General features: G+C 36.3%; 129 protein-coding genes, 2 pseudogenes, 2 riboswitches and 1 other annotated feature (1 of these 134 only partly in view). Of the genes and pseudogenes, 89 read left to right on the top strand and 42 right to left on the bottom strand.

The window, feature by feature from the left end; genetic code table 11:
- From C564_RS0117105 to C564_RS0117050, 12 genes are all read left to right on the top strand, one after another.
- Positions 1-1,252: the 3' portion of a dihydrolipoamide acetyltransferase family protein gene (locus tag C564_RS0117105; protein ID WP_003208433.1), read on the top strand. It extends 65 nt beyond the left edge of the window; 1,252 of the gene's 1,317 nt are visible here — the last part of the coding sequence; its start codon lies beyond the left edge, outside the window; its stop codon occupies positions 1,250-1,252.
- Between the two features lie 345 nt (positions 1,253-1,597).
- Positions 1,598-2,776, top strand: coding sequence for an FtsW/RodA/SpoVE family cell cycle protein (locus tag C564_RS0117100; RefSeq protein ID WP_018766142.1), 1,179 nt, complete (start codon positions 1,598-1,600; stop codon positions 2,774-2,776).
- A 119-nt stretch (positions 2,777-2,895) separates the two neighbouring features.
- Positions 2,896-3,600 (top strand): DUF421 domain-containing protein, encoded by a 705-nt coding sequence (locus tag C564_RS0117095; RefSeq protein ID WP_018766141.1) that lies wholly within the window; start codon positions 2,896-2,898, stop codon positions 3,598-3,600.
- A 79-nt stretch (positions 3,601-3,679) separates the two neighbouring features.
- Positions 3,680-4,153, top strand: a complete 474-nt coding sequence (locus tag C564_RS0117090) for an NUDIX hydrolase (RefSeq protein ID WP_018766140.1) — start codon at positions 3,680-3,682, stop codon at positions 4,151-4,153.
- Positions 4,154-4,273: 120 nt separating this feature from the next.
- Positions 4,274-4,681, top strand: a complete 408-nt coding sequence (locus tag C564_RS0117085; RefSeq protein ID WP_006095958.1) for a YjdF family protein — start codon at positions 4,274-4,276, stop codon at positions 4,679-4,681.
- A 152-nt stretch (positions 4,682-4,833) separates the two neighbouring features.
- Positions 4,834-5,247, top strand: a complete 414-nt coding sequence (locus C564_RS0117080) for a BrxA/BrxB family bacilliredoxin (RefSeq protein WP_003208428.1) — start codon at positions 4,834-4,836, stop codon at positions 5,245-5,247.
- A gap of 396 nt (positions 5,248-5,643) precedes the next feature.
- Positions 5,644-6,429, top strand: a complete 786-nt coding sequence (locus tag C564_RS0117075; protein WP_003200151.1) for a transporter substrate-binding domain-containing protein — start codon at positions 5,644-5,646, stop codon at positions 6,427-6,429.
- Between the two features lie 37 nt (positions 6,430-6,466).
- The gene (locus C564_RS0117070; protein WP_003200153.1) at positions 6,467-7,126 is read left to right on the top strand and encodes an amino acid ABC transporter permease; all 660 of its coding nucleotides are present in this window, start codon (positions 6,467-6,469) and stop codon (positions 7,124-7,126) included.
- Positions 7,119-7,841: an amino acid ABC transporter ATP-binding protein gene (locus C564_RS0117065; protein ID WP_018766138.1), complete on the top strand. Its 723-nt coding sequence runs from the start codon at positions 7,119-7,121 to the stop codon at positions 7,839-7,841. Before C564_RS0117070 ends, C564_RS0117065 begins: the two co-directional genes overlap by 8 nt.
- A 100-nt stretch (positions 7,842-7,941) precedes the next feature.
- Positions 7,942-8,910 carry an aromatic acid exporter family protein gene (locus C564_RS0117060; protein WP_003200157.1) on the top strand — a complete coding sequence of 323 codons (969 nt, stop codon included), beginning with the start codon at positions 7,942-7,944 and terminating at the stop codon, positions 8,908-8,910.
- A gap of 207 nt (positions 8,911-9,117) precedes the next feature.
- Entirely contained in the window at positions 9,118-9,678 is a 561-nt protein-coding gene (locus C564_RS0117055; protein WP_018766137.1) for a L,D-transpeptidase, read from the top strand.
- Positions 9,679-9,741: 63 nt separating this feature from the next.
- A complete protein-coding gene (locus C564_RS0117050; protein WP_016116232.1) occupies positions 9,742-9,981 on the top strand; it encodes a DUF3894 domain-containing protein in 240 nt (79 codons plus the stop codon).
- A gap of 112 nt (positions 9,982-10,093) precedes the next feature.
- Here the strand turns inward: C564_RS0117050 and prli42 are convergent, their stop codons facing one another.
- Entirely contained in the window at positions 10,094-10,186 is a 93-nt protein-coding gene (gene prli42, locus C564_RS36200; RefSeq protein ID WP_016116231.1) for a stressosome-associated protein Prli42, read from the bottom strand.
- A 358-nt stretch (positions 10,187-10,544) separates the two neighbouring features.
- On the opposite strand from prli42, the gene C564_RS0117035 reads away from it, so the two are divergent.
- Positions 10,545-11,087 (top strand): GNAT family N-acetyltransferase, encoded by a 543-nt coding sequence (locus tag C564_RS0117035; RefSeq protein WP_018766135.1) that lies wholly within the window; start codon positions 10,545-10,547, stop codon positions 11,085-11,087.
- Positions 11,088-11,214: 127 nt separating this feature from the next.
- Entirely contained in the window at positions 11,215-12,333 is a 1,119-nt protein-coding gene (locus C564_RS0117030; protein ID WP_018766134.1) for a tripeptidase T, read from the top strand.
- A gap of 55 nt (positions 12,334-12,388) precedes the next feature.
- Here the strand turns inward: C564_RS0117030 and C564_RS34900 are convergent, their stop codons facing one another.
- Positions 12,389-12,595: a hypothetical protein gene (locus tag C564_RS34900; protein ID WP_033797230.1), complete on the bottom strand. Its 207-nt coding sequence runs from the start codon at positions 12,593-12,595 to the stop codon at positions 12,389-12,391.
- A 158-nt stretch (positions 12,596-12,753) separates the two neighbouring features.
- Between C564_RS34900 and C564_RS0117025 the strand changes: the two genes are divergently transcribed.
- Positions 12,754-13,992, top strand: coding sequence for a DNA polymerase IV (locus C564_RS0117025; protein WP_018766133.1), 1,239 nt, complete (start codon positions 12,754-12,756; stop codon positions 13,990-13,992).
- A 42-nt stretch (positions 13,993-14,034) separates the two neighbouring features.
- Here the strand turns inward: C564_RS0117025 and C564_RS34895 are convergent.
- The 3 genes and pseudogenes from C564_RS34895 to C564_RS0117015 form a co-directional block, all read right to left on the bottom strand.
- Positions 14,035-14,139: pseudogene (locus tag C564_RS34895) on the bottom strand (MgtC/SapB family protein); the annotation flags it as partial.
- Positions 14,139-14,663: a YhcN/YlaJ family sporulation lipoprotein gene (locus tag C564_RS0117020; RefSeq protein ID WP_018766132.1), complete on the bottom strand. Its 525-nt coding sequence runs from the start codon at positions 14,661-14,663 to the stop codon at positions 14,139-14,141. The pseudogene C564_RS34895 and the gene C564_RS0117020, both read right to left, overlap by 1 nt.
- Before the next feature lie 293 nt (positions 14,664-14,956).
- On the bottom strand, positions 14,957-15,208 hold the full coding sequence (locus C564_RS0117015) for a DUF3932 family protein (protein ID WP_003200148.1): 252 nt from the start codon (positions 15,206-15,208) through the stop codon (positions 14,957-14,959).
- Between the two features lie 188 nt (positions 15,209-15,396).
- Between C564_RS0117015 and rnz the strand changes: the two genes are divergently transcribed.
- From rnz to sdaAA, 4 genes and pseudogenes are all read left to right on the top strand, one after another.
- On the top strand, positions 15,397-16,320 hold the full coding sequence (rnz, locus tag C564_RS0117010; protein ID WP_018766131.1) for a ribonuclease Z: 924 nt from the start codon (positions 15,397-15,399) through the stop codon (positions 16,318-16,320).
- A 377-nt stretch (positions 16,321-16,697) separates the two neighbouring features.
- A pseudogene (locus C564_RS33550) lies at positions 16,698-17,617 on the top strand (PTS sugar transporter subunit IIC).
- Positions 17,618-17,665: 48 nt separating this feature from the next.
- Positions 17,666-18,325, top strand: a complete 660-nt coding sequence (sdaAB, locus tag C564_RS0117000) for an L-serine ammonia-lyase, iron-sulfur-dependent subunit beta (protein WP_016116224.1) — start codon at positions 17,666-17,668, stop codon at positions 18,323-18,325.
- Between the two features lie 18 nt (positions 18,326-18,343).
- On the top strand, positions 18,344-19,222 hold the full coding sequence (gene sdaAA, locus C564_RS0116995) for an L-serine ammonia-lyase, iron-sulfur-dependent, subunit alpha (RefSeq protein ID WP_003208393.1): 879 nt from the start codon (positions 18,344-18,346) through the stop codon (positions 19,220-19,222).
- Between the two features lie 57 nt (positions 19,223-19,279).
- Here sdaAA and proI read toward each other — a convergent pair whose 3' ends face one another.
- Positions 19,280-20,119 carry a pyrroline-5-carboxylate reductase ProI gene (gene proI / locus C564_RS0116990; RefSeq protein WP_018766129.1) on the bottom strand — a complete coding sequence of 280 codons (840 nt, stop codon included), beginning with the start codon at positions 20,117-20,119 and terminating at the stop codon, positions 19,280-19,282.
- A gap of 166 nt (positions 20,120-20,285) precedes the next feature.
- Between proI and C564_RS0116985 the strand changes: the two genes are divergently transcribed.
- Positions 20,286-21,239, top strand: coding sequence for an MBL fold metallo-hydrolase (locus tag C564_RS0116985; protein ID WP_018766128.1), 954 nt, complete (start codon positions 20,286-20,288; stop codon positions 21,237-21,239).
- Positions 21,240-21,248: 9 nt separating this feature from the next.
- Entirely contained in the window at positions 21,249-22,043 is a 795-nt protein-coding gene (locus C564_RS0116980) for an SDR family NAD(P)-dependent oxidoreductase (RefSeq protein WP_018766127.1), read from the top strand.
- Positions 22,044-22,072: 29 nt separating this feature from the next.
- Here the strand turns inward: C564_RS0116980 and C564_RS0116975 are convergent, their stop codons facing one another.
- Positions 22,073-22,258, bottom strand: coding sequence for a YqzH family protein (locus C564_RS0116975; protein ID WP_018766126.1), 186 nt, complete (start codon positions 22,256-22,258; stop codon positions 22,073-22,075).
- A gap of 225 nt (positions 22,259-22,483) precedes the next feature.
- On the opposite strand from C564_RS0116975, the gene argC reads away from it, so the two are divergent.
- From argC to C564_RS36790, 7 genes are all read left to right on the top strand, one after another.
- A complete protein-coding gene (gene argC, locus C564_RS0116970) occupies positions 22,484-23,521 on the top strand; it encodes an N-acetyl-gamma-glutamyl-phosphate reductase (RefSeq protein ID WP_006095914.1) in 1,038 nt (345 codons plus the stop codon).
- A 12-nt stretch (positions 23,522-23,533) separates the two neighbouring features.
- Entirely contained in the window at positions 23,534-24,757 is a 1,224-nt protein-coding gene (argJ, locus tag C564_RS0116965; RefSeq protein WP_018766125.1) for a bifunctional glutamate N-acetyltransferase/amino-acid acetyltransferase ArgJ, read from the top strand.
- 11 nt (positions 24,758-24,768) lie between these two features.
- Positions 24,769-25,536, top strand: coding sequence for an acetylglutamate kinase (argB, locus tag C564_RS0116960; protein WP_006095913.1), 768 nt, complete (start codon positions 24,769-24,771; stop codon positions 25,534-25,536).
- Positions 25,533-26,693: an acetylornithine transaminase gene (locus tag C564_RS0116955; RefSeq protein WP_018766124.1), complete on the top strand. Its 1,161-nt coding sequence runs from the start codon at positions 25,533-25,535 to the stop codon at positions 26,691-26,693. The genes argB and C564_RS0116955 overlap by 4 nt, the downstream gene beginning before the upstream one ends.
- A gap of 12 nt (positions 26,694-26,705) precedes the next feature.
- Positions 26,706-27,656, top strand: coding sequence for an ornithine carbamoyltransferase (gene argF, locus C564_RS0116950; RefSeq protein WP_006095911.1), 951 nt, complete (start codon positions 26,706-26,708; stop codon positions 27,654-27,656).
- A 167-nt stretch (positions 27,657-27,823) separates the two neighbouring features.
- Positions 27,824-28,375 carry a DUF2062 domain-containing protein gene (locus C564_RS0116945; protein WP_003200118.1) on the top strand — a complete coding sequence of 184 codons (552 nt, stop codon included), beginning with the start codon at positions 27,824-27,826 and terminating at the stop codon, positions 28,373-28,375.
- A gap of 55 nt (positions 28,376-28,430) precedes the next feature.
- Positions 28,431-28,604 carry a hypothetical protein gene (locus C564_RS36790; RefSeq protein WP_003200119.1) on the top strand — a complete coding sequence of 58 codons (174 nt, stop codon included), beginning with the start codon at positions 28,431-28,433 and terminating at the stop codon, positions 28,602-28,604.
- Positions 28,605-28,627: 23 nt separating this feature from the next.
- Here the strand turns inward: C564_RS36790 and C564_RS0116935 are convergent, their stop codons facing one another.
- Both C564_RS0116935 and C564_RS0116930 read right to left on the bottom strand, forming a co-directional pair.
- Positions 28,628-29,074, bottom strand: a complete 447-nt coding sequence (locus tag C564_RS0116935) for a MarR family winged helix-turn-helix transcriptional regulator (RefSeq protein ID WP_018766123.1) — start codon at positions 29,072-29,074, stop codon at positions 28,628-28,630.
- Between the two features lie 72 nt (positions 29,075-29,146).
- On the bottom strand, positions 29,147-29,917 hold the full coding sequence (locus C564_RS0116930; protein WP_006095908.1) for a GDSL-type esterase/lipase family protein: 771 nt from the start codon (positions 29,915-29,917) through the stop codon (positions 29,147-29,149).
- A gap of 459 nt (positions 29,918-30,376) precedes the next feature.
- Between C564_RS0116930 and cpdB the strand changes: the two genes are divergently transcribed.
- The gene (gene cpdB, locus C564_RS0116925; protein ID WP_018766122.1) at positions 30,377-32,710 is read left to right on the top strand and encodes a bifunctional 2',3'-cyclic-nucleotide 2'-phosphodiesterase/3'-nucleotidase; all 2,334 of its coding nucleotides are present in this window, start codon (positions 30,377-30,379) and stop codon (positions 32,708-32,710) included.
- Between the two features lie 74 nt (positions 32,711-32,784).
- Here cpdB and nhaC read toward each other — a convergent pair whose 3' ends face one another.
- Positions 32,785-34,158, bottom strand: coding sequence for a Na+/H+ antiporter NhaC (nhaC, locus tag C564_RS0116920; protein ID WP_003208412.1), 1,374 nt, complete (start codon positions 34,156-34,158; stop codon positions 32,785-32,787).
- A 257-nt stretch (positions 34,159-34,415) separates the two neighbouring features.
- Positions 34,416-34,637, bottom strand: a binding site (T-box leader).
- Between the two features lie 144 nt (positions 34,638-34,781).
- Between nhaC and C564_RS0116915 the strand changes: the two genes are divergently transcribed.
- The 9 genes from C564_RS0116915 (at position 34,782) to C564_RS0116875 (ending at position 42,280) form a co-directional block, all read left to right on the top strand.
- Positions 34,782-35,138 carry a hypothetical protein gene (locus C564_RS0116915; protein WP_018766121.1) on the top strand — a complete coding sequence of 119 codons (357 nt, stop codon included), beginning with the start codon at positions 34,782-34,784 and terminating at the stop codon, positions 35,136-35,138.
- 122 nt (positions 35,139-35,260) lie between these two features.
- Positions 35,261-36,649: an adenosylmethionine--8-amino-7-oxononanoate transaminase gene (gene bioA, locus C564_RS0116910; protein WP_018766120.1), complete on the top strand. Its 1,389-nt coding sequence runs from the start codon at positions 35,261-35,263 to the stop codon at positions 36,647-36,649.
- Positions 36,649-37,377 carry a dethiobiotin synthase gene (bioD, locus tag C564_RS0116905; RefSeq protein WP_018766119.1) on the top strand — a complete coding sequence of 243 codons (729 nt, stop codon included), beginning with the start codon at positions 36,649-36,651 and terminating at the stop codon, positions 37,375-37,377. The genes bioA and bioD overlap by 1 nt, the downstream gene beginning before the upstream one ends.
- Positions 37,343-38,524: an 8-amino-7-oxononanoate synthase gene (gene bioF, locus C564_RS0116900; protein WP_018766118.1), complete on the top strand. Its 1,182-nt coding sequence runs from the start codon at positions 37,343-37,345 to the stop codon at positions 38,522-38,524. Before bioD ends, bioF begins: the two co-directional genes overlap by 35 nt.
- 1 nt (position 38,525) lies before the next feature.
- Entirely contained in the window at positions 38,526-39,242 is a 717-nt protein-coding gene (locus tag C564_RS0116895) for an alpha/beta fold hydrolase (protein ID WP_018766117.1), read from the top strand.
- Complete coding sequence (bioC, locus tag C564_RS0116890) at positions 39,232-40,092, top strand: malonyl-ACP O-methyltransferase BioC (RefSeq protein ID WP_018766116.1); 861 nt, start codon at positions 39,232-39,234, stop codon at positions 40,090-40,092. The genes C564_RS0116895 and bioC overlap by 11 nt, the downstream gene beginning before the upstream one ends.
- Positions 40,046-41,044 carry a biotin synthase BioB gene (gene bioB, locus C564_RS0116885; RefSeq protein ID WP_018766115.1) on the top strand — a complete coding sequence of 333 codons (999 nt, stop codon included), beginning with the start codon at positions 40,046-40,048 and terminating at the stop codon, positions 41,042-41,044. Before bioC ends, bioB begins: the two co-directional genes overlap by 47 nt.
- Before the next feature lie 327 nt (positions 41,045-41,371).
- Entirely contained in the window at positions 41,372-41,602 is a 231-nt protein-coding gene (locus C564_RS0116880; RefSeq protein WP_323957026.1) for a hypothetical protein, read from the top strand.
- A 357-nt stretch (positions 41,603-41,959) separates the two neighbouring features.
- Positions 41,960-42,280 (top strand): hypothetical protein, encoded by a 321-nt coding sequence (locus C564_RS0116875; RefSeq protein ID WP_018766113.1) that lies wholly within the window; start codon positions 41,960-41,962, stop codon positions 42,278-42,280.
- Between the two features lie 32 nt (positions 42,281-42,312).
- On the opposite strand, the gene ribH is transcribed toward C564_RS0116875, so the two are convergent.
- From ribH to ribD, 4 genes are read right to left on the bottom strand one after another with little or no spacing between them, the layout of a single operon-like run.
- The gene (gene ribH / locus C564_RS0116870) at positions 42,313-42,774 is read right to left on the bottom strand and encodes a 6,7-dimethyl-8-ribityllumazine synthase (RefSeq protein ID WP_016131961.1); all 462 of its coding nucleotides are present in this window, start codon (positions 42,772-42,774) and stop codon (positions 42,313-42,315) included.
- Positions 42,775-42,806: 32 nt separating this feature from the next.
- A complete protein-coding gene (locus tag C564_RS0116865; RefSeq protein ID WP_018766112.1) occupies positions 42,807-44,000 on the bottom strand; it encodes a bifunctional 3,4-dihydroxy-2-butanone-4-phosphate synthase/GTP cyclohydrolase II in 1,194 nt (397 codons plus the stop codon).
- A 12-nt stretch (positions 44,001-44,012) separates the two neighbouring features.
- Positions 44,013-44,657 carry a riboflavin synthase gene (ribE, locus tag C564_RS0116860; protein WP_018766111.1) on the bottom strand — a complete coding sequence of 215 codons (645 nt, stop codon included), beginning with the start codon at positions 44,655-44,657 and terminating at the stop codon, positions 44,013-44,015.
- Entirely contained in the window at positions 44,639-45,751 is a 1,113-nt protein-coding gene (gene ribD, locus C564_RS0116855; protein WP_018766110.1) for a bifunctional diaminohydroxyphosphoribosylaminopyrimidine deaminase/5-amino-6-(5-phosphoribosylamino)uracil reductase RibD, read from the bottom strand. Before ribD ends, ribE begins: the two co-directional genes overlap by 19 nt.
- 308 nt (positions 45,752-46,059) lie before the next feature.
- A riboswitch (FMN riboswitch) is annotated at positions 46,060-46,203 on the bottom strand.
- A gap of 313 nt (positions 46,204-46,516) precedes the next feature.
- On the opposite strand from ribD, the gene crcB (C564_RS0116845) reads away from it, so the two are divergent.
- Positions 46,517-46,921, top strand: a complete 405-nt coding sequence (crcB, locus tag C564_RS0116845; protein WP_003208320.1) for a fluoride efflux transporter CrcB — start codon at positions 46,517-46,519, stop codon at positions 46,919-46,921.
- Positions 46,918-47,271, top strand: a complete 354-nt coding sequence (crcB, locus tag C564_RS0116840; RefSeq protein WP_016116195.1) for a fluoride efflux transporter CrcB — start codon at positions 46,918-46,920, stop codon at positions 47,269-47,271. Before crcB (C564_RS0116845) ends, crcB (C564_RS0116840) begins: the two co-directional genes overlap by 4 nt.
- 38 nt (positions 47,272-47,309) lie before the next feature.
- Here crcB (C564_RS0116840) and C564_RS0116835 read toward each other — a convergent pair whose 3' ends face one another.
- Positions 47,310-47,516, bottom strand: coding sequence for a CDGSH iron-sulfur domain-containing protein (locus C564_RS0116835; RefSeq protein WP_003200081.1), 207 nt, complete (start codon positions 47,514-47,516; stop codon positions 47,310-47,312).
- Between the two features lie 141 nt (positions 47,517-47,657).
- Here C564_RS0116835 and C564_RS0116830 point away from each other — a divergent pair, with 141 nt between their 5' ends.
- A complete protein-coding gene (locus tag C564_RS0116830; RefSeq protein ID WP_003200083.1) occupies positions 47,658-47,903 on the top strand; it encodes a DUF2552 family protein in 246 nt (81 codons plus the stop codon).
- A 15-nt stretch (positions 47,904-47,918) separates the two neighbouring features.
- Here the strand turns inward: C564_RS0116830 and C564_RS0116825 are convergent, their stop codons facing one another.
- On the bottom strand, positions 47,919-48,842 hold the full coding sequence (locus tag C564_RS0116825; RefSeq protein ID WP_018780820.1) for an alpha/beta hydrolase: 924 nt from the start codon (positions 48,840-48,842) through the stop codon (positions 47,919-47,921).
- Positions 48,843-48,925: 83 nt separating this feature from the next.
- On the opposite strand from C564_RS0116825, the gene C564_RS0116820 reads away from it, so the two are divergent.
- Both C564_RS0116820 and C564_RS0116815 read left to right on the top strand, forming a co-directional pair.
- The gene (locus C564_RS0116820; RefSeq protein WP_018766107.1) at positions 48,926-49,405 is read left to right on the top strand and encodes a GNAT family N-acetyltransferase; all 480 of its coding nucleotides are present in this window, start codon (positions 48,926-48,928) and stop codon (positions 49,403-49,405) included.
- A 147-nt stretch (positions 49,406-49,552) separates the two neighbouring features.
- A complete protein-coding gene (locus C564_RS0116815) occupies positions 49,553-50,491 on the top strand; it encodes a LacI family DNA-binding transcriptional regulator (RefSeq protein WP_018766106.1) in 939 nt (312 codons plus the stop codon).
- Positions 50,492-50,518: 27 nt separating this feature from the next.
- Here the strand turns inward: C564_RS0116815 and C564_RS0116810 are convergent, their stop codons facing one another.
- Positions 50,519-51,838 (bottom strand): Na+/H+ antiporter family protein, encoded by a 1,320-nt coding sequence (locus C564_RS0116810; protein ID WP_006095892.1) that lies wholly within the window; start codon positions 51,836-51,838, stop codon positions 50,519-50,521.
- A 132-nt stretch (positions 51,839-51,970) separates the two neighbouring features.
- Complete coding sequence (locus tag C564_RS0116805) at positions 51,971-52,969, bottom strand: alpha/beta fold hydrolase (protein ID WP_018766105.1); 999 nt, start codon at positions 52,967-52,969, stop codon at positions 51,971-51,973.
- Between the two features lie 133 nt (positions 52,970-53,102).
- Between C564_RS0116805 and C564_RS0116800 the strand changes: the two genes are divergently transcribed.
- Complete coding sequence (locus C564_RS0116800) at positions 53,103-53,579, top strand: ribbon-helix-helix domain-containing protein (protein ID WP_018766104.1); 477 nt, start codon at positions 53,103-53,105, stop codon at positions 53,577-53,579.
- Positions 53,580-53,733: 154 nt separating this feature from the next.
- On the opposite strand, the gene C564_RS0116795 is transcribed toward C564_RS0116800, so the two are convergent.
- The gene (locus C564_RS0116795; protein WP_018766103.1) at positions 53,734-54,177 is read right to left on the bottom strand and encodes a ferritin-like domain-containing protein; all 444 of its coding nucleotides are present in this window, start codon (positions 54,175-54,177) and stop codon (positions 53,734-53,736) included.
- 242 nt (positions 54,178-54,419) lie between these two features.
- The gene (locus tag C564_RS0116790) at positions 54,420-56,009 is read right to left on the bottom strand and encodes a bifunctional metallophosphatase/5'-nucleotidase (RefSeq protein ID WP_018766102.1); all 1,590 of its coding nucleotides are present in this window, start codon (positions 56,007-56,009) and stop codon (positions 54,420-54,422) included.
- A 231-nt stretch (positions 56,010-56,240) separates the two neighbouring features.
- Here C564_RS0116790 and C564_RS0116785 point away from each other — a divergent pair, with 231 nt between their 5' ends.
- The 4 genes from C564_RS0116785 to C564_RS0116770 all read left to right on the top strand — a co-directional run bounded on the left by C564_RS0116785 (position 56,241) and on the right by C564_RS0116770 (position 58,621).
- Positions 56,241-56,504 carry a YqkE family protein gene (locus C564_RS0116785; RefSeq protein WP_003208337.1) on the top strand — a complete coding sequence of 88 codons (264 nt, stop codon included), beginning with the start codon at positions 56,241-56,243 and terminating at the stop codon, positions 56,502-56,504.
- Between the two features lie 68 nt (positions 56,505-56,572).
- Positions 56,573-57,097, top strand: a complete 525-nt coding sequence (locus C564_RS0116780; protein WP_006095887.1) for a GrpB family protein — start codon at positions 56,573-56,575, stop codon at positions 57,095-57,097.
- 38 nt (positions 57,098-57,135) lie between these two features.
- Entirely contained in the window at positions 57,136-57,639 is a 504-nt protein-coding gene (locus C564_RS0116775; protein ID WP_006095886.1) for a DNA topology modulation protein, read from the top strand.
- Positions 57,640-57,793: 154 nt separating this feature from the next.
- Entirely contained in the window at positions 57,794-58,621 is an 828-nt protein-coding gene (locus tag C564_RS0116770) for an aldo/keto reductase (protein WP_003208340.1), read from the top strand.
- A 29-nt stretch (positions 58,622-58,650) separates the two neighbouring features.
- Here the strand turns inward: C564_RS0116770 and C564_RS0116765 are convergent, their stop codons facing one another.
- Complete coding sequence (locus C564_RS0116765) at positions 58,651-59,565, bottom strand: aldo/keto reductase (protein WP_018766101.1); 915 nt, start codon at positions 59,563-59,565, stop codon at positions 58,651-58,653.
- 53 nt (positions 59,566-59,618) lie between these two features.
- Positions 59,619-59,747: a Z-ring formation inhibitor MciZ gene (mciZ, locus tag C564_RS0116760; RefSeq protein ID WP_003200060.1), complete on the bottom strand. Its 129-nt coding sequence runs from the start codon at positions 59,745-59,747 to the stop codon at positions 59,619-59,621.
- A 74-nt stretch (positions 59,748-59,821) separates the two neighbouring features.
- Between mciZ and C564_RS0116755 the strand changes: the two genes are divergently transcribed.
- A complete protein-coding gene (locus C564_RS0116755) occupies positions 59,822-60,361 on the top strand; it encodes an NUDIX hydrolase (RefSeq protein WP_018766100.1) in 540 nt (179 codons plus the stop codon).
- 22 nt (positions 60,362-60,383) lie between these two features.
- Here C564_RS0116755 and C564_RS0116750 read toward each other — a convergent pair whose 3' ends face one another.
- The gene (locus C564_RS0116750; RefSeq protein ID WP_018766099.1) at positions 60,384-60,935 is read right to left on the bottom strand and encodes a GNAT family N-acetyltransferase; all 552 of its coding nucleotides are present in this window, start codon (positions 60,933-60,935) and stop codon (positions 60,384-60,386) included.
- A 124-nt stretch (positions 60,936-61,059) separates the two neighbouring features.
- Between C564_RS0116750 and spoIIM the strand changes: the two genes are divergently transcribed.
- The 9 genes from spoIIM to corA all read left to right on the top strand — a co-directional run bounded on the left by spoIIM (position 61,060) and on the right by corA (position 69,192).
- Positions 61,060-61,707 (top strand): stage II sporulation protein M, encoded by a 648-nt coding sequence (gene spoIIM, locus C564_RS0116745; RefSeq protein ID WP_003208343.1) that lies wholly within the window; start codon positions 61,060-61,062, stop codon positions 61,705-61,707.
- Positions 61,708-61,814: 107 nt separating this feature from the next.
- Positions 61,815-62,270 (top strand): ferric iron uptake transcriptional regulator, encoded by a 456-nt coding sequence (gene fur, locus C564_RS0116740; RefSeq protein WP_000392653.1) that lies wholly within the window; start codon positions 61,815-61,817, stop codon positions 62,268-62,270.
- A 105-nt stretch (positions 62,271-62,375) separates the two neighbouring features.
- Complete coding sequence (locus C564_RS0116735) at positions 62,376-62,606, top strand: YqzK family protein (protein ID WP_016116176.1); 231 nt, start codon at positions 62,376-62,378, stop codon at positions 62,604-62,606.
- 6 nt (positions 62,607-62,612) lie between these two features.
- The gene (xerD, locus tag C564_RS0116730; protein ID WP_003208345.1) at positions 62,613-63,503 is read left to right on the top strand and encodes a site-specific tyrosine recombinase XerD; all 891 of its coding nucleotides are present in this window, start codon (positions 62,613-62,615) and stop codon (positions 63,501-63,503) included.
- 228 nt (positions 63,504-63,731) lie between these two features.
- On the top strand, positions 63,732-64,472 hold the full coding sequence (locus tag C564_RS0116725; protein ID WP_018766098.1) for a FixH family protein: 741 nt from the start codon (positions 63,732-63,734) through the stop codon (positions 64,470-64,472).
- A gap of 365 nt (positions 64,473-64,837) precedes the next feature.
- Positions 64,838-66,022, top strand: a complete 1,185-nt coding sequence (deoB, locus tag C564_RS0116720) for a phosphopentomutase (RefSeq protein ID WP_018766097.1) — start codon at positions 64,838-64,840, stop codon at positions 66,020-66,022.
- A gap of 13 nt (positions 66,023-66,035) precedes the next feature.
- Positions 66,036-66,857, top strand: coding sequence for a purine-nucleoside phosphorylase (locus C564_RS0116715; protein WP_006095881.1), 822 nt, complete (start codon positions 66,036-66,038; stop codon positions 66,855-66,857).
- Positions 66,858-66,864: 7 nt separating this feature from the next.
- Entirely contained in the window at positions 66,865-68,169 is a 1,305-nt protein-coding gene (locus C564_RS0116710) for a pyrimidine-nucleoside phosphorylase (protein ID WP_018766096.1), read from the top strand.
- Between the two features lie 60 nt (positions 68,170-68,229).
- Positions 68,230-69,192 (top strand): magnesium/cobalt transporter CorA, encoded by a 963-nt coding sequence (gene corA / locus C564_RS0116705; RefSeq protein ID WP_003208351.1) that lies wholly within the window; start codon positions 68,230-68,232, stop codon positions 69,190-69,192.
- A gap of 32 nt (positions 69,193-69,224) precedes the next feature.
- Here corA and C564_RS0116700 read toward each other — a convergent pair whose 3' ends face one another.
- Both C564_RS0116700 and C564_RS0116695 read right to left on the bottom strand, forming a co-directional pair.
- Positions 69,225-70,514, bottom strand: a complete 1,290-nt coding sequence (locus tag C564_RS0116700; protein ID WP_003200043.1) for an NCS2 family permease — start codon at positions 70,512-70,514, stop codon at positions 69,225-69,227.
- Positions 70,515-70,650: 136 nt separating this feature from the next.
- Positions 70,651-71,313 (bottom strand): SIMPL domain-containing protein, encoded by a 663-nt coding sequence (locus tag C564_RS0116695; RefSeq protein ID WP_003200046.1) that lies wholly within the window; start codon positions 71,311-71,313, stop codon positions 70,651-70,653.
- Positions 71,314-71,472: 159 nt separating this feature from the next.
- Here C564_RS0116695 and C564_RS0116690 point away from each other — a divergent pair, with 159 nt between their 5' ends.
- Together C564_RS0116690 and C564_RS0116685 are read left to right on the top strand one after the other, a co-directional pair.
- Positions 71,473-71,892 (top strand): MarR family winged helix-turn-helix transcriptional regulator, encoded by a 420-nt coding sequence (locus C564_RS0116690; RefSeq protein WP_006095879.1) that lies wholly within the window; start codon positions 71,473-71,475, stop codon positions 71,890-71,892.
- A gap of 109 nt (positions 71,893-72,001) precedes the next feature.
- Positions 72,002-72,547: a hypothetical protein gene (locus C564_RS0116685; protein WP_006095878.1), complete on the top strand. Its 546-nt coding sequence runs from the start codon at positions 72,002-72,004 to the stop codon at positions 72,545-72,547.
- 18 nt (positions 72,548-72,565) lie between these two features.
- Here C564_RS0116685 and C564_RS0116680 read toward each other — a convergent pair whose 3' ends face one another.
- Genes C564_RS0116680 through C564_RS0116665 form a run of 4 tightly spaced genes read right to left on the bottom strand, consistent with a single transcriptional unit; the run spans position 72,566 to position 75,995 of the window.
- A complete protein-coding gene (locus C564_RS0116680; RefSeq protein WP_018766094.1) occupies positions 72,566-73,630 on the bottom strand; it encodes an ABC transporter permease subunit in 1,065 nt (354 codons plus the stop codon).
- Positions 73,631-73,650: 20 nt separating this feature from the next.
- Positions 73,651-74,739: an ABC transporter permease subunit gene (locus C564_RS0116675; RefSeq protein WP_018766093.1), complete on the bottom strand. Its 1,089-nt coding sequence runs from the start codon at positions 74,737-74,739 to the stop codon at positions 73,651-73,653.
- Positions 74,729-75,610 (bottom strand): ABC transporter ATP-binding protein, encoded by an 882-nt coding sequence (locus tag C564_RS0116670; protein ID WP_018766092.1) that lies wholly within the window; start codon positions 75,608-75,610, stop codon positions 74,729-74,731. Before C564_RS0116670 ends, C564_RS0116675 begins: the two co-directional genes overlap by 11 nt.
- Positions 75,576-75,995, bottom strand: coding sequence for a GntR family transcriptional regulator (locus C564_RS0116665; protein WP_018766091.1), 420 nt, complete (start codon positions 75,993-75,995; stop codon positions 75,576-75,578). Before C564_RS0116665 ends, C564_RS0116670 begins: the two co-directional genes overlap by 35 nt.
- Positions 75,996-76,160: 165 nt before the next feature.
- On the opposite strand from C564_RS0116665, the gene C564_RS0116660 reads away from it, so the two are divergent.
- The 12 genes from C564_RS0116660 (at position 76,161) to C564_RS0116605 (ending at position 85,310) form a co-directional block, all read left to right on the top strand.
- Positions 76,161-77,354, top strand: coding sequence for a D-alanyl-D-alanine carboxypeptidase family protein (locus C564_RS0116660; protein WP_018766090.1), 1,194 nt, complete (start codon positions 76,161-76,163; stop codon positions 77,352-77,354).
- A gap of 173 nt (positions 77,355-77,527) precedes the next feature.
- The gene (gene spoIIAA / locus C564_RS0116655; protein WP_016116162.1) at positions 77,528-77,878 is read left to right on the top strand and encodes an anti-sigma F factor antagonist; all 351 of its coding nucleotides are present in this window, start codon (positions 77,528-77,530) and stop codon (positions 77,876-77,878) included.
- Complete coding sequence (gene spoIIAB, locus C564_RS0116650) at positions 77,879-78,319, top strand: anti-sigma F factor (RefSeq protein WP_003200026.1); 441 nt, start codon at positions 77,879-77,881, stop codon at positions 78,317-78,319.
- 12 nt (positions 78,320-78,331) lie between these two features.
- Positions 78,332-79,090, top strand: a complete 759-nt coding sequence (gene sigF / locus C564_RS0116645; protein ID WP_003200028.1) for an RNA polymerase sporulation sigma factor SigF — start codon at positions 78,332-78,334, stop codon at positions 79,088-79,090.
- Between the two features lie 402 nt (positions 79,091-79,492).
- Positions 79,493-80,113, top strand: coding sequence for a stage V sporulation protein AA (locus C564_RS0116640; RefSeq protein ID WP_018766089.1), 621 nt, complete (start codon positions 79,493-79,495; stop codon positions 80,111-80,113).
- The gene (locus C564_RS0116635) at positions 80,106-80,522 is read left to right on the top strand and encodes a stage V sporulation protein AB (RefSeq protein ID WP_003200010.1); all 417 of its coding nucleotides are present in this window, start codon (positions 80,106-80,108) and stop codon (positions 80,520-80,522) included. Before C564_RS0116640 ends, C564_RS0116635 begins: the two co-directional genes overlap by 8 nt.
- 11 nt (positions 80,523-80,533) lie before the next feature.
- Complete coding sequence (spoVAC, locus tag C564_RS0116630) at positions 80,534-80,992, top strand: stage V sporulation protein AC (RefSeq protein WP_016116157.1); 459 nt, start codon at positions 80,534-80,536, stop codon at positions 80,990-80,992.
- Positions 80,993-81,004: 12 nt separating this feature from the next.
- Complete coding sequence (gene spoVAD, locus C564_RS0116625) at positions 81,005-82,021, top strand: stage V sporulation protein AD (protein ID WP_006095867.1); 1,017 nt, start codon at positions 81,005-81,007, stop codon at positions 82,019-82,021.
- A 3-nt stretch (positions 82,022-82,024) separates the two neighbouring features.
- A complete protein-coding gene (gene spoVAE, locus C564_RS0116620) occupies positions 82,025-82,375 on the top strand; it encodes a stage V sporulation protein AE (RefSeq protein ID WP_006095866.1) in 351 nt (116 codons plus the stop codon).
- Between the two features lie 5 nt (positions 82,376-82,380).
- A complete protein-coding gene (locus C564_RS0116615) occupies positions 82,381-82,959 on the top strand; it encodes a stage V sporulation protein AE (protein ID WP_026008598.1) in 579 nt (192 codons plus the stop codon).
- Positions 82,937-84,409 carry a spore germination protein gene (locus C564_RS0116610; RefSeq protein WP_018766088.1) on the top strand — a complete coding sequence of 491 codons (1,473 nt, stop codon included), beginning with the start codon at positions 82,937-82,939 and terminating at the stop codon, positions 84,407-84,409. The genes C564_RS0116615 and C564_RS0116610 overlap by 23 nt, the downstream gene beginning before the upstream one ends.
- A gap of 97 nt (positions 84,410-84,506) precedes the next feature.
- Positions 84,507-85,310 (top strand): Cof-type HAD-IIB family hydrolase, encoded by an 804-nt coding sequence (locus tag C564_RS0116605; protein WP_006095864.1) that lies wholly within the window; start codon positions 84,507-84,509, stop codon positions 85,308-85,310.
- A 178-nt stretch (positions 85,311-85,488) separates the two neighbouring features.
- Here C564_RS0116605 and C564_RS0116600 read toward each other — a convergent pair whose 3' ends face one another.
- Positions 85,489-86,355, bottom strand: a complete 867-nt coding sequence (locus C564_RS0116600) for a DUF1002 domain-containing protein (RefSeq protein ID WP_006095863.1) — start codon at positions 86,353-86,355, stop codon at positions 85,489-85,491.
- Between the two features lie 187 nt (positions 86,356-86,542).
- On the opposite strand from C564_RS0116600, the gene C564_RS0116595 reads away from it, so the two are divergent.
- Together C564_RS0116595 and C564_RS0116590 are read left to right on the top strand one after the other, a co-directional pair.
- Complete coding sequence (locus tag C564_RS0116595) at positions 86,543-86,980, top strand: peptidylprolyl isomerase (protein WP_003208377.1); 438 nt, start codon at positions 86,543-86,545, stop codon at positions 86,978-86,980.
- A gap of 602 nt (positions 86,981-87,582) precedes the next feature.
- Positions 87,583-87,948, top strand: a complete 366-nt coding sequence (locus C564_RS0116590) for a GNAT family N-acetyltransferase (RefSeq protein WP_003199973.1) — start codon at positions 87,583-87,585, stop codon at positions 87,946-87,948.
- Between the two features lie 20 nt (positions 87,949-87,968).
- Here C564_RS0116590 and C564_RS0116585 read toward each other — a convergent pair whose 3' ends face one another.
- Positions 87,969-88,487 carry a DUF309 domain-containing protein gene (locus tag C564_RS0116585; RefSeq protein WP_018766086.1) on the bottom strand — a complete coding sequence of 173 codons (519 nt, stop codon included), beginning with the start codon at positions 88,485-88,487 and terminating at the stop codon, positions 87,969-87,971.
- 246 nt (positions 88,488-88,733) lie between these two features.
- On the bottom strand, positions 88,734-88,829 hold the full coding sequence (locus C564_RS34885) for a YjcZ family sporulation protein (RefSeq protein ID WP_018766085.1): 96 nt from the start codon (positions 88,827-88,829) through the stop codon (positions 88,734-88,736).
- Positions 88,830-88,998: 169 nt separating this feature from the next.
- On the opposite strand from C564_RS34885, the gene C564_RS0116575 reads away from it, so the two are divergent.
- The 6 genes from C564_RS0116575 to phnF all read left to right on the top strand — a co-directional run bounded on the left by C564_RS0116575 (position 88,999) and on the right by phnF (position 94,366).
- Positions 88,999-89,736, top strand: a complete 738-nt coding sequence (locus C564_RS0116575) for a segregation/condensation protein A (RefSeq protein WP_003199977.1) — start codon at positions 88,999-89,001, stop codon at positions 89,734-89,736.
- Positions 89,737-89,949: 213 nt separating this feature from the next.
- Complete coding sequence (gene scpB / locus C564_RS0116570) at positions 89,950-90,525, top strand: SMC-Scp complex subunit ScpB (RefSeq protein ID WP_018766084.1); 576 nt, start codon at positions 89,950-89,952, stop codon at positions 90,523-90,525.
- A gap of 74 nt (positions 90,526-90,599) precedes the next feature.
- A complete protein-coding gene (locus C564_RS0116565) occupies positions 90,600-91,502 on the top strand; it encodes a ComEC/Rec2 family competence protein (RefSeq protein WP_018766083.1) in 903 nt (300 codons plus the stop codon).
- 267 nt (positions 91,503-91,769) lie between these two features.
- Positions 91,770-92,912, top strand: coding sequence for an N-acetylglucosamine-6-phosphate deacetylase (gene nagA / locus C564_RS0116560; protein ID WP_026008597.1), 1,143 nt, complete (start codon positions 91,770-91,772; stop codon positions 92,910-92,912).
- A 4-nt stretch (positions 92,913-92,916) separates the two neighbouring features.
- Positions 92,917-93,705: a glucosamine-6-phosphate deaminase gene (gene nagB / locus C564_RS0116555; protein ID WP_006095860.1), complete on the top strand. Its 789-nt coding sequence runs from the start codon at positions 92,917-92,919 to the stop codon at positions 93,703-93,705.
- Positions 93,635-94,366 (top strand): phosphonate metabolism transcriptional regulator PhnF, encoded by a 732-nt coding sequence (gene phnF, locus C564_RS0116550; RefSeq protein WP_077293862.1) that lies wholly within the window; start codon positions 93,635-93,637, stop codon positions 94,364-94,366. Before nagB ends, phnF begins: the two co-directional genes overlap by 71 nt.
- Positions 94,367-94,440: 74 nt before the next feature.
- Here the strand turns inward: phnF and C564_RS0116545 are convergent, their stop codons facing one another.
- On the bottom strand, positions 94,441-95,259 hold the full coding sequence (locus tag C564_RS0116545; RefSeq protein ID WP_018766081.1) for a Cof-type HAD-IIB family hydrolase: 819 nt from the start codon (positions 95,257-95,259) through the stop codon (positions 94,441-94,443).
- 165 nt (positions 95,260-95,424) lie between these two features.
- On the opposite strand from C564_RS0116545, the gene glcT reads away from it, so the two are divergent.
- The 4 genes from glcT to ptsP all read left to right on the top strand — a co-directional run bounded on the left by glcT (position 95,425) and on the right by ptsP (position 100,781).
- Positions 95,425-96,273 (top strand): glucose PTS transporter transcription antiterminator GlcT, encoded by an 849-nt coding sequence (glcT, locus tag C564_RS0116540; protein ID WP_018766080.1) that lies wholly within the window; start codon positions 95,425-95,427, stop codon positions 96,271-96,273.
- Between the two features lie 336 nt (positions 96,274-96,609).
- Complete coding sequence (gene ptsG, locus C564_RS0116535; protein WP_006095858.1) at positions 96,610-98,670, top strand: glucose-specific PTS transporter subunit IIBC; 2,061 nt, start codon at positions 96,610-96,612, stop codon at positions 98,668-98,670.
- 135 nt (positions 98,671-98,805) lie between these two features.
- Positions 98,806-99,069, top strand: coding sequence for a phosphocarrier protein HPr (gene ptsH / locus C564_RS0116530; RefSeq protein WP_000411078.1), 264 nt, complete (start codon positions 98,806-98,808; stop codon positions 99,067-99,069).
- On the top strand, positions 99,069-100,781 hold the full coding sequence (gene ptsP, locus C564_RS0116525; RefSeq protein WP_003199999.1) for a phosphoenolpyruvate--protein phosphotransferase: 1,713 nt from the start codon (positions 99,069-99,071) through the stop codon (positions 100,779-100,781). The genes ptsH and ptsP overlap by 1 nt, the downstream gene beginning before the upstream one ends.
- Before the next feature lie 97 nt (positions 100,782-100,878).
- Here ptsP and C564_RS0116520 read toward each other — a convergent pair whose 3' ends face one another.
- From C564_RS0116520 to C564_RS0116510, 3 genes are all read right to left on the bottom strand, one after another.
- Positions 100,879-101,250, bottom strand: a complete 372-nt coding sequence (locus C564_RS0116520) for a DUF3915 family protein (RefSeq protein WP_003208388.1) — start codon at positions 101,248-101,250, stop codon at positions 100,879-100,881.
- Between the two features lie 372 nt (positions 101,251-101,622).
- Entirely contained in the window at positions 101,623-101,841 is a 219-nt protein-coding gene (locus C564_RS0116515) for a hypothetical protein (protein WP_003200003.1), read from the bottom strand.
- A gap of 222 nt (positions 101,842-102,063) precedes the next feature.
- On the bottom strand, positions 102,064-102,681 hold the full coding sequence (locus C564_RS0116510) for a nitroreductase family protein (protein WP_003199861.1): 618 nt from the start codon (positions 102,679-102,681) through the stop codon (positions 102,064-102,066).
- 364 nt (positions 102,682-103,045) lie between these two features.
- On the opposite strand from C564_RS0116510, the gene C564_RS0116505 reads away from it, so the two are divergent.
- From C564_RS0116505 to C564_RS0116490, 4 genes are all read left to right on the top strand, one after another.
- Positions 103,046-104,338, top strand: coding sequence for a GGDEF domain-containing protein (locus C564_RS0116505; RefSeq protein WP_026008596.1), 1,293 nt, complete (start codon positions 103,046-103,048; stop codon positions 104,336-104,338).
- A 91-nt stretch (positions 104,339-104,429) separates the two neighbouring features.
- Positions 104,430-105,560, top strand: coding sequence for a serine hydrolase domain-containing protein (locus tag C564_RS0116500; RefSeq protein ID WP_018766078.1), 1,131 nt, complete (start codon positions 104,430-104,432; stop codon positions 105,558-105,560).
- Positions 105,561-105,564: 4 nt separating this feature from the next.
- Complete coding sequence (locus tag C564_RS0116495; protein WP_018766077.1) at positions 105,565-106,443, top strand: NAD(P)-dependent oxidoreductase; 879 nt, start codon at positions 105,565-105,567, stop codon at positions 106,441-106,443.
- A 4-nt stretch (positions 106,444-106,447) separates the two neighbouring features.
- Entirely contained in the window at positions 106,448-106,780 is a 333-nt protein-coding gene (locus tag C564_RS0116490) for a DUF3909 family protein (protein WP_003199867.1), read from the top strand.
- Positions 106,781-106,917: 137 nt separating this feature from the next.
- On the opposite strand, the gene C564_RS0116485 is transcribed toward C564_RS0116490, so the two are convergent.
- The 6 genes from C564_RS0116485 to C564_RS0116460 form a co-directional block, all read right to left on the bottom strand.
- Complete coding sequence (locus C564_RS0116485; RefSeq protein WP_003199868.1) at positions 106,918-107,193, bottom strand: hypothetical protein; 276 nt, start codon at positions 107,191-107,193, stop codon at positions 106,918-106,920.
- A gap of 332 nt (positions 107,194-107,525) precedes the next feature.
- On the bottom strand, positions 107,526-108,038 hold the full coding sequence (locus C564_RS0116480) for a cupin domain-containing protein (protein ID WP_018766076.1): 513 nt from the start codon (positions 108,036-108,038) through the stop codon (positions 107,526-107,528).
- Positions 108,016-108,654, bottom strand: coding sequence for a methylthioribulose 1-phosphate dehydratase (locus C564_RS0116475; protein WP_018766075.1), 639 nt, complete (start codon positions 108,652-108,654; stop codon positions 108,016-108,018). Before C564_RS0116475 ends, C564_RS0116480 begins: the two co-directional genes overlap by 23 nt.
- Positions 108,651-109,310 carry a 2-hydroxy-3-keto-5-methylthiopentenyl-1-phosphate phosphatase gene (locus C564_RS0116470; protein ID WP_018766074.1) on the bottom strand — a complete coding sequence of 220 codons (660 nt, stop codon included), beginning with the start codon at positions 109,308-109,310 and terminating at the stop codon, positions 108,651-108,653. Before C564_RS0116470 ends, C564_RS0116475 begins: the two co-directional genes overlap by 4 nt.
- Positions 109,307-110,551 (bottom strand): 2,3-diketo-5-methylthiopentyl-1-phosphate enolase, encoded by a 1,245-nt coding sequence (gene mtnW / locus C564_RS0116465; protein WP_018766073.1) that lies wholly within the window; start codon positions 110,549-110,551, stop codon positions 109,307-109,309. Before mtnW ends, C564_RS0116470 begins: the two co-directional genes overlap by 4 nt.
- A 64-nt stretch (positions 110,552-110,615) precedes the next feature.
- Positions 110,616-110,721: riboswitch (SAM riboswitch) on the bottom strand.
- Between the two features lie 52 nt (positions 110,722-110,773).
- Complete coding sequence (locus C564_RS0116460; RefSeq protein ID WP_018766072.1) at positions 110,774-111,964, bottom strand: pyridoxal phosphate-dependent aminotransferase; 1,191 nt, start codon at positions 111,962-111,964, stop codon at positions 110,774-110,776.
- Between the two features lie 14 nt (positions 111,965-111,978).
- Between C564_RS0116460 and C564_RS0116455 the strand changes: the two genes are divergently transcribed.
- Positions 111,979-112,737: a carbon-nitrogen family hydrolase gene (locus C564_RS0116455; protein WP_231382329.1), complete on the top strand. Its 759-nt coding sequence runs from the start codon at positions 111,979-111,981 to the stop codon at positions 112,735-112,737.
- Positions 112,738-113,259: the final 522 nt, after the last annotated feature.

The following is a 113,259-nucleotide window of genomic DNA, read 5'->3' as shown; positions in this document are numbered from 1 at the left end:
ATGGCTCGTAAATGTTGGCGATCACGTAAATAAATATGATCCGCTTGCAGAAGTAATGACAGATAAAGTAAACGCAGAAGTACCATCTTCTTTCACAGGAATTGTGAAGGAGTTAGTCGCTGCTGAAGGTGATACACTTGCTGTAGGTGAAGTCGTTTGTGTGATCCAAGTAGAGGGCGCGGATGAGGTAGCTGCGACAGCTGTAGAAGAGAAAACAAAAGAGGAACCAAAAACAGAAGTGGCTTCAGCTGAAAAAGCACCAAAAGTGAAGCAACCAACTGATGGCAAACCTCGTTTCTCACCAGCTGTATTAAAACTTGCAGGTGAGCATAATATTGATTTAGATGCAGTAGAAGGTACGGGTGCAAATGGTCGTATTACACGTAAAGATATTCTGAAGCTTGTGGAATCTGGAAACATTCCGGTAGTTGGTGCGAAGAAAGAAGCAGCACCTGTATCTATGCAGGCATCACAAGAAGCACCAAAAGTGACTGCACCATCAGCTCCAAAGACAGAAGCGGCAAAACCTGTATCTGTACCGACAGTACCTGGCGATATTGAGATTCCGGTAACAGGTGTACGTAAAGCAATTGCTGCGAACATGCTGCGTAGTAAACACGAAGCACCTCACGCTTGGATGATGATTGAAGTAGATGTAACAAATCTTGTATCATACCGTAATTCAATTAAAGGCGAATTTAAAAAGCGTGAAGGCTTCAACTTAACATTCTTTGCATTTTTCGTTAAAGCAGTTGCACAAGCATTGAAAGAATACCCACAAATTAACTCAATGTGGGCTGGTGACAAGATTGTTCAAAAGAAAGATATTAACCTTTCTATCGCTGTTGCAACAGAAGATGAATTATTTGTACCAGTTATTAAACAAGCAGATGAGAAAACAATTAAAGGTATTGCTCGTGAAATTACTGAACTTGCAGGAAAAGTTCGTACAAAATCATTGAAAGCAGACGAAATGCAAGGCGGTACATTTACAATTAATAACACAGGATCATTTGGTTCTGTTCAATCTATGGGTATTATTAACCATCCACAAGCTGCTATTTTACAAGTAGAATCTATTGTAAAGCGTCCAGTTATTATGGATAATGGTATGTTCGGTGCACGCGACATGGTTAACCTATGTTTATCCCTTGATCATCGTGTACTGGATGGCTTAATTTGTGGTAAATTCTTAGGACGTGTAAAAGAAATTCTTGAAAATGTATCAGAGAATAATACGTCTGTATATTAATAAAAAGCTCGCGTCTGCGAGCTTTTTACTTTAGAAAAAATATATTTCTTCACTTTTTATCCCACAATAAAAAATGCCTTCCATTAATGTGACAATGAATAATAATGTATTATGAATTTACGAAAATACATTGCTGATATCCAGTATATAGATATACAATAAGAAAAGAATTTTTTTTTGGAAAATCTTACTGATGAAACTGTAGTATAATGTATTGTATTGTTTAAAAAAGAAAGTTATTCTATATAAGTATTTTATAGATTAATGTGCAATCAGTCGTCAAAATATAAAGAATGTTGACTCCTGGTTTTTTATTTTGCCTTAACAATGTTTCAGGAGGATGTCATGAAGAGAAGTACCGAATTTCTAAAAAGTTTAGATGTAAAATTAATTTTAATTTTGTGTATATTATGCGTCACGAGTATAGCTGCCATATATAGCAGTCAACAAACAGGACAATATGGAAATTCAAATTTTGCAATGAAGCAAGGGATTAACTATGTGATAGGTATTGTGTTATTACTACTTGTTGCAAGTATTGATTTAGATCAACTGCAAAAATTAGCGTGGCCATTTTATATTGTTGGATTTGCTTCAATTATAATACTTAAGATTTCACCATTCAAAGCTTTAACCCCTGAAATATTAGGGGCAAAAAGATGGTTTAAAGTCCCGGTTCTCGGGGCAATCCAGCCATCAGAGTTTTTTAAAATTGCGTTGCTTATTTTAGTTGCTAGTTTAGCAGTCAAGCATAATGAAAAATATAGGGTACGGACTTTTCAAACGGATTTAAGATTAATGGGTAAAATTATTTTAGTATCGATTCCACCTGCTCTACTCGTATATAGTCAGCCTGATACAGGGATGGTTTTCCTATATGCTGCAGGGGTTGCATGTATTTTGTTTATGTCAGGTATTCAAAAGAAATTAATTGCAATATGTACAGTTATTCCACTGACCATATTGTCCACGTTAGTATTTATATTTTTGAAATACCCAGACATTTTTTTCAACAAATTGGTTACTTTACTAAAGCCGCATCAACGGTCACGAATTTTGGGTTGGTTGGATCCATTTGAGCATGTGGATCAAGGTTATCAAACACAACAATCGATTTTAGCGGTTGGTAGTGGGGGAATGGATGGAAAAGGATTTGGATATGGAAGTGTATATATTCCTGAAAAGCATACCGATTTCATTTTTGCTACAATTGCTGAAGAAGGTGGATTTTTAATTGCAGCTTTTGTTGTATTTATGTTCCTGCTTCTTTTATATCGAACAATTATAATTGGGTATTCAGCAGATAATCTGTTTGGTACATTATTATGTGCAGGAGTAATTGGTGTTTTAACATTACAAATTTTCCAAAACGTTGGTATGATTGTTGGATTAATGCCGGTAAAAGGAATTGCGCTTCCGTTTTTATCATATGGAGGAAGTTCCTTATTCTCGAATATGATGATGATGGGGCTCGTCTTATCGGTACGGAAAACATACAAAAAGTATATGTTTTCAGTTAGTTAATTTTTATGTAAAAAGGCTGATTCGTTTTCATGCGAATCGGTCTTTTTTGTATAGATGATCTTAATCATCACAAACTAAAGGGAGTGTGAAAGTTTGTGATGATTAAGGAGTGCAAATTCATGCATATGCATATTTTTGAGGGAGCACATCATCTTTCTCATATAGAATGGATGATTCGAGCTATAATAGCATATATCTTTCTAATTATTGTTGCCAAAGCAATGGGACAACGCTCCATTGCACAACTCCGCTTCTTAGATGTGGTATTAGTTTTATTGTTAGGTGGAAATATTTCCAATGCACTATCCGATGAAAAAGTGGGTTTAACAGGCTCGATGATTACAACTTTTATGCTCGTTGTTCTTCATATCATAAGTTCGATTTTAATGTTGAAATGGGATCGGTGGAGACGTTTTTTAGAACCAGCTCCGGTTATTCTCATACATAATGGTTCAATCGATTTTAGCAATTTGAAAAAAGCAAGAATTACGGTAGAGTATTTATTTTCTGAATTACGCTTACAAAATATTAGTGATATTAAAACAATAAAATTAGCATTATGGGAAGCAAGTGGTGTTGTTTCGGTATTTCAGTATCCAGAATATGAAACGGTATCTCGGCTGGATATGAAAGTAGCTGGTAAAAAATCACCTATTTCATTTATTCTTGTAAAAGACGGGAAAATTCAAAAGGATGTGCTTACTTTATTGGGGAAAACGGAAACATGGGCAAAGGAGGAATTATCAAAAAAAGTATCAATTGAATTGATTCAATTAGCAACGATAGATGAAATGGAAAAAATAAATATTTTGTTAAAAAAATGAAATGAATACGCATTTTACCATCTTATGCATATGATACAATAGTGTGGACAACGAAATAAAAAAAGAAGGGTTTGTTTCGATGGGATATGTAGAGGAGTTACGAAAAGTAGTTGGTCATCGCCCTTTAATTTTAGTTGGTGCTGTTGTTCTCGTATTAAATGAAGGTGGACATGTTTTATTACAACAACGAACAGAACCGTATGGAAAATGGGGATTGCTTGGTGGTTTAATGGAGCTTGGAGAATCCACAGAAGAGACAGCTTGCCGTGAAGTATATGAAGAAGCAGGAATTTATGTGAAAAATTTAAAACTCATTAATGTGTTCTCTGGAGCTAATTACTTTATAAAATTAGCGAATGGTGATGAATTTCAATCTGTAACGACTGCTTATTATACAAATGAATATGAAGGTTTGCTAGCTGTCAATAAAGAGGAAGCGGTTCAGCTTAAATTCTTTCCCGTTACAGAATTGCCTGAGTATATTGTAGGATCACATAAAAAAATGATTGAAGCATATGAGAAGATAGAAAAAGAAAGTAGAAATAATATATAATAGCTATAGAAATACAAAAACACAGTTCTGGTTGGTAGTCCAGACGCATACTAGTATGTCAGTAACCTTCCCCTCCGGGATGTCCAGTATTTCTAATTTTTTTCTAAGGAGGGGCTGTCGATGAAATTGACAGTATATCATGATGGTCAGTTTTTTGTAGGAATGATTGAGGATACACATAAAGGAATTTTGTATGCAGCGAGGTATATTTTTGGTGCTGAGCCATCAGACGAAGAGATACTTGTATTTGTAAATAATACGTTGCTAACGTATTTTAATCACTTTGCCAAATGCGGTGTTAAAGTGGAAGAGAAAAAGCGTCCGAAAAGTATAAAACGTATCATAAGAGAAGCTGCAAAAGAAATGCATACAAAAAGCTTTACGAAGGCACAAGAGGCAATTAGTTTATCTTATGAATTGCATAAGCAAGAAAAGCGAGTGCAATCTAAGGAACAGCGTGAAGCAGAAAAGCAGAAAAAACGCCTTATCAAAGTGCAAAAAGCAAAACAAAAGCATCGCGGACATTAAGAAAAAACGTCTTAGGACACTTGTTCTAGGACGTTTTTTCTATACGCATAAGAAGAATACAAGTAAGTTTACTTGTATTTCTAAAACGGTAACTGGTAAGATATATAGAGAGATCTAGAGGAGGGAAAACATTGATTAACTTTAACTTTTTTATGAATGATGTTGTCCGTCAAGCGCGTGAAGAAATTGTTTCCGCTGGATATACAGAATTAACAACACCATCCGCAGTTGATGAGGCATTTAAGCAAACAGGTACGACACTTGTAATGGTAAACTCAGTATGCGGTTGTGCAGGTGGTATTGCTCGCCCTGCTGCTGCGCATTCCGTACATTATGATAAACGTCCAGATCACCTTGTAACAGTATTTGCGGGGCAGGACAAAGAGGCAACAGCACGTGCACGTGAATATTTTGAAGGATATCCACCATCTTCTCCGTCTTTCGCATTATTAAAAGATGGAAAGATTGTAACGATGGTTGAACGCCATGAAATCGAAGGCCATGAGCCAATGCAAGTCATTGCAAAATTACAATCGTACTTTGAAGAGAATTGTAAAGAGGTTTAATAGAAAATAAAAAACGGTACATACACTTATAAGTGTATGTACCGTTTTTTATTTTGTTCCATTTATTAGGATGTTTGTGGGCAGTAAAATCCTGATTGGTGAGGGCTAATAATCAATAGAAGTTAAAGAAAGTCCCCCTCTGATTAAAGTTTCACTTTATAGGAGGTGAAGTTAATAACATTTGTTTATAATCATTTGTAATGAGAGGGAATATACATGAAATGTATAATTTATACACTAATTTATACATTAATCAACCTAGAAAAACCGTTTTAATAGAATTTGTATTTTATTTTTATTTTAATTGTTGCATAAAAATAAAATTATTGCTACAATACAAACATCGAATAAAAATTCTATAAAACTTTTAAATATACATTATTAGGGGGAAGAAATATGAAGAAGTTATTATCAATTTCATTTGCACTTATTTTAATAATAAGTATGTTTAGTGCTTGTAGTAAGGGAGAAACAAAGGAATCGAATACGAAGAAAGATAAGAAAGTACTCGTTATGGGTACTTCAGCAGACTATAAACCTTATGAATATGTGGAAGCTTCAAAGAGTGATGAAATTATCGGTTTTGATGTTGATATTGCAAAGTATATTGGGAAAGAACTTGGTTATGAAGTGAAAGTGAAAGATATGGATTTTGGAGGATTGTTAGCATCGCTTAGCTCGGGGAAAGTTGACTTTGTTATGGCTGGTATGACACCAACTCCAGAACGTAAGGGAAATGCGGATTTTACAGATATTTATTTTGTTGCTAAAAACATGATTGTTTCGAAAAAGGATTCAGGTATTAAGTCATTACAAGATTTGGAAGGTAAAAAAGTAGGGGTACAAACAGGTTCTATTCAAGAAGAAAAAGCGAATGAATTTAACAAGCAAGTGAACTTCCAGGCGGAGGGGCGTGACCGTATACCAGAAATCGTACAAGAAATTCAGGCTGGACGTTTTGATGCTGCTATTTTAGAAGATACAGTTGCTAAAAATTATTTAGAAAAAATCAAAGGTTTACAAGGGATTGAAATTCAGGAAGCTCCAGAAGAAGTAGGAGCAGCAATTGCCCTTCCAAAAAATAGTGACAAAACAGCAGAATTTAATAAAGTGATTAAGAAGATGCAAGAAAATGGTGAAATGGACAAATTAGTGAAGAAATGGTTTGGCAGCAAAAAATAAGCTGCCTTTCTCTTTTCTGTGAGAGGAATGACAAAAGATGAACTTAGATTTTTCGGCAATTACTCCGTCGATACCATATATATTAAAGGGACTAGAAGTTACACTGAAAATTGTAGCAGTATCTGCTTTAGTTGGTTTTATACTTGGAACGTTATTAGCACTTTGTAAAATTGCTAGAGTAAGAGTGTTAAATATCGCTGCTGATTTATATACATCGATATTTCGTGGTACACCACTTGTCTTGCAATTAATGATTATTTATTTCGGTGTTCCGCAAATGATTGGATATGATATACCAGCATTTTTAGCAGCGGTACTTGCATTTAGTTTAAATTCGGGTGCATATATGTCAGAGGTAATTCGTGCAGGAATTCAGGCTGTTGATAAAGGACAGACAGAAGCTGCGATGGCTCTCGGTGTTCCATATAGAAAAATGATGAAAAATATTATTTTACCACAAGCATTAAAAAATATATTACCAGCGCTTGTGAACGAATTTGCAACACTTACGAAAGAGTCGGCAGTAGTGACAGTAATTGGTGCGACTGATTTAATGCGCCGTGCATATATTGTAGGCGGTGAAACGTTTAAATATCTTGAGCCGTTACTATTTGTCGGACTTGTTTACTATATTCTAGTAATTATTCTTACATTAGTCGGGAAAGCAATTGAAGGGAGAATGAAGAAAAGTGATTAAAATTGAAAACCTTCATAAATCATTTGGACAAAATGAAGTACTAAAAGGAATTACGACAACAATCGAAAAGGGCGAAATTGTTGCGATTGTTGGACCGTCTGGGTCAGGAAAATCAACATTTTTACGTTGTATGAACGTACTAGAAACACCTACAAATGGTCACATTTGGATTGGGAATGAAGAAGTGACCAATCCAAAAACAAATATTATGAGTGTTCGTGAAAATGTTGGAATGGTGTTTCAACATTTTCACTTATTCCCTCATATGACAGTATTAGAAAATATTACGTACGCACCAGTAAATGTAAAAGGTGTGGCAAAACCAGAAGCAGAGAAAGAGGCGAAGGAACTTCTTGAAAAGGTAGGATTGCTCGATAAAAAGGATGCATATCCAAACCGTCTTTCAGGTGGACAAAAGCAGCGTGTAGCCATTGCTAGAGCATTGGCAATGGAACCGGAAGTTATGCTTTTTGATGAACCAACATCCGCACTAGATCCTGAAATGGTAAAAGAAGTATTAGAAGTAATGAAATCTTTAGTGACTACAGGAATGACAATGGCAATTGTGACACATGAGATGGGATTTGCAAAAGAAGTAGCTGATCGTGTGCTCTTTTTAGATGGTGGAAAGCTTGTTGAAGATACAAGTCCAGAACAGTTTTTTACAGAACCAAAAAGCAAACGCGCACAAGAATTTTTACAAAAAATATTGTAACATGTAAAAGTTACGTGAATAATAAGGAGAAAAGGATGACAGCTTGTCATCCTTTTTTTATACTTACTGTAAATACGTTTATACATATAGGAGCAATGATATGTTTAGAATTGGATATCGTACAGTGAAAACAGCAGTTGGAACAGGTGCGGCAGTTTTTATTGCGCAGCTATTCGGTTTGGAATTTTATAGTTCTGCGGGCATTTTGGTTATTTTGTGTGTGCAAAATACGAAACGAAAATCACTCCAAGCATCTTTGCATCGGTTTTTAGCTTGCTTATTATCGATGGTATTCTCGTTTTGTATTTTTGAAACAATTGGTTATACACCACTTGCTATTAGTTTGTTACTTCTTACTTTTATCCCAACAGCTGTTATGCTTAAAATTCAAGAAGGAATTGTTACAAGTTCAGTTATTGTCATGCATTTGTATTCATTAAAACATATCACATGGTTAGCGATTGGAAATGAAATTGCAATTTTAACAATTGGAATTAGTGTGGCTTTATTGGTAAATATGTATATGCCAAGTGCAGAAAAAAAATTAAAAGGGTATCAGGAAAAAGTAGAATGGAATTTTAAAACGATTTTATTTGAGATGGCTGTATATTTACGAAATCGAGATAGTACATGGGCTGGAAAAGAATTAATTGAAACAGAGGACATTTTAAAGCAAGCAAAAGAGTTATCCTTCAAAAAACTTGAAAATCAATTTATGCGAGAAGATGATTATTATTATCGGTATTTTGATATGCGTATGCAACAATTTGAAATTTTAGAGCGGATTATGCCGCTTGCAGCTTCCTTATCGTGGTCATATGAGCAATCAGATATGATTGCGGAAGTGATTGGAAACGTGGGGAATTCTATTCGTCCTGAAAGCACAGGTCTTATTTCACTTAGACAATTACAAGAAATGCGAGAGATTTTTAGAGAAATGCCACTTCCTAAGACACGTGAAGAATTTGAAATGCGTGCGAAGCTTGTTCAACTTGTTTATGAAATGGAGCAATATTTACTTATTAAAAGTAGGTTTAAAGGGAAGGATAATGTGAAAGAACTTATATAAATCCAAATTAAAAAGCCAACATCAAACCATTCTTTTTAGGTAGGCAAGAGCATCCGGCCATGCATAGAAGCGGTCAGTTCCTTTTTTCGCCCCATGCCGTGTGAAAATAAAAGAGGAAATAAGTGGAGAGTAGTTTTTGTTTTCATAGCCGCAGCTAATATGTCGAAAAATCAAAATGGATTTATATATATAGGGAAGGAATGAATCATGTCGTATTTTCTGTCCTTACTATTATGTTTTTCTCTTTCACCGATATGGCCTCTTGGAGATAATCCGCGTGCTGGAGATCCATTTATTATTGTAAATAAGCAGACGAACAAGCTTGCTTATATTGATGATGGTAAAATACAAAAGGTCTTTCCTATAGCGACGGGAAAAACAAACGAGTTAACGCCAGAGGGAAGTTTTGATATTGTAATGAAGGCAAAAAATCCTTATTATATTGCGAAGGATATCCCTGGTGGTTCACCAAAAAATCCACTTGGCTCTAGGTGGATGGGATTTAATGCACGAGATACTGACGGGAGTAAATATGGTATTCACGGTACAAATCAGCCAAGCTCAATTGGAAAATATATTTCACAAGGATGCATTAGAATGAAAAAAAATGATGTGGAATATTTATTTGATCGCATTCCAATTGGAACAAAGGTATGGATTGTAAAATCGAAAAGAACATTTCAGCAGCTTGCAAAAGAAAAAGGAGCTCTGGTTTACGAAAAGGTCAACCGAACAAGTTGGCTTTTTCTTTCCACGAACTTGTCTTGACATGTGTACATATCCATGTATTAATGAGGATATACGAAGATTATTGGAAAAGGAGTTGCTCGTATGTATTTGAATCCAAGGCTTTCTTATATGCAGTTTTTTATTGGCTTTCTATTCATTGTGACTTTCATATTGGCAACTTTTAATGTATGTTCTTTTCTGGTGTCAATTGTGTTCATGGCACTTTTAAATGTAACTTTTGTTATAGGAGCGTTTCAGCAAAAACATTATACCAGCTTTGTTATGGCCCTTGTGATGGCTTTTTCATTTAGTATTGTAGCGCTTGTACTAATAATAAAATAAAATATAAATCATTCATTAAAATGATTGTGATTGAACAGGCTGTTTATTTTCTATCCAGGAGAATAAACAGCCTGTTTGTGCTAAAAAAGGACGACATTATATATCGTCCTCCTTACCAAAACATACTTGCTCCAGCGAGTAATGTTGTTACAAGCATTGAAATTAGCATAACGTATATCATAACTTTTTGTGCTTTCTTATTCATGTTAAACCTCCTTACAATCATTCCAACTCTCCCCCGCTATTTGCGGACAGTAACACTCCCACTTTAAAATTCAGCAAAAGTAAAGAAGGTAGGTGGGAGATGAACTGTCCGTAAAAGCCCGATTGGTGAGGATTAATAATTATTGGGGGAATGGAGAACCCCCAATAATTAAAGTTTCACTTTATTGTATCGAGAAATGGAAACATGGACAAGGGTATAGAGAAGACAAAATTCGAGAAATGTATCTAAAATATAACAGGAAAATTTGAAATACACAGAGAATATAAACAGCATAGGACACAGTTTTTTCGGTGCCTTTTAAAAAAAGTTTTGCAAGCTGAAGAATGGAGATACGATAATGAAAGTATATGAAACAGAACGTTTGCAATTAAGAGAAATCGATGAGTCGTATGCAGAGCAAGTTCTTCAATATTACGACAAAAATCGTGAGTTTTTAAAGGCGTGGGAAGAATATCGACCAGATGATTTTTTTACATTGGATTATCAAAGAAAACGGTTGCAAAAAGATGAGAAAGAATTTGTAGAAGGGAAAATTATTCGATTATGGATTTTTAAAAAAGGTGATGATACGAATATTATCGGTTGTATTTCTTTCAATTTAATTGTGCGTGGAATTTATCAGTCCTGTGTTCTTGGTTATAAACTAGATAAAGATGAATTAAACAAAGGTTATACGACAGAAGCGCTTAGAAAAGCAATTGAAGTGGCTTTTCAAGAATTCCAATTACATCGTATAGAAGCCCCGATTATGCCCCGTAACTTAGCATCTATTCAAGTTGTAACGAAGATTGGCTTTCAATATGAAGGGGTGTCCCGGAAGATGTTAATGGTAAATGGGGTTTGGGAAGATCATATGCGGTGGGTCCTTTTAAATGAGTAGAAGAAAGCAGATGGTTATCTAGATGTGTGAACCATCTGTTTTTTTAGCTTGTCTTTCGAAACTTTTGCGAAATTCTGTTATAATTAACGATGTTACATACTTAATGCAATGCAGGAGGCGCATTCTCATGATTAATCAAGAACGTTTAGTAAATGAATTTATGGAACTTGTGCAAGTAGATTCTGAAACAAAATATGAAGCAGAAATTTGCAAAGTGTTAACAGAAAAATTTACTGCTTTAGGTGTTGAAGTATTTGAAGATGACACGATGGGTGTAACTGGACATGGTGCAGGTAACTTAATTTGTACTTTGCCAGCGACGAAAGAAGGAGTAGATACAATTTACTTCACTTCTCATATGGATACAGTAGTTCCTGGTAAAGGAATTAAGCCTTCTATTAAAGATGGTTATATTGTATCAGATGGTACTACAATTTTAGGATCAGACGATAAAGCTGGATTAGCATCCATGTTTGAAGCAATCCGCGTTTTAAAAGAAGAAAATATTCCTCATGGAAAAATCGAGTTTATTATTACAGTTGGTGAAGAATCAGGTCTTGTTGGTGCGAAAGCATTAGATCGTGAACGTGTTACAGCAAAATATGGTTATGCATTAGATAGCAATGGAAAAGTGGGCGAAATCGTAGTTGCAGCGCCAACGCAAGCAAAAGTAAATGCGATTATTCGCGGGAAAACAGCTCATGCTGGTGTAGCACCTGAAAAAGGTGTATCTGCAATTACAATCGCAGCAAAAGCAATTGCAAAAATGCCACTTGGTCGTATTGATTCTGAAACAACTGCAAATATCGGTCGTTTCGAAGGTGGCACACAAACAAACATCGTTTGTGACCATGTGCAAATTTTCGCAGAAGCTCGCTCTTTAGTAGATGAAAAAATGCAAGAGCAAGTTGCAAAAATGAAAGAAGTATTTGAAACAACTGCAAAAGAAATGGGCGGTCAAGCAGATGTTGAAGTAAAAGTTATGTACCCAGGATTTAAATTTGCTGATGGCGATCATGTTGTAGAAGTTGCAAAACGTGCTGCTGAAAAGATTGGTCGTACACCTTCTCTTCACCAAAGTGGTGGCGGAAGTGACGCAAACGTAATTGCAGGGCATGGTATTCCAACAGTAAACTTAGCAGTTGGTTATGAAGAGATTCATACAACAAACGAGAAAATTCCTGTTGAAGAATTAGTAAAAACAGCTGAACTAGTTGTTGCAATTATTGAAGAAATAGCGAAATAATTGTAAGCATACGAAAAAAATGGCGTGTAAACCATCATAGGTTTACACGCCATTTTCATTTGGATTCGATTGCTTTTACAAGGCGAATGAGCCAATATAAAAAAATCCAGGGGAGTATATACGTTGTTGCAACACGTACTAAGTGAGGTAGCAGTGCGAAGGTATTCACATTAATATTAAAAACCGGCAGTAGTAAATAATTAATAGCAATAATTAATATAATAACGAGGAACGTGTAATTGAGTTTACTATGGTTTTTTATATCACTCTCTCCTTTTACATAATTATCCATTATTGATTTCAGTATATCAAAAAATAGTCGGAAAGAACGTGTTTTTGTGATTGAAAAGCTCCACTGTTTTTGAGGAATTTGATATAATAAATTCAGGAACAAACGTTCTTTTTTGGGGGGTGAGAAACATGAGAGAAATGTATCCAAAAAACGGTCGTGTCATTCTACATGTTGATATGAATTGTTTTTTCGCGTCAGTTGAAATTGCCCATGATCCATCATTAAAAGGAAAACCATTAGCGGTTGCAGGGAATGAAAAAGAACGAAAAGGGGTTATTGTAACATGTAGTTATGAAGCAAGGGAATACGGAGTACGTACAACAATGCTCCTTTGGGAAGCGAAGCGGTTATGTCCAGAGTTAGTTGTGAAGCACCCGAATTTTAAATTATATCGCGAGGCGTCATTTGAGATGTTTCAAATTCTTTCACGCTTTACTGAAAAGATTCAGCCAGTTTCTATAGATGAAGGTTACTTAGATATAACAGATTGTTATGGATTAGGTTCACCTCTTGAGATTGCTAAGATGATTCAACAAACATTATTAACAGAATTACAGTTGCCATGCAGCATTGGAATAGCCCCAAATCTTTTTCTAGCGAAGACTGCGTCAGATATGAAAAAGCCGCTTGGTATTACTGTGTTTCGGAAACGAGATATTCAGGAATTACTTTGGCCACGTCCTGTTGAAGCAATGCATGGAATTGGTGAGAAAACAGCAGAAAAGCTAAAAGAAATCCATATACATACAATTGAACAGTTGGCAAAGGGAGAAGCGCATGTGATTCGTGCAAAAATAGGAAAGCACGGCGTTGATTTACAAAAACGGGCAAAAGGTATGGATGATAGAGAAGTCGATCCAAATCAAATGGGACAACATAAAAGTATCGGAAATTCAACAACATTTTCGAAGGATATGGATGAAGAGAAGGAATTGCTTGATATGTTAGAGCGCTTATCGAAATCAGTTAGCAAAAGGCTACAAAAACGGACTCTTGTCAGCTATAACATTCAAATTATGATGAAATACTATGATCGGCGTACAGTAACGCGGAGTAAACAATTAAAAAATGCAATTTGGGAAGAATGTGATATTTTTCAAGCTGCTTCACGTTTATGGAAGCAACATTGGGATGGCGATCCGATTCGATTGCTTGGTGTCACAGCTACGGAATTAGAATGGAAAACAGAATCAATTAAACAACTGGATTTATTTTCATTTGAAGAAGATGCGAAAGAAGAGCCACTATTAGCTGTAATTGACCAGATTAATGATAAATATGGAACTCCTGTTTTACAAAGAGGGAGTCAGTTATTTCGAAAGCAGGAGAAATCTTTTCGGCAGAAATTGGAAAATAAATTTATATAAAAAAGTGTCATGGTAATTTAGTACTCATGACACTTTTTATATTTAACTCGCTTCTAAATCTAATGAAGTTTTCCATCCTGCAGTCGTTACTCCAGATTCCAAAAGCATTTGATTTACTACTTTCTCGATTAAGGCTACTTGATTTGTTACCGAGAATTAGGAAATACTCTTCGAACGGTTTCGGTAAATTCTTCAAATAACCCTGTTACTGGTTTGCCTTGGTTAATTTTGTCCGCATAGTCTCTCATTCGATCTACAAAATCAGGATTTGAAGATACAAATACATGACGAATATCTGGGTCGGTAGCTCTAACTTGATCTGCAACTTTCTTTTCTAATTGCTTTGTGATTTGTCCTTTTACATTTTCACGTAAAACAACTGCAACATAGGCATTTCTATTTGTGACGATTACATTTGCCTTGTCTATTTCTTCTAGTTCAACGATTCGATCTGCCGCTTTATTTGCTATATGCAGTCGTGTTTCATTGTTCGTGACACCGTTCGTATTATTTTTTACTCTTTGAAGGTTAGTGTTGTTTCCTTCGTATGTAACATTTCGTACGCCATTGTTTTCGCGATTATCCAATGCTTTCTCCTTTTGCTTTCCTGCACATCCAAGCAATGAAATAATTGCCAAAAAAATGATTGAAAACATCTTTAATTTTTTCAATGATATCTCTCCTTTACAATACTATGTTTTTAAAATGACCAGTTGTCCATTTATTATTCATAGTAAAAAGGGGATGATATTTTGTATATTTTATAAAAACAAAAAAAGCATCGATTTTCGATGCTTTTTTATTTTTATCCCGCTATTTGCGGGCAGTAAGACCCCCATCTCAAATTTCAGTGAAAGCAAAGAAGTAGTTAGATTGGGGATCAACTGTCCGTAAAAGCCCGGTTGGTGAGGGCTAATAATCAGTGGGGGGTGAAGCGACACTGATTAAAGTTTCACTTTATAGATTATGAGATGGAAGGATTTTCATAAATCACAATCTCTGAATTGTTTGTTGTTGAAATACGTTGTGCATAATATGTGATAGATGAAGAAATGTATTCAGGTAACGTTCGATTTGTATGCGATGTGGTGTATTCATGAATTAACTCTTTTAAAGTCGTCCATTCTAGTGGTGCTGGGTGATCAGACACGAAAGAACTTACCCAGCGATCAAATGAAGATGAAAAATCAGTTTGTAAACGAAATACTTCTTTCATAGTTAAACGCTCCCTTTATTTGTAATACAATTATTTTACTATAAAACACGAACGATTGCTATTTTTTTATCGTTAACGTTCGTTTAATATAGTTGTCTAGATGAGTAGTTCATAGAAATTCATTTGCCATTTGAAATAACATTCCGTAAGATGAAAGATAGATTCTATAAAGAGCTGGAGGAAAGAAAGTGGAATTTGTATTTTTAGGAACTGGTGCAGGCGTCCCTTCAAAAGGGAGAAATGTTTCGGCAATCGCTTTGCAGTTGTTAGAAGAACGAGGTGAAACGTGGTTATTTGACTGTGGTGAAGCAACACAACATCAAATTTTACATACATCAGTGCGTCCACGTCGCATTGAAAAAATATTTATTACACATTTGCATGGAGATCATATTTTTGGGTTACCTGGTTTATTAGGAAGTCGTTCCTTTCAAGGAGGAACAACTCCATTAACAGTATACGGACCAAAAGGGATTAAGCAATTCATTGAAGTCGCATTATCGGTGAGTACAACACATGTTAAATATCCACTTGAAATTGTAGAAATTACTGAGGAGGGTATTGTTTTTGAAGACAAGCAATTTCATGTAGAAACGAAGAGGTTGTCACATGGAATTGAATGTTTTGGATACCGAATCGTTGAGAAAGACATACAAGGACATCTCCTTGTTGAGAAGCTGCTAGAAGCTGGCGTAAAGCCAGGGCCAATCTTTAAACGTTTAAAAGACGGTGAAGTAGTTGAATTAGAGGATGGAAGGGTTTTACACGGAAAAGACTTTATTGGTCCACCTCAAAAAGGAAGAATCATTACGATTTTAGGGGATACACGTTATTGTGAAGCAAGTAGAATCCTTGCGCAAGATGCAGATATACTTGTACATGAAGCGACATTTGCAGCAGCAGATGAAATCCAGGCACATGATTATTTTCACTCAACAACAGAACAGGCAGCAAGTATTGCATTGCAAGCGAATGTGAAACGGTTAATATTGACTCACATTAGTTCGCGTTATCAAGCAGATACATATAAGGAATTGTTACAAGAAGCTCAGTTGTTGTTTGCAAATACAGAAATAGCTAAGGATTTGAAATGTTTTCCAGTAGAACGATAACATTTTACAAACAATGGCAACATAAGTTTGCCATTGTTTTATTTTTTATAAAAAATTTTTTCTCTACAAGATAGTTGAAACTGTTATCATTTGATATCTATATGAACTAATACAGGGATTTTAAGATTTTTAGATGGATATGAGAAAAACACAAAACATCGGTCATTTTGAAAAACTGTTATATAGGTAGTTTGTCTTATTGTTACTACAAGAGAAGTAAAAAAAAATTAATTCTGAAACTTTGAAATTCAACAAAAGTAAGCGTTTCATAAAAAACAAGCTATAATGAGGGCAAATTACAATTCGTCGGGAGTTACAGCGTGCATTTTAGCCATTTTTCGTAACGAAACGAAATTGACTAAAAGAGAGAGGGCATCATGGAGATTATTAAGGGAACCGTATTATTATTATTTGTACTCAGTCTTTTTTCACTCTTTAGTTTCTTGGAGAATCAGCAGGTAGTCTAGGCGGAGTAGCTGGTGCAACTCTTGTTGCGTTAGCAATGGGGGTATCACCTGTTTATGCTATGCTTGTAGGGGCTTCTGTGTTAAAATTTGGATTGCTACCAGGATTTATTGCTGGTTATCTTATTTCATTTTTAGTAAAGAAAATTGAAAAACGTGTACCAGAAGGATTAGATTTAATTGCATGTATCGTAATCGCTGCGCCATTAACAAGATTGATTGCAAAAGGAATGGATCCAGTTGTAACAGCAACATTGAAGCAAATCGGAGGAGTTATTACATCAGCTGCTGATGTAAGTCCGATTGTTATGGGGATTATATTAGGTGGTGTTATTACAGTTGTTGCGACTGCACCTCTAAGTTCAATGGCACTAACGGCACTTCTTGGTTTAACAGGGCTACCAATGGCTATCGGGGCATTAGCTGTAACAAATTCATCCTTTATGAACTATGAATTCTTTAAGCGAATGAAGTTTGGTGATAAACGTACAACGATTGCGGTTGCAATTGAGCCGCTTACGCAAGCAGATTTAATTTCAGCAAATCCAATTCCAGTGTATGTAACAAACTTTATTGGTGGTGCGGTTGCCGGAGTTATTATCTCGATGTTCGATCTTATTAATAATGCAACAGGAACAGCAACGCCAATTGCCGGACTTATGGTTATGTATGGTTTTAATGATCCGATGAAAGTAACGCTATGTTTCTTATGTATTATGGTGTCTGGTATTATTGCAGGATATATTGGCTCACTTCTATTCAAAAACTATCCAATTCGTACAGCGGAGCAAATTCGTGGTACGGGAGGAAAGGCAACAGAATCGGCAGCTTAATAGAATAGTAGTAAGCAATTTTTTATAAAAGATTTAGGAGGAATCATGATGAAATATCGCTCAGTATTTGATATTATCGGTCCAGTTATGATTGGGCCGTCCAGTTCACATACAGCAGGTGCAGCAAGAATGGGGCAAGTTGCTCGTCAACTTTTCCGTCATGAACCAAAAAGAGTTACGATTTCGTTATATGGCTCGTTTGCAAAAACATATCGTGGTCATGGAACGGATGTAGCATTGATTGGTGGTATACTAGGATTTGAAACAGATGATACACGTATCCCAAGTGCGCTAGAAATTGCAAAAGAGCGTGGGATTGAAGTGGACTTTATTGAAGAAGAAGCGAATGCACCACATCCGAATACAGCGAGAATTCGTTTGTATAAAGGAGAAGAGGAGATTGAAGTGGTCGCTTGTTCAATTGGTGGTGGAAAGATTGAAGTGGTGGAATTAAATGGGTTTGATTTACAACTATCAGGAACAAGTCCGGCACTTCTTATTGTAAATAATGATCGCTTTGGAGCGATTGCATCTGTAGCTTCTATACTTGCCAAACATGAAATTAATATTAGTACGATGAGTGTTTCACGTAAGGAAAAAGGAAGAAGAGCGCTTATGGTCATTGAAACAGATGAATTGTTGGCAGATGAAGTTATCGAAGAAATTAAAGGACAATCTAATATTTGTCAAGTAACTATTATGGATTAATTGCAGGGGGGACACACCATGTTTCGGAACGCAGCGGAACTAGTGGCGCAAGCTAAAGAACAGAATGTAAAAATTGCAGAAATTATGATTCAATGTGAAATGGAGACAAGAAGTATCTCTCGTGAAGAAGTACTTGCAGGCATGGAGAAAAACTTAGTCGTGATGGAACAAGCGGTAGAGCGTGGTATTAAAGGTGTGAAATCACCGACTGGTTTAACTGGCGGAGATGCGGTGAAAGTACAAGAGTATATGAAGAGCGGAAAAGGTTTATCTGGGCATACGATGTTGGATGCAGTGAGCAAAGCGGTTGCAACAAACGAAGTAAATGCAGCAATGGGAATCATTTGTGCAACACCAACAGCTGGATCAGCTGGGACTGTACCAGGCGTACTATTTGCGCTCAAAGAAAAATTACAGCCAACACGTGAAGAAATGATTGAATTTCTATTTACAGCAGGAGCATTTGGGATGGTTGTTGCCAATAATGCTTGCATTTCAGGTGCAGCTGGAGGTTGTCAAGCTGAGGTTGGTTCAGCAAGTGGAATGGCAGCAGCGGCAGCTGTTGAAATGGCTGGAGGAACACAAGAGCAAGCAGCTACAGCGATGGCGATTGCTTTAAAAAATATGCTAGGGTTAGTATGTGATCCAGTTGCTGGACTTGTAGAAGTACCTTGTGTAAAACGTAATGCAGCAGGTGCTTCAAATGCTATGATTGCAGCGGATTTATCACTAGCTGGTGTAACAAGTACAATTCCATGCGATGAAGTTATTGAAGCGATGTTTAGAATTGGGCAAACAATGCCAGTTGCACTTCGTGAGACAGCTGAAGGTGGACTAGCAGCAACACCAACAGGGCGTCGCCTTCAAGAAGAGATTTTTGGGAAGAGTAGTAAATAAGAGAATACAATCGTGATAAAAGAACGGAGCTCAGATCTATTTTCTGAGCTCCGTTTATTATTTTTCGTTTGTTAATTGTTCTAATGTTTTTCCAAGTTCATGTGATCGTTTTGTAGCTTGTGTAATACATGCGACGAGTGCTTGTTGAAAATTAAAACTTTGAAGAACCTCGATCCCAGCTTCTGTCGTTCCACCAGGAGAGGTGATTTCTTTTCGTAAGATAGAAGGGTGCTTAGTATTAGCTTTAAGCATTTCAGCGGCACCGATCATTGTTTGTAAAATAAGTGATTTAGCCACAGACTCTTCTAAGCCGATCTGTTTTGCGGCTTCTTCCATTGCTTCAACTACGTAATACACGTACGCAGGGCCACTCCCAGATAGTGCAGTAACAGCATGCATATGTTCTTCTTCCACCACTGAAACAAGGCCAATTGTTTCAAATAAAGATTTAGCAATGTAAATGTGCTGCTCTGTTGCATGCAAGGATGGAGAAATAGCTGTGGCTGATTTTAAAATAGTGGCTGATGTATTTGGCATTGCTCGGATAATCGGAACATTTTTTTGAAGCAGGCTTGTAATAGAACTTGTAGAAACACCTGCTAATAATGAAATAACGAGTTGATTATTCGTTATATATTTTTTTATAGGTTGAAGTGCTTCTGCGACGTCTTTTGGCTTCATTGCAAGGAAAATAATATCCGCATGAGCAAGTAGTTCTTCTTTGTTATGTGTGCCTTTGACACCGTATTTTGTATGTAATTCCTGTAATCTTGTTTCATTTGAGCGGTTACTTACTGTAATTTGTTCACCCGTTACAACCTTCGCATCTAATAAACCGGCGATGATTGCTTCAGCTATAGATCCGGCACCTAGAAAGGAAATATTTTGAATAGACATGATGAAGCCTCCTTAATTTTTGTAAGAAAAACTTATAAATTTACATACATTCGTTTTATTATAGAAAACACCTCCTTTTTATCTGAAAATAATGACAAATTTTTAAAGAAGTTGTAAACTGAAGAGGGATTCATTTTTGAACCGGAGAGAGACGGGGGGCATAAACATGGTAGCAATTCATCGAATGGAGATTCCTGTTCCATTTGCAGTTGAGACAGTTAATGTGTTTTTAGTAAAGGGAGAATCATTAACATTAATTGATACAGGGACAAATACAAAAGAGGCCAGGGCAGCATTAGAAAAACAATTAAGGACTTTAGGATATAGGATAGAAGACATTGAAACAGTAGTGATTACACATCATCATGCTGATCATTGTGGGCTTTTAAATACATTTTCTGAGAAGACAAATATTGTGGGCCATCCTTGGAATGAGCCGTGGATTACGCAGGATTCTCAATTTTTGAAACGTTATCAACAATTTTTTAAAGAAGCCGCATTACAGTTCGGAGTTCCAGAAGCATTTTTGAAGGATGAAGCATTACTTACGACGAAAACACTTAAATATTCTTGTAATAGATCGTTAACGCATACTGTACGAGAGGGAGACAGTATTGAATCGTTACCTGAGTTTACAGTTATTGAAACACCTGGGCATGCTTCGACTCATATTTCGTTATACAGGGAGCGTGATGGACTATTAATTGGTGGGGATGCTTTAATCAGTCATATTTCCTCCAATCCGATACTAGAACCGCCATATGAAGGACAGACAGAGCGAGCGCAACCTTTACTACAATATAATCAAACATTAAAACGTTTAAGTAACATGAAGATTTCATGCATTTTATCAGGTCATGGAGAAGACATTGTGAATGTGAAAGAGCTGATAGAGGGAAGGTTGCAAAAACAAGAAACACGTGCTTTCAAAGTGTTAGAATTATTAAAAGAAAAACCGATGACAGCCTTCGAAGTATGTGTGAAATTATTTCCTGTATTATATAAAGAACAATTGCCACTTACGATTTCGGAAACAGTTGGACAATTGGACTTTTTAGCATATAATCAACAAGTGATGATTGATGAATCGTCGCCACAATTGATTTATTATGCAAAGTAGGTGACAGCGATGACAGGACGTTTACAAGAAAAAGTAATCGTCATTACAGGAGCTTCTAGTGGAATTGGAGAACAAGTTGCGATGCAAGTTGCAGCGCAAGGCGCGATTCCTGTATTAATAGCGCGGACAGAAGAAAAACTACGAGTATTAGCTGGAAAGATTAAAGCGACTTACAATACGCCTTGCTATTATTACGTATTAGATGTAAGTGAAGAAGCAGAGATTGATACTGTTTTTGCAAGAATATTAAAGGATGCAGGGCAGATTGATATATTGGTAAACAATGCTGGTTTTGGTATTTTCAAAACGTTTGAAGAAGCGTCCATGACTGAAGTGAAAGATATGTTTCAGGTCAATGTATTTGGATTAGTAGCTTGTACGAAAGCAGTATTACCTCATATGTTAGAGAGAAATAGTGGACAAATCATTAATATTGCTTCGTTAGCAGGGAAAATTGCAACGCCAAAATCTAGTGCGTATGCAGCAAGCAAACATGCGGTATTAGGATTTACGAATAGCTTACGCATGGAGCTCTCAAATACAAATATTCATGTAACAGCGATTAATCCAGGGCCAATTGACACAAACTTTTTTGATATTGCTGATCAATCAGGTACATATGTAAAAAATATGGGACGTTACATGTTAAAGCCAATATACGTAGCAGAGCAAATTGTAAAAGTGATGCAAACGAAAAAGCGTGAAGTGAATTTGCCAAAATGGATGAGTGTTGGGCCAAAACTTTTTGCGTTATTTCCAGGTTTTTTTGAACGTATAGCAGGTAAATCATTAAGTAAAAAATAGGAGATTTCCATTTGGAAATCTCCTATTTTTTATTTTCCCGTAATATATTCATAAACAATATCCTCAATTGCTTCATATACATCGATATTAGGTTCCGAACCAATGGTTGTTTGGACACTTTGAATTAAAGTTTCCCGATCCTCTTTTGAAATAGGTTTACATTGATATTGCCGAAAACTTTTTATCAACATCTTTTCAATTAATTTTTCATTCATGTTTTTCCCCGCTTGCATGTATAAATGTATTGTTTTTATTGTACTTGAAGTATAGAAAAAATACTAGCGTACATCAAAGGTGTATAAAAATTCATGTATAATTATTGTTTTTCTAGAAAAATTACGTTTTTAAAACTTTTAAAATTAATAAATATTTAATTGACTCTATAAATATACAATATTATAATCATATTTAATTTAAAGAATCGATATAAGGAGGAGCATATGAAAGTCGCGATTATTGGAGCAACTGGATATGGAGGAATTGAGTTAATAAGGTTGTTACATCATCATCCATATTTTTCGATTACATCTGTCCATTCTTTTTCACAAGTAGGGGAACGAATAACAAATGTATATCCGCACTTACAAAATTTTATTGTCCATACGTTACAAGAAATCGACGTGGATGTAATAGCGAAGGAGGCTAGTATTGTATTTTTAGCGACACCAGCAGGGGTTTCGGCGGAGCTGACGCCCCGCTTGCTAGCGTCTGGTTTAAAAGTTATTGATTTATCAGGTGATTTCCGTATGTTGAATCCTTGTACATATGAAACATGGTATAAAAGGCCTGCTGCAAAGGAAGAAATTCTTCAAAAGGCAGTGTATGGATTAAGTGAATGGAAAAAGTTAGCTATTAAAGAAACGGAATTGGTTGCAAATCCAGGATGTTTTGCAACAGCGGCACTGCTAGCAGCTGCGCCATTAATGCGGGGCGGGATGATAGAGGAAGACTCACTTATTATCGATGCGAAATCAGGGGTGTCAGGAGCGGGAAAAACACCGGCAACAATGACCCATTTTCCAGAGCTGTATGATAATTTCCATATTTATAAAGTGAATGAGCACCAGCATGTTCCAGAGATTGAACAAATGCTTGGTGAGTGGAATAAACAGGCGAAACCAATTACATTTAGTACACATTTAATTCCGATATCGAGAGGGATTATGGTTACTCTCTATGCAAAAGCAAAACGAGATATCCATGCACAGATATTAGAGAAGCTATATGAAGAAACGTATTGTCATGCTCCTTTTGTTCGTATCCGTTCTAAAGGAGAGTTTCCAAGTCCAAAAGAAGTAAGGGGTTCAAATTATTGTGACATTGGAGCGGCTTATGATGAACGAACAGGACGTATTACAGTAGTTTCCGTTATCGACAATATGATGAAAGGAGCGGCTGGGCAAGCAATTCAAAATGCAAACTTATTAGTAGGTCTGGAGGAAACGGCGGGATTACAATATATGCCGCTCTATCCATAAGGGGGAAGAATGATGATTAGAACAGATTCTATTATAAAAGTTGCAAGTGGATCAATTGTAACGCCAAAAGGTTTTGCAGCGATTGGTACCCAGGTTGGGTTGAAAAAAGGGAAAAAAGATATGGGAGCAATTGTTTGTGATGTTCCTGCTAATTGCGGAGCTGTTTATACAACAAATCAATTTCAAGCTGCGCCAGTACAAGTTACAAAAGAAAGTATAGCTGTGGAAGGAAAGCTACAAGCAATTGTTGTAAATAGCGGAAATGCAAATGCATGTACAGGTGTACAGGGGTTACAAGATGCGTATGAAATGAAAACGTTGGCTGCGAAACAATTCCAGCTAAAAGAAAATCATGTAGCAGTTGCTTCAACAGGTGTCATTGGAGTTTCTTTACCAATGGAAGCAATTCGTACTGGTATTTCCTATCTCGTACCATCGAAAGAAAAAGAGAAGGCAGCTTCCTTTTATGAAGCGATATTAACAACGGATCTTGTTATAAAGCAATCATGTTATCAGTTTATGATTGAAGGAAAAGAAGTGACGATTGCAGGGGCAGCAAAAGGTTCTGGTATGATTCATCCGAATATGGCAACGATGCTTAGCTTTATTACAACAGATGTAAATATAGAACAAGAAGCACTCCAGCTAGCATTATCACAAGTTACGAATCATACATTTAATCAAATTACTGTGGACGGTGATACATCTACAAATGATATGGTCGTTGTAATGGCAAGTGGGTTATCAGGAACAACTGCTATTTATACGAATCATACGGAGTGGGAGAAGTTTATGTTTGCTTTGCAAAAGGTATGTGAGGACTTAGCGAAGCAAATTGCTAAAGATGGTGAAGGTGCTACTAAGTTAGTTGAAGTAAATGTATACGGAGCACGAACAGTAGAAGAAGGGAATAAGATTGCGAAACAAATTGTTGGCTCAAGTCTTGTGAAAACTGCAATGTATGGTGAAGATGCAAATTGGGGCCGCATTATTAGTGCGATTGGTCAAAGTGGAGTTGTTATTGATCCTATCGCTGTTGATATTGCTGTTCAGTCTATTCCTGTTTTACAAAGCAGCGAGCCACAAGCGTTTTCTCAAGAGGAAATGAAACAAAAATTAAAGGAATCTGAAATTGTTATTGATGCTCATTTGCACCTTGGAGGAGAGAAAGGAAGAGCTTGGGGCTGCGACTTAAGCTATGACTATGTGAAAATAAATGCTTGTTATCGTACGTAAGGAGAGAGAAGATGAGCGAGTATATCGTAGTAAAATGCGGTGGTAGTATGCTAGAACGTTTAGAACATGTGTTTTTTGAATGTATAGAGCAGCTGAAGAAAAAATATCAAGTTATTGTTGTTCATGGCGGTGGAGCAGAAATTGATGCAAAGCTAAAGCGATTTAATATTCCAATTGAAAAGAAGAATGGATTACGTGTGACGACAAAAGAAGTGATGAATGTTGTTCAAATGGTTTTATGCGGAAGCACGAATAAAAAAATGGTGATGAATTTTCAAAAGCATGGCTTGCATGCAATCGGAATCTCTGGTTGTGATGGGAAATTACTTCAAGTTCAGCCTTTTGATGAGGATATTGGATATGTTGGTGAAGTTAGCGGTGTAGAGACTTCACTATTAAAAGGGTTACTAGATTTGAATTATATTCCGGTTATTGCTCCAATTGGGGTAAGAGGAAACCAGGTTTATAACATAAATGCAGATACAGCCGCAGCCGGAATTGCAGCTGCGCTGGGGGCGAAAGAACTTATTTTTATTACGGATGTAGATGGGATATTGTTCGAAGGGAAGTTGTTAACGAAAGCGGATGAAGCTGAGATCCTACGTCTGATAGAAAAAGAAATTATTACAGGGGGGATGATTCCGAAAGTGCAGGCTGCTCTCACCTCAATACAGATGGGAGTCGAGCATGTCAGCATTGTAAATGGTACAAAACATTTTGTAGGAACATCAGGGGAGTGGGTTGGAACGACGGTAACAAAAGGGGTGAATATCGTATGAGTAGTCATATATTTCCGACATATGGGAGACGCAGTGTTGAAATTGTTCAAGGAACCGGAACAAAAGTGATAGATGAAAGTGGGGAAAAGTATTTAGATTTTACTTCTGGAATTGCTGTATGTAATTTAGGACATTGTCATCCTGTACTTGTAGAAGCAGTAAAAAAGCAATTACAGGAAATTTGGCATATATCAAATCTTTTTCCGCACAAGGCACAAGAAAAGGTAGCTGAATTGCTAACAGAGGGGCGTGAGTTAGATTACGTGTTTTTTTGTAATAGCGGGGCAGAAGCCAATGAAGCAGCGCTTAAACTAGCGCGGAAGCATACGGGGAAATCTCTTGTTTTAACATTTCAGCAATCTTTCCATGGAAGAACATTTGGAACGATGAGCGCAACGGGGCAAGAGAAAGTAAAAAAGGGATTTGGTCCACTTCTTCCATCTTTTTCACATATTCCCTTTAATGATATAGCCGCGCTCAGGGAGACAATGAATGAAGAAGTAGCTGCAGTTATGGTGGAAGTTGTTCAAGGTGAGGGTGGCGTCTTACCTGCTGATATTTCCTTTTTGCAAGAGATTGAGAAGTTATGTAGACAATATGGTGCTCTTTATATAATCGACGAGGTGCAAACGGGTATGGGAAGAACGGGAACGTTGTTTGCTTATGAACAGACCGGAACATCCCCAGATATCGTTACAGCGGCAAAGGCGCTTGGAAATGGGATCCCGGTTGGGGCAATGCTTGGAAAGAAAGAGCTTATGACTGCTTTTTCAGCGGGGACTCATGGTTCAACATTTGGCGGAAATTACATTGCAATGACAGCAGCAAAAGAAGTACTACAAATTATAAAACAACCTTCATTTTTACAAGAAGTAAAAGAAAAGGGAGAATACTTCCTGCAAAAATTAAAGAAAGAATTACTTGATGTTGAATGGATTACTAATATTCGAGGGAGAGGACTTATGATTGGAGTCGTTTGTAAGTGTGACGTCACATTCATTATAGAACAGTTAGAAAAAGAGGGGCTTCTTGTATTGCAAGCTGGAACAAATGTTTTGCGACTTTTACCACCACTCATTGTAACGAATGAAGAAATAGACGAAGCAGTAAATATGATAAAAAGAGTGATTTGTACACAAAAATCACCAATATTATAAGGGGGAAATTCTATGTCAACTATACAAGTACCGAAATTACAAACGAAAGATCTTTTAACATTAGAAGAACTGACGCAAGAGGAGATAATTGCGCTAATTGAATTTGCAATGTATTTAAAAAAAGAGAAGCATGAACCTTTATTAGAAGGGAAAATATTAGGGTTAATTTTTGATAAACATTCAACTCGTACGCGTGTTTCTTTCGAAGCAGGAATGGTACAACTCGGTGGACATGGAATGTTTCTAAGTGGAAAAGAAATGCAACTTGGCAGAGGAGAAAGTGTTTCAGACACAGCAAAAGTATTATCTCATTATATTGATGGAATTATGATTCGTACATTCTCGCACGCAGATGTAGAGGAGCTTGCGAAAGAAGCAAGTATTCCTGTTATTAATGGATTGACAGATGATCATCATCCGTGTCAGGCATTAGCTGATTTGATGACAATTTATGAAGAAGTTCATACATTTAAAGGGATTAAACTTGCTTACCTAGGGGATGGAAATAATGTATGTCACTCTTTACTGCTAGCAAGTGCAAAAGTCGGTATGCATATGACAGTGGCGACTCCCCCGGGGTATGAACCGAATGAACAAATTGTAAAGCGTGCACTAGAAATTGCAAATGAGACGGGAGCAAATATTGAAGTTTTGAATGATCCGGAGTTGGCAGTGAAAGGTGCTGACTTTATCTATACCGATGTTTGGATGAGCATGGGGCAAGAAGATACGGAAGGGAAATACCAATTATTTCAACCGTTTCAAGTGAACGAAAAACTTGTTCAGCATGCGAAAGCAACGTATCGCTTCTTACATTGTTTACCCGCTCATCGTGAAGAGGAAGTAACAGGAGAAATTATAGATGGATCGCATTCTGTTGTCTTTGCGCAAGCAGGGAATCGATTGCACGCTCAAAAAGCATTATTGGTAAGTCTACTTCAAAACATCAAAAAACCTTCCTAATCGGGGAGGTTTTTTTGTTACGAAATGTCTGATGTATATTTGGTGAATGTTCTTTGTATCATTTATAATAAGATGAAGTTAGTATAAGTGAAGTTAAATAGGGTTGTTTGTGTCGTAGTATTAAGTTCATACTACGAAGAGAAAAAACTATTAAAGAGATGATAATTGTGCAAACAGGTAAAAAAACATATTCATTTTTTCAACGTATTTGGAGAGTGCTTAAATTTCATTATTATAAGTTGCTCCGGTCGCCAGAAGGAGCGAAGAAAGTGTCACGTGGATTTGCGATTGGATTTGCTTTGGAAATGTTGGTGATTTATACAGCGTCACTTGTTTATCTTATTTTTTATCCAATTGTACGCTTAGCAAAGGGATCTTTTCCAGCAGCGGTTATTGGTAATATTATCGGAAAAATATCATTTCTTCCGGTAATTTTGTTTCCGTTTGCGTATGCATTAGGGAAAACTTTATATCCATTTGAAATAAAGGTAATTCAGCATAAACCATATACAATATCTGATCTTTTCTCGAGTAATATTTTTATTATGTTAAAGAGCTTATTACAGAGTGAAGTATATGTATTAATTGGGATGACAATTTTCGGGGTTGTATTTGGAGTAATATCTTATTTTGTTGTGCATTATTTATATGAAAAGAACCGTAAGTTACGTTTGAAAAAAAGAAAAAAACGCGCGAGAGAACCACTTGTACAAATATAAAGAATGTCACATTCATTTTCCGCCTTGAATATGCTTAAAAAAGGAGGGTGAATGAATGTATTATTACTATGTACCTCAAGCATACTCATATGTGCATTATTATCCTGTTCCTTATACAAGGCAACAGTTTGAAACATATCAGCAAGCGCAGCCTTCTCCGGAGCAAAAACCATACTTAACAACATGGCCGTATTCAAATGTATATTATGGAAACTATTATGAATCATAAAGCTGCTTCCTTTGGAAGCAGCTTTATACGTTTGTTTTCAAAATTAAATTTTGGATCGTTTGAAGCGAGTGAATGAGTTGTTCACGATCGCTTTCCGATAATGTTTGAAAGTTTTCTTTTAGTTTGTCTAAAATGAATTGTTGATATTGACTTACTGACGATTTCCCTTCTAGTGTTAGAGAAATTAAAATGACTCGTCGATCTTTTTCGCTGTAATGACGCTCTATAAGTTCTTCTTGAATCAATTTATTTAATAGAGGTGTCATGTTGGGCCTTGAAATCGCTAATCGCCTTCCGATTTCTGACACTGCTAATGTGCCACGTTCATGCAATAGCAGTAACACCTGTGTATGTGACGGTGGCATGTGCCTTTGTGAAGAAAACTCTCCAGGAAGCATAAATTTGCGATAAAAAAGAGGCACTAACGAAAGAAGATGATCAACAATACGTTCCCATTCGCGTGATTCCATATAAAGGCCCCCTTCCATTATCATTGTAACAAAAAAAGGTACCGTATAAAAATAGAATTGTTCGTTTTTGTTTTAATATTTGTAGGATAGAACTTGTTTAGTAAACGCGTTGGCAATAATTTCATAACCTTTATCATTTGGATGTACTTGATCGTACAGTAATTCTTTTTTATCATTTGGTATTAATTTTCGAATTGGTAAAACAATGGACGGTTGATTCGCTTTTGAAATTGAGTAAACCGCATCATTCCAGCCATCTAAAAACATATCTGCATAAGAAGCAATTGAATCATCGAGTTGTAGAGGGTTATAGAGCTCAGATAGAATGAGTAAAGCATTTGGGTTGAGAGTTCGAACTGTCTTTACAATGTTTTTTACGTCTTCTTCAAAATGAGTTTTTTCTTTATTTAACATTTTAATACCATCTATAACACCTACATCACGATTTAAACGGAATAAATTATTTCCTCCAATATTAATGGTAATTATATTTGCTTCTTTAATTTTTTGCTGCACTTCTTCTGCCTGAATTTTTTGAACGAGACGATCTGTTGTAAGTCCGTTCACTCCAAGGTTTTCTACTCTAATCGGTTTGTGAATTTGTTCCTCTATTTGCTTGGAAGCTAATTCGGAAAACCCTCCTTGTGTCGAGCCATATCCCTTTGCAAGCGAATCTCCTAACACAAGATGATAAAAAGAGTCATTTGTTTGTTTATCAATCCAATGAGGAGTAGATGATGCTGATTTTTCTTTTTGTTTTGTTGTCTCATCGTTCTTTTCAAAATGCGAATAAGAAATGATTAGAAGGAGGAGACAAACAATAATTAAGATGACTTTTTTCATAAATTCATCCTCCTTGTAATTGGTAATTGTATCATATTCAACGGTATAAGCAATGGAAGGGCTTATTATATCTTTATGGAAATTTTACAATAACTTTACAGAAAATTTGTAGAAGTATGTCAAAAAATATTGACGATATGAAAGTAAGTTAGATATGATAATGTCAGATAAGGTGAAACTTCCATCAGTGGGGGATTTTCTTCATCCCTTCACCTGATGGTTAGTTGAACCAATCGGGCTTTTACGGGCAGTTGATCCCCCATCTAACTTTTTTGCTTCTGCTAAATTTTAAGGTGAGGATCTTACTGCCCGCAAATAGCGGGATAAGTGAATAGGCGTCACTCTAATATTCTAATATGAGGAAATAAGAGAATGAAGGTAGAGAATACTTTATTAGAGTTTGATGAAAAGTTCATTTTATTTGTTTTTAAAGGGACAATTTAATAAGGGGGATTTTTTGTGAAGAAATCAAAGAAAGCGCTAGCAGGAGCGACGCTTGCATTAGGTGTTATAGCACCTCAAGTAATGCCAACTATTGCTCATGCAGAGGGACAAGCAGAGGAGAGTACAGTTAAATTACGAATCTTAGAAACTTCTGATATTCATGTTAACTTAATGAACTACGATTATTATCAAACGAAAACAGATAATAAAGTTGGTTTAGTTCAGACAGCAACTCTTGTAAATGAGGAACGTGCAAAAGCGAAAAACTCTGTACTATTTGATGATGGGGATGCTCTACAAGGGACGCCGCTTGGGGATTATGTAGCACAAAAAGGCTTGGATGGAGAGTATGTCCACCCTTTATATCGTTTAATGAATTTAATGAAGTATGACGTCATTTCTCTTGGAAACCATGAATTTAACTACGGTTTGGACTATTTAAAGAAGGCAATTAGTAAAACACAGTTCCCAGTAATTAATTCAAATGTGTATCTAGACGATCATGATAATGATGAAGCGAACGATAAACACGCCTTTGAAAAGTATCATATTTTTGAAAAAGTGGTAACAGATGAAGCTGGCAAAACACAAAAAGTGAAAATTGGTGTAATGGGCTTTGTACCACCGCAAATTATGGGCTGGGATAAAGCGAATTTAGAAGGAAAAGTAAAAGCGAAAGACATTGTACAAACGGCGAAAGAATTGAGACAGGAAATGAAAGATAAAGGTGCAGATATCATTGTTGCATTAGCGCACTCGGGTGTTGATAAAAACGGTTACAATCCTGGTATGGAAAATGCATCGTATTATTTAGCAACAGAAGCTTCTGTTGATGCAGTGTTAATGGGACACTCCCATACGGTAGTAACGGACAAGTTTAACGATGTTCCAGTTGTAATGCCTGGTGTTTTCGGAAGTAATCTAGGTATCATTGATATGGAACTGAAAAAAGTAAATGGCAAGTGGGAAGTACAAAAAGATAAATCGGTTCCAAGCGTTCGTCCAATTTCTGATAGTAAAGGAAATGCATTAGTAGAATCTGATAAGAATTTAGTTAATGAAATAAAAGACGATCATGAAGCAACGATTAAATATGTAAATACACCTGTCGGTAAAACGACAGCACCAATTAACAGTTATTTTTCACTTGTACAAGATGATCCATCTGTACAGCTTGTAACGAATGCTCAAAAATGGTATGTAGAAAAGCTATTTGCAGAAAATGGACAGTACAGCAAATATAAGAGACTCCCAGTTTTATCTGCAGGGGCGCCTTTTAAAGCAGGCGGCCGAAATGGTGCAACTTATTATACTGATATTCCAGCAGGGACTTTAGCGATTAAAAACGTTGCTGATTTATATGTATATCCAAATACTCTATATGCTGTAAAAGTAAATGGTGCGCAAGTAAAAGAATGGCTTGAAATGTCTGCAGGTCAGTTCAATCAAATTGATCCAAATAAAGCGGAGGAACAGTCATTAGTAAATGTAAACTATCCTACATATAACTTTGATATTTTAGATGGCGTAAAATACGAAATTGATGTGACACAACCAGCAAAATATGATAAAGATGGAAAAGTAGTAAATCCAAATGCGAATCGTATTGTAAACGTATCATATGATGGGAAACCAATCGCTGATGATCAAGAATTTATTGTTGCTACCAATAACTACCGTGGTAGTAGCCAAACATTCCCTGGTGTAAGTAAGGGAGAAGTTGTGTATCAATCTCAAGATGAAACGCGTCAAATCATTACGAAATATATGAAAGAAACACCTGTTATTAATCCAGCAGCAGATCAAAACTGGGCGTTTAAACCAATCGCTGCTGAAAAATTAAATACTACATTTGACTCTTCACCAAATGCGCAAAAGTACATTACAAAGGATGGGAAAATCTCTTATGTTGGTCCATCTGAAAATGAGTTTGCGAAATATGCAATTGATTTAACGAAAAAGAACGATGGAGATAAGCCGACACCGCCAACACCAGGTGAAGGAAACGGTGGGGATAAGCCAACAACACCGCCAACACCAGGTGAAGGAAATGATGGAGATAAACCAACAACACCGCCAACACCAGGTGAAGGAAATGATGGGGATAAGCCAACAACACCGCCAACGACAGATGAAGGAAATGGTGGGGATAAACCAACATCACCTACTGAAGGTGAAAATAAAGATACGAAAGAACATACAAATGTAAGTGAAGATAAAGAAACAAACGAAGTAGAGCGTGATTTACCAAAAACGGGAGCGAGTGTCTTCTCTACAATTGGAGCGGGACTTGCGTTTGTTGGAGCAGGCGTGTTTATGTTATTTAGACGAAAAAAAGCAAATAGATAATCACGTTCGCAAATAGAGGAATAAAGAAAAAAGGGATTACCACTATCGGTAATCCCTTTTTCTTTATATTTCATTTAAGAAACTGAAACAGTTTTTTCTTTTTTCCATGAAAGCCCGAATCCTGTGAATCCAACGATAATTGTAACGATTGGGCAAGCTAAGCAGAAGATTGAATATGGAACATAATCAATTGTTGGAACGCTTAGTACGTTTGCTAAGAAGACGCCGCTTACGCCCCATGGTACAAGAGGATTAACAACTGTGCCTGCATCTTCTAGTACGCGTGATAAATTACGGCGTTCTAAACCGACTTCATCGTATTTGTTAGCAAATGCTTGTCCTGTTAAAACGATAGATAAGTATTGCTCACCAAGCAAGAAGTTAACTCCAATTGCTGTTGAAGCGGTAGAAATAATTAAACGAGTGCTTGTCTTAACGAAATTAGAAATAATGTTCATAAGCTGAGTAATAATGCCAATTCCTTGTAGTAACCCACCCATAGAAAGAGCAAGGAAAATAAGTGCAATTGACATAAGCATACTTTGTAATCCACCGCGTGATAATAAACTATCAATATCTTTTATGCCTGTCTTAGCAACATAGCCATCTTGCATAATTTTCATCAAATCAGCAAGTGATGTACCCGGCTTGAAAATAAAGAGAATGATAATACCAGCTACAATGCCAGCAAGTAAAGTTGGAACAGCCGGTACTTTTTTGAATGCGCATACGAATAGTAATAGAATCGGAATAAGTGTGACAATTGAAATGATTGTATTCTTTTCTAACGCATTTGTAAAAGTAGAGAAATCAACATTTCCTGAAGAACCACTTCCTAAAATGAAGAAAGCGATAAAGGCAATAATGAAAGCAGGAATTGTTGTCCAAAGCATGTTACGAATATGTTCAAATAGATCCACTCCTGTTACAGCAGGAGCTAAGTTTGTTGTATCTGATAAAGGAGACATCTTATCCCCGAAGAAAGCTCCAGAAACAATTGCACCAGCAATAAGTGCTGGATCGTATCCAAGAGCAGTACCCATTCCCATAAAAGCAAGTCCTACTGTCGCTGCTGTTGTAAAGGCGCTGCCGATACTTGTTCCGACAATTGCACAAACAACAAAGACTGTCGGGATGAAAATCTTTGGTGCTACAAGCCCGAATCCGTATACCATTAATGTTGGAATTGTCCCAGCAGCGATCCAAACGCTAATTAATACACCGACAAGTAAGAAGATGAAAATGGATGGAATACCAGCTGAAATACTACTTATCATTCCTTTTTCCATAGTAGACCAAGGGATTTTTTTAATAAATCCAAATGCTAATAATACAATAATGCCAAATAAAATTGGAATGTGTGGTGATGTTCCTAATTGAATAACGCTAAAGCCAATACAGAAAAAGATGAAAAATGTTAAAAGAATAGATTCAATTTTTGAAACCATTGTTTGCCCCTCCTAATAATCTAAAATAGTTCTTTTTTATATAAAATTCGCCAATATTGTATATTTCCTTCTAAAATTTAGAATTTTGCGACAAATTACCGGTAATTGTTTAGCATCATAAAAAAACGTCCCTGCATATAAATATGCAGGGACGAAAAGAATCGCGGTACCACCCTAGCTTGTGAAATGAACGTAGCACAAAATAAAGGGTCGTATAATATGCACCAACAGAAAATAAAAAACGCCCCTGCAGTATATGCAGGGACGAAAAAAATCGCGGTACCACCCTAAATTGTGAAACAGTTTCATTTCACCACTCTGTAGAAATAACGGTCCATAACCGTCTTTCACTACTCCAAACGTTTCGTAAAAGAAGCTCCAGGGGGTAATTCATAATTCGCTCTGTACTGGTTCGCACCGACCACCAGCTCTCTGAAATCAGAAAACGAAATACTACTAAATCCTATCATCGCCGATTCATATGATGTTAGTTAAATTTTTATCACATATCTATCACATATGTCAACATATATACTTATTATTTTTTTTAAGAAAATAACGAGAGAATGTTTTTTTTAGTTCTTATTTGTGCGTTATAATGAAAATAGAAAGGAGGGGAGTGAATGAAGAAAAAATTATTTCTTTTGACAACCTTACTTGTTCTTGGTGGAGGTGCTGGAATTTATACAGTATTTGCGGCATCACCAGATCAACCGAAATTAAAGGTTGAGCAAAAAGTAGAAACAAAGGAATTAGAGAAAGTCAAAGAAGAAAAGAATAGAGAGAAAACAGCTGCTAAATTAGGTGTTCCTCTTGAAGGAAAAACAGAAAGAGAAATTCAAAAAGAGTTAAATACAGCAAGGTTTGAAAAGCGTCATGAGCTGCTTATAGAACATGCAAAACAACTTGGAATTGATACTGAAGGGAAAAAAGACGAAGAGATTATTTTGGAAATCGGAAAGATTCAGCATGGAAAATAAAACGACTTATCTTATGATAAGTCGTTCTTTTTTAAGAACATTTACCTTTTAAAATAATTGACAGTATTTTAATTTTAATGTTAACTATATTTATATAAAAGTTAACATTAGGGGTGACAATTGTGACTGTTAGTAGCAATACAAGTAAAAGAACAACCTATACATATGAAGAGTTGGCTGAGAAAAATAAAGCATACGTATGGCATCCATTTACGCAAATGAAGGACTATTTAGCGGAAGATCCAGTTATTATTGAGCGAGGAGAAGGCCGTAAATTATATGACGTAAATGGAAATGGTTATTGGGATGGCGTTTCATCCATTTGGCTTAATGTTCATGGACATCATGTTCCTGAATTAGATAATGCAATTCGTGAACAATTAAATAAAGTCGCGCATTCGACTATGCTAGGACTTGCAAATGTGCCATCGATTTTACTTGCAGAAAAGATCATTGAAGTTGTTCCGGAAGGTTTGAAAAAAGTATTCTATTCAGATTCTGGTTCTACAGCTGTTGAAATTGCAATTAAGATGGCTTTTCAATATTGGCAGCATAAAGGAAAACCTAAAAAACAAAAGTTTATTACATTAAAAAAAGCATATCATGGAGATACAATTGGAGCTGTTTCAGTAGGAGCGATTGACTTGTTTCACCAAGTGTACAGTTCGCTCTTATTTGAAGCAATAAAAATGCCATATCCATATACATATCGTTCTCCTTATGGGGATGACAAAGAACAAATTGTTCAAAAACATTTGGAAGAAATGGAAAAGTTATTAAAAGAAAAACATGATGAGATTGCAGCTATTATTGTAGAGCCGTTAATGCAAGGTGCAGGCGGTATGATTACAATGCCGAAAGGATATTTAAAAGGTCTTCGAGATCTTTGTACAAAATATAATGTTTTATTTATTACAGATGAGGTGGCAACGGGATTTGGTCGTACTGGAAAAATGTTTGCTTGTGAACATGAAAATGTTACACCGGATATTTTAACAGCTGGAAAAGGCTTAACCGGTGGGTATTTACCGGTAGCTATTACTGTGACAACAGATGAAATTTATGATGCTTTTTTAGGTAGCTATGAAGAGCAGAAAACATTTTTCCATGGTCATAGTTATACCGGCAATCCATTAGGTTGCGCAGTTGCAATTGCTAATTTAGAACTTTATGAAAAAACAAATCTAGTAAAAGATGTTGCATACAAAGCAGAATATGTAGGGAAACAATTGGAAGCACTTTATGAATACAAACATGTTGGAGATATTCGTCAGTGTGGATTGATGGTAGGAATTGAACTTGTGAAAAATAAAGAAACGAAAGAGCCGTTTGAGTGGACGGAGCGAGTAGGCGTGGAAGTGTGTAAGCGATCAAGAGAACTAGGAATGATTTTACGTCCGCTTGGTAATACCATTGTATTTATGCCACCGTTAGCATCTCAAGTAGATGAGATTGATGAAATGCTGCACATTTTATATCAAGCAATTGCAGATGTTACGGAGGGAGAATAATGGGTGGCTTTTTTATAACGGCAACGGATACGGAAGTGGGAAAAACAGTTGTTACAGGTGCATTAGCAGGAGTATTTAGAAATCGCGGGTATAACGCAGGGATATATAAACCATTGCAAAGCGGGCACATCGCTTCGAATCCAGAAGGGGATGCAGTTAGATTGAAAATGGCATCAGGAGTAATGACAGAGGCTGATCGCATTTGTCCTTATTCTATTGAAGAACCTCTCGCGCCAAGATTGGCAATGCGGCGAGCAGGAAGAACTGTGACACTAGCACAAATTACGGCTCATTATAATGAGTTAATGACAGAATTTGATAGTTTGCTTGTAGAAGGTGCAGGTGGTCTTGCAGTCCCATATACAGAAGATGCTTTAGTGGTTGATTTTGCAAAGGAATTGAAATTACCACTTATTATTGTCGCGCGTCCGGCGTTAGGTACTGTGAATCATACCGTTTTAACGATTTCGTATGCGAAAGCCCATGGTTTAACAGTTGCGGGTGTTATTTTATCCGGCTGTAAGGAATGTGAGAAGGAACGTGTGCAAGAGAATAAAGAAATGATTGAGGAGTTAAGTGGTATTCCGGTTTTGGGTTTACTACCAGAGCTTCAAGAAGGGTTTACGCGTGAAGAACTATTGAGAGCAGCAGAAGAGAATATTACGATTTCAAATTTAGAGGAGTTCGTCAAACATGGATCAAACGTGGAATCTACACTTTCACTCTAGTTTAGATCGTTTGAAAGAGAAATCACAATATCGACATGTAGTTATGACTGAGCAAGTTGAAGAACCATGGCTTATTAGGAATGGAAAACGTATGTTAAATTTAGCTTCGAATAACTATCTAGGCTTGGCGGGAGATAGACGATTAAAAGAAGCGTCTATTGTAGCGACAAAGGAATATGGAGTAGGAGCGACAGCATCACGACTTGTTGTAGGAAATTATGCACTATATGAAGAGGTCGAACAGAGTGTTTGTGATTGGAAAGAAACTGAAAAAGCAATCATTGTGAACAGTGGATATTCAGCAAATGTCGGGGCAATCTCTTCTTTAGTTGGGCGTCACGATATTGTTTTTAGCGATAAGTTAAATCATGCCAGCATTGTTGATGGGATTATGCTTAGCGGTGCAGAACATAAAAGATATCGACATAATGATTTAGAATATTTGGAAAGATTGTTGCGGATGGCACCTGTCGCAAAGCGAAAGTTAATCGTAACAGACACGGTTTTCAGCATGGATGGAGATGTTGCGCATCTAAAAGAGTTGATTATGCTGAAAGAAAAATATGGAGCATTATTGATGGTTGATGAGGCGCATGCAGGTGGAATATATGGAAAGCATGGTGCTGGTTTAGCGCATGTAGAGCAGGGACTTTCTGAAGGAATCGACATTCATATGGGAACGTTTAGTAAAGCGCTAGGGTGTTATGGAGCTTATTTAGCAGGTGATGCAATTTGTATCGATTATATGAAAAACACGATGAGAAGCTTCATTTTCACAACAGCATTACCGCCAGGGACACTTGGCGCAATGAAACGTGCAATTGAAATTGTGAAGGAAGATGAGGGAAGACGGCAGCGGCTCTTAGAAAATGGAGCTTATTTCCGCAATGCTTTAGAAGAAGTTGGTTTCAATATTGGTGATAGTTCAACACATATAGTACCAATTATTGTGGCGTCGAATGAAGCTACGCTACATTTTAGTGAAAAACTGCAGGAGGCAGGAATTGCTGCAATTGCTATCAGGCCACCAACTGTTCCATATAATAGTTCGCGAATCCGATTCGCAGTTACATCTGAACATACAAAAGCTGACTTACAATGGGCTATTGAGCAAATCATTCGAATTGGTAAAGAAGAGGGGGAATGAGATGAAACAGCCCGAGCTTATTTTCATTCCTGGATGGGGGATGGAAAAACAAGTATGGGATCCATTACTTCCATATTTTCAGGAATATTCTGTCTGGCATGTTGAATGGCGTGGTGTAAAAGAACTTAGTGAGTTTGCAGAACGAGTAGCAGAAGCTGCAAGAGGGCAGGATGTGATTTTGATTGGATGGTCACTTGGTGCATTAGCTGCCCTTCAAGCATGTGATAGAGTGCGGGTAAAAGGGATGATTCTAATAGGTGGTACAGCAAAGTTTACAGTGGATGAAAATTACGAGAGTGGATGGAAACTTCTTTTTGTAGAGCGGATGAAAAGAAGTTTAGTGAAGCGAAAGGACCACACATTGGAGCGTTTCTATAAAAGTATGTTTACAAAACAAGAGATAAAAGATAGTGAACAATTTGAAGACATTGCAGAACGTTTTCAAGGTGATTTCATTGAATCTTTACAGCTGGGACTTGATTATTTAATAGAGATGGATATGAGAAGTCAGTTAAAGCATGTAAAGATGCCGGTATTACTTCTTCATGGAGAACAGGATGCGATATGTCCACTATCTGCTGCTCGCTATATACAAGAAAATACGAATGGGGCGCTTAAAGTAATAAATGGAGCTGGGCATGCACTTTGTGTAACTGATTCCGAATATTGCGCAAATGAAATCATCCAGTTTGTAGAGGGGATACAAAATGATCAATAAAACGTTATTACAAAAACGATTTAATGGGGCAGCTGTATCCTATGATCAATATGCAAGTGTACAAAAAAAGATGGTGCAACAATTAATTTCTATAATGAAAAAACACTATCACAAGATGTCGTCCATCCGTATTTTAGAACTCGGATGTGGCACAGGCTATTTGACTGAGCAATTAGCTGGTTCCTTTCCAAATGCAGCAATTACTGCAATTGATTTTGCTGAAAGTATGATTGCTGTTGCGAAAACGAGAAATCACGTGGAATCTGTGACATTTCGGTGTGAAGATATTGAACATCTTACATTAAGTGAGTCATTTGATGTCATTATTTCAAGTGCAACATTTCAATGGCTAAACGATTTGCAAACAACGGTGAAACGTTTATATCATCATCATTTATTTGAGGGTGGCTTGTTGTTATTTTCAACATTTGGAGAGCAAACATTTCAAGAACTTCATACGGCATTTCAAAGTGCTAAAGAAGAAAGAAATATGCAAAATGATGCATCTGTTGGACAACATTTTTTAACGAGAGAACAGCTGCAAGATGTATGTGAAAGTGTAACAGGGGATGTTCATGTTTCTGAAACATGTTACATAGAGAAGTTTGCTACAGTTCGTGAGTTTCTGCAATCGATTCGGAAAGTAGGCGCGACGAATAGCAATGCAGAATCTTACTGTCAAAGCCCGTCTATCTTTCGAACTATGCTCCGCATATACGAAAAAGATTTCACGGAAGAAGGGCAAATTGTAGCAACGTACCATGCTTTATTTGCGTATATTGAAAAAGAGGGGAAGAGAAGAAATGAAACAAGTACAAACAAAAGTAGATTGGAAGCAAATTGCATCTGAAGTAGTAGAGGGCAGAAGTATAACGAAAGAAGAAGCGATAGCTATTTTAGAAGCAGATGATACAGAAGTATTAGAGATTATGAATGCAGCTTATATCATACGTCATCATCATTTTGGTAAAAAAGTAAAATTAAATATGATTATTAATACGAAGTCTGGATTATGCCCAGAAGATTGTGGGTATTGCTCACAGTCTATCGTTTCAGAGGCACCAATCGATAAGTATGCATGGTTAACACAGGAAAAAATTATTGAAGGTGCACACGAAGCAATTCGCCGTAAAGCGGGTACATACTGTATTGTTGCATCTGGTCGTCGTCCAACTGATAAAGAAGTAAATCATGTTATCGGTGCAGTGAAAGAAATCCGTGAAACAACGGATTTGAAAATTTGCTGCTGCTTAGGTTTTTTAAATGAGGATCAAGCAGGACGCTTAGCAGAAGCAGGTGTTCACCGTTATAACCATAACTTAAATACACATGCAAACAATTATGATAGCATTTGCTCAACACATACGTATGATGATCGTGTAGATACAGTAGAAAAAGCAAAGCAAGCGGGTATTTCCCCATGTTCTGGTGCGATTTTTGGAATGGGGGAAACGAAAGAGCAGCGCGTTGAAATTGCGCTTGAATTACAACGTATAGATGCGGATTCTATTCCATGTAACTTCCTTGTTGCTGTAAAAGGAACACCGCTTGAAGGACAGAAAGAATTAACACCAGTAGAATGTTTAAAAGTACTAGCGATGATGCGATTTGTCAATCCATCAAAAGAAATTCGAATTTCCGGTGGTCGCGAAATTAATTTGCGATCTGTGCAGCCGCTTGGCTTATTCGCAGCAAATTCAATCTTTGTTGGTGATTATTTAACAACAGAGGGGCAAGAGCCAACAGCAGATTGGAATATGATTGAAGATTTAGGGTTTGAGATTGAGGAATGTGCGCTGTAACAATGAGGGGGAAAGCCCCTTTGTAGATTAGAATAATCGAATAAAGTTTATACAAAACAGCCATTTTTTCATGGAATATTTATGAAAGGATGGCTGTTTTATGGTTTCCATTACAAAGGAAAATATTTTCTTTTGTGTACAAACACCTTTTTCCACTAATAAATAACACATATGGAAAATGAAGGAGGGGTGATTGAAATAAAAAGGTAAATAAAAAAATATTTCGATTATATTGTGATTGGTGCTGGAACTACCGGAGGGGTAATCGCTAAAGAATTGACAGATGATAAATGTACTTCCGTGCTAGTTCTTGAAGCAGGGACAAATATGACGAATCAATTAAGTAATCCTTCTGTGGTGAATGCACTTACCTTAGCTACTGATAATAAGTTTTCATTTAATATTTTGTCTAAAATAGAGCAAGTAATTGGGCGGCAACTTAGATTGCCAGATGGTAATCCTTCTATGCCTGCACAGATAATCGCTTTAAATGCAGTGCGATTTATTCAAGAAGATTTTTGCCCATATAGTATGGATGACAGTGATCTTGAATGTTAGGAAGATTAATAATTAAATGTTAAAAAAGTCGTTTTTTCTTGTGAACGTTTTCTATTACTTCGTCTTAATTAAGCAATAATTGTGAAATATTAACATTAGCTTTCTTAGAAATTTAGCTTATTTCAACACCGTTCAAGTTTTGAACGATGTTACTTAATTAAGAGATGAATAAAAATTGATTGTAGCTTTATGAATGTAGTCTTTCGTGAAATTTTATTGTAAATAAAATGTAATAAAGTACCTCTAGTCCTTCAGATAAGTAGCTTTTTAGTAAAAAATTTAATTGTGTGGGCGAATTTTCCACCCTGTAATTGTACATAGTAAAGGTGTAATTTATTTCGGGTTGGAGGATTTCAAATGCACAAATATATACTAGCTATTATGACCTTTCTTATTTTATTAAAGGCAATAAGCACCGATCCTGTTAAGGCAGCTGAAAATCCGGAACAGAAAGAAATGCAGCAAAGAATCGAACAGCATTTTCGAACAAAAGCTGAGCATTTTGGTATTGAAACTGAAGGGAAGGATCTAAAAGAAGTAAGAAAAGAGCTACATATTGTAGAGGAAGAAAAGAAGCGAGAAAATGTCTGGAAAACAGCTCAAAATCTTCGTATTAAGACAGAAGGAAAAACGATGGCTGAATTGATAAAAGATGTGCGGAAAAAAGTGGGAAAATAAATAGAAGAAAAAAGAGGCGAAAGCCTCTTTTTTTATGCCCATTGTTTTGATAAATGAGCCATTTCAATCGCAGCAACTGCAGATTCATATCCTTTGTTGCCAGCTTTTGTACCAGCACGTTCAATTGCTTGTTCAATTGTTTCAGTCGTTAATACGCCGAAAATAACTGGGATGTCTGTTTGTAATGATAAAGAGGCAACACCTTTTGCAACTTCATTACAAACATAATCATAATGAGTTGTAGCACCGCGAATGACTGTACCTAGTGTAATGACAGCATCGTATTTGCCGCTGTTTGCCATTTTCTTTGCGATTAATGGGATTTCAAATGCGCCTGGAACCCATGCAACATCAATATCATTTTCTTCTACACCATGTCGTTTTAAACCGTCTAGTGCACCGCCTAGTAGTTTGCTCGTAATAAATTCATTGAAACGTCCAACAACAATCCCTACTTTTAATCCTGTACCAACTAAATGACCTTCGAATACCATAATATATCTCTCCTTTAATTATAATTAATAGATTATAAGTTTAATAGGTGACCTAATTTTTCTACCTTTGTTTGTAAATATGTTTTGTTTTCTTCTTTTGTTGGCATTTGCAATGGTACGCGTTCGACAACTTCTAAATCATAACCTTGCAAACCTGCGATTTTTCTTGGATTATTCGTTAATAAACGCAATTGCTGTAACCCTAGATCTTTTAAGATTTGGGCACCAATACCGTAATCGCGAAGATCGGCAGGAAATCCTAGTTTTTCATTTGCCTCAACAGTATCTAATCCTTCTTCTTGTAATTTGTATGCACGGAGCTTATTCAGCAAGCCAATCCCGCGGCCTTCTTGGCGCATATAAAGAAGAATACCTTTTCCTTCGCGTTCAATTTGAGAAAGAGCAGCATGAAGCTGTGGACCACAGTCACAGCGGCATGAACCGAAAACATCGCCAGTTAAACATTCAGAATGCACACGAACGAGAACAGGTTCACCAGTAGAAATGTCTCCTTTTACGAGAGCGATATGTTCTTTCTGATCCAATGAGTTGGAATAACCGATTGCATGAAATGTACCGAAATCTGTCGGTAATGTAATTTCAATCTCCCTTGTCACGAGCGTTTCATGATGGCGGCGATAGGCGATTAAATCTTCAATCGTAATCATTTTTATATTAAATTGTTTTGCAACTTGTACTAAATCAGGAACACGTGCCATCGTGCCGTCTTCATTTATAATTTCACAAATAACTCCGGCTGGTTCTGCGCCACATAATTTTGCTAAATCAACAGCTGCCTCTGTATGCCCAGCGCGGCGCAGGACTCCACCTTCTTTGGCGATTAAAGGAAAGATATGACCCGGACGATTAAAATCTGTTCCTTTTGAATCCGGATTTAATAATTCGCGCACAGTCGTTGCACGTTCGTAAGCACTAATACCTGTTGTTGTAGAAATATGGTCAACGCTTACTGTAAACGCAGTATGATGAGAATCTGTATTATGAGAAACCATAGGCTCTAACTGTAAGCGTTCCGCATATTGTTCTGTAATCGGTACACAGACAAGGCCACGGCCATGTGTAATCATAAAATTAATTGTTTCTGGTGTAATGTTCTCTGCTAAAGCGATGAAATCTCCTTCGTTTTCACGGCTTTCATCATCACATACGATGACGACTTTTCCTTGTTTTAAATCTTCTAGTGCTTCTTCAATACGATGAAACATTGTGCTTCCTCCTTATAGAAATCCGTTTTCTTGTAAAAAGCTTTCTGTAACTGAAGTGCTTCGCTTTGTTGGCTTTGAAATAAAACGTTCGATATATTTTCCAATCATGTCACATTCAATATTCACAATATCTCCCGCCGCTTTTTTACCAATGATAGATTCGCTTACGGTATGTGGAATGAGCGAGATTGTAATGGAAGATTCATCTATATCAAATATTGTTAAACTTGTGCCATCAACAGCAATGGACCCTTTTTGTAAACAATAACGGAGTAAATCATCTGGAATTCCAATTTTGTAATATATAGCATTGTAGTGCTGTTTTTTATTTAAAATGGTTCCAATTCCATCGATATGCCCTGTGACGAAATGTCCACCAAAGCGTCCGTTTGCAGCCATTGCTCGTTCTAAATTTACTTTAGAACTGGTGCCGAGCATACGTAATGATGTCGCTCGCACCGTTTCAGGCATCGCATCAACAGTAAAAGAAGACGCTGTAAAAGAAGTGACGGTTAAACAGATCCCATTTACAGCAATACTGTCTCCTAGTTTTACGTCTGACAAGATTGTGTTTGCTGTAATTGTTAGCTTCATCGCTTCTCCACTTTGCCTGATATTCGAAACAGTTCCAAGTTCTTCTACAATTCCTGTAAACATGCAGGCACCTCATTTCGCACACTAGCAACGATTTTTATATCATCACCAATTTGTTTCATCTCTTGAATTTGCAAGGAAATTGCATCTTGCAGTTTTATAAAGCCGGTGCCACCAAACATAGTTGGAGCATCTTTTCCGCCGATTAATTTTGGACTTATATAGGTCACAATTTCATTGAAACACTTTGTTTCTAAAAAGCTCGCGTGTACCGATTGTCCACCTTCAACAAAGAGTGAAAGGATTTGTTTCTCACCGAGAAGGAGGAGAAGGTCGCGTATTTCAATTTGGCTCGTCTTCATTTGAAGTACAGATACCGCCTGAGATTCGTAGCCCGCTATTTTTTCTTTATTTACATCTTTTCCAACAATAATCCATGTTGGTGCCATCTCGTCTGTAATGACATGAGAGGATAGCGGAGTTCGTAAATGTGTATCTAAAATAATACGAATCGGATGCTTGCCGCCGTTTGGAAGGCGTGTTGTTAAAGATGGATTATCAGATATGACAGTATTCACTCCGATAAGGATGGCATCGTGCGTATGGCGATATTGATGAACATCCATGCGCGCAGTTTCACTTGTAATCCATTTACTTTCTCCTGTAGAGGTCGCTATTTTTCCGTCTAAACTCATCGCTGTTTTTATTGTTACGAACGGCAGTTTCGTTTTCATATAGTGGAAAAAGTACCGGTTTAATGCGGTGGCCTCTTCTTCGAGAACACCAGTAGTTACGCTAATACCAGCTTTTTGCAAACGTTTTGCGCCGCTACCTGAAACGAGCGGATTGCAATCAAGTGTGGCAATTACAACACGTTTCACCTTTTTTTCAATAAGTAGATCGCAGCACGGTGGAGTTTTTCCAAAGTGACTACACGGCTCTAACGTTACATATACAGTAGATCCGTTTGCTTGATCACCGGCCATACGAAGAGCGTGAACTTCAGCGTGTTCTTCACCTGCACGCAGATGCGCTCCCACTCCAACGATGTTTCCATCTTTTACAACAACAGCACCGACCATTGGATTTGGACTTGTTTGACCTGCAGTACTTTGTGCTAATTGCAAGGCAATCCTCATATATTCTTGGTCTGTCATTCTTTTCACCTCTCCTAAGAAAAATCAAAAAACCCCAAGGATAATAGTATCCTTGGGGTTTGGGAGACGTGATTTCTAGTAATATAGTTCGAATACGAGAGTATAGGAAAGAAGCCTAACGATAATTGATATTTTTGCACGAGAAAAAAGCCTAGCAAACTATCAATTTTTTATACGCTAGTCGTATCTTTTTATTTCAGCATAGAAAAATAGGTATATGAAATAAAACATATACAGTGATTCAAAACGAATCAGTAAAAATGTGTACGCCAAAATAAAAGTGTATTCGCTATATAAGCACTAGAAAACATATCCTTCTCCCATCCAGACTATACTGTCGGCCCTAGAATTTCACTAGATCCACCGTTTCCGAGTTGGAAACGGGTCACGGACTTAGAAGTGTGCACTTCATCACCGCCGGTTGGGAATTTCACCCGACCCCGAAGGATGCTGTTTGCTCACATTATAGCACAAAAAAGAAAAAGGGATAGTAAAAAATATTCGAATGTGAAGAATTGTATGAAAATGAAGGGGAAAATTAATTTTGTTATACTATATAAATACAAATTGAAAACTTGATAGAAAACCTTTTCTTTTTAGGGGAGGAGAGAGAGTCCGAGGCGGTTCACCCCATGCCATGTTAAACAAAAGGAGAAAATAAATGGAGGTCTGCTTTTGTTTTCATAGCCGCGACTTAAATGTTGGAGAATCAAAATGTATATATAGTATGGGAAAGATTTCAGTATATGTAAACGAGGTGGAAATATGAAATATATTGCAGTAGGAATCGGTGGTATTGTTGGAGCTTTAGCACGATACGAATTAGGACAATGGGCTGGTATTCATTCAGTCGATTCTTTTCCGCTGGCAACATGGTCAGCGAATATGATTGGTAGTTTTTTATTGGCATTTTTAACGATGTATTTGTTTCGTATGAAACATGTTTCACAAGTGATAATGAGTAGCATTGGAACAGGAATGATTGGTTCTTTTACCACTTTTTCAACATTTAACGTAGAGACGTTGAAATTCATGCAGCATGAAGCGTTTCTTATGGCATTTTATTATGTAAGTACAAGTGTAGTTGGAGGATTGCTCTTTTCTTTATTTGGATTTTATCTTGGAAATGCATTATATGAAAAAAGCATGAAGAAAGAAGGAGCACTATGAATATATTGCTTGTAGGAATCGGTGGTTTTTTTGGAGCAATTGCTAGATTTTCTATTAGTAATGCAATGAAAGAAAAGTACGGAAGCTTGTTTCCATATGGAACACTATTTGTAAATATATTAGGCTCATTTTTACTAGGTCTATTGTATGGAGCTGAGGTGAGTAGTACATGGCTATTATTATGCGGAACAGGATTTATGGGAGCATTTACTACTTTTTCAACATTTAAGCTTGAAATTGTTCAATTGATACATAAGCGAGAAGGACAAAAGGCTGTATTGTATTTAATAATGAGTTATATGCTAGGCATTTTTTCAGCATTTTTAGGTTTTTATATAGGGCATATATAAGAAGCGCGCGCAAGTCATTGCGCGTGCTTCTTATATCATTATTCTCCCTTTGGTGCTCGAACAACAGATTCAAATATGCCTTTATGCGAAGCGTCGCAATAAGGCATATTTTTTGATAAGCCGCAGCGACATAAAGAAAATGCAGGTTTTGCCGGGAAAGCATTCCCTTGTGAGTCGATTAATTCCACATCCCCTGTAATGCGAAATGAACCATTATCATTTACTTTAATTTGAACTTTTGCCAACGTTATTCCCCTCCTCTCAAACGCTTATGTTCATCATATAATTGTAGGAAGCACTTGACAATAAGAAAACAGTTCTTTGTGTGTAGGGGCAGAGAATGTTATAATAACGTTTATAACTGAAATACAGTAAGGTGACGAAACATGAATAAACAATTACGTACATTACAAAATATTGCAAATGAGCGCACTTGGGCATCGTTTTTAAATGATAATCATCCATATAGCTTACTTCATTGGTCGATTGCAGGTGTGGGACAAGAAGCAAAAGATGTGTGGCTTTTGCAAGATGAGGTAACATTTCAAACGACAGAATTTCAAACGCTTGATGAAGCGGTAAAATGGATTTCTGAAAATATGGAACAAGTTACAGATGTTTTAGCGCAGTAATATGAAAAAACAGGCTTATGCAAGCCTGTTTTTTGTTTCTTTTACATATGTTTCTAAGAATTGATCAACGGCATCCTCATACTCTTGTTTATTTTCGTTATAAGAGCAAGCGTGTGCACCGTGTTCTGCAATAAAGAGCTGTTTATTATTTTCTTTTGCTTCATAAAGGGCTTTTGTCATATCACATAAAATATAGTCATCGTCTTTACTATGAATAAAAAGGACTGGATTATTTATGTTTTTTACACAATCGATAGGAGAAACTTCACGTATTGTATAACCGTCTCGTACTTTTAAAACGGCATTTGCCAATGGTAGTAGTGGCCATTTTGGTAAATGAAACTCGACTTTTAAGCGATGGTGTAATTGTTCGTAGAAGTCAGAAAATGGACAATCTGCAATGTAAAAATCAGCACCGTCTTCCACCATACCTGCGTATTGCAGCAATGTCGCTGCTCCCATTGATTCTCCATGAACACCAAGTATAATATTTGTACCAAAACGGTCTTTGAGCCAGTCAACTACCGTCTTTAAATCATATTTTTCGTAATAGCCATAACTTGTCGTTTTACCACCTGTTTTACCATGGCGACGATGATCATAAATAAATACATTGTAGCCTCTGTTTAAAAATAAATTTGCATATTTGACAGAGTTTATTTTATTTACGGTTACACCGTGGCAAAAAATCATAAATTTATTAGAATTGCCTGCAGAAATGTAGTAGCCGTGAAGGTCGTATTTAAATTGAGACGGGATACGAACCTCTTCTTTTGGAATGGCGTTAAAATCCTCTAAGCGAAAGTGTTTTTTTGTTTCACGTTCTAAAATTTCTTCCTCTGTTTTTTTCTTTAAATACATTACTTTATTGGTAAAGAAAATGCCGATACCAATTAATGCTCCTATTATGGTTAGCAATGCTGTAAAAAAACGTTTCATATCTTCCCTCATCCTCCAAATATCTCTGCATATGATACACTTATATTGTATCATAATGATGTAAAAGGGGGAGAGAGTGGGACATGATTCGAATACAAAAAATCACAGTGGAAATGAGAAAAACAATTGAACTTTTTATGCATGAAAATTGGGGAAGCACGTTGATGGTTTCACGTGAAAGAGCACATCAGTTAGATCAATTGCCTGGTTTTATTGCAACTGAAGATAACAGAATAATAGGAATCATTACATATGAAATAAAAGAAAATGATTGTGAGATTGTTTCTTTAGATAGCTTTAAGGAGAACAAGGGAATTGGAACTAAGCTTGTAGAGTACGTAATTGATATTGCAAAAAAACAATGTTGTAAAAAGGTGTGGCTTATTACAACAAATGATAATACAAACGCACTTCGTTTTTATCAGAAACGTGGTTTTATGATGACGAATTTATATATTGATGCGGTCAAGGAAGCAAGGAAGATAAAGCGAGAAATTCCGCTTATTGGCTATGATAACATCGCGATTTTACATGAAATTCAACTAGAAAAAATGAATTTATAAAATCCATCTTTATATATGTTGAAGATGGAAAATGTAAGAAGTATTTTATGTAACAATTTTCAGAAATATAAAATAATAACCTTGACGAATACCCTACTTTGTTTTAGGTTTAAATTGTAAGCTATTACCATATTAAGGGGTGACGATGTGGCAACCATACGTGATGTTGCAAAATTGGCCGGTGTTTCAGTCGCAACCGTTTCACGAGTCATTAATGAAAAAGGGTATGTTCATGAGGATACAGTAAAACAAGTAAAACAAGCAATTGAAGAACTACAGTATAAACCAAATGCTGTAGCGAAGGCGTTATTTAAAAAATCTTCGACAATGATTGCTATATTAGTATCAAATTTAGAAGATCCATCCTATATAACATTACTTCGTTCAGTAGAAGAGGCTGCATATAAAGAAGGATATCAAATTGTTATTTGTAATACAGAAAATAAAACAGGATATATAGATATATTAATGCAAAATAATATTGCTGGCGTTATTATGACGAAAGATGTATTTGAGCATGTGAAGCAACTTTCCCTTCCATTTGTTGTACTTGAGGGCGGAACAGAGGCAGCATCTATTTCTACATATTATGAAAGTGGTAGAAAGGCCGTTACTGTATTGAAAGAAAAAGGTTGTCATTTTCTTGCTTATATTGGGGATAAGATAGAAGACGAAGCAATGGAAGAGCACACTGCTGGTTTTTTAGATGCTGTTTGGGATGAAGGAATTGCTTATCGAGAAGAAAAAATAAAGGGACAAGATGAGGAAAGTCAAATTGCTGAATTATTACGGAAGCATCCTTATATAGATGGTATAGTAGCTGCTAGCGATGCGATTGCAATTGCTACAATTCGCGCGGCGAATGCTCTTGATCTCCATATACCGAATCATTTGCAAGTCATTGGTTTTAAGGGAAGTTTACAAGGTGAATGGGTTACGCCGTCTTTGACAACAATTGGAAGTTGTTTTGAAAGGCGAGGAGTATTAGCTGTACAAAGATTGGTAGGGAAAATGAAAAAGGAACAAGTAAAACTTGAGGAAGTGAAGCAAGAGTTTATATTAATCGAACGAGAATCTACAAAGTAAAAGGTGCGTCTAGTAAACGCACCTTTTTTATAATGTTATAGCAGCAATAAAGCCGAATATAAGTAACGGAATATTGTAGTGAAGAAAAGTTGGGACACACGTATCCCATATATGATGATGCCTGCCATCAGCATTTAAACCTGAGGTAGGTCCTAGTGTACTATCAGATGCTGGAGAACCAGCATCACCTAATGCACCAGCTGTACCGATAATCGCGATGGTTGCCATCGGGCTAAACCCAAGTTGGATACATAGCGGGACGAAGATGGTTGTTAAAATCGGAATGGTAGAAAAGGAAGAACCGATTCCCATCGTAACGAGCAGACCGATAACAAGCATAAGAAAGGCAGCGAGCGGTTTGCTGTTTCCAATTAAATTGACGCTTGTCTGAACAAGTGATTCAACATGCCCTGTTTTCCGAAGAACTGCTCCGAATCCAGCGGCAGAAATCATGACGAAACCGATAAATGACATCATTCGCATACCACTTGTTAAAATAGCATCAGCTTCTTTTAAAGGAAGGCTACCACTAACGGATAATACAATGATTCCAGCTAGTGCGCCAAAAATCATGGATTCTGTTGCTAGCTGCACACTTAGTGTTGCGATAATAGACAATAACCCAAAGGAAATGCTTCTTTTTGTATAAGGAGCGGCTTCATCAGATGCGGCATGAATAGGTTCGGTGTGATAAGTACGTGGTTTACGATATGTAATGAAAACAGCGATACATAGACCGATAATCATTCCTATTGCTGGAATTGTCATTGCTTTTGGGATAAGCGCTACATCAAATGTAAGTCCGCTTTGCTGTGCATTTGTTTGTAGTACATCGTGATAAATTTTTCCAAATCCGGCTGGAACCCACATGTAAGGAGTGATTAATCCGAATGTAATAATACATGTAACAAGCCGGCGGTCCACTTTCAGTTCATTTAGTACTTTTAAAAGCGCTGGAATTAGGATAGGGATAAAAGCAATATGAACCGGAATAACATTTTGTGAAAAACAAGCCATTGCCAAAATAATAAATAAAATGAGTATTTTTGAATATGTTTGCTTTTGTGTGTCTTTTTCATTACCAACTAAGTTCAGTGCAGTATGAATCATAGCGTCGGGCAGACCTGTTTTGGAAAGAGAAATAGCAAATCCTCCGAGCATGGCGTAACTTAAAGCGATTGGAGCACTGTTTCCAAGACCCGTAGTAAAAGTATTGATTGTTTCTGAAATTCCAAGTCCACCAATTAGTCCACCTGTTAAGGCACCGACGATAATAGCGACAATGACTTGGACACGTAATAAACTAAGCAGTAGCATCACTGCTACTGCGATGAGTACAGCGTTCATAATAAATGTAATCTCCCTGATCTTTTTCTGTTTGTGCAGCTTATTCTGGATAGAAATGCTTACTAACTTGAGTAAAGTTGCAACATGTAATTATAAAATGTTTTCTGTGAAATGTAAAAGGTATAACGATTACTAGTGCAGAAAAGATAGCTCTTGTTTAATAGAGCATAAAGACTTTGCAAACAGTTTAGGTTCTTCTAAATTTGGTGAATGAGCAGAGTTTGGGAACCAAATCATTTTTTTGATGGGTGCTTGAATTGTATCGCAATATTGTTGAACGAGTGCATAAGGTGTTTGATAGTCGAAACGACCAGAACAAAAATAAACAGGTACGGAAAGTTTTGAGATTGAAGAAAAGAAATCTACTGTCAGCATTTCTTCCCATAATGCCCCAGATTTCATATTTCCTGCGAGAAATCTCACCCAATCTAGCAATGTATATTCTGAAGAAAATAGCCCTTTACGAATGAAAGAAAACGAAGTCCCGTTTTGAACTGCTCCTCCAAATGTACCGAGCCACTTCCTTTGAATGATAAGACGCCGCATATCTAGAAAAGGAGGTTTTCCTAGTTTTGTTAGAGAGGTCAATGCCCGCTCGTGTCCATGTTTTTTTGCAGAATGAATTAAATGCTGATAGAGCAATTCTTCGTTTTGCTTCATATGTACAATCTGACCGATGCCAATGTAGGCTTCGATGTATTCTGGATATTGATTTGCAATTTGTAGACCGATAATACTTCCCCAAGAATGTCCAGCGAGAAATAGTTTTTGTTTTTTGAAGCGAGAAAGAAGGTATTTTATTACTTCAAGTGCATCTAAAACAAATTGTTCAATTGTGAAAGGTGCTTTTATATCCCGCCAAGAAAAAGATTTTCCTGCTCCACGTTGATCCCAATTGACAACAATAAAGTGCTTTTCTAAATCTTTTTGAAAATGGCGAATGAATCCAATTTGTGCCGTGCCAGGACCGCCATGACAGCATAATAAAATAGGTTGATTTACGTCTTGACCACGAATGAGTAGAGATTGCTGATGCTTGTTAATCGTCATGCTTTCTATCGTAGCGACGCTATTTGAAGTTGGATTCTTAAATTCGTTGTAAAACTGTGGAGTGTGGCTACGAAACAGCATATAAAAAACCTCCTTTTCTCTAATGGTATGTATCGCAAGGGTGTACGATTTTGCATATACTATTAAGAAATTATTGTATCATAACATGCCGACTGTATTTCAACTATGAGAGCTCAGGGAGAGGGGGAAGAAAGTGACGGTTGGAGAAATTATAGATTGCTTAAACAAACGTGAACCACTTGCTATTATTGCGAAACGCCTCGACATGAGCCCATATGCATTGTCGAAAAAGTTAAGAGTGCTTGGATATGAATATGATGGCGAACAGAAGAAACGAATATTCATTGGAGAGGGAGAAGAGCCCCGCCATTTATATCTTCAAGAAGCTACTGCGCTTCAATATGTAAAAACAGATTATCAGGTTTTGATTTATGAACAATTGCAAAATATTTATGAATTATTGCGAAAACGAGAGGAACTTATTATCCCCAAAATAGTCAAAAGTAATGAAAAGAAAAAACGTACTTTTTCTATATGTACGGAAATTTTAGAGAAACTAGACGTTGTATCGGCTGCAACAGGTATTCATAAATCTAGAATTGTAGAAGAAGCGTTGATAGAATTTTTGCGAAAATATGAAGAAGCTGATGAATTGTATCAGGATAAATGAAAGAAAGGATACTATGTTCAATGTAAGAGCATGTATCCTCTGTATTTTTATCTAGCAATTTGTGGATAGTTAGAGTTTTTAGTGAAAGTAAAGAAGTTAGGTGGGGATGAGAAAATCTTCATGGATTAGGCATTTGCTTTGTATAAAACAATTATTATTTTTTAGCTTTAAAAAAATAATATAGGAACCAAACGGCGTGATTTTGTTCATCTGCTGCTGTTCTACGAAATGCCTCTTTAATATATTGATCTGTAGTATCATCTGCAATTTTTAAGTAAAAATCGACTGTTCGTTGCTCATCTTGTAGCGCGAATTCTAATCCATTCACATAAGAATCTGGACATTGTTCAATAATTTTTGGCTGAGGTTGTTTACCGGTTAAATGAATATAAATTTGTACAAATTGCTGGAAATGTTTTATTTCGTCTTGTCGGATTTCGAGTATTTGATTGCGTTCATTATCTTGTGGAGCTAAATTAGCTAATTTAGCATAGCAATTTATTGCACTATACTCTCCGTTAATTGCATTTTCAATGTCATGAATTAGTTTGTCGTTTTGTCTGTATATCAAATTGTAATCATTTGAATAAGAATACATATGTTCACCTCCCAGTTCCTGCTCATATATCCTACGAGAAATCAATATACTGAGTGCATATCCTTTAAAATGTGATTTAGGGGAAAGTGAATTTTTATTGCATGTCCTTTCTCCATAGAGATCAATAAAAAGCCCTGTATTCTAATGGAATACAGGGTTCTTATCATAAAGATTAATTTTTGAAAAATCATAATTTAATAATATAGGTTCTCTCTTTTTTATAAATTTATTTAAAAGAAAAGTTAATTAACTTTTTGAATTCTCCCATCAATAATAGGTTGAATCGGTTCTTTTACTTGTTTTACATAATCCACTAACGCCTCGAAATCAGTTGGTCCTGTTTCGGCATCTTTTCCATTTTTAAAGGATACAAATCCATCACCGCCTGAAGCTAGAAAGGCATTTGCAACGACGCTGTAAGTTTTAGAGGCAACTAACTCTTCTCCGTTTGTTAAGTGGATATTTGTAACTTTTTCACCATTTGGTTTATTCGCATCCCAAGTGTACTGAATACCTGAAATTTGAAGCATTCTTGTTATGTCTTTTTGCCATTGTTGATTTAAAATATCTCGAATGTCTTGACCAGTTAAATTAACTTTTATCAATTGATTCCCAAATGGTTGAATGCCATATAATTCTCCCCAGGTAATATCGCCAGCATCTAGATCATTGCGAATACCACCAGGATTCATGAGGGCAATTTGAGTATTCATGGTCGAGCGCTGAACATCAGCAATTAAATTTCCAAGAGTGGATTCACCCGCGGCATTTTGTTTACGATCCATTGGAGCGGTAGATTTTCCAACAACCTGATTTACAAGAGGAGCAATTTTTTCTTTATACTGATCCATTTTCTTTTTCACTTGTTGGTCAGGTTTTATTCCTTCATGGTAGGTTGTAACAACTTCTGCTTTTTTCTCAATAATATCTTTTGTTTTACGATCAATTTTTACATCGACATCAGCGAAAGCCATTCCATAAGAATTTGCTTGTACGACAAGTTTGTTATTAACGGTTCCATTTACATAAGTGTGACTATGACCGCCGAAAATGACATCGACTTCTGGATCAGTCTCATTTGCTAAGCGAACGATATCGCCATTTGTTACGCCGTTATCATCCGTTGTACCTCCATTATGTGCAAGAACAACGATCGATTTAACACCTAGTTTTTTCAGTTGTTTTACGGATGTGTTAATTGCTTCAACTTCATCTGTAATTTGTACATTTTTTAGCATAGTAGGCATAACAACGTTAGGAACATCCGTTGTTACAACCCCGATAAAGCCGACAGGAACTCCTTGTACCATTTTTACAGTAAATGGTGGTAGAAATAAGCGTCCAGTTGATTTATTGTAGAAATTTGCAGCAACATAAGGGAAGTTTGCTCCTTTAAAATTCCCTGTTTTTTCGTGATACCCACCGTAAATAAGGCGATTCATTTCGTTAATACCTTCGTCAAATTCATGATTTCCAATAGTTCCAACATCAAAACCTAGATCATTTAAAAATTCGATTGTAGGTTCATCTTGCAATAATGCAGAAACTGGAGGACTTGCTCCGACAATATCGCCAGCATGAACCATAAGTGTATTTGGGTTTTGTTTTTCACGATCACGTAAATAAGCAGCTAAGTACTCAGCTCCCCCTGCTTCTTTGTTGCTAATTTTCTTTACAGTGTCTAGTTGACCGTGAAGGTCGTTAATACCAAGCATTTGTACGTCTATGTAGCGATTTTGTTCTGCTGGTACTTGAGATGGAGGTGCAGCAAATACACTTGAAAAAGTAATTGTACTTAATACTAAAGCTGCAGGAATGACTTTTTTCCACATGAGTTTTCTCTCCCTTTTTTATAATCTGACATCATACGACATAATTTTAATAGATTAAGAGAGTTATTGCTATAAAAATTCTTTTTATTATAAAAATTAATGAAATTTTATTTTTCTCTTTACATCTTTATAAAATAAAAATAATAGGGAAATCGAAAGTGAATGGTCTTTTTTATTGTCGAGAGTAAGGTATTTCCCCTATAATGGAGAAAAAAGTAAAAGGTGAGCAGTATGAAGAAAAAGAAACAGAGACAAATGCAAAGACAAACGCAAATGAATCAGCCAGAGAAAGATTCCATTACAATTGGTGATCAATTAAATAAATCGTTAATGAATCAATTGAAAAGTAAGAAGAAAGAATTACAAGTAAGAGCGGAGCAAAAAGAAATAGAAGAACAAGAAAGAAAGCGTAAAGAGCAAAAGGAACGTGAAAAGAATAAATCGTTTGAAGAATTATTAAGTGAAAGTAATCTCACTTGGAAAGACTTTAAATAATGTAAAAAATCATCAGTACAATTGTCCTGATGATTTTTTAGCGATTTGATAAGAAAAGGGGAATTGAGATGAGAAAGATTGTAGTCGTTCCTTATGAAAACCATTGGGGTGAGAAATTTCAAATAGAATCACAGAGGTTAAAAGCAGCGATGCCAGAACATGTGAAAGTACATCACATTGGTAGCACATCAGTACCGGGACTCGCAGCAAAGCCAATTGTTGATATGATTATGGAAGTAGAGAACATTGAGAGCGTAGATCATTGGAATGAATGTTTTCAACAACTTGGCTACATTGTAAAAGGTGAGAATGGTATCCCAGGTCGCCGCTTTTTTATTCATGGAACAGAAGAAAAACGATCGTATCATTTACATGTTTTCGGAACAGGAAATCCGGAAATTACACGTCATTTAGCATTTCGCGATTATATGATGGCACACTGTGAAGAGGCAGAGGTATATGCGGCATTGAAAAAAGATTTAGCAGAAAAATTCACATATGATGGAGATCAATATACAGAAGGAAAGAATGACTTCGTGCGTAACATTGATGAGAAAGCACTTGAGTGGAGAAAAAATAACGGAAGCGAGTAAGCTTGCGTTATTTTTTGCAAGGGGAGAGAAGAGATGAGATGAGAAAGATTATGATTATTGGTTCTGGGGGAGCTGGAAAATCAACTTTTTCACGGCGATTAGGGGAGATACTACAACTTCCAGTATTTCATCTTGATGCACTCTATTGGAAAAAAGATTGGGTGCTAGCAAGTCGCGAAGAACAAATACAGGTACAAAAAGAATTAGTAACGCAGGAAGCTTGGATTATCGATGGAAACTATGGATTTACAATGGATATACGATTAGAGGCAGCAGATACCATTATCTTTATTGATTTGCCAAGAATACAATGTTTATATCGCGTAATAAAAAGAAGGATACAATATCATAATAAAACGCGCCCTGATATGGGAGAAGGGTGTGAAGAACAATTAGATTTTGAGTTCTTGAAGTGGGTATGGACGTATCCAAAAGTGAAACGACCTGCTATTTTTGGGAAAATACAAGCTGTATCTGCTGAGAAAAATATTGTTATTTTCAAATCTTCAGCTGAAATAGAGGAGTTTTTACAAAAGCTATAAGATGAAACAGTCTTATTTAATAAAATTATTATGTTAACTGTATATATTTTTTGACTTTTTTCAAGAATCTTGTTCAAATAAAGTGACGGTTATAAAATTTAGCGGCACCCTGTCTATAGAATTCGCAGGAGAGAAGAAGGAGGAACGGCCTATCATGTATATTCCAACAACTACACTTCATAATGGCGTGAAAATGCCGATGCTTGGTTTAGGTGTATATAAAGCAAAAGAGGGAGAAGAAGTAAAGCAAGCGGTAAAAACAGCTTTAGAAGTTGGATATCGCTCTATTGATACAGCGACTGTATATGAAAATGAAAGCGGTGTCGGAGAAGCGATTCGTGAATCAGGAATCGCACGTGAAGAATTGTTTATTACGACAAAAGTATGGAATGACGATCAAGGCTATGAAGCAACACTTCAAGCATTTGACAAAAGTTTGAAGGAATTACAAATGGATTATGTAGATTTATATTTGATTCACTGGCCAATAAGGGGGAAATACATAGATACATATCGTGCCCTTGAGAAATTATATGAAGAAGGAAAAGTACGTGCAATTGGTGTTTCAAATTTTCATCAGCACCATTTAGAACAGTTGTTGCCAAATTGTAATGTGAAGCCGATGGTGAACCAAGTAGAGCTTCATCCGATGCTTGCACAGTTTGAATTACGTGATTTTTGTCAAAATGAACAAATTCAAATGGAAGCATGGAGCCCGTTAATGAGAGGCGGCGAAGTATTTCAGCATCCGATTATTCAAGAAATTGCTAAAAAGTATGAAAAAACGCCTGCTCAAATTATTTTACGCTGGGATATTCAAAGTGGCATTGTAACAATCCCTAAATCTGTTACACCATCGCGTATTCAAGAGAACTTTACTATTTTTGATTTTTCATTAACAGAAGAAGAAATCAAACAAATTGATACGCTTGATCGCAATTTACATGTTGGAACAAATCCTGATAAATACGATACGATGTAAAAAAACGCTACCGATTACGGTAGCATTTTTTATCGGTGTACTGTGTATGTATCGCATTTAACAGCTGCTTGAATTTGTTTATATTCTTCAGTTGTTAATGGAGATTGATTGTTAGCTTGTACATTTTCTTGTAGTTGCTGGATGGAGCTAGCGCCAGGAATAACAGCTGCCACAATCGGGTCATGTAAACAATATTGAAGAGCTGTTTCAGTTAACGAACGTTCCTTTGTAATTTCTTTTACAGTAGTTAATGTTTTTATTAACTCATCATAAGAATAAGAAAGATAATCTTTTTCTTTCACTTTTTCTATCTTTCTTTCATTGTTATCAGTTAACAATCCTTTCGCAAGTGGTCCGCGTGCAATGATGCTAATTTGATGCTCCTGAAGTAGTGGAAACCATTCTTCAGGCTGGCGATTTAAAAGACTATATTCCATCAATACACTAACGATATTAGAACGTTTTGCATATTCACGAATGAGGTTTGGACGGATAGAAGAAATTCCGTAATGACGAATCACACCTTCTTGTTTTAATTCTTCAAATGCTTCGATTGTTTCAACGATAGGATCTTCGATTGTACCGCCGTGAAGTTGATATAAATCAATATAATCCGTTTGCAGGCGGCGTAAACTTTCTTTTACCTCTGCTTTTATATAAGCTTTAGAAGGGTCCCAAGACCAGCCGTTTTTCTCCTCAATCCAGCGGTTTCCTACTTTCGTTGTAAGAACAATTTGATCGCGTTTTCCCTTAAGAGCTTTTCCAACAAATTCTTCATTTAATCCATAATTGTATAAGTCTGCTGTATCAAAAAAATTAATTCCTAAATCCATTGCTTCATGGATGATGCGGATCGCTTCATGTTCATTGGTGCCAAGGGACATACAACCGAGTCCCATTTCAGTAACATATAAATCTGAGTTTCCTAATTGACGTTTTTTCATAGGCCAACCTCCTTACTTGTATTGTACGAAAGCAGAAGAAGGTTGACAAATGTTTACTTTTTGTTTGCTGTAATCCATTCTTTTACAGTTTTATACTCTTTTCCGTATTGCTTTAGCTGATGCCGAATTTGCCAAGCCTTTCCGACCAACGTGATACGATTTGGTAAAATATATACTTTCATTTTTATCACGCTCCTTTCAGTGTGGTAAAATGTATGAAGAACAAGTAGGAAATAGAATAGGGAGATGAAATATTGTGAGTAATCTTGCAGAGAGAACGATTGCAACCGAACCAATTTTTGATGGGAAAGTTATTAAAGTTCGTGTTGATGATGTAGTATTGCCAAATGGCGAAGTGAGTAAACGTGAGATTGTCAATCATCCTGGTGCGGTTGCTATAATTGCTGTGACAGATGAAAAGAAAATCGTGCTTGTTGAGCAGTACCGTAAAGCATTAGAAAAAGAGATTGTAGAAATTCCTGCTGGAAAATTAGAGTCTGGAGAAAAGCCAGAGGTAACAGCGGCTCGTGAATTAGAAGAAGAGACAGGGTATGTATGTGACAAAATGGAATTTGTTACATCTTTCTATACATCACCTGGTTTTGCGGATGAAATTCTATATGTATACAAAGCAACTGGATTGAAGAAAAAGGAAAATAAAGCAGCTTTAGATGAAGATGAGTTTGTGGAATTAATGGAAGTTTCATTAGAAGAAGCAGTTGAACTTATGAAAAATCAACGTATCCATGATGCAAAGACTATGTTCGCTGTGCAATACTTGCAATTACAAAAATAAACACTCGCCCAAGGCGAGTGTTTTAATTAATTTTGGCGTATACGCGTGTGTCACGTAAGCTACCGTCTGAAGCAAGAAAGTCGTTTTCTAGTGTACCTTCTAAAATAAATTCAAGACGTTCTGCTAAGGCACATGCATTTACATTTGTAGCATCACAGCGAATTTCAAGTCGTCTCGCACCAAGTTTATCAAAAGCAAACTGGACAGCGCCTTTTACTGCTTCTGTCATATAACCTTGTTTTGTATAAGTGCTATGTAACCAGAAACGAAGTGAAAATTTTGGAATATCCCAGTTTTCTGGATGAAGGGTAAGAGCTCCAATAAACGTACCAGATACTTTATCATATAAGTGAAAAGCTAATGTTTCACGAAGTAAAAATTGTCCATGAGCTTCCCGAACTATTTCCTCAGCACTTTCTTCTGTTTCAGATGTAATGGACATCCAAGGTTGTAAGTCTTCTACAGAAGCTTGAATTGCTTCATACACCTCTGTTCCATCACCTGGGAATGGTTTGCGTACTTGTAGGCGCTCAGTTTGAAATAATGTTGGAAAATCTAATAATAATGGTTTCAAGCAAAATCCCTCCTATTCTCTACTTTTAAGTTTAGCAAAGTAGAGCGGAATTTCAATGTTAATTCGTCATACTTTTTTCTTTCTTTCATACATTTTAGTAAGAGTGTGAACGGAGGGAAGAAAAATGTTACGAAAAACTTGGCAAAATCGTGTAATTTCTCATATCCAAGAGAATTCTTCGCTTTACATATTTGTTTCCGTTTTATTATTGATGGGAGTAGTATTTGGGGCAATTCTTGTAAATAGTTTGCAGGTGAATCAAAAGCAAGATTTATCTTTTTATTTGAACCGATTTTTTGGACAAGTTTCCAAAGGTGAATTTGCAATTGCGAGTGAAATGTTTCGAGAAAGTTACTTTTCACAATTAAAATATATTGGATTTATTTGGCTGTTAGGTATTTCAATTATTGGATTACCACTGATCTTTATTTTATTATTTTTAAAAGGGGTAGTTGTTGGGTTTACAGTAGGTTTTTTAGTGAGTCAGCACGGTTGGAATGGATTGTTATTAGCATTTGTATCCGTGTTGCCACAAAATTTAATTATCATTCCAGCGTTTCTTGTAATGACGACAGTTGCTGCAAGTTTTTCTTTACGTATGATTAGGCATCAATTTATTCGAAAAATCAACGAGCCGCTATTGCCGATGTTAATACGTTACACTTGCTTTTTTCTAATCATTGGAGTGATATTAGCAATTGCCTCTAGTATTGAAGCGTATGCTTCACCAGTTTTAATGAAAGAAGTCGTGGAGTCTATTAATAAAAAATAAATACTACTTGAGAATAATTATCAAGTTATTTTGATTGTTTTTTCTTTTGACAGAAGCCCTTCTTCTGATATAATGGTGTAAGAGTGGCGAGGAGGGAGTAGTACCGAATGGAAGAGAGAATTGAACGAATTAAGAAGCAATTGCATGCAGCGAGCTATAAGTTAACACCACAACGTGAAGCAACGGTTCGTGTGCTGCTAGAAAATGAAGAAGATCATTTAAGCGCAGAAGATGTTTACCTCCTTGTAAAAGAAAAGTCGCCAGAGATCGGACTAGCAACCGTCTATCGAACTTTAGAGTTATTATCTGAGTTAAAAGTTGTTGATAAAATTAACTTCGGAGACGGTGTTTCACGCTATGACTTACGTCAAGAAGGTGCACAGCGTTTCCATCATCATTTAATTTGTACACAATGCGGTGCTGTACAAGAAATTCAAGAGGATTTACTTGGTGAAGTGGAGAAAAAAGTAGAACGAGACTGGAGCTTTAAGGTAAAAGACCATCGTTTAACTTTCCATGGGATTTGTAAAAATTGTCAAGAAAATGAAACGGATGAAAAATAACCTTTTCCTATTTAGCTAGGAAGAGGTTTTTTTATTTGAATTTAGGTATAAATCGCAGAAAGCTTGGCATATGTTGTAATAACATATATTTTGGAGGAGTTTACAATGCGCCGAGCTTTAAAATTAACTTTTGATGGGATGAAAGTATTTTTATTATTTACAGGTTGTACGATTTTGTTTTATTTCGCTATACTATGGATAAATGAAGAATATGAAAGTTATCATCGTTATGAAAAACCAAAAGAAGAGACAGTAGAAAAAGTATCAGGGAATGAGGAACCAGCAAAAGATGCTTTCGTAAATAGAATGATTTTTTTCTATGAAAATGGGGAGTAGTGCAGATTGGAAGATCAATTAAAAGATTTTATTCATTATATGATTGTTGAAAAAGGGTTAGCTAAAAATACAGTTGTATCCTATGAGCGTGATTTGAAAAGTTATGTGAAGTATTTACAACATGTCGAGCAAATCAAAACATTTCACGAAGTGACAAGGATACACATTGTGAATTTTTTGCAGTATTTAAAAGAGAACGGAAAATCATCAAAAACGTTGGCACGCCACATTGCCTCTATTCGTTCGTTTCATCAGTTTTTACTTCGTGAACGAGTGGTAGAACATGATCCATCTGTACATATTGAAACACCTCAAGGTGAGCGGAAATTACCGAAAGTATTGTCAGTGAGTGAGGTAGAGGCATTGCTTCAAACGCCAAAAGAGACAAGTGCATTCGGTATTCGCGATAAGGCTATGCTAGAGTTATTGTATGCAACAGGACTACGTGTTTCCGAATTAATTGCACTAAATTTAGAGGATGTTCATTTGACAATGGGATTTGTTCGCTGCGTCGGAAAAGGGAATAAAGAAAGAATCATTCCGCTTGGAAGCTTAGCAACGGAAGCAATTCAGCGGTATATTGAAAAGGGAAGAAAAGAATTGATGGGCAAAAAAACAGTAGATGCACTTTTTTTGAACCATCATGGCAACCGCTTATCACGCCAAGGTTTTTGGAAAATTTTAAAACGACTAGCAAAAGAGGCGAATATAGAAAAAGAGCTTACGCCGCATACTTTGCGTCATTCGTTTGCGACACACTTATTGGAAAATGGAGCGGATTTGCGTGCTGTACAAGAAATGCTGGGACATGCAGATATTTCAACAACACAAATTTATACGCATGTTTCAAAAGCTAGATTAAAAGATGTATATAAACAGTTTCACCCGAGAGCATAATGATTATGCTCTTTTTTTATTGTAATGTAAGGCGGGAGTGTAAGAGTTAGGTAGTTTTGACGATTCGCATTCTAGTAATTATAGAATGCATTTTGAAAATGGAAAATAAGTAGAAAAAAGCACTTCACAAAAACTTCACAAACATTTCTTATATTGTTTTCAGCAGGAGGCTAGAATACGACTAGTCTTTTCCTCTATACTAAGTAGAGTATGAAGGAGGAAATGATAATGAAAAAACTGATAATTACGTTATTTATTGCGATGCTAGCATTAGCTGGTTGTAATACAAAGAAAGAAGAAGCGCCGAAAAAAGAGAAACTTGAAGAAGTTAAAGTAGCAGTTCAAACAAACCCGAAAGAAATTAAGCCAAATGAAAAAACAGAAGTACAGGCACTTGTTACGCAAGGAAAAGAAAAAGTAACGGATGCTGACGATGTGAAGTTTGAAATTTGGAAAGATGGCGAAGAAAAACATGAAATGTTAAACGGTAAGCATAAAGGGAAAGGTGTTTATGCGGTAGAGAAAACATTCCCATCTGACGGCGTGTATCATGTTATTGCACATACAAATGCACGTGAAATGCATGTTATGCCAGAAGTGAAAATTGCTGTAGGAAATGCAAAAGTTGAGGATACGAAGAAAGAAAATGGTGGTCATGAAGCAGGACATGGCGATCATAAGAGTGATACGATGATTCACCTTATGGCTGGCGATGTAAAAGCAAATGCTGAATCAACAATGAAAGTTCATTTGAAACAAAAGGAAGAAGCATTAACTGGAGCTGAAGTACAACTTGAAATTTGGAAAGACGGCGTGGAAAAACATGAGTTTATTCCAGCAAAAGAAGGTAATAAAGGCGAGTATGAAAGCAAACATACGTTTAAAGACGCAGGTGCTTATAAAGTGAAGGTTCATGTGAGAAAAGGTGAGCTTCACGAACATAAGGAAGAAACAGTAGAGGTAAAATAAGGAGCGGCTCTTTAGAGCTGCTTTTTTCTGTAGGTTAATGAAATATATCATAATTTCATTAGCACTTCTGTGCAGAATGGATTACAATAGAAAGTGTGACAAAAATAAGAATTTCTACGAAAATGTATTAAAAAGAAAGCGTAAACATGTTATGATATCAGTATGAGATGTCTGACATCTGACTTAGAAAAAACAGGAAAGTTTTTTGCTTCGTTTGAAAATAGAGCGAAGCGGGTTGGAGAATGGCTTGAACAAGTGTTTTAGTTAGTGGGGAAACGAGAGAATTCTTACTGATAACAGTTTCACTTTACAACGTTTTGAACATACTACAAGAAGTAGAACTGAACATATAGGAGGTTGCAGTTATGAATAAATATAAACGTATTTTCCTAGTCGTAATGGACTCTGTAGGAATCGGAGAAGCTCCAGATGCTGAAAAGTTTGGTGATGTAGGTTCTGATACAATCGGTCATATTGCTGAACATATGAATGGATTACAAATGCCAAACATGGTGAAATTAGGCCTTGGTAATATTCGTGAAATGAAAGGGATTTCTAAAGTAGAGAAGCCACTTGGTTACTATACAAAAATGCAAGAAAAATCTACTGGTAAAGATACAATGACAGGCCACTGGGAAATCATGGGTCTTTACATCGATAAACCATTCCAAGTGTTCCCGGAAGGATTCCCAAAAGAGTTACTTGATGAGTTAGAAGCAAAAACAGGGCGCAAAATCATCGGTAATAAACCTGCTTCTGGAACAGAGATTCTTGATGAACTTGGTCAAGAGCAAATGGAGACAGGTTCTTTGATCGTGTATACTTCTGCTGATAGCGTATTACAAATCGCAGCTCATGAAGAAGTAGTACCACTTGAAGAGCTATATAACATTTGTAAAATTGCACGTGAGTTAACACTGGACGAAAAATATATGGTGGGCCGCGTTATTGCTCGTCCATTCGTTGGAGAACCAGGAAACTTCACACGTACACCAAACCGTCATGACTATGCGTTAAAACCATTTGGTCGTACAGTAATGAACGAACTAAAAGATAGCAATTATGACGTAATTGCAATTGGTAAAATTTCTGATATTTACGATGGGGAAGGCGTAACTGAATCTCTTCGTACAAAATCTAATATGGATGGAATGGATAAGCTTGTAGATACATTGAATATGGACTTTACAGGTCTTAGCTTCTTGAATTTAGTTGATTTTGATGCGATGTTCGGTCATCGTCGTGATCCTCAAGGATACGGAGAAGCATTGCAAGAATATGATGCACGTCTTCCAGAAGTATTTGAAAAACTAAAAGAAGATGATTTATTAATCATTACAGCAGATCATGGTAATGATCCAATTCATCATGGTACTGACCATACACGTGAATACGTACCATTACTAGCATATAGCCCAAGCATGAAAGACGGCGGACAAGAATTAACACTTCGCCAAACATTTGCTGATATTGGTGCGACTGTAGCAGAAAACTTCGGTGTGAAAATGCCAGAATACGGAACAAGTTTCTTAAACAACTTAAAGAAATAAGGGGGACAACATAATGAATCGTGAACTTATTACAAAATCAGCTTCATACTTAAAAGAGAAATTCCAAGAAACACCACAAGTAGGACTTATCCTTGGATCTGGACTAGGTGTCTTAGCAGATGAAATCGAAAATGCTGTAACAGTACCATACAGCGAAATTCCTGAATTTCCAGTATCAACTGTAGAAGGTCATGCAGGGCAGCTTGTATTTGGTACACTTCAAGGTGTTACTGTAGTTGCGATGCAAGGACGTTTCCATTTCTACGAAGGATATGACATGCAAAAAGTAACATTCCCAGTTCGTGTTATGAAGGAACTAGGTGTAGAAACAGTTGTTGTAACAAACGCAGCTGGTGGTGTAAATACATCATTTGAACCAGGCGATCTTATGTTAATTTCAGACCATATTAACTTCATGGGTACGAATCCATTAATCGGACCAAATGATGCTGAAATGGGCGTACGTTTCCCTGATATGTCTACATCGTATACGGAAGAGCTTCGCGAAATGGCAAAACAAGTTGCGGAAGACTTAAATATTAAAGTGCAAGAAGGTGTATACGTTGGAATGACAGGTCCTGTATACGAAACACCTGCTGAAATTCGTATGCTTCGTACACTTGGCGGAGATGCAGTTGGTATGTCTACTGTACCGGAAGTTATTGTAGCGCGCCATGCTGGTATGAAAGTACTTGGAATTTCTTGTATTTCAAACATGGCAGCTGGTATTTTAGATCAGCCACTTCATCATGATGAAGTAATTGAAACGACAGAACGTGTGAAATCTAATTTCTTAGCATTAGTAAAAGCAATTGTAAAACAAATGAAGGGGTGAGTTTACAATGAGAATGGTGGACCTAATTGCCAAAAAACGTGATGGACATGCATTAACAACAGAAGAAGTGAAATTTATTGTAGAAGGCTATACAAATGGTGACATTCCAGATTATCAAATGAGCTCATTCGCAATGGCAATTTTCTTCCAAGATATGGATGATCAAGAGCGTGCCGATTTAACGATGGCAATGGTGAATAGCGGCGATACAATTGACTTATCAGCGATTGAAGGAGTAAAAGTAGATAAGCATTCAACGGGCGGTGTTGGTGATACAACTACGCTTGTATTAGGTCCATTAGTGGCTGCTTTAGATGTACCAGTTGCTAAAATGTCTGGTCGAGGATTAGGGCATACAGGCGGTACAATCGATAAATTAGAAGCAGTACCAGGATTCCATGTGGAAATTGAAAATGATGAATTTATTCGTCTTGTAAATGAAAATAAAATTGCAGTTATCGGACAAAGTGGAAACTTAACACCTGCTGATAAAAAGTTATATGCACTTCGTGATGTAACAGCGACAGTAAACTCGATCCCTCTTATTGCGAGCTCTATTATGAGTAAAAAAATTGCTGCTGGTGCAGATGCAATTGTACTTGATGTAAAAACAGGTGCAGGTGCATTTATGAAAACGGATGAAGATGCAAAACGTTTAGCAGAAGCAATGGTACGTATTGGTAATAATGTTGGTCGTAAAACGATGGCAGTTATTTCTGATATGAGCCAACCGCTTGGCGAGGCAATTGGTAATGCATTAGAAGTACAAGAGGCAATTGATACATTACAAGGTAAAGGACCAAAAGACTTAGAAGAGTTATGTTTAACACTTGGAAGTCAAATGGTATACCTTGCTGGAAAAGCTTCTTCTTTAGAAGATGCGCGTGAAAAACTAATCGAAGTAATGAACAATGGAAAAGCGTTAGAAGCGTTTAAAACGTTCCTGGCAGCGCAAGGCGGGGATGCTTCTGTTGTTGATGATCCTTCTAAACTGCCACAAGCACAATTTAAAATTGAAGTAGAGGCAAAAGAAGATGGATACGTATCTGAAATTGTTGCAGATGAAATTGGAACAGCAGCAATGCTTTTAGGGGCAGGCCGTGCAACGAAAGAATCTGAGATTGATTTAGCTGTTGGACTTATGCTTCGCAAAAAAGTGGGCGATAGCGTGAAAAAAGGTGACTCACTTGTTACGATTTACGCGAATCGCGAAAATGTAGAAGATGTAAAAGCGAAAATTTATGAGAACATGAAAATTGCGAAAGACCATGTTGATGCACCGAAACTCGTGCATGGCATTGTAACGAAATAAGCTAAAAAGCTAAGGAGCCTTCTCCTTGGCTTTTTTTACTGTTTTTTGTTTATAATAATAATGGGTGAAATTATGATTAAAATTTGTGCAGTAACGAAAGAAGATGAAGTATTATACGATGTTTCGTTAGAAGAAACAGGACGAGAAGATATCGCATGGTATTGGCTTGATTTATATAAGCCAACAAAAGAAGAGTATACATACATTTTACAAAAACATTTTAAGTTCCATCCCCTTGCGATTGAAGATTGTGTAGAATATGTACAGAGACCAAAAGTGGATTTCTATGATGGATATAACTTTTTAGTTCTCCATGCATTTGGAGAAGATGGATTAGAGCCACATGAGATCGATCTATTTGTTAGTGATCGTTATATTGTCTCTTTCCATTTTTCACATAATAATGCGATTGAAAGAGTGTGGACAACACTTGGCGAGAGGAAACGTATCAAGAAGAGTCCCCTCCATGTAGCACATACAATCATTGACCAAATTGTGGATGACTACTTTGCACCTGTTTATTATATTGAAGATCATTTAAATGCGATTGATGATAATTTAACAGGGGATACAGCAGGGCGTGTACTAGAAGAAGTATTCGATATTCGTACGGACTTATCTAAGCTTAGACGTACAATTATACCGATGCGTGACCTCTTGTATCGTATTTTAAATTCAACTCGGTTTTACGGTGTAAGTGATCATGAAATTTACTTTAAGGATATACATGATCATTTACTAAAGCTTTCTGAAATGATTGAAGCAAGCCGAGAATTAACAGCTGATATTAGAGATAGCTATTTTTCATTGAATTCGCATCATATGAACAATATTATGAAAACATTAACGGTTTTCTCGACCATCTTCATGCCATTAACATTTATTGCAGGGGTGTATGGGATGAACTTCGCGCATATGCCAGAGTTAGCAGGGAAATATAGCTATTTTATTTGTTTAGTTATTATGGCGTTAATTGGTGGAGGAATGATGGCCTGGTTCTATAAAAAAGGATGGTTTAAGTAAAAAAACGCCGAGGGGATTCCCCGGCGTTTTTTCTAGCCAATAGCATGTAACACAAACATGGCTAAGAATAGGCATGTAATGATATACATAGACGGTGCGACTTCTTTATGCTTTCCAAGAGCAATCTTCAAAATAGGATAAGCAATAAATCCGAACGCAATGCCATCAGCGATACTATATGTGAGCGGAATCATAACGATAATTAAGAACGCTGGAAATCCTTCTGAAAAGTCGTTTAGAGGGATTGCCTGAATGTTTGTAATCATTAGACCGCCAATAATAATTAAGATTGGTGCAATGGCACTATCAGGAATTAATTTTACAAACGGAAGAGCAAACAGTGATGCAAAGAATAACATCCCTGTAACGATAGACGTCAGACCTGTTTTACCGCCTGCTGTAATACCTGCGGCACTTTCTACTGTTGAAACGGTAGGACTTGTGCCAAATAGACCACATGTCATTGCTGAAATTGCATTTGCTTGATAAGCACGTGGAAATTTACGGTCATCTTCTAATAATCCGTGTAAAAGTCCCATGTTCTCAAAAATAAGCACCATGCTTAAGGAAAATGTTGCAATCCAAAACGGTAAGGAAGAAAGTTTCCCAAATGACATAGCACCAAACACATCCCCGTAGTTAGCGAATGAAAATGAGCTATTTCCTACTTGGCTTGTATCAACAAGACCAAATAGCCATGCAATACCGGTTCCAATTGCAATCGTCCATAAAAAGTTCCCACGTACGTTACGAATAAATAACACAAGTGCCACAATAAGAGTAAGCAGTGTTGCCAAAACAACAGGACTACTTAATTTTCCTAATGCAACAGCAGTGTTCGGATGCGAAACGACAAGACCGCCTTTTTGCAAACCAATGAAAGCTAAGAATAAACCGATACCGACAGTAATCGCTTCTTTTAATGACTTTGGAATTGATAATGAAAGCGTACGAGCAATCGGTGTAAACGCGGCGATTGCAAAAATAATACCGGCGATAAAGACAGCTGCTAATGCTTCTTGCCAACTTAATCCAAGCGTATGCACAGCTGTGTACGTGAAGAATGCATTTACACCCATACCTGGTACAAGAATAGCAGGTGCATTTGCCCAAAATGCCATCATTAGACATCCGACAAATGAACTAAAAACAGTTGCCAAAATTCCTGCTTCAAGTGGAATGCCGGCATCTGATAAAATGGAAGCATTGACAATCATAATATAAACAATTGTGAAAAATGATGTTGCTCCAGCTAATATTTCTTGCTTTGGTGATGTATGGTGTAGGTCTAATTTAAATGTTCTTTCAAGTATTCCTTTCATGTTAAACCTTCTTTTTCATATCCCTCTCCCACCCGTGATATCTCTTTTGTAAAGAGCTCACCGTCCTTTATTATATCAGAACATAATCTTTTTACAATAAATAAAATGAGAACGTTTACTTAAAAGGTAACTGGTGCTATAAATATGTGAAAATGGCACGGACATTAGAGATGATTTCTAGTTCTCCAGATTGAATTGGAGGAGCAGCTTGTGCGTGTAAAGTAGCTTGAGACATAAATTCACGCGGTGTTTGTGCTGATTCTTCAACGAGTGAAAGTGGGACGGGATTAATATTTAAATTATACGAACTCGCAATTGTACGAGCTTTTTCTTGAGCGTGCTGGACTGCTTGTAATAGTGCTTGTTGATAGTAAGCGTTTGGATGGGAAATGCGGAAGCGTAATCCTCTTGCTACATTTGCTCCATTTGTAACGGCTATATCATATACTTCCCCAGCTTTTTGTACATTTAAAACGGTAATTTCATACAAATGCTCTACTCGGTACCCTTGTAACAATGCTTTTTCGTTTACGTATTCATATTGAGGAGTAATTGTATAGGAAATGGTTTCTATATCCTTATCAGCGATACCGATTTGTTTAAGTGCAGCAAGTAATTGTTTAGATTGGATTGCATTTTCCTCCTGTGCTTGTTTCACATCTTTATTATCTGTTCTAATACCAATTGTTAATACAACGACATTTGGTTTCGCTTTTATAACTCCTTCTCCTTGTACAGTAATAGTTGCTTGTTTTCCATTGCGGATATCGGGTGAATAGGGATTCATGCCAACTTGCATTTTTGCTCACCATCCTTTCTATATGTATATGAACAAAAGAGAGAGAAAATTGTATGTAAAAAGTTACATAATTGAGAATCAAAAGGAAAGAAAGCATATACAATGTAGGTATTTATAGATTATAATATGTGTAAATATGATAAAAAAGGGTCGAGGCTAGTGAGCGAAAAAAGAGAAGCACTGATTTTAGATTTATCTACATCATTTCGAAAGATGATACGTTTATTACAAAATGATATTAATACACGTTTTTCAGAGCATATGCCATATAATGAATTTTCTGTATTGCGTGCATTATTTTTGAAAAGCCCACAAATGGCTTCGCAAATAGCTAGTGAAGTGAACGTAACATCCAGTCATATTACAGCAGTAACAGATCGTTTAGTTAGAAAAGGTTTTGTAACAAGAAAACGTTCTGATTCAGACCGTCGTATTGTGTATTTGGAGATTACAGAACATGGAAAAGAAGTTACACAAGAACTTGAAGCTGTACGTAAAGAATACTATAAAGAAAAATTTAAAGGGTGGAGCGATCAAGAGATTGAGATGGTATTAGAACTATTTGGTCGCGTACTATAATTACAATAAATGAGGGTAGGGGGGCAAAGTGCTTTCCTATCCTTTTTCTTTTGAATAAAAATATTTTGAAACTCCAATACTTTAAGTAAAAAGTATCGGAGGGAAAATAATGAAATACATCGTTTCATTTGTAATTATTATTGGAAGTTTTATATGCTCTAGCACATTAATTTATGCAAAAACACCAATCCAAGTTGTTCAAAAAGAACTGCACTATATTGCGAGTGATCAGCCCGTTTTATATTCGAAATTATGGGTTCGTTCTATGCAGAATACTATTCTTTTTCACCATAGTAATAATATTCGTGAGCAAGATACACTGCGCAATGTCACAAATTCTTCTCTCGTAAAAGTAAAACAACTTTCACTTGAAAAGGCTTCGCATTACATCCCGAGGTTATCTCAATACGTCTCTAAATTTGAAAATAAAAATGTTCAAGTGTATTACGTTGCTGTTCGTTATGAAGTGAAAAAAGAAAATCCATATCAATTAAATGGAATGAATTATTTTCTTCAAGTGTTTGTGCAGGAACAAGGAGATTGGAAAGTTGCTGAAAGTATTATAGCACCGACAGATCAAATGATAGAGAATGGCGATGGATTTGGAATGAAAGAAGAGAAGGGATATGGGAAAAGAAGAGAGAGTGTGAAATAACCTCCTCGGGTGAGGAGGTTATTTTGCATATAAAGAGAGCTTCTGTTTTAACAGTCGGTACAAGGTAACATATGTTAGTAGGCCAGAGCCTATAAAGTAGATATAGTAAAGAGGCAAAGAATTACTGCCATCAGTAAAAACAACGCCGCCAAGAAGTGCGAAGCAAATAGAAGTACAGATTAAGAAATACTTATGAAGTTTTGGGTATAACAATATTTTTCCGTTATGCTCATTAGGCGCACGCGTATATAAATAAGATCCTAACGGAAGACAAATTAGTATATAGATAGCGGGACTTAACAATGTCCAAACAGATGGGATGTGATGATAAGTTGGTCCCGTCTGTAGGTCTCCAAATTCATCTTTAAAAGGTCCATTTTGTGGGTCATAGTTATAATGAATATGAAAATAATTAAGAGGAGCTACAACACTTACATTTTCTGTATAATGGGCATATTTATTGTAATTATAATTGTACTCTTCTTGTGATAAATCTACATGTAATGCGAAAAAAGGGAACGTAAGCCTAAAGATGTATAAAGGTAAAATGATCATAATATAACTTAAAGCGCCTTGTGAGATTACGTTCCCTGTAATTGTTCCAATAAAGAGTGTGAACGTATAGACTGCAATAAGCGTAATGATTGTATATACAAAGTACAAATGAAAAGGTGAAAAGGATTGATACTGAGCATGTATCGTATTCCTATAGATGATATACATAAAAAGCCAACTGAGGCTCAGTGCGCCCACAATATGAACGATACCTAGTAACCATTTCGACAAAAATAGATGTGAACGTTTAAATGGCATAGACCATAAGAAGTCAATGCTTTGATTATTGCGTTCCCGTCCTATTAATAGAATAGCTAATCCCATTAATAGAAGAGCTGGGAATAGTATGCCAGCTCCTTGTAAAAAATACCCGTAATAAGTATCTGTTGTTTTGCGTAAATATTCAGCCCTATGCTGAGCGTCCGTGTAATATTTATATGGTAAGACGTATAAAGTGCTTAGCCAAAAGAGCCAAATTACATATTTTCCTTGTTTATAATTCTGTATCCATAAAGCTTTATGAAACATATATTTACCTCAATTCATACTTATTTTCCTCCAAAAGAAAACTTCAATTTTAATAGACGTGTAAACACAAAGTAACTAATGATAGCAGCTAGGAAAAATCCAATATAATAAGAAAGGAGTGCATCTCGTCCTCCTAATATTCTACCGCCAAGCAGTCCGAAGCATAGAACAGTGCAAAGCATGAACCACTTTTGTAACTTAGGGAACAATAGTATTTTTCCCTTTTGTTCGTTAGGTGTACGTGTGTACAGAAAAGTTGCGATCGGTAACAAGGTAATAATGTAAGTAAATGGCGTTAATAGTGTCCAAGGAGAAGGGATAGAAGTATGTTCCATTGGATCGTCCTGTGGGACACTAGAAAGTTTATTTCCTTGGTCATCAAATGTTTCTATCGGGTGGTAATCAAAAGTAATTGAAAAAGATTCTAATGGTGAAATGATGCCTACATGTTGTAAGTACTCATGAGTATGTCGCTCTATTTCTCCCATTGCCTCTAAAGACCATTGTGTATGGGTATAAATGAATCCAGAAATTAATAATACGGAACCGTATGGTAAAAATAATAAAATTGCCGTTAAGCTACTTTGCGAGAAAATATGTCCAGTAATGGTTCCGATAAATAAGGTGAATGTATAAATAGCAATGAGTACAACCGTAGCATATAAAAAGTAACTATGGAACGGAGTAAAGATTTGATACTCATTGTGAAACGACATGTTTTTTATTCCGTACATGCTAATCCAGCAAACAATTTGCACTGTAATAATATTCAAAACGCCAAGCAACCATTTTGTTAAAAAAATATCTTTTCGTTTAAAAGGCATCGAGAATAGAAAATCGGTTGATTGATTGTTACGTTCCCACCCAATTAAAAGACAAGCAAGTGCAATAAGAGCAGCTCCTTGAAAGAGGACGGCACCATCAGATGTCTGAAAATAGTAGGAGTAGTAATACGTATAGTCATCAAGCTTCATTTTTGATTGGTTTATCTCCATTTGTGCTGCTTGATAATATTTATAAGGTAGCTGATACAAACTAATTAACCAAAACAATAAAACAATATATTTCCCCTGTTTCCATTGTCGTATCCATAAAGCTTTATGAAACATGCGAATCCTCCTCAAATGTTGTGACAAATATATCTTCGAGTGACATTTGTAATTCTTCTAGTAACAGAGGTTGCTCTTTATGGAATTTTTCTAACGTAATTGCTACATTGCTTTCAATTAAAATGGTATATACTTTTCCTGTTTGATTTAATATTTTTATATTATTTAAATTTTCTAGTTTTTGCGGCAATGAACGTTCGTAGGCAACTTGTATTTTTGCGTAGCGAGATTTTGTATCTTCTAACGCTGTAATCGAAGCAATCGTATGATTTTTTAAAATAATAACCGTGTCTGCAATTTTTTCCACTTCATCTAAATGATGAGTAGAAATGAGAATGGTAATCTCCCGTTCTGCCACTTCTTCAATTAAAAATTGCAAAAATTGTCTTTTTACAATTGGATCAAGTCCATTGGTTGGTTCATCTAAAATAATGTATTCTACACCTGTACAAAAAGCTAAAATAATAGCAAGAAGTGCTTTCATACCGCGTGAGTAGCTACGAATGCGTTTTTCAGGTAGATTGAAGCGCCCTAGCAGCTGATAAAAATATTCTTCATTAAAGTTTGTATAAACAGTCTTATAAAACTTCGCAATTTCTTTTACTGTATATCCACTTAATATATTAGTAGAATCCGGTACATAAGCTACCTTCTGCTTAATTTCTGGATGTTTATGAACATCCATATCATCATATGTAACAGTTCCGTCATCCGGATCTAAAATCCCAACAAGCGTCCGAAGTAAAGTGGTTTTCCCCGCACCGTTCCTTCCGAGTAATCCAACAATACTTCCTTTTTGTAATGTGAAAGAAATATTGTCTAAAATGACTTGGTTATCAATTGTTTTTTTGATGTTCGTCACTTTTAGCATCTGTATTCCCTCCCAGTTCTTTATAGTATGAGTCTATCCAGTCGTGAATTTTTTCTTTCGTAATTCCAAGATAAGAAGCTTCTAGTAATAGTTGGTGAAATTGTTTTTGGACCATAGCAATTTTCCTTTCATCCCATGTCGGTGTAATCGATTGAGAGACAAATGTACCTTTTCCTCGCAGTGTTTCAATAATTCCTTGTCGTTCTAATTCTTGGTACGCTTTGCTTACTGTATTCGGATTAATGACAAGAAGTGAAGCAAGTTCACGTACAGATGGTAGTTTATCGTTTGGTGCTAACATGCTTTTTAGTACGAGTTCTTTTATACTTTGAACAATTTGTTCCCATATCGGAGTGCTGCTTCTTGGATCAAGTTGAATGTGCAAGAGCAATGTCTCCTTCCTGATGAAATTTAAGTGTACTACTAGATGTAATACACTTAATACAATATATATGATAGATTTGTTTGTCAACACAAATTTATAGAAAAATATGGTATAAAAACATATTGTTTGGAAAAAATAGGTTTGATATAGAATGGAGGGTTAGTCATGAAGCGAGTTTTTGGAATACTTGTTTGTTTCATGTTGCTATTTTCTAGTGTTTCAGTTGGCTTTGCACAATCTGAGAAAGCGCAGTCTGAGAAAACAGAAGTAGAAAAGACACCGAAGTTAGCGGAGGAAGCATCGTCAGCAATTGTTATTGAGCAAGATACAGGTAAAGTCTTATTTGAGAAAAGTCCAAATGAAAAACTGCCGCCTGCTAGTATGACAAAGATTATGACAATGTTGCTTATCATGGAACAAGTTGAAAAGGGAAAACTAAAACTAGAGGATAAAGTCAGAGCAAGTGAACATGCAGCTTCAATGGGTGGTTCACAAATCTTTCTTGAGCCGGGTGAAGAGATGACAGTGAATGAAATGCTAAAAGGGATTGCAATTGCATCGGGAAATGATGCATCTGTTGCGGTTGCTGAGCATATCGCTGGTTCAGAAGAAGGCTTTGTAAACATGATGAATAAAAAAGCAAAGGATTTAGGATTGAAAAATACACATTTTCAAAATCCAACGGGTCTTCCAGCGAAAGACCATTATTCAACAGCATATGATATGTCAATTATGGCGAAAGAGTTGATGAAATATCCACTCATTCGAAAATATACAGGAAAGTATGAAGATTACTTACGTGAAAATACAGAGAAAAAGTTTTGGCTTGTGAATACGAATAAATTAGTTCGTTTTTATCCTGGGGTGGATGGGGTGAAAACAGGTTTTACAACAGAAGCAAAATATTGTTTAACAGCATCAGCTGAAAAAAATGGCATGCGTGTCATTTCTGTTGTCATGGGAGCGCCAACATCAAAAGAACGTAACAACCAGGTAACAAAGCTCCTTGATTATGCATTTGGACAATATACAACGAAAAAATTGTATAAACGTGGTGAAAAAATTCAAACAGTAAAAGTAGGAAAAGGGAAGAAAGAAAAGGTAGATTTAGTTTCATCGGATAACGTATCTCTTCTGATGAAAAAAGGCGAGAATATGGACAAGGTAAAACAGGAAGTTATCGCTGAAAAGAAAGTAAAAGCACCAATTAAAAAAGGTGATGCACTCGGTACACTTGTTATAAAAAAAGATAAAGATGTTTTATTAAAGCAAACGATTGTAGCGAAAGAAGATGTTGCTGCAGCGAGCTGGTGGGAACTATTTAAAAGAAGTTTAGGGATGTTTTCAACATCGAAATAGAAGCAAAGGTATTACTACTTTCTTACCCTCATGCATGAAAAAGGTAGAATAATTGCTGAAAGATTCACATTATGACGAAATAGTACTTCTTTTGTCAGTAGGAAGGATTCTTATTTTATGTTCACGAAAACCTTATGTAAATGAGTCAAGTTTAAGCATAAGGAGGAAATCGTGTGAGTCTTTCCATGCATTTAGAAGTAAAGCGTGATGTCTTATGTGTTCGGCTAGCGGGTGAATTAGATCATCATACTGCTGAAGAGTTGCGAGCAAAAGTAACGGATATGATTGAGACGCATCGCGTTCATCATATTGTACTAAGTTTAGAAAAACTAACATTTATGGACAGTTCTGGTCTTGGTGTTATATTAGGCAGATATAAGCATGTTAAAGGTTTAGGAGGGGAGATGGTCGTTTGTGCAATCTCACCTCCTGTAAAGCGTTTATTTGAAATGTCAGGTCTGTTTAAAATCATTCGCTTAGAAGAAAGTGAAGCGCATGCGCTCGCGACATTGGGGGTGGCATAAATGAGAAATGAAATGAACCTTCAATTTTCAGCATTAAGTCAAAATGAATCGTTCGCTCGCGTCACAGTTGCTGCTTTTATTGCACAATTGGATCCAACGATGGAGGAATTGACAGAGATAAAAACAGTTGTGTCTGAAGCAGTCACAAATGCAATTATTCATGGGTATGAAGGGAATGCAGAAGGTGTTGTTTACATTTCAGTGATTTTGGAAGAAGCAATGGTGAAACTCACGATTCGAGATGAAGGGGTTGGCATTTTTAATTTAGATGAGGCAAGGCAACCTCTTTTTACAACTAAACCTGAATTAGAGCGTTCCGGAATGGGATTTACTATCATGGAAAATTTTATGGATGAAGTAGAAGTTATTTCAAATGAATCTTTCGGGACAACAATCCATTTGACAAAATACTTATCAAATAGTAACGCTCTATGCAATTAAGGAGAATTGCCTATGGACATTGAGGTCAGAAATGAGAAGAAGAAACCTCAGTTAAAGGACCACGAGTTAAAAGCGTTAATTCAAAAAAGTCAAGATGGAGACCAACAAGCAAGAGATACAATAGTCCAAAGTAATATGCGTCTTGTATGGTCAGTTGTGCAACGTTTCCTCAATCGAGGATATGAACCAGATGATTTATTTCAAATTGGCTGTATTGGACTCTTGAAATCGGTAGACAAATTTGATTTGTCTTTCGACGTGAAATTCTCAACCTATGCAGTTCCAATGATTATTGGAGAAATACAGCGATTTTTGCGTGATGATGGATCCGTGAAAGTAAGTCGTTCTTTAAAGGAGACTGGAAATAAGATTCGAAAGATGAAAGATGAGCTTTCTAAAGAATATGGAAGAGCTCCAACGATTAATGAGGTAGCAGAAGCGCTTGAGTTGACACCAGAAGAAGTTGTTCTTGCGCAAGAAGCGAGTCGCACACCATCATCCATACATGAAACAGTTTATGAAAATGATGGAGATCCTATTACGATACTAGATCAAATCGCGGATCAAACAGAAACGAAATGGTTTGATAAAATCGCTTTAAAAGAGGCAATTAGAGAACTGGATGAGCGTGAACGCTTAATTGTATATTTGCGCTATTATAAAGATCAAACTCAATCAGAAGTAGCAGAGCGAATTGGAATTTCACAAGTCCAAGTATCAAGGCTTGAAAAGAAAATATTAAAACAGATGAAAGATCGAATAGATGAATAGCCATCTATTCGATTTTTTTGCTTTGAACTAGAAACCAGTGATAGTTCAAATAAGATTGAGAAGAAGAAAAAATCGCATCTTATGTTACTGTTGTTATCCTTTCCAAAATCAAGAAATTTCATTCACCCAGAAGTATTTATGTAATTTATTGATAATTATGTAAATTAGGAATGTAATTCAAGTATAAACTTGTCATAGAGGGGAAAGGAAACCTTAATAAACCTCACTTGAAAGTTCAAAATATGAAAATAACGCTTCTAAAAAAATACAGTTACTTTATTCACCGAGTGATTATTCATTAAAAATCCAACGTGCAAAGTTCCATTTTATAAAAAAAGTTGTATTAGAAAATTTTCCAGAAACCATACTACAACTACGAGGAATAGTAAAGAGGTGAATGGAGTGGAGCGAACAATCTATCTCAAAATGCGAAATCGTCTGCAAGTATCCCCTTCATATGAGGTGAAGATTGAAGATATTGCACAAGTAATTGGGGATTCTGGCTTAGTAGAAAAAATAAAAAAGCAACTTGTCTATAAAATCACAAAACGTGATAAAACACATGTTGTAATTGATGCGATGAAAATCATTCAAGTGATTCAACAAACTACGCAGCATATACAAATTAATTTATTTGGTCCTGGGCAAACACTTGTAGAAATCGTCTATGAAAAAAAGAAAGTACACCCCATTTTCTTTGGATTGGTTTGGATGTTACTTTTTGTCGGTGCGGCTCTTGCGATTATTTATTTTCATGAAGATGTAAGTATGCAGCAAGTACACTGGCGCTTATATTACATGATTACGGGAGAAATCAACTATAAACCGCTCCTGTTTCAAATTCCGTATTCTTTAGGACTGGGATTAGGGATGGTCTTATTTTTTAATCATGTGTTTCAAAAACGAATTAATGAAGAGCCAAGTCCGTTAGAAGTGGAAATGTTCCAGTATCAACAGTCACTCGATCAATATGTCATGATCAATGAAAATAAAGAGAGTGCAAAACAAATCGCAGATGATTGAGTATGGAGTAGTCATAGTAATTGGGCTTGCTGGTGGGATCGCAGTTGGAGGGGGATATGTGGCATTTTTAGCTGTGCTTGGTGTAATCCCACGTTTAGCCCAGTTAACAAGGAGTGGCCATCGGGTTCAATTTTTTGAGTGGGCCGTAATTGGTGGTTCTTTGGCCGGAGCATGGTGCAGTTTAAGAGATATAACCTTTCAAACATCTCAGTATTGGCTCGTTTTACTTGGCTTATTTTGTGGAACATTTATTGGTATGCTTGCTGCGGCTTTGACAGAGGTATTGAATGTTTTACCTATATTAGCAAAACGAGTAGGCGTAGATGGGAAAATTGTCATTCTACTCGTTGCACTTGTACTTGGAAAGGTAATGGGCTCTTTATTTCATTGGATTTATTTTGCAAGATAGGAGGTATCAAGATGGCCCAAAATAAATTAAAAGATGATTACATAAATAAAGTAAAAAATTATCATCCAAAGCCAAATTATGTGATGAATTGTGTAAAAGCTTTTGTTGTAGGTGGACTGATTTGTACAGTAGGTGAATGCTTGATGAAATTTTATATGTATTATTTTCACTTTAATGAGCAAAATGCGGGAAATCCTACGATAGCAACACTTGTATTATTATCAGCCATATTAACTGGATTTGGTGTATATGATAAAATCGGTCAATTCGGAGGGGCTGGTTCAGCAGTTCCTGTTACTGGATTTGCAAATTCAATGGCAAGTGCGGCAATGGAGCACCGTAGTGAGGGAATTGTACTCGGAGTTGCTACAAATATGTTTAAGCTTGCTGGAAGTGTAATTGTATTTGGAGTTGTTGGAGCATACATTGTTGGTCTAATTCGATATACGTTTAAACTTTGGTTGTCTTAAAGGAGATTAGATATGAGATTGACAGGGAAGCAAACATGGGTATTTCAAAATAATATATTTGTGAATGCAACAGGTACTGCTGTCGGTCCAAAAGAAGCGGAAGGTCCTCTTGGAAAGTGTTTTGATATTTCATATGATGATTTGCATTGTGAGGAAGAAAATTGGGAGCTTGCTGAAAGAAGATTGATGAATGATTCAATTCAGCAGGTCATACAAAAGGGGGATATAAAGCCTTCGCAAATTGATTTTTTTTTAGCGGGAGATTTATTAAACCAAACCGTTACAGCAAATTATGTGGCGAGGGAGCTTGGGATTCCTTTTTTAGGAATGTTCAGCGCTTGTGCAACATCAATGGAGACACTAGCGATTGGATCGGCCTTTATTGATGGAGGTTTTGCTAATCGTGTGATAGCTACGGTTAGTAGTCATAATGCAACTGCAGAACGGCAGTTTCGTTATCCGACAGAATACGGGGGGCAAAGACCTGGTTCAGCAACTTCAACTGTTACAGGGGCAGGGACGGCTTTAATTAGTAAAGAACAGAGCAATATTAAAATAACGGCTGCAACCATTGGAAAAGTGCAAGATTTAGGAATTACAGATCCTTTTGATATGGGATCAGCAATGGCACCTGCTGCTGCCCATACGATTCAACAGCACTTTGAAGATTTAGGGAGAAGTGCAGCTGATTATGATCTTATCGTTACAGGGGATTTATCAGGTGTTGGGGCACCAATTACGAAGCAACTTTTACTTGAGGAAGGGTATGACTTAGGAAATGTATATAATGACTGCGGATTAATGATTTATAACAAGGATCAAGAAGAGGTTTTTGCAGGTGGAAGCGGTTGTGCCTGTTCGGCAGTTGTAACATACGGTCATTTACTACAAGAAATGAAAAAAGGAAACTTACAGCGTATTTTTGTAGTTGCAACAGGAGCGTTGTTAAGCCCGATTATGATACAACAAAAAGAAACGATTCCGACAATTGCACACGGCGTTGTATTTGAAAGGATAAAAGGGGTGTGAATTGTGGATTTTGTATACGCGTTCATCGTTGGGGGAGCTATCTGTGTAGTAGGACAGCTTTTATTGGATTTTGCTAAATTAACTCCTGCACATTTGATGGCAACTTTTGTAGTAATTGGAGCGGTTTTAGATAGCTTTGGACTATATGATAAGCTCATAAAATTTGCAGGTGCTGGAGCAACTGTTCCGATAACGAGCTTTGGACATTCCCTTTTGCATGGAGCACTAGAGGCGGCTGAAAAACATGGTTACTTAGGAATTGGAATTGGTATGTTTAGTTTGACTTCTTCAGGTATTTCAGCATCGATATTATTTGCATTTTTTGTAGCACTTATATGTAAACCGAAAGGATAAATCAAATGAGACGAAGGGTTATTTTGGTGACAGATGGAGATGAATATGCAAAGCGAGCAATTGAGCTGTTAACAAAGGAGTTTGGCGGAAGGTGTATTTCAGCATCGCAAAGTAATCCGACGAAATTGACAGGGAAAAAGATTGTGGAGCTAATTATGCAAACGCCATATGACCCTGTATTTGTCATGTTTGATGATAGTGGATTTATAGGAGAAGGTTCAGGTGAAAAAGCGTTAAAATATGTGGCAATGCATAAACAAATTGATGTTCTTGGCATTTTAGCTGTTGCATCTAATACACATCATTGGGAGTGGGCGCGTGTAGATGTCAGCGTAGATCGAGAAGGCAGATTAACAGAATACGGTGTTGATAAATTTGGACTTCCTGATGGTGAAATTGGGAGAATTAATGGGGATACGATTTATTGTTTAGATGCATTAAATGTGCCTGTAATTGTTGGAATTGGTGATATAGGGAAAATGTGTGGAAATGATGAGTGGGAGCGAGGATCACCAATTACCAAAAAAGCAATTCAATTAATTTTAGAAAGAAGTGGGTTTTATGACGAAACAGAAGAAAGTTAATATTCCGATTTCTTCCTTCTTGAGTGATAATGAAAATTATTTAAAACAAACAGTTGGGCTTGGCGTCACATTTGATGTCGGGATTCGTAAGTTTCAAATTCTTGATAAAGAAATCGGTGTATTATTTGTAAATGGATTGTGTGATACAAATTACCTCATTCACATTTTGGAAGAAGCAGTAGATACAAATGAAATAAGAGATGTTGAAGAAGATACAGTTAAGCTTTTAGAAAATCGCCTTATCCATCAACAAGTAAGTAAAGTAAAAACGATGGATGAGGTAATGTTACAAGTATTATCGGGACTTGTTATTATCTTTGTGGAAGGTGAAACAGAGGCCTTTGCAATCGATGTTCGTAGTTATCCAGGACGAACACCAACAGAACCAGATACAGAAAAAGTAGTGCGCGGGGCAAGAGATGGTTTTGTAGAAAATATCATTGTAAATACAGGACTAATAAGAAGGCGTATTCGCGATCCGCGCCTTCGAAACGAAATTATCCGGGTTGGGGATCGGTCACAAACGGATATTTGTATTACCTATGTTCAGGACGTTGCGAATCCAGATTTGGTAAAAATCATTAAGCAAGAACTAGAAAGTATTGAAGTAGATGGAATTACAATGGCTGACAAAACGATTGAAGAATTTTTAGTGAAGCAGGGTTATAACCCTTTCCCTCTTATTCGTTATACAGAAAGACCAGATGTAGCGGCAAATCATTTATTAGAAGGGCATGTATTAATTATTGTTGATACATCTCCAAGTGTAATGATTACACCAACAACTTATTTTCATCATGTGCAGCACGCAGAAGAGTTTAGACAAAACCCGGCAGTGGGTACATTTTTACGATGGGTTCGTTTTGTAGGTATTATATTTTCTGTGTTTTTATTGCCGTTTTGGCTCGTTTTTGTGTTCGATCCAACGTTGTTACCAGAGAAACTTGCTTTCATTGGACCAAATAAAATGACCCATCTCCCTATTATATTACAAATAATTATGGCCGATATTGGACTTGAGTTTTTGCGAATGGCATCGATTCATACACCAACTCCTTTATCATCAGCCACCGGCTTAATTTCAGCGATTTTAATTGGGCAAATTGCAATTGACGTTGGGTTATTTGTTCCAGAAGTTATTTTATATACAGCGGTTTCAATGATTGGAATATATGCAACACCAAGTTATGAATTAGGACTTGGAAACAAACTTGGAAAATTATTTGTCATTATTTTAACTGGTTTGTTCCATGAGATAGGATTTATAATTGGCATGACGATGTTAATTTTATTTTTAACGTCTATCAAAAGTTTACAAACACCATATTTATGGCCGTTTTTGCCATTTGACTGGGGGGCATTAAAAACAATATTATTACGCCCGGCCATGTCTAGTTTAAAAGTACGCCCAAGCATTGTACATCCACAAAATATACGTAGACAAAAATAAGCAGGAATCAATCTTCCTGCTTATTTTTTATTAGAAATTTAACGTATTTTAACAAAATCACAACATTTTTTTCGTACACTTAGAGTAGACATTGTGTATGAAAGGGGAAGAGGGCATGATTAAATTATTTGTAAGTGATTTAGATGATACACTTTTTTATAATGTAAGCAATATTCATAAGGAAGATGAAAAAGCACTTTGTTGGTTAGCGGAAAAAGGGACAAATATTTGCTTTGCTTCTGGTCGTTTTACGCATCGAATTCATGATGCAGTTAGGCAATTCTCATTTCCATATTACACGACAGGATTAAATGGTGCTACGATGCTATTACCAAACGGACAAATATTCCATGAATCGAAATTCAATGATGGAGTTGCCCAGGAAATATATCAATATATACATGAAAAAAGGCTAGCTGATATTGTGTGTGCAAAAGAGCAGAGATATACGAAAAAGAAAAATGAACATCATTATGTTTTTGAAGAATATATGGGTGTGCATATTGCTGAAATAGAAACATTAGAGGAGGAATTTGGTAAAACAATCCATCCTGCAAAGTTGTTTGTGTATGGAGAAGCAGAAAAGATTGTGACATTGGATCAAGAGCTAAGAGACACTTTTCATGAGCACGCTGAAATTTTTATTTCTGGAAAAGGATATGTAGATATTATGCCAATGGGGGTTAGTAAAGGAAGTGCTTTAAAACGTTTGATGGAGCATTTGAAAATTGAAGCGCATGAAGTAGCATGTATTGGTGATTCTTTTAATGACATTTCTATGTTTGAAGTAACACCGCATTCTTTTACTCTTCATCATGCACATCCATATGTGAAGGAAAAGGCATGTCATGTTGTTCGTTCTGTAGAGGAAGCGATTATGAAATTACCGTTGCTTATATAATAGATAAATTCATTTTGATTTTTCACATATAAGCTGCTATGAAAAACAAAAGGTGACATGCACTCGTTTTCTCTCTTTGTTTTCACTTGGTATGGGGCAGGAAGAGGATCTGACCGCTTCTATGCACGGCCAGATGCTCTCTTCCACCTAAAAAGAAAGATTTTATGTCGGCTTTTTATTACTTAAATAATGATTTAATAAAATCAATGATACTAGAGAAGAAATCTTTTACTTTATCTAGGAAGCCTTGTCCTTCTTCAGATCCTAAAAATGCTGAAACATGTTCTTTCGCTTTATTTAATTGGCTACCAACTTGGTTCCAGTCAATATTTAAATTTTTCATTTTATCAAATAATGAAACTAAGCTATCTAATTGCTCATCTGTTAGTGTAATACCAAGTTGATCAGCAATTTTTTTAATTAGCGCACGTAAATCTTCTGTTGTTTTTGGCTGTTCTTTAGCAATTTCTTCTTTTACTTTCGCAACAAGTTGAACAGCTTTTTCGTCACCAATTTTGTCACCAAGTTTCGCTGTTTGTACCATTTCTTCGTTGGCTACTTTTTTTACTTCTTCAGGAATTTCTTTTTTCGATGTTGTTTCGTAAGCCTTCATTAATCCTGTTAAAGCAGCTGTTCCTGATACTTTAAATGGTGCCGTGATTTGGATCTCTGCATCTTTAACACCTGCTGTGATGAGTGCGTTTGTATACATTGCATCTGTTACCCAATTAATGTTTTTCGCTCGCACAATAAGACCTGATCCTGGTTTTGTATACGTAATTATAGAAGAGGAAATAGCTCTCGTACCAATTTGTGCTTTTGGAACAATACCCTCTAAAAATTTATGTTCTTCCGCATTAGATACAGTAATAATTTGCGCATCTTTTGGCGCTTTCATTTCTTTTAAAAGATCTTGTTTTTGTTGTTCAGATAAATTTTCTCCTAATGTAACGATTGATTCTCCCTCAATCACGTCTGCAAATGAAGCTGTTGGGATCATAAACACCGTAACAGCTAGTAGCAAAGCTAATAGTTTCGTTTTCACGAAAAATCGCTCCCTTTCTCTTTCTGAAATTTGCGGGCAACACAGTAATTATAGTATATTTTTAAAATTTGTCATCCGTCTTCTTGCTGATTTTAAAAAAGAAGTATACAGATTGTCGGATTCTTTTTGTTTCTGAGCACGAATATGGTAATATAGTGCTGAGATAGTTGAAAGGAGACATATACGTATGAAAACTTTAGGATACATATTAATGGAGAATGGTGAAAAAATTGAATTAGAATTTTTCCCAGAAGAAGCACCGAAAACAGTTGAAAATTTCAAAAAATTAGCAGATCAAGGATTCTATAATGGTGTTACATTCCACCGCGTTATTCCTGGTTTCGTAAGCCAAGGTGGAGACCCAACAGGAACAGGTGCAGGCGGTCCTGGTTACTCTATTCCATGTGAAACTGAAGGGAATCCGCATAGACATGTAGTTGGATCACTTTCTATGGCACATGCTGGCCGTAATACAGGTGGTAGCCAATTCTTCATCGTTCATGAGCCACAACCACATTTAGATGGTGTACATACTGTATTTGGTAAAGCGACAAGCGGTATTGAAACAGTATTAAACATGCGTCAAGGCGATGTAATGAAAGAAGTTAAAGTTTGGGAAGAATAAATTGAAGAGAGCAAAGTGCTCTCTTTTTATTTTTTTACTGTTAAATAATCATCATTCAAAAGCTTTATATGATATTATGAGAAGATTGAAAACATGTAAGTATAAAATTTTGCTTTGTTCCATATTTGTAGTGGCAATCGGAGAAAAAATTTAAATTAAGAAAAGTTGTAATCTATAAACAGGAATTTGTGGGCAATATGCAGTAAATGATAAGAGAGAGTAAATGATAAAGTTATTATAGCTAACTAAATTGTTAGCGATAGAACTATTTTTGTAAAAATACATAGGATACAGTAAAGTTTTATTTCGTTATTCGTGGTTTATAAGTTTTGTAGTTCAATGCGTTATGCGAGAAGCTAAAAAGTTAGATGGAGTTTATTCATTAGCTTGAGAAAAGTAAATTCTCAATGAGAGAATTTCTTTTATTAATGAAAATAAAGGACTACTATACATTTGACTTTCCTACATTCTCTTTGTATGATTATCAAGTTGTTTTGGCAGCCCTTCTCACTATAGTGAAAATATTGTAAAATGGAGATGATATAGCAATAGTGGTAGAGGGGATACATGGTTTGTAACTTTTGTAAGAAGGGATAAGGTTTATGTTAATTCGTTTTAAAAAAAGTTATGAAAAGATTGCGATGGGGCTTCTTTCGTTTATGCCGACCGAAAAAGATGTTAAAATTTTACAATTGACAATGAAAGACTATGATAAAAATGATAGTTGGCAACTATATTTGTGGAAACAAAATGATGATTTTGTTGGGATAGTTGGAGTTATCAACGAAGAAAATGTATTACAGATTCAACATCTTAGTGTGAATCCATCTCATCGTCACATGGGGATTGGTACAAAGATGGTACAAGAATTAAAAAATAAGTTTCAAGGTATTACAATTTGTGGAAACGAACAAACTGCTAGTTTTTTTGAAAAGTGTAAGGGAATTGAAGAAAATATACATTCATAAAAGCAGAGATGGAATTTGTGTCATCTCTGCTTTCTTTTTTTTAGTTGCTCGTTTCGTTCGGCAATTACATCATTTCTGTCACGCAATTTGTGTTTATGGATAATGTATTCAGTAGGTAGTGAATGAGCATCTTTCCAAGGAATCATTTTTTCTGTACATAATTGTAAGCATGTGTTTTCTAAAGAGGAATCTGAAAAAGGAAAAAATATAGGTGCAAAAGGTTCTTTTGATTGAATGGACTGTAATTGTTTTTGTAATATAGTTAAAAATTTTGGGTAATCAAGACCTAATCTGTGTACTTGTATACTTTCCTTTTTTAAAATAGCAATGGCGCTTTTCATCATTCGCATTGAACCATTCCAATTTGAGCGTCTGTGATGGTATAAAGCAACTGCTATTTGAATAAAACCAACCCAGTAGTTTTCTCGCTCTCCTCGTGGTTTCAATTTCCAATATTCTTCTAGTACTTCGTGACATTCAAAGTAATCATAATCTCCATGAAAATGAATTAAAAATTGTATGTATGCTGTAGGATACATCCTTTTCGCTCCTGTCTAAACGGTCTTACGTACAGTTTATCATAAAGTGAAACTATGATGTGATCAATGGAGTTTTCTTTATCTACACTGATTATCAGCCCTCACCAATCGGGCTTTTACGGGCAACCCGCTCCACACCTCACTTCTTTACTTTTGCTGAATTTTAAGGTGAAATCTTACTGCACGCGAATAGCGGGATAAATAATAAACGACTAGAGAATCTCTAGCCGTTTATTATATTCTGCATTAGCAGAAGCAAGCCGCGCCTACAATGATTAATAAGATAAAGAGCACAACAAGTAAAGCGAAACCGCCGTTAAAACCACAATCAATATGGCCCATAGTTTTTTTACCTCCTACATTGAACTTACTACACTTTTATCATATGAAGAGGTGGGCATTGTTGCATGGGCAGGTGTCTATTTTCAACTAAATTTCTGAAAAAGGTTGGATAGAACATAAGTATGCTCTATACTTATGTTGTTATAGAAAAAATGTGGTGGGATGCTTTGTGCAATATAATTTTAAAGTAGAGGCTTTTGAAGGGCCTTTAGATCTATTGTTACATTTAATTCATCGCTATGAAATTGATATATATAATATTCCTGTAGCGGAAATTACAGAGCAGTATTTATCTTATATTCATACGATGAAAGACTTGCAACTGGATGTTGCAAGTGAGTATTTGGTGATGGCTGCAACGCTATTGCAAATTAAAAGTAAAATGCTGTTACCGAAACAAGAGGAAGATGTACCTGATAATGGTGAAGACTTTATAGATGATCCCCGTCAAGAGTTGATGGAGCGGTTAATTGAATATAAAAAATATAAGCAAGTTGCTGCTGAATTAAAAGAGAGAGAACAAGAAAGAGCACAACTTTATACACGTTCACCAATCGATTTTACATCATTTCAGCAAGAAGAGGAGACAAGTTTACCTCTCGATATAACACTGTATGATATGTTAGCAGCATTTCAAAAACTTATGCGTCGTAAAAAATCAAAACGTCCAGTAACAACGCGAATTGCTCGTCAAGAAATACCGATTGAACAACGTATGAGTGATATTTTACAGCAATTAGAAACAGCGGAAGGACGCCAAAGTTTTTATGATTTATTCGTTGATGAAGAGCGCGAAGTAATGGTTGTAACTTTTTTAGCCATACTCGAACTTATGAAAAACCAACAAATTATTATTGAGCAAGAACACAATTTTGATGAAATCTTTCTGACTCGCTCTAAAGTTTAGTAAAACTCCCATTTCAAAATTGTGAGGAAAACTAGCAGTAAGTATTTGATTAGTCAAAACGAATGATCAGTGGAAATAATCCCCGCTGATCATGGTTTCGCATAATTTTGTTTGGAACGATAAAAGGAAGGTTGGACCGGTCGCAATATACTGTGATTCGGTTTTTATTGTGGATATTTTTGTATGGAAAGATATGAGAAAGGAGATTGTATGTTGGATAGAAAAGAACAGATGGCAATTGTTGAGGGGCTTTTATTTGTTGCGGGTGATGAAGGAGTTTATCCGGAACAAATTGCAAAAGTACTTGAAATTGAAGTGAAAGATGTAATTCAGATTATCGAGGAAATGCAAAGGGAATGTGAAGGTGTACAGCGAGGGTTGCAAATTGTACAATTTGCAAAAGTATATCGCTTTGCCACAAAAAAAGAACATGCGCCTTATTATCAAAAATTAATGGATACACCAACAGCAGCGTCTCTTTCCCAGGCTGCTCTTGAAACATTGGCGATTGTTGCTTATCGCCAGCCAATTACAAGAACGGAAATGGAAGAAATTCGTGGTGTGAAAACAGATCGAGCACTGCAAACATTGGTATCGCACTTACTTATAAAAGAAACGGGCCGGGCAGAAGGACCAGGGCGCCCTATTTTATATGGTACTACGAAAGAGTTCTTAGATACGTTTGGACTTCAAACATTAGATGATTTACCAACCCTTTCTGAAGAAAATGAACAAATGAATGAAGCTGACTTATTCTTTGGATCCTTGCAGGAATTGTCAAAATCGTAGCTTAGCGCATTGCTAAGCTTTTTTGTATATGAAATACGACTCGTGCCATACTAAATGAAAAAAGGAGACGAATTATGAAAGTTGTACGGATTATTCTATTGCTAGTTTCTGTTTTAATATGTTTTTCATTAAACAGCACATCTGTCAAAAGATATATGACGTCTGTTCATACTGTGTCCTCTTTTTCCAAGCAACGTCCACATTTAGGAAGAATGAAAGTGAGTTTTTTTAAGGTAGGACAAGGTGATGCCACACTTATTATTTTACCTAATGGTCAAACAATGTTAATCGATGGAGGACCTTATGAGGCTGGAGAGGTAATTATTCAGAAATTAATTGAAAAAGGAATTAACCATTTAGATGTTGTGGTAGGGACGCATCCAGATATGGATCATATAGGAGGGCTTATACCGATTATAGAACAAATGCCAGTTTCACTTGTATTAGATAGCGGCAAAACCTATAGTTCTTTTACATATCATACGTATAGGAACGATATTAAAAAGAGGGGAATTCCATTTGTTCGTGTAAAACAAGGACAGCATATACCGTTAGATCCCCAAGTTTCAATTCAAGTATTAAATAATGGGAAGTCAAAGGATGAAAATAATGAATCATCAATTGTTTTAAAAGTTCGATATGGTAAAGCTGATTTTTTGCTAATGGGAGATGCGGATATACAAACTGAAAAGAAAATAATAAAGCAATATGATGTACATGCTGATGTTTTAAAGGTAGGTCACCACGGTTCATATACGTCAACTAGTGAACAATTTTTAGAGGAGGCAAACCCTCAATTTGCTATTCTTTCTTATGATAAAAAAAATCCATATGGGCATCCACATCAAAGTGTAGTAAACAGGTTAAAGAGATATGGTGTCATGACATATACAACGGATAAACGAACAGTAGAAATTGAAACGGATGGAGACCATATTGCAATATGGTCAAATACGCCGCTTCCATTGTTAAAGTAAAGAAGTAGTTAAAACTGTATAATAGAATGCTAAGTAGGAAAATGGAAACAAGGAATTGGTATTCGTTTTCATAAAAGATGCATTGTCTCCTTTTGGAAAAAAAGAATAATATATATTATAATTAAAGAAGATAAATTTCCTTTTTTACTAAGAGAAGAGGAAATTTCATTTGAATGTATAGACAACTACTCGTGTATATATTAAGATGGGGTTAGGCAAATAGGTAATAATAACAAGTAGGTATTCCATGGGAAAGGATCGATGAAAATGAAAACGCAAGTTGTCATCAATGCCAAAATTTATACAGGTCACGAAGTAATGGGAAGTGGATTTATTCGTTACGCAGAAAAAATTGAAGAAATTGGTTTGATGGCTCAATATGTATCACAAGAAAATGAAACGGTTTTTGACGCAGAAGGAAAAATTGTGATTCCAGGTATGATCGATGTTCATATTCATGGTGGATACGATATTGATGCGATGGATGCGAATAGCGATGGGTTAGTAACTCTTGGTAAAGAAATGTTAAAAGAAGGGGTTACAACTTATTTCCCAACAACAATGACGCAAGCTCCAGAAGCAATTGAAGCGGCTTTAAGTGCTGCAAAAGAAGCGAAAGAAAAAGGAGCGCATTTTGAATATATTCATTTAGAAGGACCATATGTTTCAAAAAAACGTGCAGGGGCGCAACCTCTTGAACATATCGTTCCGGCGAATATTGAACAATTTAAACAATGGCAAGAAGCAAGTGGCAATTTAATTAAATTAGTAACGTATGCACCAGAAGAAGAAGGCGCAGTAGAATTTGAAAAGTATCTTGCTGAAACGAGTGTTGTTGGTACAATGGGCCATACAGATGCAGTTGATGCACAATTGAAAAGTAGAAACATTACACATGCTACACACTTATACAATCAAATGCGCGGTTTACATCACCGTGAACCAGGTGTTGTCGGTCACGTGTTATTGAACCCAAATGTAATGGTTGAAGTGATTACAGATGGTATTCACATTCACCCAGATATGGTGAAATTAGCATATAAATTAAAAGGTCCTAAAAAAGTAAGTGTCATTACTGATGCGATGCGTGCAAAAGGTTTAGAAGATGGATTGTATGAGCTTGGTGGACAGCCTGTACATGTGAAAGATGGCAGCGCTCGTTTAGAAGACGGAACGTTAGCGGGTAGTATCTTGAAAATGGACCAAGCATTCCGAAATGTAATTGAATTTACAGGATGCTCGATTGAGGACGCTGTACTTATGACATCAGTTAACCAAGCAGAAGAGTTTGAATTAACGAATAAAGGGGCATTAACAGTAGGAAAAGATGCGGACTTTGTTGTCATGACGGAAGATCTACATGTATATGATACGGTTCGATTAGGAATTCATATGAAGGAAGGGAAGTAAATAGATGAATATTCTTGTTGTAAAAACGCCAGAAGAATTAGCAGAAGCAGGTTGTAAATTAATTGAAGAAGTTGTAAAATCAAAGGAAAATCCAACGTTAGGAATGGCTACAGGAAGCTCTCCACTTGGTATTTATGCAGAAATGCGAAAAAATAAACTTGATACAAGCCGTGTAACCACTGTAAACTTAGATGAGTACGTAAATTTACCACATGAAGATAAAAACAGCTATCATTATTTTATGCAAGAACAGTTGTTTAATCATCTTCCCTTTAAAGAAACTTATGTACCAAACGGGATGGCAAGTGATTTAGAAGAAGAGTGCAAGCGTTATGAAGGCATTCTAGCAGCTAACCCAGTTGATCTACAGATTCTTGGAATCGGTGAAAACGGTCACATCGGATTTAACGAACCAGGAACATCTTTTGATTCTCCAACTAACATTGTTGAATTAACAGAGTCTACACGCCAAGCAAACCTTCGTTTCTTTGAAAAAGAAGAAGATGTACCAACTCATGCAATTACAATGGGGATTGGAAGCATCATGAAAGCGAAACAAATTCTACTTGTTGCTATGGGACCAAAAAAAGCAGAAGCAATCAGAGAATTATTGCAAGGTGAGTATAGCGAAGCGTGTCCTGCTACAGTGCTGCAACGTCATCCGAATGTAACCGTAATCGCAGATCCAGAAGCTCTATCTTTATGCAGTGAGGCGATTGCTGATGAACATCGACAAGTATTCACCATTTCCGATCTATTATCAGATTCAAGAGTGGGTGAAACAGCTAATTGAGGACGGTGAATGGACGCCGGGAGATAAAATTCCATCTGAGAATGAACTTTGTGATAAGTTCGAAGTAAGTCGCATGACGATCAGACAGGCAATTAATAATTTAGTGGAACAAGGGTATTTATATCGAAAGCGTGGAATTGGAACGTTTGTTCAGCTTCCAAAAGTGGAGCAAAAACTGCAAGGGATGACGGGATTTACAGAGGATATGCTTTCCCGTGGTATGAAACCGAGCAGTCAGTTATTAAGCTTCCGCCTAGTTTCAGCTACTGCTAAAATAGCAGACCGGCTTAGAATTCAAGAGGGGGAATCGGTGTATGAAGTGAGGCGTATCCGCTTAGCCGATGACGAACCGATTGCTTTTGAGACGACATATTTGTCGCCAACTCTTGTAAAAGATATTAACGAAGAAATTTTGCAACAATCTTTATACGAACATTTAGAGAAAAAGTTAGGCTTTAAACTTGTTCGTGCTACCCAAGCAATTGAAGCTTCAATTGCAACGGATGATGAAGCGGAACATCTGCATATACCTAAAAAAGCACCTGTGCTTGTAATGAGACAATGGTCATATGCAGAAGGTGAATTACCGTTAGAATATGTGAAATGTATTTATCGTGGTGATCGTTATAAGTTCATTACGAGTATTTCACGAAACAAGTAGTGTATTTTATTTTGTGAAATACATTAAACTTTCAATTCATTGGGTATGTAGAGAAACAAAAATACGACTCATCCTTACAGGGAATGAGTCGTATTTTTGTTTTGTTTTGAGTTGTAAGTTATCACGTGTTCTACAGCGTCTTTTACAGAGCCTACGACATAATGTGCATGTTCTTTCACTGCATCGTCAGCTTGTGACATGGCAAAGCTATGAGATGTTAAATTGAACATAGGAATATCATTGTAAGAATCACCGATACAAGCAATTTCTTCAGGTTCTATTTGGAACTCTTGTAATAAAATAGAGATTGCTGATCCTTTGCTAATATTTGGTGGCATGACATCTAAGCATTGTTCAGCGGAGATAAAGGTACTGACTTTGCCGCTAAATTTCTCATTGATTTTTTTCTGAAGTACTTGTAAGTCTTCTTTTGTGCCTCCAACAGAAATTTTATTAGGAAAAATTGTATCATCAATTTTTTGTAATAAGTTTGGTTCTTCAACAGAAGTCATTGTAACTTGTTTCTCAAGTTCATGAATAAATGGTGTTTTTTCCTCAATGTAATAATTATATTCATCACTTACATAACGAAAATACGGTTCTTCTTTCGTCATCGCTAACAAATCTGGCAAAATGCTCGAATCAAATGTTGCAGACAATAATTGTTTATTCTCATGGGTATATACGAATACACCATTTACGCTAATGCGATGGAAGTTGGTACCAACCTCTTTCATTAAACCAGCGATTTCATTATCAAGCCTACCGGAGGCGAAACAAAGAATCACATTTTGTTCTGCAAGATTGCGAAGAGCTGTAACATCTTGCTCATCAATCATGCCGCCATGTTGCATCATTGTGCCGTCAATATCGCTTACAAACATTTTAATCATGTTGCATTCTCCTTTCTATGTACATTTGCTCTTACATTATACGCATCTCGTGCAATCATGTCTAAAAAATGAATTTTTCTAAAATGGTAGATGTTTTGCATTGACGAAAAAGAAGGATGTTCTGTAACATAAAAGTAGGCTATTTAAGTACGAGGGTGGTGTTATATGAATAGTTATCTAGAAATTAAAAAAGTTTTAAATAATAATGTAATCATTGCGAGTCATCAGGAACACGAGGAAGTAGTAGTGATTGGCAAGGGAATTGGATTTGGAAAGAAAACGAAAGATGTATTAAAGGCGGAGCAAATTGAAAAAATGTTTGTTTTAAAAAATGAACGTGACCGTGAACAATATAAGCTTTTAGTGCCACATGTGAGCGAAAAGTTAATTGAACTGATGAACGATATTATGATGTATATTCAAGAAAAGGCGCAGTCACCATTAAACGAGCATATTCATATTGCCTTAACCGATCATATTTCTTTTGCAATTAAAAGACTGAAACAGGGCTTTACAATAGATAATCCTTTTTTAGTTGAAACAAAAATGCTGTATCCAGAAGAGTACAAAATTGCTGAAGGAGTTGTACAACTTTTAAATTCCCATTTGCAAATTACATTGCCAGAAGGGGAAATTGGCTTTATTGCACTTCATATTTATAGTTCACTCACAAATTCTGATGTATCTGCTGTTAATCAAAACTCCCGTCTTATTGCAAAGCTTGTTTCATTAATTGAAACAAATCTACACCTTACATTAGATCCAGAAAGTATTCATTATTTACGCCTTATTCGTCATTTACAATATGCAATTGAACGAGTGAAAAAGGGAGAGAAGGTAGAAGAAGCACAAGGGTTTGCTGAGTTATTAAAAGCAGAGTATCCAGTTTGTTATAATCTAGCTTGGAAGCTTGTGAAGGTGATGCAGAAAGAATTACAGCTCCCAGTATATGAAGCGGAGAGTATTTATTTAACGATGCATTTGCAAAGATTAGTAAAAGCAGAACATGTGTAAAAGACATATATTTTTGTCTAAAATGAAAACGTTAAAAAAAATGATTGAATCGCTTACAATTGTTTTGTATAATAAGTCATGCAAAGTTATACAAAATTCGACAAACAAGTTAAGGCAAACAACGAAAACGTTTGCTCTAAAGTAGTGAACTTATACGTAAACCTATTTTTGACACGTGTTACTGATTCGATCAGGCATGAGTGGAGAAAAGTCAGGAATGTAAGCTAGAGAAAGGGACATACTACCCTTTGTATAGCTATCGTTCTATCTTTTTTTCCTCATGCCTTTTTGGCGTTTGTCGAAAAGCACAATATAGATAAGAGAGGAAGGGTTTTCATGTTTAAGAATATCTTTGGTGTTCTTCAAAAAGTCGGAAAAGCGCTTATGCTTCCAGTAGCAATTTTACCGGCTGCAGGTATTTTACTTGGATTTGGTAATGCATTTCAAAATCCACAGTTAACAAATCTAGTTCCTGCTTTAAAGGCAGATTGGTTTGTTCTAGTTGCAAAAATTATGGAACAATCTGGTGATATTATTTTCGCAAACCTTGCATTATTATTCGCAGTAGGGGTTGCCATCGGATTAGCAGGTGGAGACGGAGTAGCTGGGTTAGCAGCCTTCGTTGGATACTTAATTATGAACAAAACGATGAGCGTATTCTTAGGAGTAGAAAAATTTGTTACAATTGTAAGTGACAAAGTTCCAGTTAAAACTGGTTTTACAGATCAAGCGTATGCAAATGTATTAGGTATTCCGACACTTCAAACGGGAGTGTTTGGGGGTATTCTTGTCGGGATATTAGCAGCATATTGCTATAATAAATACTTCAATATTGAATTACCATCATACTTAGGATTCTTTGCAGGTAAGCGTTTCGTACCGATCGCAACAGCAACATTCTCTTTACTTTTAGGGATTGTAATGTGCTTTATTTGGCCGACAATTCAAGGTGGTTTGAATGCATTCTCACATCAAATGATCGATGCGAATAAAACGTTAGCGGCATTTGTGTTTGGTTTAATTGAGCGTTCTTTAATTCCATTTGGATTACATCATATTTTCTATGCACCATTCTGGTTTGAGTTTGGTCAATATACAAGTGCGGCGGGTGACATTATCCACGGTGACCAAAAGATCTTTATGGCACAATTAAAAGATGGTGTTGAGTTAACAGCTGGTACATTTACAACAGGTAAATATCCGTTCATGATGTTCGGTCTTCCAGCAGCAGCTTTAGCAATGTATCATGAAGCACGTCCAGAAAATAAAAAATTAGCAGCTGGTATTTTAGGATCTGCTGCGTTAACATCTTTCCTAACAGGTATTACAGAACCACTTGAATTTTCATTCTTATTCGTAGCACCAGTATTGTTCGGAATACATGCTATATTTGCTGGTTTATCGTTTATGACAATGCACATTTTAGGTGTTAAAATTGGGATGACATTCTCTGGTGGTTTAATTGACTTTATGCTATTTGGTGTCTTACCAGGCCGTACAGCATGGTGGTGGGTAATTGTTGTTGGTCTTGCACTTGCAGTAATTTACTACTTCGGATTCCGCTTTGCAATCCGCAAATGGGATCTAAAAACACCTGGTCGTGAAGTAACAACAGATACTGATGGCGCAGGGAAAACAGAAGCAGGTGAACTTCCACGTGAAGTATTAGTAGCGCTTGGTGGTAAAGAGAATATTGCTTCTTTAGATGCTTGTATTACACGTTTACGTGTTCAAGTTAACGAACAAAAAAATGTAAACAAAGATCGTTTGAAAGAACTTGGGGCAGCGGGAGTGCTTGAAGTAGGAAATAACATTCAAGCTATTTTTGGACCAAAATCTGACACATTAAAATCACAAATTCATGATATTATGTCGGGTCGTACACCTCATGTTGAAAAAGAAAAACCTGTAAAAGTAGAAGAAACTGTACAAAAAGCGGATACAAATGAAACAATTGTATCTCCGATTGAAGGTAAAATTCTACCGATTACAGAAGTTCCTGATCAAGTATTTTCAGGGAAAATGATGGGAGATGGATTCGCAATTGAGCCAGCAGAAGGAACAGTCGTTTCTCCAGTTGACGGTGAGATTGTCAATGTCTTCCCAACAAAACATGCAATTGGTATTCAATCTGAAGGTGGAAAAGAAATTTTAATTCACTTCGGTATTGATACTGTAAAATTAAATGGTGAAGGTTTTGAAGCACTTGTCACGCAAGGTGATAAAGTGAAACAAGGACAACCATTATTGAAAGTAGATATCGCATTTGTAAAAGAAAATGCACCATCTATTATTACACCAATTATTTTTACGAATTTAGGACAAGGACAACAAGTTGAATTGAAAAAAGAAGGCAATGTCAAGAAAGGCGAAGCCGATATTATTGACATTCAGTAAGAAATTGACGCAAAATGTCTATAATTATAATGGGCGATGTGGTTGACCGAACATCGCCTATTATATACAATAGATGATGTAGTACTCACGTCTATACAACTGAAAAAATACTGTATTTAAAGGAGATAGATTATTATGGAAAAAATCTTTAAAGTAACTAGCGACTCAGGGATTCATGCTCGTCCAGCAACTCTACTTGTAAACACTGCAAGCAAATTCGGTGCTGATATTAACTTAGAGTATAACGGTAAAAACGTTAACTTAAAATCAATCATGGGTGTTATGTCTTTAGGTATTCAACAAGGCGCAGAAATTAAAATCACTGCAAATGGTGATGATGCAGCTCAAGCACTAGCAGCTATCGAAGAAACTATGAAAAACGAAGGATTAGGAGAATAATGACTCTTAATATTCAAGGGATCGCTGCATCAAGTGGGATTGCTATTGCGAAGGCTTTCAGACTTGAGAATCCTGAATTTAACATTGAAAAGAAAACGATTACGAACGAAGCTGCAGAAATTGTACGCTTAGACGCTGCGCTTGAGAAAGCAAAATCTGAACTAGAAGCAATTAAAGACCATGCTTTTGCTGAGCTTGGTGCTGATAAAGCTGCTATCTTTGAAGCACATTTACTAGTATTGAATGATCCAGAACTAGTAAATCCAGTAAAAGATAAAGTAAATAATGAAAAAGTAAATGCTGAATTTGCAATGGACGAAGTTGCAACAATGTTCATTACTATGTTTGAAAACATGGATAATGAATATATGAAAGAGCGTGCAGCGGATATTCGCGACGTAACAAAACGCGTTCTTGCACATTTACTAGGAATTAATTTCTCAAATCCAAGTACGATTTCTGAAGAAGTAATTATTATTGCTGAAGATTTAACACCATCTGATACAGCACAATTAAACCGTAACTATGCAAAAGGTTTCACGACTGATATTGGTGGACGTACATCTCACTCTGCAATTATGGCTCGTTCTATGGAAATTCCAGCTGTTGTTGGTACGAAAGTTGTTATGGAGAAAATCCAAAACGGTGATATCGTAATTATCGACGGTCTAGATGGAGAAGTAATTGTAAACCCATCTGAAGAAACGCTTCGTACTTTCGAAGAAAAGAAAGCAAAATTCGAAGAACAAAAAGTTGAATGGGCGAAATTAAAAGATCAAGCAACTGTAACAAGTGATGGGCATCATGTTGAGCTTGTTGCAAACATCGGAACACCAAATGATGTACAAGGTATCATCGACAATGGTGGAGAAGGCGTTGGTTTATACCGTACAGAATTCTTATATATGGGTCGTGACAATCTTCCAACAGAAGAAGAGCAGTTCGAAGCATATAAAGCAGTTCTTGAAGGTGTAAAAGCAGATCAACCAGTTGTTGTTCGTACACTTGACATCGGTGGAGATAAAGAGCTTCCATACTTACATTTACCAAAAGAAATGAACCCATTCTTAGGTTACCGTGCGATTCGCTTATGCCTTGAAGAACAAGATGTGTTCCGTACACAACTTCGTGCATTACTTCGTGCAAGCGTATATGGTAATTTAAAAATTATGTTCCCAATGATTGCAACTCTTGATGAATTCCGTCAAGCAAAAGCAATTTTATTAGAAGAGAAAGAAAGACTTGTTCAAGCTGGTACAACTGTTTCTGATGCTATTGAAGTAGGTATGATGGTAGAAATCCCCGCTTCTGCAGTATTAGCAGATCAGTTTGCAAAAGAAGTTGATTTCTTCTCTATCGGAACAAACGACCTAATCCAATACACAATGGCTGCAGACCGTATGAATGAACGTGTATCTTACTTATACCAACCGTATAATCCATCTATTTTACGCCTTGTAAAAATGGTTATCGATGCTGCTCATAAAGAAGGAAAATGGGCTGGTATGTGTGGTGAGATGGCAGGAGATTCACTTGCAATCCCGTTACTACTTGGATTAGGATTAGATGAATTCAGTATGAGTGCAACATCTATCCTTCCTGCAAGAACACAACTAAGCAAGTTGTCAAAAGCACAAATGGAAGAGTTAGCACAAAAAGCATTAACAATGTCAACTGCTGAAGAAGTTGTTGAATTAGTTAAAAGCATCTAATAATAAAAGAAAACCTGAGCCGATTGAAATCGGTCTCAGGTTTTTTTTATACTAAATTTAGATTTGATTTTTATGATTTTGAGGATACGAAGCAGAATTAGATAGCGATTGCTATGATATCCTCTGGGCAAACACGTAAAAGACCTGTAAATTTAGTTGCGTTCATGTTATTTTGATTATCTTTATTATCTTTATTATCTCCCATATTTAAAGCGGAGAAAAGAGCAACGCCGTTAGAAAACCCTTCAAAAATAACATTTCTGAAAGTAACGTTACCTTTAATAGTTAAAAGAGAAATTTCTGTTCCGATTGCAATGTGTCTAAGGACATTACATACATGGTGTCTTTCTTTTTCTTTTTCTCTTTCTCTTTCTCTTTCTCTTTCTCTTTCTCTTTCACGATCACGATCACAGCAATGACCACGATGACATTCTCTAAAATCTTCACGACATCCAAAAGATCCAAACATAATTCTCATCACCCCCTTCACACTTATAATGTATGTAAGTTGTATATGTGGTGATTGGACCGAACGTGGAATTTTTACTGGGATATTTTCTTATTTTAAATAACTAGATGGGTATTTGTACTTAATGGTATTTGGATAAGGATAAATGACAGGGGGAGGGAGGTCGAAACTTTTATTATTGTTTTTTTTTCTTTATTCAAGGATCTGAAATTCACGGGTAGTTTTTCCTTATTTATCCCGCTATTTGAGGGCAGTAAGACCCCCACTGGTTATGATCATCTTTGAATCAATAAAAATCTTTAGGTGAGTCTTACTATCCACGCATAACTGGATACATAGAAAAGGATACCTTTATTTATAACGAGGTATCCTTTACACTTTTTTACTTTTATATAAAACGATTGCATATACGGGAAGAGCCAACAGTAATGGTACGATAGACTGTGAGATATGTAATCCTTCTTCTAGCTGGAGTGCTTTTTCTTTTGGGAATTGTAGCATTGTAATATTTGTGGCATCTCCAATAAAGTATAGAAGCAGTACAGTTACGGCATAGCTTAAAAATGCAATAAAGCTTCCATATGAATTCAATGAAAATCCCTCTCTTGTTATCTATTTGTTACTATTGTATCATAATTGTAACAAAAATACATCCTTTATATTTCATTGTATAACAAAATTCGACAAAATACTGTGATTTTAAAGGGGATAGAGAAATAAACTACTGTTCATATATGTTGGAATATTACAAAGAAATAACATAAAAAAACGAAGGGAGATACCCTTCGTTTTTTTATGTTATTGTGGGGCTGTTTACTTTGCCCATTCCGTTACTTGTTCGACATTCATACGTGGTGCTGGATGTCCTTTTAATGTAGATTCACCAATTGTAATTAGCATGATAGGTACATAACGAGAAGAAACATTAAATTCTTCCATTAGTGCTTGTGGGTTAAATCCACCGATTGCACAAGTGTCCCAGCCAGTTGCCTTAGCTGCAAGCATAAGTTGCATTGCGGCTAAGGATGCATTAGAGAAGGCTGCATCTCGTGGATATTGTTCACGCTTATATGCAGATTCAATATTTTGTGCCAAACGTTCTTTAGCTTCTTCTTTCATAAATCCTTGCTCTACGATAGGTCCATATACAGAATCGATGTTTTTATTTGCTTCTAGATCACCTAAAATAGCGACTACTGCAGAAGCATCAAGAATTTGTTGTTGATTATAAGCGATTGGATGTAAACGGCTTTGTACATCTTTACCTTGGAAAACAAGAAACTTCCAATGTTGTAAGTTCCAAGCTGATGGTGCTTGACCAGCTGCTTTCAAAATTTCTTGTAATTCCTCTTTTGAAATTTCTTTTTCAGAATTGAATGCACGATTAGATGTTCGTTCATATAGAACAGTAAAGAAATCTTGCTGTGTCATAATATGCCTCCTAAGTTTTATGTGGATTTATAAAAAATACCATATGTAACAATTTTGTACTTACATTTTGTAAGTTATCACTGTAAAAGAATATAATATCTTTATTTTAATTGTCAAGTTGTTGAGAATAGAAGAAAAAGGGGACATTCGTACAATCGCTGTCATTCATGTAGTCATACAATAAAAAGATGATTCGCAGATCAAGAAGAAATATGTAAAGTGAAGCTCCTGTCAGTGGGAGAGTTCTTTGTTCCTGCTGATGCTCAGCCCTCACCAATCGAGTTCTTTTGATAACGGCCCCTTATAGAAAAGGAAAGTGAAGAATTCAGTAGAACAGGATATATGAAGTGAGTGAAGACCAGTGGTGAACATACTACATTTTTTATTAGAGAATACGGTTTTTCAAAATGTATTACAGGATCTCCATGTAAATGTACTTTATATAGAAGAAGGATGTAATCACCAGTATACGATTGATGATATACATCCAAAATGTATGTTTATAGCAAATAGTTTTGAAGAAGGGGAAATGTTATTTGAAAAAGTGCGACCACAAATTGTGATCATTTATGTGTCGAATGGTGCACAAGTAGAGTATATAAAACACATATATAATTCGATGAGTTCTTTTATTGTTATCTGGGATCAGCCGGTGACTTCAAAATTTGTAGAGTTGCTTACAATAGGAGTACGAAATATTGTTATAGCTCCTGTTACACCACAGGTTGTGCTGGAAGAGGTAAACAAAAGTCTCTATCAATTATCACTATTGCAACAAGTGACTATTCAACAAGAGCTTCTTCAAATGATGTTTGATTTTCAAAATGATTTATTATTCATTGTAGAAGATGATGAGATCGTCGACTGTAATACGAACTTTTTGAGTTTTTTTGGATATGAAAATTTATTTTCATATCATGAGAATCATATGGTATTTGCGGAACATTTTATTCAAGAACATGGATATTACGCAACAAATCACGATATAACTTGGCTTGATGATTCTTTAACGCAAGCGAGAAAAATAAAAATGTATAGTCATGAAGGCGAAGCATTTGTTTTTTTATTACGTGCTACACCTGTACCGGAAGATTTGTCTAGGTTTATTGTTAAGTGTACAGATATTACGGAATTAGATGAATTATATCAAGAGCAAGAACAGCTTGCTGCAATTGATTCTTTAACAGAAATATACAACCGTTTGAAGTTTCAACAATTATTAGAAGAAAAATGGAAAAGTGAGAAACGAGTAAATCAAACGATGGCGCTTATTCTTTTTGATATAGACGATTTTAAAAAAGTGAACGACACATATGGACATGATTTTGGTGATTTAGCATTAATTCAGTTAGCCGAACTGATGAAATCTAAAATAGCATCCCAACATATTTTCGCGCGGTGGGGTGGAGAGAAATTTATTATATTAGTAATAAATACAACGGAAAAAGAGGCTTTCCAAGTTGCTGAATCGCTACGTTTTTTTATTGAAACGAAACAATTCTCTAGCATTTCAAAATTAACCGCAAGTTTTGGAGTTGCTTTATATGAGCAAGGAATGACAAAAGAAGAATTGATACAGCGAGCAGATATTGCTTTATATGAAGCGAAAAAAAATGGAAAAAACCAAGTACGTTTATATAGAAAAGAAAAAATGTGATTTTTTCGCAACAAAGTGTTGCGATTTTTTTCTGTTACCCGATAATAGAAAGAGGGGCCATTTATAAGAAAGTAACTGCGGAGGTTTTTGAATGATAAAAAAATTGATTATTATGGTCTTGATTTGCTTTATAGTATATGGAAGTGTATATTACTTTTTTTATATACCCAAGAAGCAAGAAGCATTAACTTCGAAGGCAACTCCTTCTGTCGAGTCTGAGTTACAGGATAATTTAGAAGAAAAAAAGGAACCGCCAATTGATTATGCTAGTGTGGCACAAAAGTTAGATCAATATTTAAAAGATAAAGATTTTAATGGAACGGTTCTTGTCACAGATAAAGATCGTGTTGTGCTGAATAAAGGGTATGGATATGCAGATGTTCAAAGTGAAATTGAAAATACACCACAAACAAAATATCGCATTGGTTCCATTACTAAGACAGTTGTGGCAACATCGATTTTACAGTTGCAAGAGCAGGGAAAGTTAAATATTCAGGACAATGTAAATAAATATATACCTTTATTTCCAGCAGATAAAAATATCACATTATACCATCTTCTAACACATACTTCTGGTTTACCAGAGAAGGGAAAGGGAAAAGTGAATGCTGCATCACGTTTGAATTTGGTTACTTGGATTGGAAAGCAGCAAGTAGCTTTTCCGCCAGGAACTGGTTGGAAATACAGTGACTATAATTATATGGTGCTTGCTTATATTATAGAAAATATATCTAAAAAGCCTTTAGGAGAATATGTAAAGGAAAATATATTTGCACGAGCGGACATGCATGAATCAGGTATGGGAAATATGGTGCCAGGAGAGCAACATTTCACGCAAGGGTACAAAAAGAAAGACAATGTACTTGTACCAGCACCAAAATTAGCAATGAACTGGCTATATGGCTGTGGTGAGATGTATACTACAGTTGGGGATATGAAGAAGTTAGATGAAGCAATTATAAATGGAAAACTTCTTTCAGAGAAAAGTATACAAGTGATGTTTACACCATCATCCGAAAAGAAATATGCATTTAGTTTCTATATATATCCCGATTATTTTCATAACCATGGTGTAGTTGCTGGGTGGAATACATTTAATAACTTTAATAAAGATAAGGGAACGTTTGTTGTTTTATTTTCAAATGTGCAAAATGGCATAAATGATGATTTTAATAAGGAATTTCGGAAGATGGTCAGCGACTTATTAGAACAAAGGAGATGAGTAGATGAAACAAGTAATTTCATCAATTGGTTTTATCGGTACAGGTGTTATGGGGAAAAGTATGGTACATCATTTATTACAAGGTGGTTATACAGTATATGTGTATAACCGTACGAAAGAAAAAGCAACTTCCTTATTAAAAGAAGGGGCACATTGGTGTGATTCACCAAAAGAATTGGTGGAGAATGTAGATGTTGTTATGACGATGGTAGGATATCCGCATGATGTAGAAGAAATCTATTTTGGAACAGAGGGAATTCTGGAACATGCAAATGAAGGGACAATTGCAATTGATTTTACAACCTCTACACCGACGTTAGCAAAACGTATATATGAAGCTGGAAAGAAAAAGAGTGTACATACGCTAGATGCTCCGGTATCAGGAGGGGATATTGGAGCAAAAGAAGGCAGACTTGCTATTATGATTGGTGGAGAGCAAGAAGTATATGAAGTATGTCTCCCTTTGTTTGAAAAACTAGGAGAGAACGTTCAGTTACAAGGGCCAGCGGGAAGTGGACAGCATACAAAGATGTGTAATCAAATTGCAATTGCATCGAATATGATAGGTGTTTGTGAAGCGGTAGCGTATGCAAAGAAAGCAGGTTTAGATCAAGAGAAAGTACTACAAAGTATTTCAACTGGAGCAGCTGGTAGTTGGTCATTAAGTAATTTAGCTCCACGTATGTTAAAAGAGGACTTTGCACCAGGATTTTATGTGAAACATTTTATGAAGGATATAAAAATTGCGTTAGATGAAGCTGAAAAGTTAAAGTTACCTGTACCTGGATTAGCTCTAGCAAAAGAGCTATATGATGAATTAATAGAAGAGGGAGAAGAGGATAGTGGCACACAGGTGTTGTATAAGAAATATATAAGGGGGTAATGTGATGAATTTAGAAAAGTTTGACGGGATGATTGATGCTGTACAGCGTGCGACTTGTATGCCAATCAATGATAAGCAACAAGCAGCATTTAAACAAAAGTATGATTTTGAGCCAACATTTGAATATGGACGTGATGAAAGCGGCCATTACGTGATTCGAACATCAAAGAAGATGTTAGAAGAAATGGAATTTTATTTAGCTTTAAAGTATGATCGGGAAGGTATTGACCTTTATATGCATGCTGAAATTGATGGAGTATGTTATGTATCTGTTAGCTACGGAGAAGATGCTCTTCACTTACAAGAACTATTTCAGTTTTTGGAAGATAATAAATAAAAAGTCCTCGTTTGAGGACTTTTTATTTTGTTTAATATATTTTTTAGGAAAATTGGAAGCTAATTTTGATAAAGGCAGGTTGTATTAAGGTAGATGTATTGTGAGGATATAAAAATGTGAGATACAATGTAATGGGATTATAAGCTAGAAGCACGACGAGAGCGTTCGATTGGAAATGGAATGATTTTGGCCATATGATTGCGACTAAATTGCTTTGTACGAGCGTGACGTAATATATATAATGCAAAGAGAATAGCGATAGGTATAGCACCGTACAAACCAAAAAGTAAAGCGCTTACAGAAGATGCGACAAAACCTAACATACCGATTTCTAATTCCTCCATAATTGCCCCGAGAATAGCAGGAATAGCTCCACAAGTAACCCCAAGTATAAGTGCTATAATTAAATTCATGTTCTTCCTCCTCTTTTTGCGGTTTTCTGTTCAATTCATTTTCTATTATTTGTATTATATCATAATTTAAACAGAATTTTCAGAAAAAAGTTCAAAAAATGTTCAAAATTTATTGAGAAACATACTTGATAAAATGAAAAATATCATGAGGAACCATTCCCCTTTGATGATGAATCCTCATCCATCAGGAGATATTGCAAGGCGAGAGAAAATAAAAAAGCAGGCTTATTTCATATTCGTGAAATAAGCCTGTTCCATAGGAGGATGTATATATGTAGAGTAAATAAAAGGAAGAAAAAGGGGATCCAATCCCTTTTATTCAACTAACTACCTTAATAAATAGGAACCCAGCCTTCTGTTGTAACGAAAATACGAATAGCTACAACTTGGCGATCATCTTGTAATGTGAAATAATGTCTTGCATTTTCAGGTACAGAAATTAGATCACCAGGCTCAAGTTCAACATCGAAGAAGCGACCATCCTTGCCTTGGATAGCAAAGATACCATGCCCACTGACGATAAAGCGAACTTCATCATTAGTATGATGATGCTCTTGTTTAAAGTTAATTAATAACTCATCGAGGTTAGGTATTGCATTTGAAAGGGAAATAACATCATGTGCTTTATAACCTCGACGTTCTGAAACATCGGTGATTTCATTGGAAAATACTGTTAAAATTTCTTTTTTGTTTTCATCAGTTAAGGAGTAGTTTTCTTTTAAATGAGTAGGAAGTTTTGAAATATCCCATTTTTCATATAAAACGCCTTCTCCATGTAAAAATTGCTTTACTTCCTGTTCATTTTCAATATGGGTATTTATTTCATAAATACGAATTTGCGCCATGTGAAACGCCTCCTTGAATTGATAATAGTTTTATATGAAATTGGAATAAAAACTCATATGCTTCTAATCTTTTCTTTGCATCAAAGCTATCTTTTCCCCAAACGGTAATGCCATGGTTGCGAATCAATATAGCTCCAGCATCATCATGAATATGTTTTCGGAAATCTTCTCCTAACATTGGAATATGAGCGTGATTTTCAATAATTGGAATTTTGATAGTGGCTCCTTCTTCCCATATATTAAGAGCTTTAATGATTTCTTGATTAGAAAATGAGATTTCTTTGTCGTATACGTTTGTAATTACATTGTTATCAATTGTATGGACATGTAAGACACATTCAGCTTCTGTATGATTATAAATATGAGTGTGTAGCAATGTTTCTGCTGAAGGGCGTAAATCGGTTTCTAAAACAGCCTTTCCAGTTTGATCAACTAATAGAAAATCATTAGGTGTTGTTTTCGTTTTATCTCTTCCGCTTGCTGTAATAAGAAAGGTCATTGGAGTGTTACTCACTTTTATTGAAATGTTTCCACTTGTAGCAGGAAACCAGTTGCGATCCGTTAATTCTTTCTTTAATTTACTCAATTCTTCCCATTGACGAAAAAGTTGTCTCATTTTATTACCTCCAACAATTGCTGAACTTCTGTCTGTATGTCATAAAACGTTTCAAATACTGTATAGGAAATTTGATGTTCTTGGCATTTTGTAATGAGAAAATCACGAGCGAATACTTTATCAGCCAGTTTTGCTGCTTGTAAATCTGTAATCGAATCTCCAATTACAATGTTAAAATCACCGTTTGAACTTAATTGCTGAATTAGCGTTGATTTGCAAAGACCGCAGTTGTTTTTACAATGTTCATCGCAAGGGTGAGGCCAGTTTACTTTAATTGTTTCCCCTGAAAAATCAGTCGTATTGCAATAAATATGGTCTGGGCTGATTAGCCCTTTGAGAAGAGGATAGACGAAAAAATCCATTCCTCCTGATATAATATGAAGTGAAATCTGATTTGTTTGGACAAACTGTGCAAACTCTTGGAATCCAGCCCGAATCACGGCTGCTTCTTTTATAAAAGTAGTGATGTCATCTTGTAAACTTGTAGGTAAAAGAGAAAACAATTCCCCTACACCTTCTTGAATAGAAAGTTCTTGTGATAGAATTTTTTGTTTAATCGTTTTGGCTTCTGGTGGAGCGAATTTTTCCATAATCGCAACGATATTATCATTGTTCGTAATCGTACCATCGAAGTCACAAAAAATTTGAAGACTCATAGTTTCACCCCACGTGATGGATTCCCCCATAATTGCAGTGCAGCATGTAAATCAGTGTTATCTACTTCATGCAATGGTGTTCTTTGCAAAGTGGCATCAATTGCTGCTCGAAATGCTTTTCCACCGCCTTGCGCTCCAGCTGGGTGACCATGAATACCACCACCTGCGTTAATGACAACATCCTTGCCAAAATTACGAAGGATAAACGGAACAAAACCAGGGTGAATACCAGCTGATGGAACAGGAAAGCTTCGTTTTAAAGATTGATCTTTTTTAGTTAGTTTACTTGTAATAAGAAGAGCTTCTTTTTTTTCTAATGCAACACTGCCGTATGGTGATGGAAATAAAGAGAAATCTGCACCAGCATAACGAAGTAGCTTTCCAAGTAGCAATGGATAAGAAAGTCCATATAATTCCGATGAAGCGTATGCGCCGCTTACAGCAGGATGTGCCATAATTGGAATCGATATATCATCATCTTCCGCAAGTGATTGCAATACATCTAATCCATACGAGAATACATTGAACAGAAGAATATCTGCACCAGCTGTGGCGGCACGTTTTGCATTTTCTTTAAGATCATATGTACGTCCTGTTAAATTCACTGCATATAAAGTCTTATGACCATATGTTTCGTATACAGACTGTAACACTTCTTTTCCAGAATGAATTCGTTTTGTGAGCGGTGTTAATGGATTTTCAAACAAAATTTCATCATCTTTTACAATATCTACACCACCAATTGCTTGATCACGGAGCTGTGTTTTTAAATATCCTATATTGCGTCCAAGCATTCCTTTGAAAATGCTCATCAGAAGTGGACGGTCGTGAATTTGTAAGAGATTTCGAATGCCCTCAATGCCAAATTTAGGGCCAGGGAAATGTTCTTTTAAGTCATCTGAAAATGTTAAATCAATCAGTTTAACTTCGCCATCTAGTGATAATTTTCCAAATGTTGTTGTCAAAATAGCTGGTAAATCAGGGCTGAAATTTAGTGATGGATAATGAATTTTAATGAGTCCACGTGTCGCTTTTTTTCCGAGATACGTATTTACATGCTCTTGTTCTTCTAATTGTTCTACATGAATGACATTGCCTTTATGTTGTTTTAATTGTTCTTGTAATAAGTGTGGTAAATGAGTCCATGAACCAATTGTTAAACCGAGAGCAATTTGTTCTGCTTTTTGGTTTAAATTATGAGAATCATCATGGATTAAATAGGTTGCTGTTATTCCACTCATTTTTATAACCTCCTAGTTAAATAAAAAAACCTCTCAGCTAAGGAGAGGTTTTTTTACAACCAGCTCCTTATCTGTCAGCGTAATGCTGCGAGAATTAGCACCGTGCCTACAATTGTAGATCGGTTGCCGGGTTTCGTCGGGCTCGTCCCTCCACCTGCTCTTGATAAGAAGTATTTAGAAATGTTTGAATTTTTACGATATCTGAATTTTGACAGAGTTTTTTTAGAATGTCAATGGTTTTTTGAAAATTTTTAATTTCTGGATTCGTTGAACAGCTTCTTGTAGTCGCTCTTCTGTATGTAGTAATCCAATACGAACGTAGCCTTCGCCATGTTTGCCGAACCCGACTCCAGGTGCAACTGCTACATGTGCTTGTTCTAGTAATACATCGGCAAACTGTTCAGATGAAAAACCATGGGGAACGGGAAGCCAAGCGAAAAAAGAGCCTTTTGGTGCGACTACATTCCAGCCGATTGATTGACAAGCTGAAATAAGGGCATTTCTTCTAGATTCATAGCGATCAACTAGTTCAGTTACACAAGATTGTGAACTTAATAGTGCCTCACGAGCAGCCTCTTGTACAGCGCCAAAAATGCTGACATACATATGATCTTGCAATAAATTGATTGTTTCAATTACACTTTCGTTACCGATAGCAAAGGCGATGCGCCAACCAGCCATATTAAATGTTTTTGATAATGTATAAATTTCAATGCCAACATCTTTCGCGCCATTTGCTTGTAAGAAGCTAGTTGGCTTGTTACCATCAAAACCAATTGCTCCATAAGCAAAGTCATGAACCACTAAAATATCATTTTTATTTGCAAATGTAATTGTTTCCTCAAAGAACTCTTTTGATGCGACAGCACCAGTTGGATTGTTAGGATAATTTAAAAACATCAATTTCGCTTGTTTGGCAATAGTATCATCGATTTTAGTGTAATCTGGTAAGAAATCATTTTCTGCTAATAACGGCATCGTTTCAAATTTTGCTTTTGCTAAAGCGACACCTGATAAATAGTCAGGATATCCTGGATCGGGTACAAGAATTGGATCGCCAGGATTTGTAAAACAAATCGGTAATTCAACCAGCCCTGCTTTTCCGCCAAATAAAACAGCAACTTCTGTTTTAGGGTTTACTTTGACTCCATATTCACGTTCATAGAATGTTGCAACGGCTGTTTTTAAGCTTTCATGTCCGCGAAATGGCGGATATTTATGATGAATTGCTTTTTCTGCTGCACGTTGTAAAGCTGTTACGATATGCGGCGGTGTTGGTTGATCTGGATTGCCTTGCCCTAGATTGATAACATCGTGACCTGCTTCAACCACTTTGTTAACTTTTGCAACAAGTGAAGCGAAAAACTGTGTTGGTAAGGATGTTACAATCTCGGAAGGTTGAAAATGTTTCATACTTTCCACCTCTTTTGAAAGTTGTTACAATTCTAGTGACAAATGATATAACCTTTCCAAGTTTTTGTAAAGAAAAAATAATTGAAAATGGGGCGGATAAAATGAAAGTCGCATGTATTCAAATGGATATTGCTTTTGGTGATGTGAACACAAATATTGAAAATGCAAAGAAAAAAATAGGAGAAGCGATGCAAAGAAAACCAGACGTTATTGTATTACCAGAACTTTGGACGACTGGTTATGATTTAAAACGACTTCCTGAAATTGCAGATGAAGGAGGAATACAAACGAAAGAACTTCTATCAGAATGGGCGAAGCAATTTGCGGTGAATATTGTTGGGGGTTCTGTTGCAAAGCAAACAAAACAAGGTGTTACGAATACGATGTATGTTGTGAATCGCGAAGGTGAAGTGCAAAATGAATATAGTAAAGTACATTTGTTCCAGTTAATGGACGAACATAAGTATTTAATAGCTGGTGATGGAACCGGTGAGTTCACGTTAGATGATGTGCAGTGCGGGGGGACAATTTGTTACGATATTCGTTTTCCAGAATGGATGCGTGTTCATACTGTAAGAGGGGCAAATGTATTATTCGTTGTAGCAGAATGGCCGCTTGTTCGCTTAGCCCATTGGCGTTTACTTCTTCAAGCGAGAGCGGTAGAAAATCAATGTTATGTGGTTGCATGTAATAGAGCAGGAGAGGATCCGGATAATATGTTTGCTGGACATTCTCTTATTGTTGATCCATGGGGAGGCGCGACACGTTCCTAAGTGAAAAGCTTAGGCATTGTCGAACTTACAGTTCTACAGTGAACTATCATTCCAAGAAGCCAAATGATAGGGTAACGCCTTGAAGGGCTTCCTTTAATCCTTCGACATGCAGTGAAGTTGGCAAGGGCTTCACTGTATGAAGCTCGATGAAGTCGGCTGAGAGCTACCGTAAGTCTTAAAGACACGAAAGCTGTCCAGAGGTGGATGGTGTAACCTATAAGCCGGAAGTCTACAAAACACTTATGGTTAGGATGCACGATGAACTATTAGCGAGTTTTAGTAGTGCAGACGAATCTCTGATGGTACGGGTCTATATCGGGAGCATATCGAAAGGTATGCTGACACAGTTAGTGTCGCTACTGTGGATGAGTAAAACTCTCCTTTATGAAAGTCCATATATTGTTATAGGCAATATCAAGGTAGCAGGCTCATAGGAGAAGCCTAACAGTGTATGTACAGATAGGAATGATGGAACGTGGTAAGCTGTCAACACCGAGGGCTTGCATCTCTATGAAGTGGTTC

Origin of the sequence: Bacillus sp. 105MF, assembly GCF_000374885.1 — a bacterium.
Taxonomy (GTDB): Bacteria; Bacillota; Bacilli; order Bacillales; family Bacillaceae_G; genus Bacillus_A; species Bacillus_A pseudomycoides.
This window is presented reverse-complemented; position numbering and strand designations above follow the sequence as displayed.

What these genes read in the sequence shown, in the direction of transcription:
- C564_RS0116680 (WP_018766094.1), bottom strand. Translation starts at nt 73,630, where the DNA reads ATGTTTCATAAAGCTTTATGGATACAGAATTATAAACAAGGAAAATAT.
- argB (WP_006095913.1), top strand. Translation starts at nt 24,769, where the DNA reads ATGAGCGAGTATATCGTAGTAAAATGCGGTGGTAGTATGCTAGAACGT.
- C564_RS0116590 (WP_003199973.1), top strand. Translation starts at nt 87,583, where the DNA reads ATGTTAATTCGTTTTAAAAAAAGTTATGAAAAGATTGCGATGGGGCTT.
- C564_RS0116785 (WP_003208337.1), top strand. Translation starts at nt 56,241, where the DNA reads ATGAAGAAAAAGAAACAGAGACAAATGCAAAGACAAACGCAAATGAAT.
- crcB (WP_016116195.1), top strand. Translation starts at nt 46,918, where the DNA reads ATGAATATATTGCTTGTAGGAATCGGTGGTTTTTTTGGAGCAATTGCT.
- C564_RS0116735 (WP_016116176.1), top strand. Translation starts at nt 62,376, where the DNA reads ATGCGCCGAGCTTTAAAATTAACTTTTGATGGGATGAAAGTATTTTTA.
- bioC (WP_018766116.1), top strand. Translation starts at nt 39,232, where the DNA reads ATGATCAATAAAACGTTATTACAAAAACGATTTAATGGGGCAGCTGTA.
- C564_RS0116675 (WP_018766093.1), bottom strand. Translation starts at nt 74,739, where the DNA reads ATGTTTCATAAAGCTTTATGGATACGACAATGGAAACAGGGGAAATAT.
- argJ (WP_018766125.1), top strand. Translation starts at nt 23,534, where the DNA reads ATGATTAGAACAGATTCTATTATAAAAGTTGCAAGTGGATCAATTGTA.
- C564_RS0116660 (WP_018766090.1), top strand. Translation starts at nt 76,161, where the DNA reads ATGAAGCGAGTTTTTGGAATACTTGTTTGTTTCATGTTGCTATTTTCT.
- C564_RS0117075 (WP_003200151.1), top strand. Translation starts at nt 5,644, where the DNA reads ATGAAGAAGTTATTATCAATTTCATTTGCACTTATTTTAATAATAAGT.
- C564_RS0116670 (WP_018766092.1), bottom strand. Translation starts at nt 75,610, where the DNA reads ATGCTAAAAGTGACGAACATCAAAAAAACAATTGATAACCAAGTCATT.
- C564_RS0117030 (WP_018766134.1), top strand. Translation starts at nt 11,215, where the DNA reads ATGATTAATCAAGAACGTTTAGTAAATGAATTTATGGAACTTGTGCAA.
- C564_RS0116795 (WP_018766103.1), bottom strand. Translation starts at nt 54,177, where the DNA reads ATGTATTCTTATTCAAATGATTACAATTTGATATACAGACAAAACGAC.
- C564_RS0117015 (WP_003200148.1), bottom strand. Translation starts at nt 15,208, where the DNA reads ATGAAAGAAGTATTTCGTTTACAAACTGATTTTTCATCTTCATTTGAT.
- C564_RS0116685 (WP_006095878.1), top strand. Translation starts at nt 72,002, where the DNA reads ATGAAATACATCGTTTCATTTGTAATTATTATTGGAAGTTTTATATGC.
- C564_RS0116715 (WP_006095881.1), top strand. Translation starts at nt 66,036, where the DNA reads ATGAATCGTGAACTTATTACAAAATCAGCTTCATACTTAAAAGAGAAA.
- nagA (WP_026008597.1), top strand. Translation starts at nt 91,770, where the DNA reads ATGAAAACGCAAGTTGTCATCAATGCCAAAATTTATACAGGTCACGAA.
- C564_RS0116585 (WP_018766086.1), bottom strand. Translation starts at nt 88,487, where the DNA reads ATGTATCCTACAGCATACATACAATTTTTAATTCATTTTCATGGAGAT.
- C564_RS0116880 (WP_323957026.1), top strand. Translation starts at nt 41,372, where the DNA reads ATGACGAATCAATTAAGTAATCCTTCTGTGGTGAATGCACTTACCTTA.
- C564_RS0117050 (WP_016116232.1), top strand. Translation starts at nt 9,742, where the DNA reads ATGTATTTGAATCCAAGGCTTTCTTATATGCAGTTTTTTATTGGCTTT.
- mciZ (WP_003200060.1), bottom strand. Translation starts at nt 59,747, where the DNA reads ATGAAAGTATATATTTTACCAAATCGTATCACGTTGGTCGGAAAGGCT.
- C564_RS0116710 (WP_018766096.1), top strand. Translation starts at nt 66,865, where the DNA reads ATGAGAATGGTGGACCTAATTGCCAAAAAACGTGATGGACATGCATTA.
- bioB (WP_018766115.1), top strand. Translation starts at nt 40,046, where the DNA reads ATGAAACAAGTACAAACAAAAGTAGATTGGAAGCAAATTGCATCTGAA.
- ribD (WP_018766110.1), bottom strand. Translation starts at nt 45,751, where the DNA reads ATGACAGACCAAGAATATATGAGGATTGCCTTGCAATTAGCACAAAGT.
- bioD (WP_018766119.1), top strand. Translation starts at nt 36,649, where the DNA reads ATGGGTGGCTTTTTTATAACGGCAACGGATACGGAAGTGGGAAAAACA.
- phnF (WP_077293862.1), top strand. Translation starts at nt 93,635, where the DNA reads ATGAACATCGACAAGTATTCACCATTTCCGATCTATTATCAGATTCAA.
- C564_RS0116935 (WP_018766123.1), bottom strand. Translation starts at nt 29,074, where the DNA reads ATGGAATCACGCGAATGGGAACGTATTGTTGATCATCTTCTTTCGTTA.
- C564_RS0116565 (WP_018766083.1), top strand. Translation starts at nt 90,600, where the DNA reads ATGAAAGTTGTACGGATTATTCTATTGCTAGTTTCTGTTTTAATATGT.
- C564_RS0116985 (WP_018766128.1), top strand. Translation starts at nt 20,286, where the DNA reads ATGGTAGCAATTCATCGAATGGAGATTCCTGTTCCATTTGCAGTTGAG.
- prli42 (WP_016116231.1), bottom strand. Translation starts at nt 10,186, where the DNA reads ATGAATAAGAAAGCACAAAAAGTTATGATATACGTTATGCTAATTTCA.
- C564_RS0116595 (WP_003208377.1), top strand. Translation starts at nt 86,543, where the DNA reads ATGAAAACTTTAGGATACATATTAATGGAGAATGGTGAAAAAATTGAA.
- C564_RS0117070 (WP_003200153.1), top strand. Translation starts at nt 6,467, where the DNA reads ATGAACTTAGATTTTTCGGCAATTACTCCGTCGATACCATATATATTA.
- C564_RS0116770 (WP_003208340.1), top strand. Translation starts at nt 57,794, where the DNA reads ATGTATATTCCAACAACTACACTTCATAATGGCGTGAAAATGCCGATG.
- C564_RS0116695 (WP_003200046.1), bottom strand. Translation starts at nt 71,313, where the DNA reads ATGCAAGTTGGCATGAATCCCTATTCACCCGATATCCGCAATGGAAAA.
- sdaAA (WP_003208393.1), top strand. Translation starts at nt 18,344, where the DNA reads ATGTTTCGGAACGCAGCGGAACTAGTGGCGCAAGCTAAAGAACAGAAT.
- C564_RS0116810 (WP_006095892.1), bottom strand. Translation starts at nt 51,838, where the DNA reads ATGAACGCTGTACTCATCGCAGTAGCAGTGATGCTACTGCTTAGTTTA.
- argF (WP_006095911.1), top strand. Translation starts at nt 26,706, where the DNA reads ATGTCAACTATACAAGTACCGAAATTACAAACGAAAGATCTTTTAACA.
- C564_RS0116615 (WP_026008598.1), top strand. Translation starts at nt 82,381, where the DNA reads ATGAGACGAAGGGTTATTTTGGTGACAGATGGAGATGAATATGCAAAG.
- C564_RS0116765 (WP_018766101.1), bottom strand. Translation starts at nt 59,565, where the DNA reads ATGAAAAAACGTCAATTAGGAAACTCAGATTTATATGTTACTGAAATG.
- C564_RS0117090 (WP_018766140.1), top strand. Translation starts at nt 3,680, where the DNA reads ATGGGATATGTAGAGGAGTTACGAAAAGTAGTTGGTCATCGCCCTTTA.
- C564_RS0116700 (WP_003200043.1), bottom strand. Translation starts at nt 70,514, where the DNA reads ATGAAAGGAATACTTGAAAGAACATTTAAATTAGACCTACACCATACA.
- C564_RS0116930 (WP_006095908.1), bottom strand. Translation starts at nt 29,917, where the DNA reads ATGAAAAAAGTCATCTTAATTATTGTTTGTCTCCTCCTTCTAATCATT.
- deoB (WP_018766097.1), top strand. Translation starts at nt 64,838, where the DNA reads ATGAATAAATATAAACGTATTTTCCTAGTCGTAATGGACTCTGTAGGA.
- sdaAB (WP_016116224.1), top strand. Translation starts at nt 17,666, where the DNA reads ATGAAATATCGCTCAGTATTTGATATTATCGGTCCAGTTATGATTGGG.
- C564_RS0116780 (WP_006095887.1), top strand. Translation starts at nt 56,573, where the DNA reads ATGAGAAAGATTGTAGTCGTTCCTTATGAAAACCATTGGGGTGAGAAA.
- C564_RS0116510 (WP_003199861.1), bottom strand. Translation starts at nt 102,681, where the DNA reads ATGACACAGCAAGATTTCTTTACTGTTCTATATGAACGAACATCTAAT.
- C564_RS0116610 (WP_018766088.1), top strand. Translation starts at nt 82,937, where the DNA reads ATGACGAAACAGAAGAAAGTTAATATTCCGATTTCTTCCTTCTTGAGT.
- C564_RS0116915 (WP_018766121.1), top strand. Translation starts at nt 34,782, where the DNA reads ATGAAGAAAAAATTATTTCTTTTGACAACCTTACTTGTTCTTGGTGGA.
- C564_RS0117100 (WP_018766142.1), top strand. Translation starts at nt 1,598, where the DNA reads ATGAAGAGAAGTACCGAATTTCTAAAAAGTTTAGATGTAAAATTAATT.
- ribE (WP_018766111.1), bottom strand. Translation starts at nt 44,657, where the DNA reads ATGTTTACAGGAATTGTAGAAGAACTTGGAACTGTTTCGAATATCAGG.
- sigF (WP_003200028.1), top strand. Translation starts at nt 78,332, where the DNA reads ATGGACATTGAGGTCAGAAATGAGAAGAAGAAACCTCAGTTAAAGGAC.
- C564_RS0117095 (WP_018766141.1), top strand. Translation starts at nt 2,896, where the DNA reads ATGCATATGCATATTTTTGAGGGAGCACATCATCTTTCTCATATAGAA.
- ptsG (WP_006095858.1), top strand. Translation starts at nt 96,610, where the DNA reads ATGTTTAAGAATATCTTTGGTGTTCTTCAAAAAGTCGGAAAAGCGCTT.
- C564_RS0116955 (WP_018766124.1), top strand. Translation starts at nt 25,533, where the DNA reads ATGAGTAGTCATATATTTCCGACATATGGGAGACGCAGTGTTGAAATT.
- C564_RS0117035 (WP_018766135.1), top strand. Translation starts at nt 10,545, where the DNA reads ATGAAAGTATATGAAACAGAACGTTTGCAATTAAGAGAAATCGATGAG.
- C564_RS0116805 (WP_018766105.1), bottom strand. Translation starts at nt 52,969, where the DNA reads ATGCTGTTTCGTAGCCACACTCCACAGTTTTACAACGAATTTAAGAAT.
- C564_RS0116830 (WP_003200083.1), top strand. Translation starts at nt 47,658, where the DNA reads ATGAATAAACAATTACGTACATTACAAAATATTGCAAATGAGCGCACT.
- C564_RS0116825 (WP_018780820.1), bottom strand. Translation starts at nt 48,842, where the DNA reads ATGAAACGTTTTTTTACAGCATTGCTAACCATAATAGGAGCATTAATT.
- nagB (WP_006095860.1), top strand. Translation starts at nt 92,917, where the DNA reads ATGAATATTCTTGTTGTAAAAACGCCAGAAGAATTAGCAGAAGCAGGT.
- spoVAD (WP_006095867.1), top strand. Translation starts at nt 81,005, where the DNA reads ATGAGATTGACAGGGAAGCAAACATGGGTATTTCAAAATAATATATTT.
- ribH (WP_016131961.1), bottom strand. Translation starts at nt 42,774, where the DNA reads ATGGTATTCGAAGGTCATTTAGTTGGTACAGGATTAAAAGTAGGGATT.
- fur (WP_000392653.1), top strand. Translation starts at nt 61,815, where the DNA reads ATGGAAGAGAGAATTGAACGAATTAAGAAGCAATTGCATGCAGCGAGC.
- C564_RS0116495 (WP_018766077.1), top strand. Translation starts at nt 105,565, where the DNA reads ATGAAACAAGTAATTTCATCAATTGGTTTTATCGGTACAGGTGTTATG.
- C564_RS0116635 (WP_003200010.1), top strand. Translation starts at nt 80,106, where the DNA reads ATGATTGAGTATGGAGTAGTCATAGTAATTGGGCTTGCTGGTGGGATC.
- spoIIAB (WP_003200026.1), top strand. Translation starts at nt 77,879, where the DNA reads ATGAGAAATGAAATGAACCTTCAATTTTCAGCATTAAGTCAAAATGAA.
- C564_RS0116480 (WP_018766076.1), bottom strand. Translation starts at nt 108,038, where the DNA reads ATGGCGCAAATTCGTATTTATGAAATAAATACCCATATTGAAAATGAA.
- C564_RS0116895 (WP_018766117.1), top strand. Translation starts at nt 38,526, where the DNA reads ATGAAACAGCCCGAGCTTATTTTCATTCCTGGATGGGGGATGGAAAAA.
- C564_RS0116980 (WP_018766127.1), top strand. Translation starts at nt 21,249, where the DNA reads ATGACAGGACGTTTACAAGAAAAAGTAATCGTCATTACAGGAGCTTCT.
- ptsH (WP_000411078.1), top strand. Translation starts at nt 98,806, where the DNA reads ATGGAAAAAATCTTTAAAGTAACTAGCGACTCAGGGATTCATGCTCGT.
- C564_RS0116485 (WP_003199868.1), bottom strand. Translation starts at nt 107,193, where the DNA reads ATGAATTTAATTATAGCACTTATACTTGGGGTTACTTGTGGAGCTATT.
- C564_RS0116490 (WP_003199867.1), top strand. Translation starts at nt 106,448, where the DNA reads ATGAATTTAGAAAAGTTTGACGGGATGATTGATGCTGTACAGCGTGCG.
- C564_RS0117085 (WP_006095958.1), top strand. Translation starts at nt 4,274, where the DNA reads ATGAAATTGACAGTATATCATGATGGTCAGTTTTTTGTAGGAATGATT.
- ptsP (WP_003199999.1), top strand. Translation starts at nt 99,069, where the DNA reads ATGACTCTTAATATTCAAGGGATCGCTGCATCAAGTGGGATTGCTATT.
- C564_RS0116820 (WP_018766107.1), top strand. Translation starts at nt 48,926, where the DNA reads ATGATTCGAATACAAAAAATCACAGTGGAAATGAGAAAAACAATTGAA.
- C564_RS0117080 (WP_003208428.1), top strand. Translation starts at nt 4,834, where the DNA reads ATGAATGATGTTGTCCGTCAAGCGCGTGAAGAAATTGTTTCCGCTGGA.
- C564_RS0116725 (WP_018766098.1), top strand. Translation starts at nt 63,732, where the DNA reads ATGAAAAAACTGATAATTACGTTATTTATTGCGATGCTAGCATTAGCT.
- spoIIM (WP_003208343.1), top strand. Translation starts at nt 61,060, where the DNA reads ATGTTACGAAAAACTTGGCAAAATCGTGTAATTTCTCATATCCAAGAG.
- proI (WP_018766129.1), bottom strand. Translation starts at nt 20,119, where the DNA reads ATGTCTATTCAAAATATTTCCTTTCTAGGTGCCGGATCTATAGCTGAA.
- C564_RS0117060 (WP_003200157.1), top strand. Translation starts at nt 7,942, where the DNA reads ATGTTTAGAATTGGATATCGTACAGTGAAAACAGCAGTTGGAACAGGT.
- corA (WP_003208351.1), top strand. Translation starts at nt 68,230, where the DNA reads ATGGGTGAAATTATGATTAAAATTTGTGCAGTAACGAAAGAAGATGAA.
- C564_RS0116790 (WP_018766102.1), bottom strand. Translation starts at nt 56,009, where the DNA reads ATGTGGAAAAAAGTCATTCCTGCAGCTTTAGTATTAAGTACAATTACT.
- C564_RS0116865 (WP_018766112.1), bottom strand. Translation starts at nt 44,000, where the DNA reads ATGTTTCATCGTATTGAAGAAGCACTAGAAGATTTAAAACAAGGAAAA.
- crcB (WP_003208320.1), top strand. Translation starts at nt 46,517, where the DNA reads ATGAAATATATTGCAGTAGGAATCGGTGGTATTGTTGGAGCTTTAGCA.
- C564_RS0116475 (WP_018766075.1), bottom strand. Translation starts at nt 108,654, where the DNA reads ATGAGACAACTTTTTCGTCAATGGGAAGAATTGAGTAAATTAAAGAAA.
- C564_RS0117025 (WP_018766133.1), top strand. Translation starts at nt 12,754, where the DNA reads ATGAGAGAAATGTATCCAAAAAACGGTCGTGTCATTCTACATGTTGAT.
- C564_RS0116875 (WP_018766113.1), top strand. Translation starts at nt 41,960, where the DNA reads ATGCACAAATATATACTAGCTATTATGACCTTTCTTATTTTATTAAAG.
- C564_RS0116470 (WP_018766074.1), bottom strand. Translation starts at nt 109,310, where the DNA reads ATGAGTCTTCAAATTTTTTGTGACTTCGATGGTACGATTACGAACAAT.
- nhaC (WP_003208412.1), bottom strand. Translation starts at nt 34,158, where the DNA reads ATGGTTTCAAAAATTGAATCTATTCTTTTAACATTTTTCATCTTTTTC.
- C564_RS0116775 (WP_006095886.1), top strand. Translation starts at nt 57,136, where the DNA reads ATGAGAAAGATTATGATTATTGGTTCTGGGGGAGCTGGAAAATCAACT.
- C564_RS0117055 (WP_018766137.1), top strand. Translation starts at nt 9,118, where the DNA reads ATGTCGTATTTTCTGTCCTTACTATTATGTTTTTCTCTTTCACCGATA.
- C564_RS34885 (WP_018766085.1), bottom strand. Translation starts at nt 88,829, where the DNA reads ATGGGCCATATTGATTGTGGTTTTAACGGCGGTTTCGCTTTACTTGTT.
- bioF (WP_018766118.1), top strand. Translation starts at nt 37,343, where the DNA reads ATGGATCAAACGTGGAATCTACACTTTCACTCTAGTTTAGATCGTTTG.
- spoVAC (WP_016116157.1), top strand. Translation starts at nt 80,534, where the DNA reads ATGGCCCAAAATAAATTAAAAGATGATTACATAAATAAAGTAAAAAAT.
- mtnW (WP_018766073.1), bottom strand. Translation starts at nt 110,551, where the DNA reads ATGAGTGGAATAACAGCAACCTATTTAATCCATGATGATTCTCATAAT.
- C564_RS0116975 (WP_018766126.1), bottom strand. Translation starts at nt 22,258, where the DNA reads ATGAATGAAAAATTAATTGAAAAGATGTTGATAAAAAGTTTTCGGCAA.
- glcT (WP_018766080.1), top strand. Translation starts at nt 95,425, where the DNA reads ATGAATAGTTATCTAGAAATTAAAAAAGTTTTAAATAATAATGTAATC.
- C564_RS36790 (WP_003200119.1), top strand. Translation starts at nt 28,431, where the DNA reads ATGTATTATTACTATGTACCTCAAGCATACTCATATGTGCATTATTAT.
- C564_RS0116520 (WP_003208388.1), bottom strand. Translation starts at nt 101,250, where the DNA reads ATGTTTGGATCTTTTGGATGTCGTGAAGATTTTAGAGAATGTCATCGT.
- argC (WP_006095914.1), top strand. Translation starts at nt 22,484, where the DNA reads ATGAAAGTCGCGATTATTGGAGCAACTGGATATGGAGGAATTGAGTTA.
- C564_RS0116500 (WP_018766078.1), top strand. Translation starts at nt 104,430, where the DNA reads ATGATAAAAAAATTGATTATTATGGTCTTGATTTGCTTTATAGTATAT.
- C564_RS0116605 (WP_006095864.1), top strand. Translation starts at nt 84,507, where the DNA reads ATGAAAGGGGAAGAGGGCATGATTAAATTATTTGTAAGTGATTTAGAT.
- C564_RS0116545 (WP_018766081.1), bottom strand. Translation starts at nt 95,259, where the DNA reads ATGATTAAAATGTTTGTAAGCGATATTGACGGCACAATGATGCAACAT.
- C564_RS0116460 (WP_018766072.1), bottom strand. Translation starts at nt 111,964, where the DNA reads ATGAAACATTTTCAACCTTCCGAGATTGTAACATCCTTACCAACACAG.